93 protein-coding genes and 3 tRNA genes (2 of these 96 only partly in view) are annotated in these 115,343 nt (G+C 59.5%); 45 read left to right on the top strand and 51 right to left on the bottom strand.

Annotated elements, in window-relative coordinates; translation table 11 throughout:
* Nucleotides 1-490, bottom strand: the start of a protein-coding gene (gene ligD, locus SH292x_RS11050) for a DNA ligase D (protein ID WP_442485669.1). 2,102 nt of this gene lie to the left of the window's left edge; the window shows 490 of its 2,592 coding nt (coding positions 1-490); its start codon is at nucleotides 488-490; the stop codon falls past the left edge of the window.
* Nucleotides 491-589: 99 nt separating this feature from the next.
* Here ligD and SH292x_RS11045 point away from each other — a divergent pair, with 99 nt between their 5' ends.
* Genes SH292x_RS11045 through ku (SH292x_RS11035) form a run of 3 tightly spaced genes read left to right on the top strand, consistent with a single transcriptional unit; the run spans nucleotide 590 to nucleotide 2,664 of the window.
* Nucleotides 590-892 (top strand): hypothetical protein, encoded by a 303-nt coding sequence (locus tag SH292x_RS11045; protein WP_442485668.1) that lies wholly within the window; start codon nucleotides 590-592, stop codon nucleotides 890-892.
* On the top strand, nucleotides 832-1,614 hold the full coding sequence (gene ku, locus SH292x_RS11040; protein WP_442485667.1) for a non-homologous end joining protein Ku: 783 nt from the start codon (nucleotides 832-834) through the stop codon (nucleotides 1,612-1,614). Before SH292x_RS11045 ends, ku (SH292x_RS11040) begins: the two co-directional genes overlap by 61 nt.
* A gap of 24 nt (nucleotides 1,615-1,638) precedes the next feature.
* Complete coding sequence (ku, locus tag SH292x_RS11035) at nucleotides 1,639-2,664, top strand: non-homologous end joining protein Ku (RefSeq protein WP_442485666.1); 1,026 nt, start codon at nucleotides 1,639-1,641, stop codon at nucleotides 2,662-2,664.
* A gap of 52 nt (nucleotides 2,665-2,716) precedes the next feature.
* Here the strand turns inward: ku (SH292x_RS11035) and SH292x_RS11030 are convergent, their stop codons facing one another.
* The 6 genes from SH292x_RS11030 to SH292x_RS11005 all read right to left on the bottom strand — a co-directional run bounded on the left by SH292x_RS11030 (nucleotide 2,717) and on the right by SH292x_RS11005 (nucleotide 8,194).
* Nucleotides 2,717-4,525 carry a DEAD/DEAH box helicase gene (locus tag SH292x_RS11030; protein WP_442485665.1) on the bottom strand — a complete coding sequence of 603 codons (1,809 nt, stop codon included), beginning with the start codon at nucleotides 4,523-4,525 and terminating at the stop codon, nucleotides 2,717-2,719.
* 453 nt (nucleotides 4,526-4,978) lie between these two features.
* Nucleotides 4,979-5,194, bottom strand: a complete 216-nt coding sequence (locus SH292x_RS11025; RefSeq protein WP_442485664.1) for a hypothetical protein — start codon at nucleotides 5,192-5,194, stop codon at nucleotides 4,979-4,981.
* A gap of 129 nt (nucleotides 5,195-5,323) precedes the next feature.
* On the bottom strand, nucleotides 5,324-5,749 hold the full coding sequence (locus tag SH292x_RS11020; protein WP_442485663.1) for an RNA recognition motif domain-containing protein: 426 nt from the start codon (nucleotides 5,747-5,749) through the stop codon (nucleotides 5,324-5,326).
* Nucleotides 5,750-5,967: 218 nt separating this feature from the next.
* Nucleotides 5,968-6,723 carry a lysophospholipid acyltransferase family protein gene (locus SH292x_RS11015; RefSeq protein WP_442485662.1) on the bottom strand — a complete coding sequence of 252 codons (756 nt, stop codon included), beginning with the start codon at nucleotides 6,721-6,723 and terminating at the stop codon, nucleotides 5,968-5,970.
* A 74-nt stretch (nucleotides 6,724-6,797) separates the two neighbouring features.
* Nucleotides 6,798-7,526: a hypothetical protein gene (locus tag SH292x_RS11010; protein WP_442485661.1), complete on the bottom strand. Its 729-nt coding sequence runs from the start codon at nucleotides 7,524-7,526 to the stop codon at nucleotides 6,798-6,800.
* Nucleotides 7,523-8,194 (bottom strand): hypothetical protein, encoded by a 672-nt coding sequence (locus tag SH292x_RS11005; RefSeq protein ID WP_442485660.1) that lies wholly within the window; start codon nucleotides 8,192-8,194, stop codon nucleotides 7,523-7,525. The genes SH292x_RS11010 and SH292x_RS11005 overlap by 4 nt, the downstream gene beginning before the upstream one ends.
* A gap of 137 nt (nucleotides 8,195-8,331) precedes the next feature.
* Here SH292x_RS11005 and SH292x_RS11000 point away from each other — a divergent pair, with 137 nt between their 5' ends.
* The 3 genes from SH292x_RS11000 to SH292x_RS10990 all read left to right on the top strand — a co-directional run bounded on the left by SH292x_RS11000 (nucleotide 8,332) and on the right by SH292x_RS10990 (nucleotide 12,292).
* The gene (locus SH292x_RS11000) at nucleotides 8,332-9,327 is read left to right on the top strand and encodes a DUF1559 domain-containing protein (protein WP_442485659.1); all 996 of its coding nucleotides are present in this window, start codon (nucleotides 8,332-8,334) and stop codon (nucleotides 9,325-9,327) included.
* A gap of 268 nt (nucleotides 9,328-9,595) precedes the next feature.
* On the top strand, nucleotides 9,596-9,856 hold the full coding sequence (locus SH292x_RS10995) for a carbon storage regulator (RefSeq protein WP_442485658.1): 261 nt from the start codon (nucleotides 9,596-9,598) through the stop codon (nucleotides 9,854-9,856).
* A 420-nt stretch (nucleotides 9,857-10,276) separates the two neighbouring features.
* On the top strand, nucleotides 10,277-12,292 hold the full coding sequence (locus SH292x_RS10990; RefSeq protein ID WP_442485657.1) for an esterase/lipase family protein: 2,016 nt from the start codon (nucleotides 10,277-10,279) through the stop codon (nucleotides 12,290-12,292).
* Here SH292x_RS10990 and SH292x_RS10985 read toward each other — a convergent pair.
* The 5 genes from SH292x_RS10985 to SH292x_RS10965 form a co-directional block, all read right to left on the bottom strand.
* Complete coding sequence (locus SH292x_RS10985) at nucleotides 12,264-12,569, bottom strand: carbon storage regulator (RefSeq protein ID WP_442485656.1); 306 nt, start codon at nucleotides 12,567-12,569, stop codon at nucleotides 12,264-12,266. The genes SH292x_RS10990 and SH292x_RS10985 overlap by 29 nt on opposite strands.
* A 364-nt stretch (nucleotides 12,570-12,933) precedes the next feature.
* Nucleotides 12,934-13,683 (bottom strand): UvrB/UvrC motif-containing protein, encoded by a 750-nt coding sequence (locus SH292x_RS10980; RefSeq protein WP_442485655.1) that lies wholly within the window; start codon nucleotides 13,681-13,683, stop codon nucleotides 12,934-12,936.
* Nucleotides 13,684-13,863: 180 nt separating this feature from the next.
* Nucleotides 13,864-14,331, bottom strand: coding sequence for a hypothetical protein (locus tag SH292x_RS10975; RefSeq protein WP_442485654.1), 468 nt, complete (start codon nucleotides 14,329-14,331; stop codon nucleotides 13,864-13,866).
* A gap of 465 nt (nucleotides 14,332-14,796) precedes the next feature.
* Complete coding sequence (gene arfB / locus SH292x_RS10970) at nucleotides 14,797-15,228, bottom strand: alternative ribosome rescue aminoacyl-tRNA hydrolase ArfB (protein ID WP_442485653.1); 432 nt, start codon at nucleotides 15,226-15,228, stop codon at nucleotides 14,797-14,799.
* A 3-nt stretch (nucleotides 15,229-15,231) separates the two neighbouring features.
* Entirely contained in the window at nucleotides 15,232-16,086 is an 855-nt protein-coding gene (locus SH292x_RS10965) for a sugar phosphate isomerase/epimerase family protein (RefSeq protein ID WP_442485652.1), read from the bottom strand.
* Between the two features lie 359 nt (nucleotides 16,087-16,445).
* Between SH292x_RS10965 and SH292x_RS10960 the strand changes: the two genes are divergently transcribed.
* From SH292x_RS10960 to SH292x_RS10935, 6 genes are all read left to right on the top strand, one after another.
* Nucleotides 16,446-17,078 carry a response regulator gene (locus SH292x_RS10960; protein WP_442485651.1) on the top strand — a complete coding sequence of 211 codons (633 nt, stop codon included), beginning with the start codon at nucleotides 16,446-16,448 and terminating at the stop codon, nucleotides 17,076-17,078.
* Nucleotides 17,079-17,166: 88 nt separating this feature from the next.
* Nucleotides 17,167-18,903: an AAA family ATPase gene (locus SH292x_RS10955; protein ID WP_442485650.1), complete on the top strand. Its 1,737-nt coding sequence runs from the start codon at nucleotides 17,167-17,169 to the stop codon at nucleotides 18,901-18,903.
* Between the two features lie 231 nt (nucleotides 18,904-19,134).
* On the top strand, nucleotides 19,135-19,524 hold the full coding sequence (locus SH292x_RS10950) for a BlaI/MecI/CopY family transcriptional regulator (protein ID WP_442485649.1): 390 nt from the start codon (nucleotides 19,135-19,137) through the stop codon (nucleotides 19,522-19,524).
* A gap of 14 nt (nucleotides 19,525-19,538) precedes the next feature.
* The gene (locus SH292x_RS10945) at nucleotides 19,539-23,507 is read left to right on the top strand and encodes a carboxypeptidase regulatory-like domain-containing protein (protein ID WP_442485648.1); all 3,969 of its coding nucleotides are present in this window, start codon (nucleotides 19,539-19,541) and stop codon (nucleotides 23,505-23,507) included.
* A 203-nt stretch (nucleotides 23,508-23,710) separates the two neighbouring features.
* On the top strand, nucleotides 23,711-25,129 hold the full coding sequence (locus SH292x_RS10940; RefSeq protein ID WP_442485647.1) for a hypothetical protein: 1,419 nt from the start codon (nucleotides 23,711-23,713) through the stop codon (nucleotides 25,127-25,129).
* A gap of 31 nt (nucleotides 25,130-25,160) precedes the next feature.
* Nucleotides 25,161-26,264 carry an aminopeptidase gene (locus tag SH292x_RS10935; RefSeq protein ID WP_442485646.1) on the top strand — a complete coding sequence of 368 codons (1,104 nt, stop codon included), beginning with the start codon at nucleotides 25,161-25,163 and terminating at the stop codon, nucleotides 26,262-26,264.
* Nucleotides 26,265-26,280: 16 nt separating this feature from the next.
* Here SH292x_RS10935 and SH292x_RS10930 read toward each other — a convergent pair whose 3' ends face one another.
* The 13 genes from SH292x_RS10930 to hydA all read right to left on the bottom strand — a co-directional run bounded on the left by SH292x_RS10930 (nucleotide 26,281) and on the right by hydA (nucleotide 41,910).
* On the bottom strand, nucleotides 26,281-26,484 hold the full coding sequence (locus SH292x_RS10930; protein ID WP_442485645.1) for a hypothetical protein: 204 nt from the start codon (nucleotides 26,482-26,484) through the stop codon (nucleotides 26,281-26,283).
* 45 nt (nucleotides 26,485-26,529) lie between these two features.
* On the bottom strand, nucleotides 26,530-27,849 hold the full coding sequence (locus tag SH292x_RS10925; protein ID WP_442485644.1) for a family 43 glycosylhydrolase: 1,320 nt from the start codon (nucleotides 27,847-27,849) through the stop codon (nucleotides 26,530-26,532).
* A gap of 26 nt (nucleotides 27,850-27,875) precedes the next feature.
* Nucleotides 27,876-29,912, bottom strand: coding sequence for a PQQ-dependent sugar dehydrogenase (locus SH292x_RS10920; RefSeq protein WP_442485643.1), 2,037 nt, complete (start codon nucleotides 29,910-29,912; stop codon nucleotides 27,876-27,878).
* Between the two features lie 69 nt (nucleotides 29,913-29,981).
* Complete coding sequence (locus SH292x_RS10915) at nucleotides 29,982-31,076, bottom strand: DUF1559 family PulG-like putative transporter (protein ID WP_442485642.1); 1,095 nt, start codon at nucleotides 31,074-31,076, stop codon at nucleotides 29,982-29,984.
* Nucleotides 31,077-31,181: 105 nt separating this feature from the next.
* Nucleotides 31,182-31,568 carry a hypothetical protein gene (locus SH292x_RS10910; protein WP_442485641.1) on the bottom strand — a complete coding sequence of 129 codons (387 nt, stop codon included), beginning with the start codon at nucleotides 31,566-31,568 and terminating at the stop codon, nucleotides 31,182-31,184.
* 79 nt (nucleotides 31,569-31,647) lie between these two features.
* The gene (locus SH292x_RS10905; RefSeq protein ID WP_442485640.1) at nucleotides 31,648-33,180 is read right to left on the bottom strand and encodes a LamG-like jellyroll fold domain-containing protein; all 1,533 of its coding nucleotides are present in this window, start codon (nucleotides 33,178-33,180) and stop codon (nucleotides 31,648-31,650) included.
* Nucleotides 33,181-33,240: 60 nt separating this feature from the next.
* A complete protein-coding gene (locus tag SH292x_RS10900; RefSeq protein ID WP_442485639.1) occupies nucleotides 33,241-34,143 on the bottom strand; it encodes a LamG-like jellyroll fold domain-containing protein in 903 nt (300 codons plus the stop codon).
* Nucleotides 34,144-34,226: 83 nt separating this feature from the next.
* Complete coding sequence (locus tag SH292x_RS10895; protein ID WP_442485638.1) at nucleotides 34,227-35,702, bottom strand: LamG domain-containing protein; 1,476 nt, start codon at nucleotides 35,700-35,702, stop codon at nucleotides 34,227-34,229.
* A gap of 843 nt (nucleotides 35,703-36,545) precedes the next feature.
* A tRNA-Glu gene (locus SH292x_RS10890) sits at nucleotides 36,546-36,618 on the bottom strand.
* Between the two features lie 143 nt (nucleotides 36,619-36,761).
* Nucleotides 36,762-37,688: an ABC transporter ATP-binding protein gene (locus SH292x_RS10885; protein WP_442485637.1), complete on the bottom strand. Its 927-nt coding sequence runs from the start codon at nucleotides 37,686-37,688 to the stop codon at nucleotides 36,762-36,764.
* A 69-nt stretch (nucleotides 37,689-37,757) separates the two neighbouring features.
* Complete coding sequence (locus SH292x_RS10880) at nucleotides 37,758-40,013, bottom strand: hypothetical protein (protein WP_442485636.1); 2,256 nt, start codon at nucleotides 40,011-40,013, stop codon at nucleotides 37,758-37,760.
* A 96-nt stretch (nucleotides 40,014-40,109) separates the two neighbouring features.
* Nucleotides 40,110-40,418: a MazG nucleotide pyrophosphohydrolase domain-containing protein gene (locus SH292x_RS10875; protein WP_442485635.1), complete on the bottom strand. Its 309-nt coding sequence runs from the start codon at nucleotides 40,416-40,418 to the stop codon at nucleotides 40,110-40,112.
* A 112-nt stretch (nucleotides 40,419-40,530) separates the two neighbouring features.
* On the bottom strand, nucleotides 40,531-41,910 hold the full coding sequence (gene hydA, locus SH292x_RS10870; protein WP_442485634.1) for a dihydropyrimidinase: 1,380 nt from the start codon (nucleotides 41,908-41,910) through the stop codon (nucleotides 40,531-40,533).
* A gap of 331 nt (nucleotides 41,911-42,241) precedes the next feature.
* Between hydA and SH292x_RS10865 the strand changes: the two genes are divergently transcribed.
* Nucleotides 42,242-48,334: a malectin domain-containing carbohydrate-binding protein gene (locus SH292x_RS10865; protein ID WP_442485633.1), complete on the top strand. Its 6,093-nt coding sequence runs from the start codon at nucleotides 42,242-42,244 to the stop codon at nucleotides 48,332-48,334.
* A gap of 82 nt (nucleotides 48,335-48,416) precedes the next feature.
* On the opposite strand, the gene SH292x_RS10860 is transcribed toward SH292x_RS10865, so the two are convergent.
* Nucleotides 48,417-49,415: a glycosyltransferase family 2 protein gene (locus tag SH292x_RS10860; protein ID WP_442485632.1), complete on the bottom strand. Its 999-nt coding sequence runs from the start codon at nucleotides 49,413-49,415 to the stop codon at nucleotides 48,417-48,419.
* A gap of 214 nt (nucleotides 49,416-49,629) precedes the next feature.
* Here SH292x_RS10860 and SH292x_RS10855 point away from each other — a divergent pair, with 214 nt between their 5' ends.
* On the top strand, nucleotides 49,630-50,952 hold the full coding sequence (locus SH292x_RS10855) for an outer membrane protein assembly factor BamB family protein (protein ID WP_442485631.1): 1,323 nt from the start codon (nucleotides 49,630-49,632) through the stop codon (nucleotides 50,950-50,952).
* A 116-nt stretch (nucleotides 50,953-51,068) separates the two neighbouring features.
* On the opposite strand, the gene SH292x_RS10850 is transcribed toward SH292x_RS10855, so the two are convergent.
* From SH292x_RS10850 to SH292x_RS10835, 4 genes are all read right to left on the bottom strand, one after another.
* Nucleotides 51,069-51,749, bottom strand: a complete 681-nt coding sequence (locus SH292x_RS10850) for a YMGG-like glycine zipper-containing protein (RefSeq protein ID WP_442485630.1) — start codon at nucleotides 51,747-51,749, stop codon at nucleotides 51,069-51,071.
* 251 nt (nucleotides 51,750-52,000) lie between these two features.
* Nucleotides 52,001-52,801, bottom strand: coding sequence for a dienelactone hydrolase family protein (locus tag SH292x_RS10845; protein WP_442485629.1), 801 nt, complete (start codon nucleotides 52,799-52,801; stop codon nucleotides 52,001-52,003).
* Nucleotides 52,802-53,052: 251 nt separating this feature from the next.
* Nucleotides 53,053-53,874, bottom strand: a complete 822-nt coding sequence (locus tag SH292x_RS10840; protein ID WP_442485628.1) for a hypothetical protein — start codon at nucleotides 53,872-53,874, stop codon at nucleotides 53,053-53,055.
* Nucleotides 53,875-54,174: 300 nt separating this feature from the next.
* Nucleotides 54,175-55,425, bottom strand: a complete 1,251-nt coding sequence (locus SH292x_RS10835; RefSeq protein WP_442485627.1) for a hypothetical protein — start codon at nucleotides 55,423-55,425, stop codon at nucleotides 54,175-54,177.
* 384 nt (nucleotides 55,426-55,809) lie between these two features.
* Between SH292x_RS10835 and SH292x_RS10830 the strand changes: the two genes are divergently transcribed.
* From SH292x_RS10830 to SH292x_RS10820, 3 genes are all read left to right on the top strand, one after another.
* Nucleotides 55,810-56,433, top strand: a complete 624-nt coding sequence (locus tag SH292x_RS10830) for a hypothetical protein (RefSeq protein WP_442485626.1) — start codon at nucleotides 55,810-55,812, stop codon at nucleotides 56,431-56,433.
* 249 nt (nucleotides 56,434-56,682) lie between these two features.
* On the top strand, nucleotides 56,683-57,354 hold the full coding sequence (locus SH292x_RS10825; RefSeq protein ID WP_442485625.1) for a DedA family protein: 672 nt from the start codon (nucleotides 56,683-56,685) through the stop codon (nucleotides 57,352-57,354).
* Between the two features lie 159 nt (nucleotides 57,355-57,513).
* Complete coding sequence (locus SH292x_RS10820; RefSeq protein ID WP_442485624.1) at nucleotides 57,514-57,966, top strand: hypothetical protein; 453 nt, start codon at nucleotides 57,514-57,516, stop codon at nucleotides 57,964-57,966.
* A 63-nt stretch (nucleotides 57,967-58,029) separates the two neighbouring features.
* Here SH292x_RS10820 and SH292x_RS10815 read toward each other — a convergent pair whose 3' ends face one another.
* Together SH292x_RS10815 and SH292x_RS10810 are read right to left on the bottom strand one after the other, a co-directional pair.
* On the bottom strand, nucleotides 58,030-59,352 hold the full coding sequence (locus SH292x_RS10815; RefSeq protein ID WP_442485623.1) for an HlyD family secretion protein: 1,323 nt from the start codon (nucleotides 59,350-59,352) through the stop codon (nucleotides 58,030-58,032).
* Nucleotides 59,349-59,696: a DUF3302 domain-containing protein gene (locus SH292x_RS10810; protein ID WP_442485622.1), complete on the bottom strand. Its 348-nt coding sequence runs from the start codon at nucleotides 59,694-59,696 to the stop codon at nucleotides 59,349-59,351. Before SH292x_RS10810 ends, SH292x_RS10815 begins: the two co-directional genes overlap by 4 nt.
* A 232-nt stretch (nucleotides 59,697-59,928) precedes the next feature.
* Here SH292x_RS10810 and cax point away from each other — a divergent pair, with 232 nt between their 5' ends.
* Entirely contained in the window at nucleotides 59,929-60,996 is a 1,068-nt protein-coding gene (gene cax, locus SH292x_RS10805) for a calcium/proton exchanger (RefSeq protein WP_442485621.1), read from the top strand.
* 33 nt (nucleotides 60,997-61,029) lie between these two features.
* Here the strand turns inward: cax and SH292x_RS10800 are convergent, their stop codons facing one another.
* The 4 genes from SH292x_RS10800 to SH292x_RS10785 form a co-directional block, all read right to left on the bottom strand.
* Entirely contained in the window at nucleotides 61,030-61,680 is a 651-nt protein-coding gene (locus SH292x_RS10800; RefSeq protein ID WP_442485620.1) for a hypothetical protein, read from the bottom strand.
* Nucleotides 61,681-61,835: 155 nt separating this feature from the next.
* A complete protein-coding gene (locus SH292x_RS10795) occupies nucleotides 61,836-62,249 on the bottom strand; it encodes an ester cyclase (RefSeq protein WP_442485619.1) in 414 nt (137 codons plus the stop codon).
* Nucleotides 62,250-62,319: 70 nt separating this feature from the next.
* Nucleotides 62,320-62,868, bottom strand: coding sequence for a cysteine hydrolase family protein (locus SH292x_RS10790; RefSeq protein WP_442485618.1), 549 nt, complete (start codon nucleotides 62,866-62,868; stop codon nucleotides 62,320-62,322).
* A 154-nt stretch (nucleotides 62,869-63,022) separates the two neighbouring features.
* Nucleotides 63,023-65,137 (bottom strand): glutamine synthetase III family protein, encoded by a 2,115-nt coding sequence (locus SH292x_RS10785; protein WP_442485617.1) that lies wholly within the window; start codon nucleotides 65,135-65,137, stop codon nucleotides 63,023-63,025.
* Nucleotides 65,138-65,838: 701 nt separating this feature from the next.
* Here SH292x_RS10785 and SH292x_RS10780 point away from each other — a divergent pair.
* The gene (locus SH292x_RS10780) at nucleotides 65,839-66,066 is read left to right on the top strand and encodes a hypothetical protein (protein ID WP_442485616.1); all 228 of its coding nucleotides are present in this window, start codon (nucleotides 65,839-65,841) and stop codon (nucleotides 66,064-66,066) included.
* Nucleotides 66,067-66,252: 186 nt separating this feature from the next.
* Nucleotides 66,253-67,383: a hypothetical protein gene (locus SH292x_RS10775; RefSeq protein ID WP_442485615.1), complete on the top strand. Its 1,131-nt coding sequence runs from the start codon at nucleotides 66,253-66,255 to the stop codon at nucleotides 67,381-67,383.
* Nucleotides 67,384-67,561: 178 nt separating this feature from the next.
* On the opposite strand, the gene SH292x_RS10770 is transcribed toward SH292x_RS10775, so the two are convergent.
* Complete coding sequence (locus SH292x_RS10770; RefSeq protein WP_442485614.1) at nucleotides 67,562-68,875, bottom strand: NCS2 family permease; 1,314 nt, start codon at nucleotides 68,873-68,875, stop codon at nucleotides 67,562-67,564.
* A gap of 1,057 nt (nucleotides 68,876-69,932) precedes the next feature.
* Between SH292x_RS10770 and SH292x_RS10765 the strand changes: the two genes are divergently transcribed.
* The 3 genes from SH292x_RS10765 to SH292x_RS10755 are packed head-to-tail and all read left to right on the top strand — an operon-like array spanning nucleotide 69,933 to nucleotide 71,759.
* On the top strand, nucleotides 69,933-71,114 hold the full coding sequence (locus SH292x_RS10765; protein ID WP_442485613.1) for a hypothetical protein: 1,182 nt from the start codon (nucleotides 69,933-69,935) through the stop codon (nucleotides 71,112-71,114).
* Entirely contained in the window at nucleotides 71,033-71,419 is a 387-nt protein-coding gene (locus tag SH292x_RS10760) for a type II toxin-antitoxin system RelE/ParE family toxin (RefSeq protein ID WP_442485612.1), read from the top strand. Before SH292x_RS10765 ends, SH292x_RS10760 begins: the two co-directional genes overlap by 82 nt.
* 4 nt (nucleotides 71,420-71,423) lie before the next feature.
* The gene (locus SH292x_RS10755; protein ID WP_442485611.1) at nucleotides 71,424-71,759 is read left to right on the top strand and encodes a helix-turn-helix domain-containing protein; all 336 of its coding nucleotides are present in this window, start codon (nucleotides 71,424-71,426) and stop codon (nucleotides 71,757-71,759) included.
* Nucleotides 71,760-72,101: 342 nt separating this feature from the next.
* Here SH292x_RS10755 and SH292x_RS10750 read toward each other — a convergent pair whose 3' ends face one another.
* Nucleotides 72,102-72,533, bottom strand: a complete 432-nt coding sequence (locus SH292x_RS10750; protein WP_442485610.1) for a hypothetical protein — start codon at nucleotides 72,531-72,533, stop codon at nucleotides 72,102-72,104.
* Nucleotides 72,534-73,341: 808 nt separating this feature from the next.
* On the opposite strand from SH292x_RS10750, the gene SH292x_RS10745 reads away from it, so the two are divergent.
* The 13 genes from SH292x_RS10745 (at nucleotide 73,342) to SH292x_RS10685 (ending at nucleotide 92,326) form a co-directional block, all read left to right on the top strand.
* Nucleotides 73,342-73,677, top strand: a complete 336-nt coding sequence (locus SH292x_RS10745) for a PEP-CTERM sorting domain-containing protein (RefSeq protein WP_442485609.1) — start codon at nucleotides 73,342-73,344, stop codon at nucleotides 73,675-73,677.
* Between the two features lie 386 nt (nucleotides 73,678-74,063).
* Nucleotides 74,064-74,777 (top strand): hypothetical protein, encoded by a 714-nt coding sequence (locus SH292x_RS10740; RefSeq protein ID WP_442485608.1) that lies wholly within the window; start codon nucleotides 74,064-74,066, stop codon nucleotides 74,775-74,777.
* Between the two features lie 421 nt (nucleotides 74,778-75,198).
* On the top strand, nucleotides 75,199-75,966 hold the full coding sequence (locus SH292x_RS10735; protein WP_442485607.1) for a helix-turn-helix domain-containing protein: 768 nt from the start codon (nucleotides 75,199-75,201) through the stop codon (nucleotides 75,964-75,966).
* 750 nt (nucleotides 75,967-76,716) lie between these two features.
* A complete protein-coding gene (locus tag SH292x_RS10730) occupies nucleotides 76,717-79,845 on the top strand; it encodes a helicase-related protein (RefSeq protein ID WP_442485606.1) in 3,129 nt (1,042 codons plus the stop codon).
* Between the two features lie 9 nt (nucleotides 79,846-79,854).
* On the top strand, nucleotides 79,855-83,268 hold the full coding sequence (locus tag SH292x_RS10725) for a type ISP restriction/modification enzyme (protein WP_442485605.1): 3,414 nt from the start codon (nucleotides 79,855-79,857) through the stop codon (nucleotides 83,266-83,268).
* A 116-nt stretch (nucleotides 83,269-83,384) separates the two neighbouring features.
* Nucleotides 83,385-83,819 carry a hypothetical protein gene (locus SH292x_RS10720; RefSeq protein ID WP_442485604.1) on the top strand — a complete coding sequence of 145 codons (435 nt, stop codon included), beginning with the start codon at nucleotides 83,385-83,387 and terminating at the stop codon, nucleotides 83,817-83,819.
* On the top strand, nucleotides 83,816-84,628 hold the full coding sequence (locus tag SH292x_RS10715; RefSeq protein WP_442485603.1) for a DUF3800 domain-containing protein: 813 nt from the start codon (nucleotides 83,816-83,818) through the stop codon (nucleotides 84,626-84,628). The genes SH292x_RS10720 and SH292x_RS10715 overlap by 4 nt, the downstream gene beginning before the upstream one ends.
* Before the next feature lie 388 nt (nucleotides 84,629-85,016).
* On the top strand, nucleotides 85,017-85,526 hold the full coding sequence (locus SH292x_RS10710; RefSeq protein ID WP_442485602.1) for a hypothetical protein: 510 nt from the start codon (nucleotides 85,017-85,019) through the stop codon (nucleotides 85,524-85,526).
* Between the two features lie 1,179 nt (nucleotides 85,527-86,705).
* Nucleotides 86,706-88,376 carry a hypothetical protein gene (locus SH292x_RS10705; protein WP_442485601.1) on the top strand — a complete coding sequence of 557 codons (1,671 nt, stop codon included), beginning with the start codon at nucleotides 86,706-86,708 and terminating at the stop codon, nucleotides 88,374-88,376.
* 202 nt (nucleotides 88,377-88,578) lie between these two features.
* Entirely contained in the window at nucleotides 88,579-88,797 is a 219-nt protein-coding gene (locus SH292x_RS10700) for a helix-turn-helix domain-containing protein (protein ID WP_442485600.1), read from the top strand.
* Nucleotides 88,798-88,949: 152 nt separating this feature from the next.
* The gene (locus SH292x_RS10695; RefSeq protein ID WP_442485599.1) at nucleotides 88,950-89,342 is read left to right on the top strand and encodes a hypothetical protein; all 393 of its coding nucleotides are present in this window, start codon (nucleotides 88,950-88,952) and stop codon (nucleotides 89,340-89,342) included.
* Nucleotides 89,330-90,766: an AAA family ATPase gene (locus SH292x_RS10690; RefSeq protein ID WP_442485598.1), complete on the top strand. Its 1,437-nt coding sequence runs from the start codon at nucleotides 89,330-89,332 to the stop codon at nucleotides 90,764-90,766. The genes SH292x_RS10695 and SH292x_RS10690 overlap by 13 nt, the downstream gene beginning before the upstream one ends.
* Nucleotides 90,767-91,024: 258 nt before the next feature.
* The gene (locus SH292x_RS10685) at nucleotides 91,025-92,326 is read left to right on the top strand and encodes a tyrosine-type recombinase/integrase (RefSeq protein ID WP_442485855.1); all 1,302 of its coding nucleotides are present in this window, start codon (nucleotides 91,025-91,027) and stop codon (nucleotides 92,324-92,326) included.
* On the opposite strand, the gene SH292x_RS10680 is transcribed toward SH292x_RS10685, so the two are convergent.
* A tRNA-Val gene (locus SH292x_RS10680) sits at nucleotides 92,286-92,359 on the bottom strand. The genes SH292x_RS10685 and SH292x_RS10680 overlap by 41 nt on opposite strands.
* Nucleotides 92,360-92,517: 158 nt before the next feature.
* On the opposite strand from SH292x_RS10680, the gene SH292x_RS10675 reads away from it, so the two are divergent.
* Nucleotides 92,518-93,432 carry a hypothetical protein gene (locus SH292x_RS10675; protein WP_442485597.1) on the top strand — a complete coding sequence of 305 codons (915 nt, stop codon included), beginning with the start codon at nucleotides 92,518-92,520 and terminating at the stop codon, nucleotides 93,430-93,432.
* 52 nt (nucleotides 93,433-93,484) lie between these two features.
* Nucleotides 93,485-94,435 (top strand): aldose 1-epimerase, encoded by a 951-nt coding sequence (locus SH292x_RS10670; protein WP_442485596.1) that lies wholly within the window; start codon nucleotides 93,485-93,487, stop codon nucleotides 94,433-94,435.
* A gap of 101 nt (nucleotides 94,436-94,536) precedes the next feature.
* Here the strand turns inward: SH292x_RS10670 and SH292x_RS10665 are convergent, their stop codons facing one another.
* Complete coding sequence (locus SH292x_RS10665) at nucleotides 94,537-95,559, bottom strand: NADP-dependent oxidoreductase (protein WP_442485595.1); 1,023 nt, start codon at nucleotides 95,557-95,559, stop codon at nucleotides 94,537-94,539.
* A 585-nt stretch (nucleotides 95,560-96,144) separates the two neighbouring features.
* A tRNA-Phe gene (locus SH292x_RS10660) sits at nucleotides 96,145-96,217 on the bottom strand.
* 447 nt (nucleotides 96,218-96,664) lie between these two features.
* Here SH292x_RS10660 and SH292x_RS10655 point away from each other — a divergent pair.
* From SH292x_RS10655 to SH292x_RS10625, 7 genes are all read left to right on the top strand, one after another.
* Entirely contained in the window at nucleotides 96,665-98,026 is a 1,362-nt protein-coding gene (locus SH292x_RS10655; RefSeq protein ID WP_442485594.1) for a Na(+)-translocating NADH-quinone reductase subunit A, read from the top strand.
* A gap of 63 nt (nucleotides 98,027-98,089) precedes the next feature.
* The gene (locus tag SH292x_RS10650; protein WP_442485593.1) at nucleotides 98,090-99,379 is read left to right on the top strand and encodes an NADH:ubiquinone reductase (Na(+)-transporting) subunit B; all 1,290 of its coding nucleotides are present in this window, start codon (nucleotides 98,090-98,092) and stop codon (nucleotides 99,377-99,379) included.
* Entirely contained in the window at nucleotides 99,369-100,163 is a 795-nt protein-coding gene (locus SH292x_RS10645) for a Na(+)-translocating NADH-quinone reductase subunit C (protein ID WP_442485592.1), read from the top strand. The genes SH292x_RS10650 and SH292x_RS10645 overlap by 11 nt, the downstream gene beginning before the upstream one ends.
* A gap of 56 nt (nucleotides 100,164-100,219) precedes the next feature.
* Nucleotides 100,220-100,870 (top strand): NADH:ubiquinone reductase (Na(+)-transporting) subunit D, encoded by a 651-nt coding sequence (locus SH292x_RS10640; RefSeq protein WP_442485591.1) that lies wholly within the window; start codon nucleotides 100,220-100,222, stop codon nucleotides 100,868-100,870.
* Between the two features lie 50 nt (nucleotides 100,871-100,920).
* Nucleotides 100,921-101,559 (top strand): NADH:ubiquinone reductase (Na(+)-transporting) subunit E, encoded by a 639-nt coding sequence (gene nqrE / locus SH292x_RS10635; protein WP_442485590.1) that lies wholly within the window; start codon nucleotides 100,921-100,923, stop codon nucleotides 101,557-101,559.
* 89 nt (nucleotides 101,560-101,648) lie between these two features.
* Nucleotides 101,649-102,875 (top strand): NADH:ubiquinone reductase (Na(+)-transporting) subunit F, encoded by a 1,227-nt coding sequence (gene nqrF / locus SH292x_RS10630; protein ID WP_442485589.1) that lies wholly within the window; start codon nucleotides 101,649-101,651, stop codon nucleotides 102,873-102,875.
* A gap of 39 nt (nucleotides 102,876-102,914) precedes the next feature.
* Nucleotides 102,915-104,255 carry an FAD:protein FMN transferase gene (locus SH292x_RS10625; RefSeq protein WP_442485588.1) on the top strand — a complete coding sequence of 447 codons (1,341 nt, stop codon included), beginning with the start codon at nucleotides 102,915-102,917 and terminating at the stop codon, nucleotides 104,253-104,255.
* On the opposite strand, the gene SH292x_RS10620 is transcribed toward SH292x_RS10625, so the two are convergent.
* The 10 genes from SH292x_RS10620 to SH292x_RS10575 form a co-directional block, all read right to left on the bottom strand.
* On the bottom strand, nucleotides 104,252-105,526 hold the full coding sequence (locus SH292x_RS10620) for a glycosyltransferase family 87 protein (RefSeq protein WP_442485587.1): 1,275 nt from the start codon (nucleotides 105,524-105,526) through the stop codon (nucleotides 104,252-104,254). The two genes, SH292x_RS10625 and SH292x_RS10620, sit on opposite strands and share 4 nt — an antisense overlap.
* Nucleotides 105,526-106,515: a polysaccharide deacetylase family protein gene (locus SH292x_RS10615; RefSeq protein ID WP_442485586.1), complete on the bottom strand. Its 990-nt coding sequence runs from the start codon at nucleotides 106,513-106,515 to the stop codon at nucleotides 105,526-105,528. The genes SH292x_RS10620 and SH292x_RS10615 overlap by 1 nt, the downstream gene beginning before the upstream one ends.
* Nucleotides 106,478-107,914, bottom strand: a complete 1,437-nt coding sequence (locus tag SH292x_RS10610) for an NAD(P)/FAD-dependent oxidoreductase (protein ID WP_442485585.1) — start codon at nucleotides 107,912-107,914, stop codon at nucleotides 106,478-106,480. Before SH292x_RS10610 ends, SH292x_RS10615 begins: the two co-directional genes overlap by 38 nt.
* Nucleotides 107,915-107,916: 2 nt before the next feature.
* Nucleotides 107,917-108,762 (bottom strand): glycosyltransferase family 2 protein, encoded by an 846-nt coding sequence (locus SH292x_RS10605; RefSeq protein ID WP_442485584.1) that lies wholly within the window; start codon nucleotides 108,760-108,762, stop codon nucleotides 107,917-107,919.
* A 137-nt stretch (nucleotides 108,763-108,899) separates the two neighbouring features.
* A complete protein-coding gene (locus tag SH292x_RS10600) occupies nucleotides 108,900-109,706 on the bottom strand; it encodes a WecB/TagA/CpsF family glycosyltransferase (RefSeq protein ID WP_442485583.1) in 807 nt (268 codons plus the stop codon).
* Nucleotides 109,703-110,782 (bottom strand): NAD-dependent epimerase/dehydratase family protein, encoded by a 1,080-nt coding sequence (locus SH292x_RS10595; RefSeq protein WP_442485582.1) that lies wholly within the window; start codon nucleotides 110,780-110,782, stop codon nucleotides 109,703-109,705. Before SH292x_RS10595 ends, SH292x_RS10600 begins: the two co-directional genes overlap by 4 nt.
* A 74-nt stretch (nucleotides 110,783-110,856) precedes the next feature.
* Nucleotides 110,857-111,846 (bottom strand): glycosyltransferase family 2 protein, encoded by a 990-nt coding sequence (locus tag SH292x_RS10590; protein ID WP_442485581.1) that lies wholly within the window; start codon nucleotides 111,844-111,846, stop codon nucleotides 110,857-110,859.
* A 158-nt stretch (nucleotides 111,847-112,004) separates the two neighbouring features.
* Nucleotides 112,005-113,339 carry an O-antigen ligase family protein gene (locus tag SH292x_RS10585; RefSeq protein ID WP_442485580.1) on the bottom strand — a complete coding sequence of 445 codons (1,335 nt, stop codon included), beginning with the start codon at nucleotides 113,337-113,339 and terminating at the stop codon, nucleotides 112,005-112,007.
* Nucleotides 113,340-114,653, bottom strand: coding sequence for a lipopolysaccharide biosynthesis protein (locus SH292x_RS10580; RefSeq protein ID WP_442485579.1), 1,314 nt, complete (start codon nucleotides 114,651-114,653; stop codon nucleotides 113,340-113,342).
* Between the two features lie 56 nt (nucleotides 114,654-114,709).
* A protein-coding gene (locus tag SH292x_RS10575) for a CpsD/CapB family tyrosine-protein kinase (RefSeq protein ID WP_442485578.1) crosses the window boundary here: on the bottom strand, nucleotides 114,710-115,343 show its 3' portion. It continues 95 nt past the right edge of the window; 634 of the gene's 729 nt are visible here — the last part of the coding sequence; its start codon lies off the right edge, out of view; the stop codon is at nucleotides 114,710-114,712.

Below are 115,343 nucleotides of genomic sequence, written 5' to 3'. Positions count from 1 at the left end.
CCGGCTTGGCGAACTTGTCGTCTTTCTTGATCAGCAGCCAGTTGGTGCCGTCATCTTTCCGGGTGCGCATGCGGACGAGCGTCCACTCGCCGTGCAGTTTGTCGCCATCCAAAGTGAACGACAGCTTGCCCTTCTTGAGTCCAGCGAGGGGGTCGCCTTCGGGTGTCCAGGTACCTTGGTCCCAGACCATGACGGTGCCGCCCCCGTACTGCCCATGGGGAATGATGCCTTCGAACGAGGCGTAGTCGAGCGGGTGGTCTTCGACCTCGACCGCGAGAGATTTCTCGGCAGGGTCGAGGCTCGGTCCTTTCGGCACCGCCCAACTTTTGAGGACGCCATCGAGTTCGAGACGGAAGTCGTAGTGCAATCGACTCGCTGCGTGTTTCTGGACGACGAAACCAAGCGTTTGGGAGGTCGTCTCGCCACGCTGGCCCGCGGGCTCGGGGGTGCGGCGAAAGTTGCGTTTCTCGCGGTAGGTGGTGAGCGTCATGGGAGTGTGGAGGGTGCTGGAATCGCGCACGGCATTGCGTTTGCAGAAGTGCTAGCACAACCCGTGCCGCGAGGAATTGAGCGAGAAGGAGCGACCAAGATGGAAAACGCCGCCAACGAACTGGACCCCGCGAGATCAAGCTGGCTGCTGGAGGGCCAGGAGCATTGCGTGTTTTGTGGTCACGCCTACGTGCTGGAAATGGAATGCCGATGCATCGACTGCGACCACCCAATTTGCCCCGGCTGCGTGCTGGAGATCACCGCGGTGAGTGGCGTGTTTTGTGCCGAGTGTCATGCGATCCGTCAGCAAGACGGAAAAGAAAACCGTGGAGGAGAAAACAAATGGCCGCCAGGGCGATGTGGAAAGGGACGCTCGCGTGCGGCGAGCTGGAAGTTCCGGTGAAACTGTACTCGGCGATTGAGGACCGTAACATCCATTTCCACTTGCTGCACGAGGAGGATCTCACACGGGTAGAGCAGCGGATGGTGCACCCCGACACGGACGAAACCATTCCCTATTCCGCGACGCGTCGAGGGCTGCAATTGAGTGAGAAACGCTTTGTGATGCTCGAGCAGGAGGAGCTTGAAGAACTAGAGCCCGACGCATCGCGCGAGATCACGCTTGAAGCGTTTCTGCCAGAGGGGGAAGTGGACCATGGTTGGTACGATCGGCCCTACTACCTGGGCCCCGATGGCGACACGGGTGAGTACTTCGCTCTGGCCGAATCGCTCGCGGCCACCGAGCGACAGGCCATTGCGCGGTGGGTGATGCGAGGCAAGCGGTACGTCGGGACGCTGATCGAGCAGGAAGGGTATCTGATGCTGATCACGCTGAGGCACGAGGGCGAGGTGCTGAACTCCGCCGAGCTCTCGCCTCCCACCGGTCGCGAGCTGCCGGCGAAAGAGCGCAAGCTCGCTGAGCAGTTGGTCGAGGCGCTCGAAGAGAAGCAATTTCATCCCGACGCGTATCACGACACGTATCGCGAAGCGCTTGAAAAGTTGATCGCGAAAAAGGCGAGGGGGGAGACGATTGAAGTGGAAGAACGCAAAGCGCCGGCAGAATCGGGCTCGCTCGCCAAGAGCTTGGAAGCCAGCCTGAAGGCGATGCGGCGACGATCACAATGAGCCTGGCACGATGATCACGGCACGATGAGCAAGACAAAATCAAAAACGAAAGCGAAACAGCCAGCCAAAGAGGCGAAGAAGTCGCGTCCGCAGTTACATCGACCTTTTTGGTCGGGGACGCTGACGTTCGGCCTCGTAAACGTGCCGGTTGAGTTGTTCCCCGGAACGCGTACATCGCGGGTAGCGCTGCGGATGCTGGCCCCCGATGGCACCCCGCTGGCCCGGCGGTTCCACTGCCCAGAGGATGATATCGATGTGCCGATGGACGAACTGCTACGCGGCTACAAGCTAGATAGTGGCGACTACGTGGTGGTGAGCGACGAAGAGCTCGATGCGGCGTCGCCCGAAAAGAGCCGGGAGATTGATCTGCAGCAATTCGTCGGCATCGAGCAGATTCCGCCGCGGTTGTTCGAGCGTACCTACTACCTGACGCCCGCCGGCGATTCGAACAAAGCGTACCGGCTACTCGCGCAAGCGATGGAGCAAACCAACCTCGCCGGCATCGCGACGTTTGTGATGCGTGGTAAGGAGTATTTGGTGGCAATCTTGTCGCAGGGTGGAATTCTGCGTGCCGTCACGCTTCGCTTCGGCGACGAGATCCGCATGCCCGAGGACATTGGCCTTCCGAAGGTGAAAAAGGGAGACGCCAAGGCGAAAGCGAAATTCACGAAGATCATTAAAACGCACGCCGTGAAGGACTTGGCGTCGATTGATCTCAGCGATGAATACGCGAAACTCGTGGAGCAACTCGCAAAGCGCAAACGGCGCAACCACGACAACGTCATCACCGTCGATGACTCCGCAGAGGCAGAGGAAGATACGGCCGAGACGAGCGAAAGCGTCGACTTGCTCGAGACCATTCGTCAGAGCCTCGCTTCGGCGAAGAAGCAAAGTTCTTCGGATGGCAACGGGAAGGCCGGCACCAACGACACGCTGGCTGACTTGTCGAAAGACGAGCTCTACGAACGCGCGCAGACGCTCGACATTGCCGGTCGTAGTTCGATGAGCAAGAAAGAACTGCTGCGCGCCGTGGCGTCGAGTTCGGATTAATACAGAAGCAGCATCACCGGCGGTGTCGCCGGTGATGCGCTGCTGAGTTTAACTAGGCCTTGGGGCCGCTCGGCTTGCGTCCCTGGCCACCGGGCTTGGGTCCGCCGAAGCGTTTGCCGCCACCCGGCTTGGGGCCACCCGACTTCGCCTTGAAGCCACCGGCACCCTTGGGTCGGCGGGGCTTGGCGGGGCGGGCAGCGGTTGCGGCGCCTTCGCCCGTGCCTTCGAGGCGTGGGGCATCGGTGATGCCGGCGGCGTACGTCGTCGCGCGATAGCTGCCGTGAGCCTTCTTGCCGTTGGGACCGAATTTGGCGAACTCGCCACGCTTGGGGCCGAACTTCTTCGGGCCGGGCTTACGCGGTGCTTCGCTGGTTCCTTCGCCTTGAGCGTCGCGATTGCTCGCACCCTCTTGGCCGTTGCCGTTAGCTTGGCCGGTCACAATGCCGTGGCCGAAAGCTGGCTTACTGGCACGCTTGGGGGCTCCCGGCTTGGGCGAGTTGTACTTGGCCGGGCCCTGGTTGGACGCTCCAGGCTTCGGACCACCTTCGCTCTTGCCGTTGTACCGAGCACCGGCGGGCTTGGACCCTGTGGGCTTGGGACCGGGGCGGCGACCACGGCCGTTCTTCGGTCCACGTCCGGGGGCATCGTCGCGACGCATTGGTTCGGCGGGGCGATCGAAACCATCCACGGCATCTTCCAGCGGCAGGCGAAACTTCACGTGCCGCTCGATTTGCGAAAGCAAATTGCGCTCGTCACCCGCACAGAACGAGATGGCCACGCCCGAGGCTCCGGCACGCGCTGTGCGGCCGATGCGGTGGACGTAGGTCTCAGGTGTTTCCGGTAGGTCGTAGTTGACGATGTGCGACACCGCCGGAATGTCCAGGCCGCGGGCAGCGATGTCGGTTGCCACGAGCACGGGCGGGTTCTTGCCCTTGAACTGCTCGAGCGAACGAGTCCGTGCACCCTGGCTCTTGTTGCCATGAATTGCAACGGCACGCAGGCCGGCACGCTCCAGACGCTGGACGATCTTGTCGGCACCGTGCTTGGTGCGGCTGAAGACCATGGTCCGGGCGCGAGGAGTCTCGTTGAGGTACCACGCGAGGAAGTCGGGCTTCTGCTTTTTCTCGACTAGGTGAACGCTCTGTGAGATGCGCTCGACGGGGGTTTCGATGGAACCAATCTGCACGTTCACGGGGCTCTTAAGCCAGCCGTCGGCGAGTTGGCGAATCGCCGGGGGCATGGTGGCCGAGAACAGCAGTGTCTGACGCTCTTCCGGGACCGCGGAGATGATCCGCTTGATGTCGGGCATGAAGCCCATGTCCATCATCTGATCGGCTTCGTCGAGTACCAGGATTTCGATGTTCGACAGGTCGATGTGACCTTGGTTCATCAGGTCGAGCAATCGGCCTGGCGTTGCCACGAGGCAGTCGATACCGGCCCGCAGCGTTTTGACCTGCGGCACCTGCGACACGCCACCGAAGATCGTTCCGTGACGCAGCGGCGTGTGACGGCCGTACTTCTTGAGGCTTTCGAAGATCTGCGAAGCGAGTTCGCGAGTCGGCGAGAGCACCAGGGCGCGAAGCATGCAGGGACGCGTGGGGGGACCACGGCGGCCAGGGCGCTGCGAGCGAGCGGGTTGTTGCTCGGGCTTCGGTGGCAAGGTCTGCCATAGCCGCTGGAGCATGGGAAGCGTGAAGGCCGCGGTCTTACCGGTGCCGGTTTGCGCGCAGCCCACCAGATCGCGACCAGCGAGGATCGCGGGGATGGCTTCGGCTTGAATGGGGGTCGCGTCGGTGTAACCGAGGTGGTTAATGGCGCGGAGCAGGGGTTCGGCGAGGCCGAGTTCACTAAAATTCAACATCCAACAATTCTTTCGTAGACGGTCTCCGCAACGCGCGAGGGCCATGTAAAGCCCGGCGACGCAATGGTAGCCGTAGTGGTGCCTTCGACGTGCGAATTAGCTCGGACCGAGGGCATTGCCGTGGTGATGGCCTTGTCACTCCACCGGGCGCGAAACCCAGGGGAGGGAGAGCCGAACTTCGCATGGAAGCTGGCAGGAGCCGACGTACACGGTACGAGGGCCAAGGCCTTAAGGGGCAAGAAAATCAGTCGCGGTCGAGAGGCAACCGGCTAAGTGCCAAAACAAACGGCACAGCCAGGAGGGAAACATCGAGCTTGAGCGATCAAACCGGCCCCCGTTTGAGGGTCGCGGTAAGTCTCACACCTTAGGTTAATGAGCAGAAGTATAGCCCAAGAAAGCCGGCTGGCAAGGGCATCTTAGCGGAAAGATGCCAATTTTGCTCATGACCCGCGATTAGCTGGGCTGTTTACGCATTTCGTCGTAGCCAGCCATGGTCAGAGAATAGGCCCCGCGGAAGGACTCGCGATTGAGAAAGTCCTTTTGCGTGAGGCTTTCGAGGGCCTCGGACTTTTGGTCGAGGTCGGGCCCGCAGAAGCAAAGCATCTTATTGGGGGTCATGAGGTACGTGCGGAAGGCCTTGAGGACCTGTTGCTCAGTGGTCGAGAGCATCGTTCGCTCCTTATTGAACGAAAGGGAAGCCAGAGCGATTGTGAAGGCGCGCCACTAGCCGCGAGCAAAGGATGCTCGCGGCTAGTTCGCTGTGCCAACATGATGTAACGGACGTTTGGGGTCCAGGGCTTAGTAGCGACCGCCGCCACCACCGCCGCCGTAACCACCGCCACCGCCACCGCGGCCGCCGCGACCACCGCCGCCGCCGCCACCACCGCCGTAGCCACCGCCACCGCTTCGGCCACCGCCGTAGCCGCGACCGCCGCCACCACCACCGCCGCCGTAGCCGCCGCCACCGCCACGACTTTCGCGTGGCTTAGCTTCGTTGACGGTCAGGGGGCGACCGTTGTGCATGGCCTCGTTGAGACCATCGATAGCCGCTTGGGCTTCCGCATCGGTGCCCATTTCGACAAAGCCAAAGCCCTTGCTGCGACCGGTGTCGCGATCGGTAACGACTTGGGCGTCGCGAACCTCACCGAACTGACCGAACAGTTGTTCGAGATCGGCAGTCGACACTTCGTAGCTGAGGTTGCCGCAATACAGTTTCTTACCCACGTGAAATACTCCACTCCACAGAACACGGGGCATGCGAATGCCACGCCCCAAACACAACCGTCGACGAACCGAACGGACAAGGTGGACGGGCGAAAGAGCTTTGGGCTTGGAGCACTGTAGCGCTAGAAGCGGAGTTACGTTCGTCTGACCAACCGCTAGCTAGTATACGGGTGCGCCAGTCGCGGCGATAGTCTAGCCTGAGATTTTACAAGGCCCATTTAGGCCGCACGCGAATCGCGATACTCCACCGATTTCGGTGAGGTAAACGGGGTAAAGTTGGCCGTTCCGGTCAGTTGGGCCTGCGCTTTCAGGTCGAGCGCGTCCATCGATGCCTGTACCAGATCGACGTACTTGGACAATTCCTCAGAATTGAGGTCGGGAGGGACCGAAATTGGCGCGCCACCGACGATCACCAGCTTGGAAAATGGCTTGGGAATCACGAGGCACGACCAGCTTCCCTTCCACTTCCAGCACCGCGAGCAGGCAAAACCTGTAGTCACGATGGATCGGCCACTTCGCGACGCTAGGTAGACAATTCCGGGGCTCACTTTGCGATTAGGCCCACGCGGACCGTCCGGCGTAATCACCAAGTGCCGGGTTTCGAGCGTCCGAAACAGCTCGCGTAGAGTGCCCGTGCGAATCTTGTTGGTCGAACCCCGCACGGTCGGCACGTTGCGAAGCGTGAGCACTGCGGCGACGAACGAACCATCGTAGTGGCTGCTTGTCAGCCCCGTGCTGAAGGGCTGCCACCCGGCGAAGACCGGTAGAACCATCGAGTCGTGCCAGAGCGAAAACAGGTACCGCTGGCGGCAATTGGGATCGTAGGGACTTGTGTCGTGCCCGTCCGTGTCGAGCCGAATGCGCAAGGTGCGAAACAGCAACCAAATCACGGACGTGAACGTGATTGCAATGAACCAGTTAACGGCAGGAGACTTGATCTTCAGGGGACACTCGTCGGTCGGCGGAAGGTGCACAGCGTGGAACGTGCAAGGTTACGAACAGGCCGAAGGAAACACAAGGTCAAGCCGCTGCCACTAGCATGCGCAAACTAGGTAACCTTGGTTGCCTGAAAGCGGTCGCCCTCGAGATGCGTGGCGTAGAGCACAACGCGGCCGCTGCGGAAGTTGGGGCGGAGTTTTTTCTCCACCCACACGGTGCCGTGCTTGATGGGTTGATCGGAAAGGACATTGCGGACTTCGCCGATGCCCCGCGAATGGATTTCATCGATGGTGAGCTCGCCGCACGCGTCAAGCAGGTCACCGGGGAGCGTGGTGCCGGGCTCGCCTTCGAGGTGCACGATGCGGCCGTCGTTCTGTGTGGTCATCAATCCGACGGCGGCGAGCGCACCGATCACGCCATCTTCGGTCCCGGCGAGACCTCGAAGCAGAATGTTGTGCTCAGCCGCCAAGTCGCGTGCGGCGGATTGAGTGAGAAGTTCGCGCTGGGCCCGGAGGCCCCATTCGACCACAGACTGCGGAATGTTGGCGGTTTCGATGACGCAGAGACCGGGGTCGCTACCCTCCGGGATCCAGTCGAGCATGATTGCAGTGATCTGGTCGGCGAGCTCTACGCAAGTAAGCGGGCGAAGCGGTTCGAACAAGATCGAAGCGCATCCGTTCTTGCGGGTACACGGCACGCGGGGATCCTGGAGCAACTGATGTCGCAGGACACGCCGAGCTAGAACGTCGGAGGCAAGGACAACTGCGAGGTGCCGCGCGAGCTGGTTGGTGCCCGGCGTGTCGAGCATGTCGGTATCGTCGATGCCGACTGCAATCATCGACCCGCTTCCAATCTTGGGTTTGGCGCCGATCGAGACTTGAACCAGACCGCGGCGCTTGCAAGTCCAGCGATGGCACCACACAGGGCAAAGGTCACGAGCGCCATGGGCCAGAAGTCGAAAAAGTTGTGGGCCACACCTCCGCCACCACCGCCTCCCATACCCATTCCTCCGCCACCACCCATCCCACGGCCGGAACCAGCCCCAGCAAGCAGCAGGGCGGCCGTCATGCGGACACCCCAGGCAAGCAGATTCGCCGCCATGCCTGCGAGCGCGAGTCGGAGGTACAACCGCCAGCCGGTGGGTTCGCCGCGAAGCGCGACGTCGATCGCAGGGCCGAGCGCCAGCATACCCGTGACGGCGGCGGCTTGCAGGTTGCCAATTGAACCAAAGTAAAAGACACCGACTGCGGCGAGGGCACCAAGGCTCATCACTCCGCCAGCCGAACGACGAGGCACTAGCGCCAGTCCGGCGACCATCGGTAGCGCGGCGCGAAGGATGGCGTGTCCCGGTATTCGTAGCGGCACCGTCACCAGCGCCACGGCCATCGCCGCGAGCACGCCGCATGCGAAGAGGATCGCCAGCTCGCGAGTGTTGATTGAGTCGCGCGTGCCGACGATTCGACCGAGGCGGCTGGCTTGTTCGAGATTCGTGGCCTTGGCGAACAAAGGGGGTGGACTCCGCGCGGGATGCGTGACGTTTGACAGGCAGCCTACATTGTGGGGATACTTACGGCCGTTGTGCAAGAACCAGCGTGCGGGTATTCGGACGCGGAGGTTGCTTCAAGTGCCGGGTTTTTTCGCGCATGTCGACCACGTCACCACGCCCATCGATTTTGCCACGCAGGTTCGTGCCGGGCGGTTTCACGTTGGTAGAACTGCTGGTCGTAGTGGCGATCATTGGCGTGCTAGTCGGGCTGCTATTTCCGGCGGTGCAGGCGGCACGCGAGTCGGCGCGTCGTTCCAGCTGTGCCAACCATCTACACCAACTCGGCCTCGCCGCGCAGTCGTACGTCGCTACAACGGGGCACTTCCCCGCAGGTGTCGAACAACGTTACTTCGATGCACCCGTTTCGCGGCGTGGAGTTGGGCTGTTCGTGCGTTTGATGCCTTATCTCGAAGGCCAGACGATGGTCGACGGCTGGAATGAGGTAGATCCGCTTCAAAATACGGTGGGGGGCCTGGATGCGCGGACTGCGGTCATCGTGCCCACACTTCTATGCCCATCCGATGCCGTGCCGACGATTCCCGTGACGGCCCAGCCGCATGGCTGGCGGCAGGCCCTGACGAGCTATGGCGGCAACGGCGGCACGCGGTGCCACTTCGCCGACAAAGCTACCGTTGACGGAATGTTCCATACCACCGGCGATGCCTCCGAACCGCGTCCGGGGCAGAAGCCGGTCCGCTCCGCGCAAGTGACCGATGGCCTAAGCCACACGCTCCTGTACGGAGAACGGTCGCACTCGGACCCGAGCTTTGAAGCGCAAGTAGCGACACGAGGTGGCGATTCGCTGGCCACTTGGGGTTGGTGGGCTCCATCAGGGAGTCGCAAGATGATTGGCCACATCACGCTGGCTACCAGCGTAACGATCAACTACGAGATTCCTTCCGATGTCTCGGCGGCGGACTACGCGGAGCTCGCTGAGCAGCGACTCACCGCCTATGGCAGTGCCCACCCAGGCGGTGCGAACTTCGGAATGGGGGATGGCAGCGTCCACTATCTCAGCGACGAACTCTCCCTCGACGTGCTGCGAGCCCTTGGCACTCGCGCCGCGAATGACGCCATAGACGTGGCTCGCTGAACGGTGCTAGCGTGCGTGGTCGTCTCAAGTGCGGACGCGATTCTCAAAACGAGACCGCTCGTGGCAAGCACTCTCGTGCCAGCAATAACGGATGGCGGTCAATACGAACCGAATGTCTAGTCGGTTTTGCGATCTTTAGTCGAAGTTGCCAGATTTTCTGTTTTTGGCACCGAGGTTGCATTAATGCATCATCACTCAACGCGAGTTTAGCTCTACCGCAGAGCCCCGCATACCGGCAAGCGTCAGAACGGAAACAAGGAGATTCGACATGCTCGTACTCAGCAGGAAAGCTGGCCAACGTATTCATCTAGGCGACGACATCGTTGTGGAGATTCGCCGCGTAGCGGGAAATCGTGTGACGATCGCCCTGGAGGCCCCTCGTGACGTACGCATTCTGCGTGGCGAGCTTCAGGAATCGGCAACCGATTTCGAAGACGACGAAGCCGAAACCTACCCCGTTTCGCGCGGTATCGCGCCACGCTTCGCCGGTTTGACGACGCACCTTACTACGAGCGAAATGGTTGGCTAACAGCCAATTCGCCGATCAAAAGCCTGCCAATTTGGCCGATTGCTGACCAAATGGGTGAGGCTAGTTAACGCTATCAACGCAAGCGGCCGCCTGCCGAATTCGGGGAAGCAGGCGGCCGCTTTGCTGCGCGCGTGCATCCCAGATCGCGACACGGGACCACAAGGGGGGAATCCGCAGATTCGCGTTGACCAATAGGTGGTAGCACTCTATCCTTGCCGCGCTGGCAAACGCTAGTTTCCCCGTAATTTTCACCGCATGGATGGATCCATGCTCGATGCCGCCAGGACGACGCAAGCTCCCAGTTTTGCCTTAGGCCGAACTTTGCCTGAGCGTGCGCGTTGGACGCACTGGCCTTGCCGCGTCGCAACGTTGCTTGTGCTCGTCGTGGTCACGGGATGCGCTTCGTCGAATAATCGATGGGTGTCCGTCCGAGGTACACCACGCAACCCGTTGGAGTCGACGCTTCATTTAGTTTCGTGGGGAGGTCCCAAGCCGACCGATCGCACGTCGCAGGTCCTACGCCGTTTCGATTTGGAATCGCTGCTGGAGAAAGACCTCTCCGCCACCATCACGCGACTTCAGCAACTGCAGGAGTCGGCCGACGATCGCGAGATTCAGTACTCCATCGCCGAGCTTGCTTACATCGCCGGGAAAAAGGCCGAGCCAACGCAGAAGGCGGAGGCGCTTTCGTACTACGGCACGTCGCTCATTCACGCTTATGACTATCTGTTCGACGAGCGTCACGCGGGAACATTGAATCCGTACGACCCGCAGTTCCGTGGGGCGTGCGACTTGTACAATCAGTCGCTGGAAGCGACGCTGCGAATAGTCCAGGCCGATGGCACGCTACGTCCCGGCACGCAAGGGACCGTTCGTACGCTTGGCCATCAGTGCACGTTCGACGTGGTGATGTACTGCAGCGGTTGGCACGCCGAGGACTTCGACAACTTCAAGTTCGTCAGCGATTACCAGCTCGCGGGCCTGCGAAACCACTACCATACCTACGGACTTGGTGTACCGATCATTGCCGAGCGTCGTAGTCACGAAGGAGAGGACAGCGTTGAGAAGTTCTATCCCGACAAGCTGACGTTCCCCCTCACGGCGTTCTTGCGCATCGATCGCCCTCAAAGCACGGACGGAGGCAAATCAACGCCCAAGTTTGTGCTGGAACTGCACGACCCGCTCGCGCGGCAAGCGCTCGCAGTCAACAACTTGCAGGTGCCGCTAGAGTCGGACCTCAGCACGCCCCTCGCGTACTTTCTAAACCAGCCCGATCTGAACATCGAGAAAGCCTCGACACTGGGCCTCATCAACCCGGGCGCGGTCGAAAGCATGCAGGGCCTCTACATGCTCGAACCCTACGACCCGAAGAAGATGCCGGTCGTTATGGTGCACGGGCTGTGGTCGAGCCCCGTGACGTGGATGGAAATGTTCAACGACCTGCGGAGTGATCCGTACGTCCGCCAGCACTACCAGTTCTGGTTCTACCTCTATCCCACCGGGCAACCATTCTGGATCAGTGCGGCGCAAATGCGGCGCGACATGGCGCAGGCGCGAACCATCATCGACCCCGAGCAATCGTCCCCGGCGCTCGACCAAATGGTGCTGGTCGGTCATAGCATGGGTGGCCTGGTATCGAAGCTCCAGAGTATCGATAGCGGCGACCAGTTTTGGGCCACGATGAGCGACAAGCCCTTCGACGAGATCCAGGCCGATCCGCAGTTGAAGCAGGAGATTCGGCAGGCGTTCTTCTTCCAGCCCAATCCTTCGGTCCGGCGCGTAGTAACGCTCGGCACGCCTCATGGCGGAAGCAAGTTCGCCAACGACCTAACGCAGTTCGCCGGCAACCAGTTGATTCGCCTGCCGATGAAGATGCTCGCCAGCCGGCAAGCATTGCTACGCGACAATCAAGGTTTCTTCCGCCCCGACGCGCCGCTGGATATCCGGACGAGCTTGGACTCGCTCGATCCCGAGTCGGTACTGCTAACGAAACTGCGCAGTGCCGAACCAGGTCCTTGGGTCAGTTATCACAACATCGCCGGCCGCCAGCCACAAAGTGGCTTCAGCAGTTGGGTCAGCAAGGAAGGTGACGGGGTCGTGTCGCTTGATAGCGCGCGGCTCGATGGCCTGCCGAACGTGAAATCGCAACTGGTCGTAGAGGCCGAGCATATGGGTGTGCATCGACATCCGCAGAGCGTGCTGGAGGTCCGGCGAATTCTGTTTGAGCAACTTACGGAGCTCGAACGTTTCCCGATGCCGGGCGACCAAGTGATGGTCGCCTCGGCCGAAACGACTGCGGAAGTTACTCCAGAGGTGCTAACGCCCACGGAGCCTTTGCCCGGCGAGGCACCCCGCACGGCGACCTCGCCCCTGATGCCGACGCTAGGTCCGCACTCAGGTACTCCGGCTACTGCGATACCACGGCACCACTATTGATGAAACCGGCGAGCGGTCCACCACCGGTGGCGAGCGCGGGCAAAATAGCGGCGACTTGCGAGCGAGGAATACGAGTGTGAACCGTCTTGCTAATGACCGGCTCGCTCGCCTCTTCTTCGTGGTCGTTATCGAATGCGATTTCACCACGCAGGACTCGCATATGACCGGGGGCCTCGATACCCAGCCGGACAGCTTTGCCCTTGGTACGCAGGACGGTGATCACAATGTCGTCACCGATACGAATTTGTTCGTCAGACTTGCGTGTAAGAACCAACATCTCTGTCACTCCGTTTGTTGATGCCGAAGACAAGCTTGCTGCCAGCCATTGCTGGCAGTTTTGGGCCGGGCTGCTCCGCAGCTCGCAAGGCGAGTTCGACTGGTTCGGTCGATTCCCTCGCTTCCCGCCTTGTATTACGCACTCGCCGTGCCAAGGTTGGCGAGGAAGTTCTAAAATTTTGTTTCTCGCGAAATTGCCGTTGTTTCTCGACACTTTCAAAAGCTAGCATTCGCTAGCGGCCGGAAAGTCTTTGCAATTCCCTTGTAAGAATGGCAGTCAAGGCCAGTTCGGTTGGCCAAAATGGCACCGCATGCACTGCACAGCAACCAGCTGTCGTACCACCTTCGATGAAGAGACCCGCGTGCTATCGACGGGGTTCGGTGGGACGCGTCATTCGGTCGCGAAGCTCGGCTGCTAGCTCGTACTGCTCCTGGGCAATTGCCTCGGCAAGCTGCTTGCTGAGCGGCGGCTCGAGACCGTACTGCTCTTCGAGCGAGGTCTTCATCTCGCCAAGCCGCAGCAGGAACTCGTCCTCCGCCAGGTCCTGCTCGTCGGCACCTTGCGAACGATAGGAGTCGGCGATCAGCTTGCGTCCTTCCTCCAGTTCGCTCACGGCCGTCTGCGGATCAAGCAGCTCCAGCGCCGCTAGCGCGGCGGCCTGCGTGCGATGGAACAGCACGAAGGGACGATACTGCTCGTGCATTTCCGCCCACTCGGCGTGCGGAGCGTGTAAAGACGAGAAGTCCATCAGCTCGAGCGAATGATCGGCATCGGCGGCCGCTCGTTCGTAATCGCCCAGCGACAGCCATGCAATGCGGCGGTGGTAGAACTGCACGAACTCGCGATCGATCTCAACGCAGCGAGTGTCGTCGAGCTCGAATTCATCCCCTTCTTCCGCCAGTAGTTGGTGCAGGTGGTCGAGGTAGGTGTCGCAACCGCCCGGACGGTTGCCATCGGGGCGGCCCTTGGCTTCGAGCTGCAGGATGCCCATATCGATTCGCAATTGCACGACTTCCCGCCCATCGCGACCCTTCACCAAGCGCGCGGCGACATCGCCGAATTGGTAGGGCCATTCGTCAAAGAGATGGTCGAGGTGTTGGGGCCGTTTCGCCATTGCAGTCTCACAGGCTTCGAATCGTCGTTCGATACCAGGTTGCCCAAACCACCGGCTCCCCTGGCTTCGGTCAATTCTATGCAGAAACCTGCGATCTTGGCGAGCGCCAAAAACCGCAAAACTCTCGATAGATTGCGTAGGAATACCCCACTCGAAGCAGGACAACTGGCCGGAACGGCGCTAATCGCCGCCCCCCTCGTCCATCAGCAGGGCGTCTTGCAGCAGGTCGATCTCCGCTCGATCGTGCTGGTCGGTGCTGTCAAGCAGACGGCCGATGTCGGTGCAGATTCGCTCGAACTCGGGCTCCTGCCACTCGTCGAGCTTAGCGAGATCGGCAGAGAGCTGATCGACTTGCCGCCGCATTCGGGCGTGGTCGGCGCGGAGAGTCGCAATTTGTTTCGCCTTGTTCGGTTTGGCGTCGGCCACCATCGTCATGTACCCATCATCCTCCTCGAGTGACATGAGTCGCTCCAGATGCCGAGCGAACGACTCGAAGGCGAACGTGACACTTTGGCGTTTTCGAAAATAGCGAATCGCCGGAGCATGCCACTCGATGGTCACACGTAGTGCCCGCTTGATGTGCTCAAGCGATTGATGCTCCATCCAAGTCTGACTGGCCTGCGACAGATCGAACATCGACTGAGACATGATCGTTACTCCTCGCCCCGCGCGCCAGTAGAGCCACGGGCAAGCGCAACCCGTCAGCGCGAACCGGACGCATTGGGACTACTGGGGACAGTATCCATCGACACAGGGATTGTAAGTTCAAAGAGCAACAGGCGCCGCTCCTGACTCTCGGTCGGGTGAACTGCTATTCGACGATGCGAATCGAAGGATGGAGATAACGAATCGAATGAATCCATCAAGGAGATAAGAGCGAGCACCGCGCGCGGGGCGTGTTGCTCGCGACTCTAATTGTACCTCTCGGTGCCGAGCGTCCAAACAAATTCGGTAGGGATTTTCCGACCTCGCGAAGGACGTAGAGAACGGGGAGAAAATGGGCGAGCCGGGTCGTTCTCGCCCCAGAGGGTTTGGAGCAAGGTAGGCACTTACAGTGGCGAGCAGTCGGGGGGGCGAGGACGACCCGACCCGTACGGGGAACGACCTTGGACTCTAGTCATCCATTCGCGGCATCCGCCGATTCTGCTTGCGGGCGGAACGCTCGCTTTTCGCTTGCAGTCGCTTGGCGTTGGCGGCGGCCGATTTCTTGGGGCGTTTGCGGACGCGGGGGACCACCGTTGCGGCGAGAATCAGTTGCCGGAGCTTTTCGAGGCAATCGTCGACGTTACGGCGTTGCTCGCGAAAGCGGCTGCTCGAGATCACCACTTCCCCCGCGTCGTTAATTCGTTTGGCGCAGAGCTTGGCGAAGCGGGCCTTTACTTCCTCCGGCAGAAATGCGGACGGAGCGTAGGACCATCGCAACGTGGCCTTCGAGTTCACTTTGTTGACGTTCTGCCCCCCCGGTCCGGGGCTGCGCGAGAACGACAGATTGAGCTCGCCGCGCGGGATGGCGATGGCGTCGTTGATGGCGAGGTACTCTGCCACGCATCAACTCGTTGGCTTGACGAGGGATTGGGGCAGCTCGCGGACGGATTCCACACCACTTGCGAGGGCGCGGTAGGTGTCGGTCACCAGTTGCTCGTAATTCGACATTTCGATTTCCGCGCCCATCAACTCCACGTCAAAGCAGCCCGAGTAACCAGCGTACTGCAGCGCCGCGACCGTATCCCACACAGGTAGGTTGCCCTGGCCAAGTGGGCAGCGCTCCTGCGCCGAACTGTGCGGCACGCGAGCATCGCCAAGCTGCACCAGGGCCAAGTGGGGCACCAAATCGGCTACCAACGCTGGATCGTCGGCCAGGTGAGGGAAGTGGTAGTGATCGTACACAAGCTTGACGTGGGGCGACGAGTAGAGCGTGGCGAGTTCTAGCGCGTCCTCGAGCGAGTTCATGAAAGTCCACTCACCCGCGCAAGAAGGGTGCATTGGCTTGATGGCAAGCGTCACGCCTTCGATCTCGGCCGCCATGAGCATGTCGTCGAGTCCCTGGCGGAACAGCCGATTGCGGTGGGGCCGGATGTGATTGTTCTGTCCGCCAGCGAGCACCACCAGGCAACCAGCTTCGAGCCGCGAGGCCGTTCCGACAGCTGCGAGGGCGTCGCGAATGCTTTCGTTCTGTGTTCGGCCATCGCCGCCGGTGAATCCGCCGGCCCAACTGAGCGAGCTGACGGCCAGGTCGGAATCGTCGAGCAATTCGCGGACTCGGGCCTCGCCGAAGTCGCTAACCTTCCGCCGCCAGAGCCCAATGGCGTCGAAACCTGCCTTTTGGGCGAAATAAACGTCCTCGTCAAGCGACCAGCGATAGGTAGTCAGCTCGTTGATGGAAAACGTGCAAAACGGAGGCATATGCGAGTTTATACGGGGGGTTTCGGGGCACAGCCGGGGCTGGCGACCCGTTCGATTCGACCTTCAGACGAGCCTTCAACTCGCAAAGTATGCGGGATTGCCCAAAAACTGACAACAGCGATCGGACACCGAAATTGAAACCCCAGTCGCTCCAACTCGGCGGCCGGGGGTCAAGTAAATAGTAAGAAATAACCGCATGTAGATTGCAGTTTGCCGCAGAGAGCTTTAGAGTATAACTGCTACTACTTTTGGGGAGTTTTGCTGCCGGCTTCGGTCGGCGTTCCATTCCTGCATCCCCGTGCTGCAAGGCTCGGCTGGGGTTCCCTGGCTCGCGGCGTGGGGGGGAAGGACCAACTGCGATGGCGATCAAGTTGCTTGTGGTCGACGACCATCCGGTCGTCAGGGTGGGCCTGAAACAAATGACAGCCGGCACCGACATTCATGTCGTTGCCGAGGCAGAGAGTGCTGCCGAGGCCGTCAATTACATTAAAAAGATGCAGCTCGACATCGTGCTGCTCGATGTTCGCATGCCGGACACCGATGGCCTTCGATGCTTGGCCGACATCAAAAAGCTTAATCCGAAACTGCCGGTGCTGATGTTCTCAGCTTACGACTCGCCAACGTACGTTGCGCGAGCCGTGGCACTGGGCGCATCGGGCTATCTGTCGAAGTCGGCGAAGCGGGACGCGCTCACCGCGGCGATTATGGAAGTGGCCAGTGGCGGTACCGCGTGGTCGCGCGAGGATTTGCGCCGGATCTCGGGGCCGCCTGCGGATAGCGAAACGGAGCTCGAACTCGAAGTTCCGCTCACGCGTCGCGAGCTAGAGGTGCTCAAGCAGTTGGCGTTTGGCCTAACGAATAAGGAAATCGCCGAGGCCCTTGGCATCAGTTACGAGACCGTGAAAGAACACGTCCAGCACGTCCTGCAAAAACTGGGGGTCTCCGACCGAACGCAAGCCGCGGTGTGGGCGGTGCGGCAAGGCATCGCCTGAGGCGGTGCGGCGCTTGCAGCGTGGGCACGAGACGCGATAATCGAGGGGCAAACCTCCCCTCGCTTGACCCTCGCACCCCCGCGACTTCATGGCCGATTACGATATTCCCTCGCGGCCGTCGCTGTTCAGCCGGACGCTTCGCGACTGCCGCAACCTGTACGTTTCGAGCGGCGAGATGTGCGAGCGTGAGTACCCTCATCTCCTCGACCGCAAGGACGGGAAGTTCGTCGCGCTGATGGACGACCTGCACCGCGCGCTGGTGCTGAAGATCTACCTCTCGATTTGCGAAGCGGACAAGAAGTGGTCCAAGCAGGAGCGGTTCCTCGCCGAGGTGCTGTGCCATCACTTATGGGGTCAGTGGCTTAGCGGCGAGAAGCTCAACGAAACGATGAAGCAAGCGTCGAGCGAGTCGATCAAGCTGACTTGGTACAGCATGGTTCGCCCGTTTGACCGCATCCCACCACTCCGCGATCGCGTGGGGCAACTCGACACCATCGTCGCCCGCCTGTGCAATATCATCGCCCGCGCCGATGGCGTGATGCGCGAGCCCGAGGCGGCGATCGTCCGCAATATTCAATTGGAACTCGACAGCCACTTGAAGAACCGCGGTCTCGACGAATCCAAGGGCGAAAAGTACGAAGACGATCGCAGCGGCTCGCTCGCCGTTGAAGAGCTAAGCCGGCAGGCGGACGATGGCATCTATGTGACGCCGACGACGAACACGGCTGCGAACACGGCAACCAAAGAGCGGAACTTCGACAAACGCCCTACAACGCCAGCCGAGAAAGTGGCCCTCGCTAAACCAGCCGAGCCCGAGCTAACCGTCGAGGAAGCGCTCGCCGAGCTCGACAAGCTGATTGGTCTGGGGCCCATCAAACACGAAGTCCGGTCCCTCACCAACTTTCTCAAGCTACAACAAAAACGCACGGCCGCAGGGCTTCCCGAGACCGACATCAGCCTGCACATGGTTTTTACGGGCAATCCCGGTACCGGCAAGACGACCGTCGCGCGAATCATCGGCAAGATCTATCGCGCGCTCGGGGTGCTCGACAAAGGTCATTTGATTGAGACCGATCGTTCAGGCCTTGTGGCCGAATACGCCGGGCAGACCGGGCCAAAGACGAATAAGAAGATCGACGAATCGCTCGGCGGTATCCTGTTCATCGACGAAGCCTATAGCTTGGTCGCCGCGCGTAGCGAAGATCCCTACGGCCACGAAGCGGTGCAGGCGCTCTTGAAGCGAGCCGAAGACGAACGTGGCCGGCTGGTGGTGATCCTCGCCGGTTACACCGACGAGATGAAGGACCTACTGGAGTCGAACCCCGGTCTTTCTTCGCGTTTCAACCGCAAGTTACACTTCGAAGACTACACACCGCTGGAACTGGTGAAGATTTTCGGACTGTTCTGCACCAAGAACCATTACAACCTGACGACCGAAGCTCGGCTGCGCGTGATCCAGTGGCTCACGTACCACCACAACCTCCGCGACCGCCACTTCGGCAACGCCCGCGAAGCGCGAAACTTGTTCGAGCAGGCGATTCGGAACATGGCGAATCGATTGTCGACGCTCACCGAGATCAACGAGCAGCAACTTCAAATGCTCGAAGCCTCGGACATCGATTACGGCAAACTGCCCGATACGGTGTTCGTGCCTTTGGACGACGAGTCGTGTCGCATTCACATCACGTGTGATAAATGCCAGCACGAAAAAGACGTGCCGGCGAAGTTCTTGGGCCAAAAGGTGGTTTGCCCCAAATGCAAGCAGCAGTTCGTCGTCGAGTGGGGCACGCTGGTCCCCGGCGAACGCGATGCCCCGGCACCCTAGATCGGAATGCGTTCCGTCGGCGCTATTGGTGCGAGCCGGGTCCTCGCCGACCCCGGACCTAACTGATACTGCGCAGTCTAACCTTTCGCGGCCCGCGTTGCGGTCCGGCTATTGAATAGAGTCGTTCTCTTTCAATTTCCATTGACATCTACTGCTCAACCAGTAGAATCACGTTCGATCTACGGCTCGTCCAGTAGATGCAATGCGATCGCCTACTGGGAGATTTTCTCGATGGCAGATACAGAACCAACTGACCGCGAGCTCGAAGCACTAAAAGTGCTTTGGAAGCGGGGCGAAGCCACGGTTCGCCAAGTGTACGACGACCTCAACTCGGCGGGGGAGCCGCTCGCGTACACGACGGTGCTCAGCCTGTTTCAGGTCATGGAACAGAAGGGTCTGGTCACCCATCGCCAGGAGGGCAAGGCCTACATCTATCTCCCCCTCGTCGAGCAACGAAAGACGTTCCGCCAGATCGCGAGCAAGTTTCTCGATCGCGTATTCGATGGTGCCGTCGACGAATACCTAGTCCATGCGATCGAAGGCAAACGGCTTACTTCCGCCGAACTCGACCAATTGGAAGCGATGATCGCTAAGGCCCGGGTCTCCAAACGCCGCAAATAGCAAGGAGTCTTCTCATGACCACCATGATCGACGCTGTGCTGCAATGGTTTGCCGACTACTACCTCTTCTCCACGTTGCTTCTGGCGCTGGTGCTCTTGGCCGGCATGTTCGTTCGCCAGCCGGCACGACGCCTCGGTCTGGCCTGGGCGGCAGTTGGCGGTTTGTTTTTGCTCGGCGGCCTGTTAGCTCTTCCCAACTGGACGAAAGTGTCACTCTCTCGACCGGTGACGAATACCATCCCTGCCACTCCAGAAGTGGTCCCGCCCGATCCCACTATTCAACCTATTCCACTGTCGGCACCCACCGGGGGCCATGTGTCGCAGAACATCCCGACGCTAGAGTTCGCTCCTAGCCCCAAGCAAACGAAGGTGGAACCGCCCAGAGTTCGCGAGATCGACTTCGCGCCCCTACTTTTCGTTTCTCTCGTTCTAGGATCCACGGCCGCGCTCCTATGGCTACTTCTTGGCGCGTGGCAAACCCATCGATTGGTCGGTGCTTCGGTCCCAGCGCCGCCGGAAATGGAGCGGCTTCTGGCGGCACTTGCGGGCGACGATGGTGCGTTGCCGCGGCTCCGTCTGAGTAGTCAGGTGGGTACGGCAGTAGCGCTCGGACTCCGGCGTCCCACCATCTTGTTACCCGAAGTTTATACCAACCACGATGGTCTCGCCGTGCGATCGATGCTCGCCCACGAGCTGGCTCACCTTCGCCACGGCGATTTGTGGATGGTTGCGACGCTGCGGTGCTTCATGATTGTTCTATGGGCTCATCCGCTCTATTGGCTGCTGCGCCGTCGCGTGCGGCTCGACCAGGAAATGCTCGCCGACGCCGCGGCCGCCGACCTCACCAGCCGAACGGACTACGCCAAACAACTCGTGGGCTGGGCTCGCGAACTCCATGCGCACAAGCTTCCAACGCTGGCGGGAGCGGTCGGGCTGTGGGAAACGAGGAGCCAACTACGACGCCGCATCGCCGTGCTGCTCGACGAACGGATGACGGTTCTTCAAAATTGTTCGCGAGGGTGGAAGGTTGCCGCGGTTGCGCTGTGTCTATCCACTGCCTTCGCCCTCAGTTTGCTCACGGTTCGACCTGGCGAGGCAATGGCCGATGAAATCAAGCCTGCCGTCGGAGAAGTGAAGGACACCGAAGGCGAGAAAGCTACCGCCAAGATTCCGACCGCGACTCTTCACCTTCGTGTGGTCGATGAAAGGGGAAACCCGATTGAAGGGGCAGAGGTTAGTCCTTCGGGCTTGCGGGCTCCCAACGACGGAAGCTGGTATGGCTGGTACGAGGGTTCCCCGGGCCGGCCCACTTGGAAAACCTATCGAACCGATGCAGCAGGCAAAGTGTCGGTGGTGTATCCGAAGTACGTGTTGGAACGCAAACGAACATCGGTGCTAATCGTCGATGCAGCGCACCCTGACTTTGCCAACGACGACACCGAGCTTGCGGTCGAGTCGCCCAATCCCACGGTGGTGCTGAAAGCTGGGGGACGGATCAAAGCCACCGCCAAGCTAGCGGATGGAAGCGTTCCGGTCGGTCGACTGTTTGCAGTGCTGGATGGCTGGGGAAAGCAAAACGGACAGCCGGTAGAGCCTGGAACAATTCGGTCAGAAGTGCTCGCGGCAGAAAAACGCAGTCTGCGCGTGGTCTACCTGCCAGAGCAAGGGGTCGCACAGTTTAGCCCCTTGATAAGCATAACGCCAAAGGTGGGCGAAACGGTACAAGCGACGACTCAGCTTCACCCCGGGACAAAACTCGTAGGCACAGTCGACGAAATCGTGCCTCGGCCGGTGAAGAATGGTTACGTGGTTGCTAAGGTGATCACAACAAGTGGGGGAGAATGGAGCGATACTGCCAGCATCGCCGAAGACGGTACCTTCGTGTTCGATTCGCTGCCTTGCGATGAGGGCGAGGTTGCACAGATGGTCGGCGTGTGCGACGGCTATGTTTCGACTCCGCCCGGTGGTTGGAGCAATGGTACGGAAACTCCGAAACCGCAGGTTGTTCATCTACGTCCGGAAGAGGTGCGGCACAATCTCTTGATGAGCCCGTCGGCGGAAGTCATCCTAAGCTTCAAGAATTTGGCCGGTGAACCCATCGCGGGCGTCAAAGCCCAACTCTGCCCAAACATTGTTTGGAATAATGGTGGCAGCACCCTGTTCGCACATCCTCGTACTTCGTCCAAAGAGTACCTTCTCAACCCCGACGCGCATCGAGCTCCCATTCACCTTGATACAACTCCGTACGGCGGCGTAAGCGACGAACAAGGGCGAGTGGTGCTGCTCAATCTACCCCCAACGGCCAATTGCATGGGAGTCTGCGTTCATGACGACTACCAACTGCCAACCAGTGACGTACTCTTCGCGGGCCTGCCAACCAGCGCGATGAGGCTATGGACCGTGCCCCTCGTTTCGGGTGAGACGGCACTCCGTGAAATGATTCTGGAGGCAAAGGGCGACACCCTAATTGGCACGGACGGAGAGGTGCTATCCGAGGAGGAAGGCGAGGACAATCCTGAAGATGCCACGGCGGTGGCGGGAATCGTGCTGGGCCCTGATGGTAAGCCTCTGCCTGGAGTCGATGTCGATGCCTGGACCTGGCATCCCGGCAACGAAACCACCACCGACGCTGAAGGGCGCTTCCAACTAACCGGCTTTACTCCGCGCGAGGCAGTCGAGATTGAGTTCACCAAGGCAGGTTACTGCCCACGATACTTCGTGTCCAAGGAGGCCGGAACTCGCAATTGGGTCGTGCGACTCGACAACGATACCTGGATGGAGGGAATGGTGACCGACCCAGACGGCAAGCCCGTCGCGAATGTTGAGGTGCGGGCAGAACGAGGTCCCTTCGAGAATCCCAATGGAATCATCGGCGAAGTGCAAACCGCCACCCGCTCCGACGACGCGGGTAGGTATAAACTACTACTCGAACCCGATACCTATCGGGTTCAAGTGCGTGGCCCAGAAGGTTTTGTTTCTAGGCAAGATGGCTTGCAACTTCTCGCTGAACAGCATCTTGAGAATAACATTGCACTCCAGCAAGGACTGACGTTCCGCGCGAAGATACTCGACAGCGAATCCAGTGAGCCCGTGAAGGACATCACCCTCTGGAATTGGCGAAACAAGGGAATCGAGGGCACGTCGGGGGAAGATGGCATTCTTGAGATTCACGGGATGTTCCCCGGCAAGTTTGAGTTTCAAGTCACTGCCAAGGGAACGGATCGATATCGATCGTGGGGAGCTGGCGATTATGTTCGCTGGTGGAGTGCCCAAGCGGCCAACGAGTATCAACGCAAAGACACCAAGCCTGGAGAGTTCCAACGGAACTTCGACGACCTGGAGTTTGACTTGCAGAATACGGATGCACCGTCCGAGGCTGTTACTATCTGGCTTGAGAAAGCGGCGATCGTTCGTGGTCGAGTGGTCGATCCCGATGGTAACCCTGTTGTCGGGGCAACGGTCGCTCCCGCCAAGACGGGGAGCGGGAACTCGCTGACAGGCGACACGCGATTCAGCTACACGACCGACGACGACGGTAAGTTTGAGGCCAAACTCCCGGCGTCGGGCGGGGTTGTCTACAACTTGATCGCCCATGACGGCAAGTACAACGAATGGCGCAACTGGGCCAATGCCACTGGCGAGCCCTTCTCGACGTCACCGGGCCAGGAAATAGAAAGTGTAGAATTGCGACTCACTCGGGGTGCTACGGTTCGGGGGCGAGTTCTCAATGCGGCTGGCGAGCCGATCGCGCAAACACTCGTCCGCGCGGTGCCGACGAACAAGCTCGACAATCGATACTACAATCCCGAAGTGCGGACCGATGACGAAGGCCGATACGAATTGAAGTTCATCCAGCCCGGAGAGAATTTGATCCAAGCCGAACCTTTCTGGTTGCAGGCCGAAATGGCCCCGGCAGGAACATCGCGGACCGTCGATTTGAAGGCCGGCGAGGAGCTGGCAGAAGAAGTGGTGATTACTCCGTAATTCGTGACCGCTCAGTAGCAGCGCTAAAAGCCCTTCGGTGAGCCGGGTCGTCCCCGACCCCGGACCTGACTGATAATGCGCCGTCTAACTTTTCGCGGCCCGCGTGGCGGACCGGCTAGTTGGGGGAGATCTGGGTTCTGTGGTAAACTCGGTTCTGTGGTAAACTCCTAGGACAAATTGCCCTTTGTCTTGGAGACCCCGCCATGAAATCGCCGAACGATCTGCTCAATCGCCTACCGTCGGTCAGTGATCTGCTAGAGAACCCACGGATTAAGGGGCTTGTCGACCGTGTGCAGGAGATGGAGGTCACCGCGGGGGTAAAGCAGTTCGTCGAGCGGATGCGGCGCGAGGTGAGTCGGCGGGCGCTCGATGCTCCGATTCCGTCGATAGGCGAACTGGCGGATCGCGCGGCGAGGTTCATTCTTGGGCGGCACTCCACCGATGTCCCAGAAGTCGTGAACGCCACCGGGGAGCTTTGGCCCGCGGGATTGTCAGGTCCGCCACTCGCCGACGAGGCGCTAGCCGCCCTCACGACCGGTGCCCTTCATTACCACGCCCGCGGAGCGGACGCGGCGGGAACGATTGCCGCGGAGCTAACGGGTGCTCAGGCAGCCCGTGTGTACGGAACCTCTGCGGGTGCCTTGTTGGTCGCGCTCTCGGCGCTCGCCGAAGGTAAACCGATTGTCGTCGCGCGTGGTGAACTCGGCACCATGGATGGCTGCATCCGGCTGACCGACCTCGCGAAGCAAGCGGGGACGACATTGGTGGAAGTCGGTGCGACCGATTCGGTGTCGGAGGGCGACTATCGCCAGGCGCTCGAAGCCGGCGCGGGAGTGGTGCTTCGCGTCGAAGCGCTGCCCCATGCACTGCGCGGACAAACATGTCGGCCTGAGCTGGGGACCATCGTGAAACTCGCCGGCGAGTTCGGCGCGAAGGTCATCCACCATATCGGTCGCGGGCCGCTCGTGCCGCTTGGTGAAAGTATCGCGATTGACGTGGTGACGGCGTCGCAGAGCGTCGCTTCAGGAACAGCGCTCGTCATCGCACGGGGTGACGGGTATACGGGCGGTCCGCGTTGCGGACTGGCCATTGGTCGCCGCGATGCGGTAGAGAAATTGACACATTTGCCTTTGTCCTCCGTAGTGAGCGTCGATCCGCTGGTTGAGAACGTCCTGGCAGCGACGCTCACCCTGTGGCGAACACCCGACCGCGCGGCGACGTCGATACCTACACTGTCGCTCCTCTCGACACCGCTGCTCAATCTGCAGACCCGGGCCGAACGCATGGCTGCGCAGATCGCGGCAGAGCAGGGGATCCTATCAGCAGCACCGGTCGAGATCGCGGCCGGCGACGACATGGGCGCGACCCGGCCGCTTCCGTCGTTCGGCGTCAACGTGTTGTGTGCCGGCGATCACCTCGCGCGCCTCAAGCGACAGCTTGAAGACGCGCGGCCGCAGGTGCGGGGCAATTGGCAAGGCGATCGCGTGGTGCTTGATCTCCGCACGGTCGCACCCTCGGATGACATAGCGCTAGTGGCGGCGTTCGGGACGCCGAAGTCTGAAGCGGTGCACTATGCAGTTTCTGATAGCCCCTCAACCGATGCTGCGCCGCACAACGAATAGAATTCTCACCCAACAACAGGACCAACTAGATATGCCGTTTGAAAAAGCCATTGCCTCGCTGCTCGATGTGAACCTTGCTTGTCGTGAAGGAGAGCGACTGGCGATAGTGACCGACGATGCGCCGTTCAAGACTGCGACCGCCGAAGTGCCCACGCGAATCGCGCTCGCTGAGCATATCCAGCAACACGCCAACGCGCGGGGCATCGAGACCCGAATCGCCACCTACCCTGGCGGGCAAAAGTCGGGTGCCGAGCCGCCAATTTCGGTGTTCGAGGCTGTGTACCCTGGTGGCTTTGTGCCGTATCTCGATGAGATGGGGCTGAAGGACAAACTGCTCAACAAGACGATTACGGCCGAAGAAGTCGCCAAGCTGCAAGAGTTTCTTCAAGCGGGCAGCGACATCGTCGATGTCGTGCTGGTGCTTTCGGCATCGAGCATTTCGCACACGAATTTCCGCCGCATTCTGACTGGCAGCGAACGAGTTCGCGCCGCGACGATGCCTGGCGTCGAGCTTGAGATGTTCTCGGGCGTCATGACCGCCGATTGGGACATGGTGGAACGTCGCAGCATCGCGGCAGCCGAAGCACTTACCCGCGCAACCGAGGCCGAGGTACATAGCGCCGGCGGTCGCGTCATGCGATTCTCGCTCAAGGGCCGCGAAGGGACCGCCGACACCGGCATCATCAACAAGCCGGGGCAGTTCGGCAACCTTCCTGGCGGCGAAGGTTTCATCGCGCCGATCGAAGGCACGGCCGAAGGCGAACTTTCGGTGGGTCCGCCCGAAGACCCGGGCAAGTGGGACTTCCGTTTCGCCAAGGGCGAGCTCGTCGACGTGGTCGGCGATCCCCCGTTCGCCAAATCGCTCGCCGACATCTTCGCTGCGTACCCACTCGCCCGAAACTTGGCCGAGCTCGGCGTCGGCACGAATGAGAAAGCCAAGCCCTGCGACAGTGTGCTCGAATCCGAGAAAGTGCTTGGCACTATTCACTTAGCGGTGGGCGACAACGCCGGCTTCGGCGGCAAAGTGAGCGTGCCGTATCACCAGGACTACCTGGTGTATGGGCCGACGCTCGTGCTAAAGACCTCGACCGGTGAAGAAACGCTGGTGAGCGACGGCCGGTTCATGGCCGACTGACGCTCGCCGCGAAGGGCTACTCGAGCGTGAAAAACAAGCCGATGAGGATGATGATGGTTAGCGTCATCTCGCCGACGTGATCGACTCCAATATCAATGCCCGCGAGGTCGAACGGCGTGACCCGCGTGGCGGCAATGATGATGGCGGTGAGGACGACGAGTGGTCGCATGGCGATGAGTTGCCCGAGATCGTGGAATGCACCATCGAAAAGGTAGCTCACGATTGGCGGGGAGGCAAATCGCCACTCTCACCAGGCTTGGTGGGGCTATACAGCCTGCGAAGCCCGGCGAAAAGTGCGACGTTTTGATTGGAGAGCTCCCAGAGTTACTAGCCCGAGCCCCAAGACCACCCAGGTCGATGGTTCGGGGACTCGCGTGAAAAGCTGGGCGAAACTTCCAGAGCCATTGATGCTCAAGTAACTCTGCTTGAACAGCCGGAAATCGTCGAAGTCATTGTCGCCATCGCCATCCATGTCGCCCCGCCGTGCCTGCTCCATCGCAGCGAGGCCGGACAGGTCGGCGAGGTGGTACTGGCTGAAGGTCTGCCAATCGGCGTAGTTCAAATCGCCATCGCCATTGAGATCGCCGGGGAATACGATGTCCCAGGCAATGTTGGCGGTGTTGGCGACGAACACGCTACCATGCCTAGGGTGCGCGACCGGAAAGTCTAAGTCGATCGTTCGATCGGTCCAGGTAACGAGGTCCGGTGAACTAGCCATCGAATAGTGCCCGCGGGTGTAAGAGTCCCAGTACAGCAGCCATTCGTCTTGCCAATACACCAGCGACGGACCCTCCGCATCTTCCCCCGGGCGAATGGCCGAGCCAGGACCGGCGACGGGGGCCGTTGTGTCGCCAAAGCTGCTGGGAGCAATGTCCGGATCGCTGAATGCGAGGCGAATGTTCTTGCCACCTTGGGCAACACCTTGCTCCCGCTTGAGGGCCATCACCCAACGGTCGTCTCCAGCCAGTGCGTTCTGCCGATCGTCGTAAGCGACAAAAGCATCAATCACGCTATAGTTCTCGTCCTGAAAAAGAAGTTCGGGCGCAGTAAACGACTGGAAGTCGCTTGTGGTGATGTAGAACATGCGATGGTCGTTGCCGTGAGGGTCACCACTGCCGTCGCCATCGTTAAGCTCGCTATCGAGGGTCGACGACCAGACGATCTTGAAGTCGTCCGCGACGGGGTCGTGAAAGATCTCGGGGGCCCAAACGTTGTTGGGCTGCTCGAAGCCACTAGCGAATGGCTGAATGATTTGCGGCGTCGACCAGTTCATCAGGTCGGGGGACGACACGTGCCCGAACACATTGCCACCCCAGTTGGAAGTCCACACCATGTGGTACTGGCCATCGCTGTACGAAATCGAAGGGTCGCGTGTCAGTCCCTGGCCGGGCCACGCAGGGGGCGTGAACACCGGTTGGCCGTTATTCACCGGGTAGAACTGACGACCATCGGTGCTCCAAGAGAGATAGACGCCATTCTCTCCGTTGGAGTCGAAGTACGGGAATAGCAGGACATCGGTCGCACCCGATGCCGGAGCGATACTAAGTGCAACGAGGGCCAACAACCAAACATATAAACGCTTCATCAAGTTGCTTCTTCACAGCCTATTGGTCAGTTGCGGGCACCGCGCCTCGCCCATGGTCCCCCGACGCCCACTAACGCCATCAGAACCAAGACCAGACTGTGCGGTTCGGGCACTTGAACGCTTAGCTCGGCGAAGGCCGATACACCGAGAGCGGCGATGTAGTCGGCCTTAAACAGACGGAAATCGTCGAAGTCGTTATCGCCATCGCCATCCAAGTCACCGGCACCGTACTGCTGGGCGGGGGACAAGCCGGCAAGCGACGAAAGGTGGTTCGAGTTAAAAATTACCCAGTCGTCCGGATCGAGTTGGCCATCGAAGTCGAGATCGCTCCTATCGAACGCCGAGTCGTCGTTGCCGAAGAACTGCACGGAGGCGTTAAGCGTCGAACCATCGCCGAGAGTGATGGACAAAACCAGGTCTTCCGTGGGGCTCGGGATCCAACCGTCCGCGGCACTCAGCGAAAAGCTCTGTTGATCAGCTAGCGCGGTAGCCGTGCCCGTGGACTGCTCGGCAAACTCGAAGTGATCGCCAGTCGCGGAAAGTACCTGCCACACGTTGTTGGCGTCGACCGAGCCGTCGCCTGTGAGTGACGCATCGAAGTTGCCGGCGATGGGGGTTAGCAGAGTGGGCTCAATGGCACCGCTGGCCGACGTCAATTCGTAGGAGCGGATGTCGAGCGAATCGCCCGTGAAGTTGCCGAGCTGCATCGAGCCGGTTTCTCGATCGACGGTGAGCGTCACCGCCACGTTCGGAAGCAGCGCGAACAGTTGACCGGCTCCATCGACGATCAACAGATTGCCGTCTTGGTCGAAGTCGAACGACGTGACGCCGAAAATCTGCCCTTGGTCGGGGGCGAAGAAGTTGTCCATGAGCTGCACCGAGCCATACGGGTCGTCTGGGTCCAGCGACCAGATGTGCCCACTGACGTTGTCGGCAAAGATGTAACGCCCTTGCAGCTCTTGCACCGGGCCGCGGTACATCACGCCGCCGGTGATCGAGCTACCGCTAAAATCGGGAATCGCCCCAGGACGCCCCGGGTGCAGATACTCGTAGATGGGGTCAACGGCACCCGGGGGTGCCGGTCCACCCACGCCACCCGTCGGCGTGGGATGGGCACCCTCGCGAAGCCGCCAACCGAAGTTTTGACCACCGGGGCTGTCGCCGGAGATGAAATTGACTTCCTCATAATATCCCTGGCCGACATCGCCAATGTAGAAATCGCCCGTAGTTGAATCGAAGCTGGCTCGCCACGGGTTACGAAGGCCATAGGCCCACACCTCCGGAGCGCCGCCACCTCCGACGAAGGGATTATCGGAAGGAATGGCGTAGTTCCGCGCGGGGTCGCCGGCGAACGCGTCGGAGTCGACATCGATCCGCATGACCGTGCCGAACCAGTTGTTCGGATTCTGCCCGTAGTTGGCGGGGTCGTGCTGATCGCCGCCGTCGCCCTGCGTGATATAAAGATAGTTCTTACCTTCGGCAGACTCTAAGGGATTGAAACCCAGCCAACTGCCATTGTGATTGGCCGCGGGTTGGTTCAATTCGAAGATCGTCCGCGACGACGTGATCGGCAGAGCGGGGTTCGCAACGTTCGCCGTGTATTCGCGCACTATGGTCTTGAACGGCGACACTCGCATATCCACCGTCGGGGCGGGTCCCGTATGGTTCACGGCCACATTGACGTAGAACTTACCGTTGGTCGCGAAGTCGGGGTGGAACGCGAACGAGAACAAGCCGATTTCCGGTACGCCAAAAGGCTCTAGCAGACTGGTATCGGAGATGGTGAGAAAGGGATTTTGGTAGTTCACTTGGCCTGTGTTGCGATCGTACACCACGATCCGCCCTTCGGCCTTGGTGATGTCGTTGCCATCGGTTCCATCGCTGCTGCGACCACCAAGTTGAGCGACGAAGATTTTATCGTCATATCCCGGTGCGATCTGCGCTTGCACCGGGATATGAAGATCCGCCGTCAGACGCTCGACGTGGTAAGTCGCGGCCGTGGCGCAAGCCGAAACCAAAGACAGCCCGCAGGCGAATAAAGTAATGCTCGGGCTGAATCTCATGATGCAATCGCTAGCGGGGAAGTCGAGTTTCGAAGGTAAGTTCAATGCGCCGAGCTTCCCGGCTTGACGCTAGTTGGTGGGTCGGGCGGGAACACCGCTCGCGGCGCTCGTCAGCTCGTTCCAATACACAGCATCGACATCGTCGGTGTAGAAGCCCACCGAGCCATCGCACATCGAGGCATTCACGCCGCCAGGGTGCTTACTGCGTGCCGCGACGTGCTGTTGTTTGTGCCCCGTTCCATCGTCCGTGTCTGGAGGAATTGCGGGATCGCGGGACGAGAACGTGGCGACGCTTCCGGGCTGCCCGCCGGCCGTGAGGGGCAGCTGGGCTTCCGCCCACGCCGACTTCACCGAAGCTGCGGACCACCATTCGCCAATTCGGCAAAGCCCGTCGGGGAGTGGCGAATTGGGGGTGTTGTATCCCGTGAACACTTGCCCGCCGAGCGCAGTCTGGGCATCCGAGTAGGGGCCACCCCACTCGATGGTCGTTGGCAGTACGGCGATCTCGGCCATCATCAACGTATTGGAGGTGCCATCGGTGATCTTGGCGAGCTTGCCCACTTTCCGGGGAATGAATGGTGCTCCGAAAAACTCTCGGCACTGCGGATAAGTCGCAGGGCAAGTGCGTGTGATGTTGTGCTGCCCATAAACCGTATTCCCGCCGTTGACGACGTAGTTCGAGCGAAGTCGCGCCCAGTTAGCGTTGTTCCATTCGTTCTGCTGCAATCCGACATCGGAAGGGCACGCGTGGAGCGGAATGTACGTTCGGCGTACGGCCTCGTTACTCGCATGGCTGAGCGACGCGTCGGGGTTACCCACGTCCTCGACGTTAGCTTGCTCGATGTACGGCAACAGCGGCACGTACCAGCCGTGGTCGTCGTACCAGCCGGTCGCCGTAGGCGGGCCCATGCCCGGAGCGTAAAGTTTCTGCAAATCGGCCTGATTCCACGCGGCCGCAACAGGGGGAAGGCCTTTGCGGGCGCTCTCGTAGTTCAGCATCGCCAGCGAAAGCTGCCGCAGGCCGTTCGTGCATTGCGTCCGACGAGCTGCCTCTCGCGCCGCTTGTACGGCAGGTAACAACAGCGCAACGAGAATGCCGATGATTGCAATTACAACCAGCAGCTCGACGAGCGTAAAACCTGGTTTTCGATAAGTGCTGCTCACAATAACTCTCCGTAAAAATAGAGCCCACGAGACATTTTACTTCTGATGACTCGCAGTCCTCTTGATCATCCGATCCGTTTTCACTGGGTAGTGAGATCTGAATTCTTACAACTCGAAGCTACGGCTCTCGTCGCCGGCTTTTACTTCGAATTCGATCCCTGCTGCATGGGCGGCTGGGACCAGCGACTTTTCTTCCTGGTACTGGGCGCCTGTGCGAGCACTTGTCTTCATAGGTCCCACAGGCTGGCGAATGTCGAACTCCGCGACGACGGCACCGAGGGGCACATCGTCGCATTGGTACGCGCCATCAGCGATCAGCGCGGAAACGGGTTGTGCCTTCTGGCCGCCGATCGGCCGGAAAGAAACCGTTGCCGTCGCGTCCGACGGAATAGGCTGTCCGCCGATTGTCACCTGCCCCGACAACGTAGTGGTAGCGCTCGACTGCCCATCGCAGCCCACCAGAGGCAACATCAGCAAAGGCAGAGCTGCCAACTTCGAAGCCCAAGTAGGTGACTTTCGCGCGATCATAATTGCCATTCGTAATCCGGACGAGTTGATCGACCCATTTAGGTTAGCGCCGGCGCCACGCGGCACCCAATACCATCAAACCGGCGACGATGAGTGTCGCAGGTTCGGGTACAGAGGCTGCGCCTGCCACGATGGCGCCGGCGCCACCTGCTCCGAAGTTCGTTTTCCACAGCTGGTAGTCGGTTGCATCCACGACTCCGCCATTCCCGTTGCCACTAAGAACCGTGTCGTCCTCGACGGCTCCGAGGTTGTCGCGCCACACGGTGTAGTCAGCTAGATTGACGACACCATCGCCATTGAAATCGCCCTCGACCGCGCCACCGGCATCGAAGACAACCAGCGATCGCATCAACGGACCACCCACCGACGAGAACCGAAACTCCAAGTCTTCCCCAAGTAGCGAAGTACTAATGGGAGCTCCCAGCGACACGGACGCCCCCGGCGCGAGCGTGGTATCACCGAGCAAGAACTGTTCGACCAGCAGGTTGGCCGACGTAACGCCAGATACCTCGTCCCACGATTGCCCCGGGTTGGGACCGATCGAATCGGTGTTTTGATCGCTCAGCGAGTTCCAGCCCGTGGTGCCGTTGTAGTTCGCTGTGAGCAAAGCTCCGTCGGTGGGGCTGTCAATTCGATAGTAGTCGAACGAGATTTCCTCCGAACTGTTGTTCTTCAGGCTCGCCTCGCCCGTGTCGGGGTTCACCACAAGGGTCAACGTATTCGCTGCGAGATCCAGTCCAACAAACTCGGCGGGAGTTAGTGCCGTGTCGCTGAACTTGATGTTGTCCATGATGCCATCGACGTGGTCGACAAACCCACCGTTGTACCAGCCACGACCGAAGGTCCAGCCCGCCGCACTTGGCCTGAGGGCGTTATTCGCGGCGGTTTGAGCAGACATATCCACTGTTCCCACCTGCTGATAGCCTTGAAAACCATCGTCTACCCACATGGACAGGTTCTGGCCGTCACTCACGACGGCGATCGCGTACCAAGTGTTGGCCTGAACTCCATCCTCCAGTGCACCGTCCAATACCCATCGCTGGCCACCCACCGTGTCGAAGTTGACTCGGAATCGCCCATCGATATTGTTCTTCTGCAGGTAGAAGTCGGATTCCGGCTCGGCCGGGGTCGAACTGGAACCATCACGACCAATTAGCGTTCGCCATCCATCCACGTTTCGCAGATTGACCGTAGTCTCGATGGTCCAGGCCGTTGGCGACCAGTTGTGCAAAGCCCCCTCGGTCACATAGCCGTCCGAAGTCGTATCGCCCGCGCCTGGGTTGATCTCCAGGTTCATTGCCAATCCGCTGCCACTTGCGGTCTGCGATGTAAATGCCGCCCCGTACTGTTCGTTGTACCCACGCATCAGAATGCCGCTAGCGGTGTCCACAGAACCCCCGCTTCCATTCTCGGCCCCTGCAGGCGTGAATTCCGCGCCATCCGTTCCATCCTCAAAATTCCAGTTGGCGATGGTGACGGCGTGCGTCGTCGCGGATACGCAAAGCAACAGGGCAGCGGTCAGGACCCCTTGCAGGGCACGCCACGCAATACCATCCGGTATGCAAGACTTCATCATGTGTCTCCACTCGAGGTCAATCGAAATATCGTAGAAGCCAAAGGCTCATCGAAGCGTTGTTTACTTGACTGCGACCGCCGCAAAGCGGCGTCGCCACGTTAGGGCTGCCATCAGCGACGCGAGGAGCGTCCAATAGGTGGCGGGCTCAGGAACTACTCGCAAGGGCAGCAACTGGCTCGCATCGAGCGCGACGTCGCTAAATCGCACGTCGTCCATGAGGCCATCGACATGGTCGACGAAGCCGCCGCCGTACCAGCCTCGACCAAAAGTCCATCCGATGTTCGTTCCAGGCAGAGCGTTTTGGGCCACGCTCTGCGCTGACATATCCAGCGAGCTGAGCATCTGGTATCCGTTACCTTCGTCCAGCCATAGCGACAGCGTTTGTCCGTCGCTGCGGGCTGCGAGTGCGTACCACGTATCAGTCTGCACCCCTCCGACCGGCTCCCCATCGAGCACCCAACGTGTGCCGCCCACGGTGTCGATGTTGATACGGAACTTGTTGTCGATGCCATTCTTCACCAGGTAAAAATCTGACTCCGGTTCGCCCTGACTCGATCCATCGCGACCGATTAGTGTTCGCCAGCCATTGATGGCTCGCAGGTTCACCGTTGTTTCAATGGTCCACTGCGTGGGGGACCAACCGTGGAGTGCGCCTTCCGTTACGTAGCCGTCCGAGGTGTTGTCACCGCCCGCGGCGTTGATTTCCAGGTTCATTGCCAATCCGCTGCCCGCTGATGTCTGCGAAGTAAAGGCCGGGCCGTACTGTTCGTTCCACCCACGCATCAAGATGCCATTGACCGTGTCGACAGAGCCGCCGCTGCCGTTCGGCTGTCCGGTGGGGGTGAACTCCTGACCGTCAACACCGTCTTCAAAGTCCCAGTAAGCCATCGTCGCCGCCGAGCTATTGGCAGCTAGGCAAACACTCGCCACCATCACGGCGAGCCACGCACCAATTCTTTTCATGAGTCAACTCCGAGCAGGTAAGTCTGAAGAGGCAAGATGAGAATCACGAACGATAGACAATAAATCACACGACGCTTGAGACCTCAGCGGCGTGCAAATCGCCGCGAGCGTCGACCTAGCAGCACGACGGTAGCCAGCGACGCAAGAACGAAGGTGCTCGGTTCAGGCACGACCGCCCCCGAGAGGGCGGCGAAAGCAGCAAGGCCGTTCGCAGCGATGAAGTCGGTCTTGAACAGACGCCAATCGTCGAAGTCGTTGTCCAGATCACCATCAACGTCACCTAAACCAAAAGTTTCGATGGCGGTCTCGCCAACGAGGGCCTCTAAGTGATTCGCTAGCAGGATCTGATAGTCGTCGGCGTCAATGTCGCCATCGACGTTGAAGTCGCTTCGGCTGAAGGATTCGCCGCCGTTGCCCACGTAGAACACGGGCAGGCTAAGGGTCGATTCGTTGAAACTCGCATCGAGCACCGTAACCGTCGCGGTCAAGTCTTCATACGGGGATTTTACCCACAGATTGCCCAGGGGCAGTGACGCATTTAGCGGAGCTCCATCACTCGGGCCACCCGCCCCAATGGGATTGCGCTCGGAAATCAGCGTCGACTCGCTGCTGGTGACTTCCCAGAAATCGTCGGCATCAATGGTCCCGCCGCTGTCCGCATCACCCGTATTGGTAATCGAATCCCATTCGGAGGGGTTGATCGCGCCCGCTACGGAACCAATCTCGTAGATGACGACATTCTGCGACCCGAGGTCATTCGTGAGGCGAACCACGCCGGTGTCACGATTCACTTCAAGGGCGGGACCCGTCCCGCACCCGGTGCAGCCCACGCTGTAGGCGCTCTCCACGGCGGCGGCGTCCAGGGCTGTATTGTGAATTCGGAACTCGAACAGCGAACCCGCTAGGTAGGGATCGTTGTACAGCGAACGGCCCAGGTAGGCCAAATCGTTCGATACATCCGACAACGTGATCGGTGTCGGTGTGCCGGCGTTGTCGTACTGCATCGGGGCGGATCCGATGGGAGCGCCGTCGACATAGTAAGAGATGTTGGTGTTGTCCATCGTGGCGACGATGTGATGGAGCAATCCATCGCTCAAATCGGGACCAAGCTGAGTAACGCCGGCTTCGGTTGCGAAGTTGGTGGGAGTAATCGCTGCGCGACTTCCTTCACCTGCTGGTCCCCGAGTTGGCTGCAACATGATGTAGTCATAACCCTGGCCGGCCGTTTCACCCGTGATCGTCCCATCGGCCGTACGGCCGAAGCCCACCGCCATGGTGAATTGATTGGTACGGCTGGGACTCACGGTGAGCCACATTTCCAAAGACAGTTGCGTGTAGGTGTTAACAGCGATGGTCGCGCCCGGAAGGCTGACGTAGTCGTCGACCCCATCGAGTACCAACCGACCTTCACTGGTAGCGACAGTGGCGCCCCCGATGACGGTGCCATGAGCATTTCCGACCGAGTCCAGAACCTCGGTTCCGCTTCCGGAGTTAAATGAGTAGTTGTGAACCACCACCGCATGCGACTGAGTGGCAACTGCAGCTAATGCAACAGCCATCGACCACACTATCAGTCGCGACCAGCCCGCAACACGACAAGATGCTTGAGTCATTCGAGATCCCTTTACTTCGACAGAACGAGTCGCAGCAGCAGGTATCAGCGCGGAGACAAAGAAGGGACCGCCCGATCCGTATGCCGCCTCAAATCTTTTGCGGAAGCTACGGGGTCACCCCCACACTTCCGATCGTTTCCTAGACGCGTAAGTAACCACGTGACCGCCCGAGGTAACGCGGTGCGAAACTAAGCACTTAGAAGCCAGCGAAGAAGCAGTGAAAAGATAAATTAAAGTGAGCTTTTCAACTCAGCGGTCAGGATACCCCGCCTATCCGTTACCGTCAACCGATTAATGAACTTTTTTTAGATATTTGTTTGCGCGATTTCGGAACTCCCACCGACCGAATTGATGGTTAAATGCAATTCGCCCGCATTTTTGTAGAGTTGCGGAGCACGACCGACCCTCGGTTGCGCTGAAATCCCATCCCGATGCGGATTTATGCAATGGTGCCTAGTGGCAGCGGCAGAGCGATCGGTGATAGATAAAGCCTAGAGCTCAAGAGCTAGAGCTCAAGAGACTGACAAGCCCGTAGAAATTGCGGCCAGATCGCTCAGATGGAGAGGAAGACATCCCGTACCGAGCGAACTTAAGAGAAGAACAATGGTCGCACGCGATTGATTGTTCTGTTGGTTCTCGACTCGCCCCTGGGGGTGCGTCATTGAGCAACGTCTAAAGCCGATGCCCGGACGTGAGTTTGTCAGACGATGCCGCCTGCGAAACTCACCAAAATACCCTATAAAAACAGTGCCGGCCGACTTACCCAAGTAGGTAAGCCGGCCGGTTAAGTACCCCGTAGGGGAGTCGAACCCCTGTCTCCGCCGTGAGAGGGCGGTGTCCTGGGCCACTAGACGAACGGGGCAGGACAATCTGTCGTCGACGCAATTGGGCAGGTCCAAACGACTCACCCTTCATCGGCGATTTGAGCCCCAGATTATCGCCGATTTCGTCAGAATCTCAAGGGGTGCCCCGGCCAAGGGCCAATTGGAAACGCATAGACGATACTTAGGAAGTGATGCCCTTGGTGAGGGCCATGAAGGCAGTTTCGAGGTTGATTTCGTCCTCTTTCAGCATCGTCAGTCGGTGGCCGGCCGTAAGCAGAGCGGTCGCCAGTTCGCTGGGATCGTTCGCCTCGCTGATGAGTGTGGCCGTAATATCCTTGCCCGTCAGTTCGGCCGACTCCACCACGGGAACCGATTGCACCACTTCCAATGCCGACTGCATGTCGCCCGCGACCCGGATCTTCAGGACCATCTGGTGGCGGACCTGCTTCATCACCGAATCGACATCGGCGTTAACGATCAGCTCGCCTTTTTCGATGATGCCGATTTTGTTGCAAATGTCCGCGAGCTCCGGCAGGATGTGGCTGGAGACCATGATGGTCTTACCCATGTTGCGAAGTTCCTTGAGCAACCCGCGAATCTCGATGCGGGCGCGCGGGTCGAGACCGCTCGCCGGCTCGTCGAGCAGCAGCACCTGCGGGTCGTGAAGCAGTACGCGTGCTAGACCGAGCCGCTGCGTCATGCCACGCGACAGGCTCGTCACCAGGGCTTCGCGCTTGTAGGTCAGGTCGACCAGCTCGAGCACGCTTTCGCATATCTTCCGACGCTCGGGGCCTCGAATGCGGTAGGCGGCAGCGAAGAACTCGAGGTACTCCATCACCTTCATGTCGTCGTAGACGCCAAAGAAGTCGGGCATGTAGCCGATCACGCGGCGAATCTCTTTGGGGTGCGTGTAGATCGAGTGGCCCGCGACGTACGCTTCGCCCCACGTGGGGTTCAACAGCGTCGCGAGGATGCGCATGGTGGTCGTCTTGCCGGCACCGTTGGGGCCAATAAACCCAAACACATCCCCCTTCGATAGTTCGAGGTTGATGTCTTTGATGGCGAACAACTCGCCGTACTTCTTGGTGAGGCCGCGGATTTCGATCATGCGGATAAAGTTGGCAGTGGGAAGTTGGAAGTGGAGGATGCGTGGGCACGGAGATTCCGCTACCCAACACTAGTTGTCGGCGGAGCTTTCTTCGGATTCTTCGTCGACCGGATTAACGGGCAGCAGAAATCGATAAATCACCACGTACACGTCTTTCTCGCCTCGCAGCGACTCTGGTTCTTTGCCGTTGATCCGCACCAGCTCGCTCCGGGGCTGATGGCATCGGCAAATGAGCATGGCTGTTTGACTATCAAGCGAGTGACTAAGGTCGACGAAGTGCTGGTAACGGTTCCACTGCTGGTTGTGATTGCGGCCGCCAAGAGCATCGTACAGCATCATCATCTCGGCGATGCCAGCTAGGTCGAGCCGACCAAGCAGTTGCTGCTGCTCGTAGTAGGTGCCCTGCGCCAGGTTAAAGCCCGAGCGTTCCTGGAACGTGTTTCGAAGTTTGCGAGCGGTGCGGCCGCTGGTGCTAAGTGTGACTTGCTCGATATTCAAAGAGCCACCCGCCGGCAGACTGCCGAGCGACCACGCCCAACTCTCGTACACCAGCATGCAGTCGGTGAGATCGGCGGCTGTTGGATTGGTGATCGAGCCCGTGACCAACCCATTGCGTGTGCGGGTGAGGTCGCTATCGAGTCGGTCCTCGGTCTCGGTGGTCCAGCGCGAAACGAACGTGCGTGTCGACCACACTTCGATCGGCACGCCCATCATCACTTCACGATTTGGAGTCCACTCGTACTCAGGCCGTTGCGGGAACATGCCCGCCTCCTGAGTCATGCCGCCAAGCCCTTCGGCCGGCTTGCCGAGCCATGCGACCGCCGTTTGGTCGATGCCTGCCACTTCGCCACCGGGACTCCGAGGTTCGAGTGCCAGCGTGTAGCGGTCGGCTTTGGGCGTAAAGATATGCGTCCACAGCGTTCCACGAGCGAGCCCCGTGGTGTTATCGACATCGACGATCTCCACTTGATTCACTCTTAGCGAATCGCCTTTGAGGTAATTCGCGTACCAATACGCAGCGAGGCAAGTGAGGACTACGATGATGGGGAATGTGACCCAAGTCCACTCCATTCGCTTGAGCACGCGCTTGACGAGGAAGTAGTCGCCCGGACCGATCAGCAATATGTAGAGGAGAACGAGGAATGCGATGAACAGGAACGGCGGCGTGCGTATGCCAGAGTTTTCTAGCTCCTGGTCCAACCGCTGTTGTAGCGCGAGGACCAGGTCGTTCGGGCCGCTATAGTAGTAGTTTTGAGACTCGTCGGCGATTTTTTCATCGGCCAGGGCGAGGACTTTCTGAGCAAGCCGGTCGCGGCTCTTCCAGTCCCGAAGCGGCTTCGTGTCGATGTCGAGCCCGACGAGGACGACTTCACCTAGCTGATGCCGAGTGCGAACAATCAGTGGCAAGCGATTATCGCGGCTGCCAAGCCATAGCGAGACGTCGCCGCGGAGATTGTCGAACGTCGGGATACTCACTTGCATTCGACCTCGCTGAGGCAATGGCTCGTTGCCCCCGACGTACGTTTCGAGTGGACCGAGGTCGTCGATGGTTTTCGGCCCGGTGAAATCACCTGGTGCGAGCGCCGAGAGCGCCCCGTCGCCACCGAACACCAACTCGGAATTTGCCCCCACGTACAGAACGACTCGCCCCCCTTGCTCGACCCACTCGACCAAGGCGCGAACCCGCGGATCGTCGGCCCGCATCGCCATCCAACCTTCGCGGTCGCTCGTCGACACCACCACGGTATCGATGCCCTCATAGGCGAGGGCGTCGCGAGGGAGTTCACCGAGATCAGCGACCCGACCCACTACGTTTTGGGTATACCACTCGTCGTTCGTCTTTTCCGCACCAGGATCGATCGTCCCCATCGAGTTGCGTGCCACTTCCACAATCATTCGCGCGGTGGCCGGTTCGCCGGTGGCGACGCCACCGCGGTCGAGTTCGCGATGCGGCGTGAATTGTCGGCGGGCGATTTGCTTGCCATTCTCGGCATTGATCAGCAGCACTTCGACGGGCGAGTCGAGCTGACCGATGCGAGCCAGCAGTTCGACCGTCTTGGCATCTTCTGCGGGCAGGCTGAACGGGGTGGTCGAGATGCTCGTCAGTCGGCCGTCGGTATCGGGCACGTTAACCACAGCAACGGCGGTGACATTCTCCTTGCCACCCACCGTCGTGATTCGCAGCGGCACCCACGAGCCGACTTTGTAATGATTGCCGAACCCCAAGTCGACTCGAACCAGCTCAGGCTTTTCGGCAGCCATCAATTGCGATGCGATCCCAATCAGCAGCAAGCCGGCGAGCATGAGAGTGGAGCAAGTTCGCATGGCCGACGTGCTAGTGGTTCTGGACGGACTGGTGAAATTGGTGTGCGAGCCATTGTAGCTGCATAAACCCGCGGCGTCACGCACCCCGCGTCTGTGTTACGGCTTCTCGGAATCGGCGCAAGTGCAAACAAGCTGCCCACATCCCGGACACCCCGAGCCGTACTTCTCGCGCACCGCTTCGCTCAGGTCGACGCCGACGACGTTTGCAATCGTAGTAAGCCATGCCAGCACATCGGCGAACTCGCCTTTGAGCTCTTCGTGCGTCCCTTCACGCAGAGCACTAGCGAGTTCCCCCACTTCCTCCATCAACCACATGAAAGTGCCATCGACCCCGCGAGCGATGTCCTTCTCCAGGTACATCTCGCGAATCAGGTTCTGGAAGTCGGAAAGGGTAGGGGAGGTCATGCTGGCTGAGTAGGTGAGTAGGTGAGTAGGTGAGCGGGGCCCGTCAGGGCCGTGGTCGAGTCGTAGTAGTTCGAATGCCGGAGGCAATTAATTCGTCATTCGTCATTCAACTTCAGTGCGTGCATTCCCGCTTGAGAAACTGCCCGATCCCATCCTTCCCAACGAACTGGCCGTCGCGGACTTGGATTTCACCGCGGACAGTCACTAGGCTCGCCCGCCCCTCGATCGGCCAGCCTTCGTAGGGATTGTAGTCGGTCGCCATGTGATGCTTGGCGGCCGAGATGGTGCCCCGATACATCGGATCGTGAACGACCAAATCGGCGTCGCTCCCCAGGGCAATCGTGCCCTTGCGCGGGAATAAGCCAAACAGTTTGGCCGCCTGCGTGCTCGCGGCGTCGACGAACGTGTGCAGATCGATCTTGCCGCGCTTCACGCCATACGTGTAGAGCAGGTTTACGCGGTCTTCGACACTCGGCAGGCCGTTGGGAATCTTCGTGAAGTCGCCCCGGCCCATCTCCTTCTGGCCTTTACAATCAAACGGCGCATGATCGGTTGCCACGGTGCTAATCGCGCGGCTTCGCAGAGCGTTCCACAGAAACTCCTGATGCTCCTTCGCGCGGATGGGTGGCGACATCACGAACTTGGCACCTTCGAAGTCGGGCTGCTCGGCGTAAGTCGAATCGAGCGTCAGATACGGAATCACCGTCTCAATCCAGACGTTGACGCCACGCAAGCGAGCCTCCTCGGCAGCGCGAACTGCCGGCTCGCAGCTGGTGTGCACCACGTACACGTGCGCACCCGTGGCCTCGGCGAACGCCATCAGGTGATGCACCCCCTCGGCCTCGACCTGCACCGGCCGCGAAGGCTCGTGCCACTCGGGACCCGTCTTACCTTCGGCGAGCAGCCGCTGTTGCAACTCGGCGACCAGCGTCTCATTCTCGCAGTGCGCCGTGACGATCACGCCGAGCTCCTTGGCGAGAGCAAGCGTTTTGTAGAGCTCAGAATCGGTGACGCCGAAGAAGTTCTTGTAGGCGAGGAACACTTTGAAGCTCGCGATACCGCGGTCGACGATCTTACGCAGCTTCTCTTCGGTGGTGTCGTCGAATTTCGATACCGCCATATGAAACGTGTAGTCGCACGCCGAAATGCCCTCGGCCTTGCTGAGCCACAGTTCAAAACCCTCCAGCGGATCTTCCTCGCGGCTGGGGCAACACATTTCGATCAACGTTGTTGTCCCCCCCGCCAGCGCCGCCCGGCTCGCCGAACTGTAGTCGTCCTTGGCGAACGTCCCCATGAACGGCAGGTAAATGTGGACATGCGGGTCGATGAAGCCCGGGAAGACGTAGTGTCCGGTGGCGTCCACCACCTCGTCTCCCGCCGGAGCCTTCAGGCCACGCCCGATCGCGGCGATCTTGCCCTCCTCGCACAGGATGTCGGCCACGTAGCTGTCGGTCGCGGTGACGATGTGGCCGTTCTGGATCAGTAGCGCCATGGGAAAGCTCGCGAGGGGCGGGGCACCGGGGTGGTCGTATCGAACCCATTTATACCGCGGTGGAGGGGGCGAACCAAGCACAGCCTCTGTTTCCCGGGCCGTTTCGGGCCGGTTTCCGGCCGGAGGGATTGTCCCGGTCGTGCCTAGGACGCACGTCGCAAGCCGGCTCCTCGGCGGAGAAATTTCCCTAGGCCGCGCAAATTCGTGGAAGTCGCCAGGCCGGGTAATCAGTGTGGAGGTTGCGGAGCGTCTGTCCGCTCGTGTTCCTGCAACCTGGATCCTACATCTACTTTATTGGGGGGCCGCCTCGGCTTGTGGCGGCACACATTCGATGAGCTTGAATCCCTTTGGCCGCCGCAGCGGTCGTCGTACGGTCCGCCTTGCGCGCAAAGCCCGTCGTTCGCAGCCGACTCTGTCTATTGAGACGCTCGAAACTCGCCAGATGCTCGCAGCCGACGTGCTGTACCGCATCAACGCTGGTGGAGGGACGATTGCGGGCGACCCCGCGTGGGTGAGCGATGGAGCCTTCAACAACGCGAGCGCCGCCTCGAGCAAAACGGCGACCGTCTCCAACGCGATCAACCTGACTCATGCGTCGCTTCCGGTCGGCACGCCCGAGGCGATGTTCAAGAGCGAGCGGTACGATGAGCCGACCAAAGCGAACATGCAGTGGGACTTCGCCGTGGCGCCCGGCACCTACGAGGTGCGGCTGTACTTCGCCGAGACCTACAGCAAGGGACAGGGCGTTGGCAAGCGCGTATTCGACGTGATGATCGAGGGCCAGACGGTGCTCGACAACTACGATGTGTTCGCCGAAGTCGGCGGCTACAAGGGGGTGATGAAGTCGTTCGTCATCAACAGCGATGGCAACATCGACATCGACTTCGCGCATGTCGTGCAGAATCCCTCGATCAAAGGCATCGAGATCGTCCAACAGGTGGCGACTGGCAATCGATTGACGGTTTCCAGCTCCAGCGCGAACTTTACTGGCATTCTGATTGGCAACACGGTCAACCGGACGCTGACGCTCACGAACTCAGGGCAGGCTGGCGATCCGGCCATCACGATCAATCCGTCGCAGATGTCGGTCACCGGCGCAGGTGCCGGCGTGTTCGCAGCCAGCTTCACGCAGCAGTCGACCATCACGCTCCAGCCAGGACAGTCGACTCAGCTGAGCGTTACCTACAGCCCCACCGACGCCAGCACCAAAGCCGCCCAGATCAACATTCCGCACTCGGGCGACAACTCGCCGTTGGTTGTTTCGCTCAGTGGAACTGGGGTGAGCTCGGTGCCAATCAACTTCGGCAAGTCGAACCTCGGCGGCGAGGACGCAACGCGGACCACATCGCTACAGTTCGGACCCGATGGGCGACTGTACGTGGCGCAGCAAGATGGCATCATCAAGGTCTACACCATCCAGAGGGCGTCGGCGAACAACTACCAAGTGACCGCGACGCAGACCATTACCTCGATCAAGGACATCGTCAACCACAATGACGACGGGACGCTCGCTCCGAGTGTCACTGAGCGACTCGTCACCGGTCTTTACGTCACCGGCACCGCGCAGAATCCGGTGATCTACGTCACCTCAAGCGATCCTCGGATTGGCGCGGGGGGCTCGGGGACCGACCTGAACCTCGATACGAACTCTGGCATCCTGTCGCGGCTTACCTGGAATGGCACCGCTTGGGTGAAGCTCGATTTGGTACGCGGCCTTCCACGCTCGGAAGAGAACCACGCCCCCAACGGCATCGCGATCGATCACGACACCAACATCCTGTACATCGCCCAGGGTGGTTTGACGAACATGGGGGCACCGTCGAACAACTTCGCGTACCTGCCCGAGTTCGCGCTGTCGGCTGCGATTCTCAGCGTTGACCTCAACGCCATTGGTAACACCACGTACGACATCCCCACGCTCGACGACGAGAACAAACCGGGCGCGGACGCCACCGATCCGTTCGGTGGCAATGATGGCAAGAATCAAGCAAAGCTCGTCCCTGGCGGACCCGTGCAGGTTTATGCTCCTGGGTTCCGCAATCCGTACGACGTGATTGTTACCGAAAGCGGCCGTATGTACACGGTCGACAATGGTCCCAACGCCGGATGGGGTGGCGTACCAAGCGGCGAAGGGACCACGGGTCAAGCGACCAACGCCTCGAACAACGGCGGCAGCACTTACGGCGACAGCTTGCATTTCGTTGATGGCCAAGGCTATTACGGCGGCCATCCCAACCCTACGCGATCTAACCCCGCGAACACGTTCAACCCAACCAACCCCCAGTCACCAGTGACCACGGGCAATCCAATTGAGTCCGACTACCGTCAGCCGGGCGCGCAGAACGGTGCGCTGCATGTTTGGAGCAGCTCGACCAACGGCCTGACCGAGTACACCGCGAGCAATTTCCAAGGCTCGATGAAGGGCGACCTGCTTGCTGCTAGTTTCGACAACAGCATCAAGCGCGTGAAGCTCAACGCAGCGGGCACCCAGGCCACGCTTCAGGAGACACTCTTCGGCTCGGCAGGGAGCGTACCGCTCGACGTGACAGCGGTTGGCGACAATGGTCCTTTCCCCGGCACCATCTGGGTCGCGGCCATTGGCAGCGGCAGCATCGTTGTGTTCGAACCTAGCGATTACGGCCTGACCGCTGGCGGTGGTGGCGGACCTGTGGTCATTCAGGATCCCAACGATCTGGATGACGACGGCTTCTCGAACGACGACGAAACCGCGAACGGCACCAATCCCGAAAACGCGGCCGACTTCCCCTCGGATTGGGATGCCGACTTCGTTTCGGACTTACTGGACAACGACGACGATAACGATGGCCTGGCCGACAACGTCGACCCGTTCGCCATCGACCGCAACAACGGTTTGACGACTTACGTCGGCGTTTCGCACACGTGGGAAAACGAAGGCGACGACATCGGCGGGCTCATCAACGCTGGATTCACCGGCCTGATGACCAACGGCGTCGCGAACTACCAGTCGCTGTTCGACCCCACCAAGCTCACTTCGGGTGGCGCTGCAGGTGTGCTGACGATCGACGCCATCGGCGAAGGGGATGCTCTGGGCGCGAACAACTCTCAGACCCAAGCCTTCCAGTTCGGCGTGAATGTCGCCTCGGCCACTACGCCGGTTTCGGCTCACACGAAGATCCTTGCCCCGTTCGGCGACGACGCGCCCGAGGGCGAGCAGTCGATGGGCTTATTCATCGGCAATGGCGATCAAGACAACTATTTCAAGATCGTCGTCTCGGCCTCTGGCATCACCACGCTGCTTGAAATTGGCGGCGTCGCCACCGCCGGGCCTTCGGTGAATTTGTCGCTTCCCGGCCCCGCAGGCATTGATCTCTACCTTACGCTCGATGTCGTGAACTCGACGGTCCAGGCTAGCTACAACGTCGACGGCGCAGGGCGAACACTCCTCGGCTCGCCCATCGCCGTACCAGCCAACTGGCTCAAGAATCCCGCCCGCGGCATGGCGGTTGGCATCATCTCGACCTCGCGCGGTCCAGCGCCGGCGATTCCCGCGACCTGGGACTTGATCGAAGTGATCAGCGAGGCGCCGTCGAACCTCGCCCCGATTCTCGCAACGATCGCTAACCAAACCGTCACTGCTGGAACCACCAAGCAAGTGATTCTCACGGCGAGCGATCCCAATGGCAATCAGGTCGCCTTCTCGGCGACGAACCTGCCGAGCTACGCCACGCTGGTCGACAATCAAAACGGCACGGCCACGCTCACACTCGCTCCGACAACGAGCCACGTCGGATCGGGTAGCTTCACGATCACCGTTACGGACAATGGCGGCCCCGTGCTGAGCGATAGCCAGGTTGTTCAAGTGACGGTCGCGGCACCCGCTCCTACGGTCGTCGCGGGGGAAGTGAAGTACCGCGTCAACGCAGGCGGTGGCAACATCGCGGGCAGCCCGACCTGGACCAGCGATGGCGCTTACACCAACGGCAGTACGGCGAAGAGCAAGACGCTCAGCTACTCGACCGGCATTAACATGACGCACGCCTCGGTCCCCGCGGGGACACCCGAAGCGCTGTTTAAGAGCGAACGCTACGACGAGTCGGGCGGCACGCCCATGGAGTACAACTTCGCCGTCACGCCTGGACAGTACGAAGTACGACTCTACTTTGCCGAGACCTACTCCAGCACCTCGGCTGTAGGGAAGCGGTTGTTCGATGTGATGATCGAAGGCGCGACGGTGCTCGACAACTACGACGTTTTCGCCGAAGTTGGCAAGAACAAGGGGGTGATGAAGTCGTTCATCATCCAGGCCGACTCGAACATCGATATCGACTTCGCCCACGTCACGCAAAACCCTAGCATCCGCGGCATCGAGATCCTCACCGCCGGCACCACGCCGAACGTGTTATCGGCAAACGCCACGCAGCTCAACTTCGGCACGCTCGCCCAGGGTGCCTCGGCAACCCAATCGGTGACATTGCGCAATCTCGGCGGCAATGGCGAACCGACCGTCACGCTCAACACCGCCAATCTCGCGCTAACAGGCGTGGGGGCTTCGTCCTACTCGGTGCTCAACACCGGTGTGATCTCAATCCCCCCCGGCGGCACCGCGACCATCAATGTTCGATTCAATCCCACCTCGGCCGGCGACAAGCCTGCGAGCCTGGCACTGGTTCACTCCGGTAGCAACTCGCCGCTCAACGTTGCTCTGAGCGGAGCGGGTGCCGCCCCCGCCGCGGCCACCGCGTCGGTCGAGATCGAAGTCGACTCGGGCAACACGATGAGCGCTTCGAGCACTTACAGCGACAACTCGTTCAAGATCACGAATACCTCTACCTCGGGACAGCGGATCACTTCGGTGCGGTTCGACATCGACTCGGCCATTTTGCCCGACGTTGTTTTCGACCCCACCGGCACCGCAGGCGATCCCGTGGGCAAAGATTTCACCGTTAATAGCGGAGGCTCGAACACCGGCGTCGCGGGCCGGACGCTCGGCAAGCCACTTCACAACGGCTACCAAGCCCTCGAAGTCGCCTTCGGTCATTTCGATCCGGGCGAGTCGATGGGCTTCTCCATCGACATCGACCCCACGAGTATCCGCGGTGCAGCTGACCCTGGCCCCGAAGCTTCGGGCAGCGTTTCGGGCATGGAACTCTCCGGATCGCTTGTGACCATCACGTTCGAAGATGGTTCGATCCTCACCACGACGCTGTTCCGCAAAGCGAACAACGATACCGGCAGCATCGCCGTGGCTCGGGCAAACGCCCCCGCCGCGCCAACGCTTCAGGTGATCGGGCTAGGCACGACGCCAACCACAACAACTAGCGCGAACCAAGTGGTCCGCGTGACCGGCGTGGCAGGCACGACCGTTCGATTGCTGCAGGCTGAAGCCGCCCTCCACTTGGCAGGCGTTCCAGGCGGTGGTTACGACATCGATCCCTACGAGTCGAACAAGGTCATTACGCTCGTCGAGCAGACAATCACGATTGGTGCGGGAGGCTTCACCGACGTGCCGATCACGCTGCTGAAGTCGATTGCTGAAGGTGGCTACAACCATTTAGTCGCCATCGCAACGAGCGGTGGACTTAACAGCCCCGCGGCACACGCGCTGGTGCAGTACCAACCGCAGGCTGCTAGCAACCAAGCACCCGTCCTGGCAACCATCGCCCATCAGAACTTGGTGGCCGGACAAACTGTCTCGATTACCCTCTCAGCCAGCGATCCGAACGCCAACGCCGTGACGTTCTCGGCCACCGGTCTGCCGAGCTATGCCTCGATCACCAATCATGGCAATGGCACCGCCACGCTGACGATGACTCCCACCGCTGCCCACATCGGCACGACGAACATCGTCCTCACCGTGTCGGACAACGGCAGTCCCGTAATGACGGACAGCCAGAGCGTCACGTTGACCGTCACCAGCAGCGGAGTCGTCAATCCGCCCGTTGGCCAAGTAGCGTACCGAGTAAACGCGGGTGGAGCTGCAATCAGTGGCAGCCCCGGATGGAGCGCGGACAAGAACTTCGTCAATTCTGGAAGTCTGACGCACAGCACCAGTACCAACGTCAACATGAGCCACGCCTCAATTCCCGCCGGCACGCCGCAAGGCCTGTTCAAGACCGAGCGCTACGACCCGGCCGGTGGCAACGAGATGCAGTGGGGCTTCGACACCGTGGCTGGCGCCTACTACGAAGTACGGCTCTACTTCGCCGAGACCTACAGTAGCACGTTCGGGGTCGGCAAACGAGTGTTTGATGTCGCCATCGATGGCACGGTGGTTCTCGACAACTACGATGTCTTCGCCGAGGTCGGCGCGAACACGGCCATCATGAAGTCGTTCGTCGTCCAGTCCGACGGCCGCATCAACATCGACTTCTTGCACGTGGTGCAGAATCCGTCGATCAAGGGCATCGAGATCGTCGCCGTGAATGCGCCGAACGGCGGTTAACGTCCTAAGCAGATGGTGCGAAGACTGTCCAAGCCCGAAGAGTTCGGAAAGCGCTCCCATCCAAACCTAAGCAACGACTAACTTAAGCCACGCGCCGCCCGGATTTTTCGCCGGCATTGGAGTGCGGTAGCGCCAGAACTGCGTCTGCGACGACTGCCGACGACGCGGTGCCCCCGCGTATGAACCGCTGCTGCAAGAAATATTGGGTGGTTTCGCCCAAGTGCCGCGCCCGCACTCCCAGTGGCAGTTTGCTTCGCCACGACATCGAGAGATAGTCCATCCATTCGCGGAACGATGGCTGTTCGATGGTTTGAAACTCACGGTGTAGCATCGCCGCTGCTTCAGCCACGTTGTATCCCGACTCTCGGGCGTACCACTCTACGAGCCGATTGACTGCGAGCCCGTGCCGCAGCTTCTTTCCCATGTCCGGCCGTTGGCCGGCGAAGTGATTTTGGCCATGGACGCGATAGTCGATCTGCGTCCCTGGCATCTGGTACTTTCGCCCGCCTGCGATCGATGCGCCAAGCACCAACACATCGTCCGCCCGCGTCCGCCAATCGGCTTCGAAAGGGCAGGGGAGCACGAAGCTCGCAATCGACCGCCGCATCGAAAGCGACGAAGTCGGACCGCCCACGAACTTCTTTGCTAACAGCGCTGCGAGAACCGAGTAGCCACGGTTGCGCGCCGGGAACTTTCTCCGCGGCGATTTCATGGCGGGGCCAAAGGCCTCGACTCCGGCAATCGCGAAGTCGATACCTTGAGTTTCGTAACACTCTATCGCCTGCTGGGTGTACTGCGGTCGGTAGCGATCGTCGGCGTCGAGGAAGAACAACACGTCGCCCGTGGCGTGCGCCATGCCCGCGTTGAACGCCGACAGTTGGCCACCGTTCTCCTTGGCGACAATCTCCACTCGCCGTTCGCCTGCGTAATGCTGTCGCAGGACGCGAAGGCTGTCGTCGGTCGAACCATCGTCGACCACGACGATTTCATCGAACGGCAGCGACTGCCCGAGCGCGCTGTCGACTGCCTCGACCACGTACTGACTGTAGTTGTAGTTATTCACCAGGCAGGTGGTCCGCATGGCTTGGGTCGACTCGCGGGTGGGGCGGGGGCACAGAGTAGAGGCACAGGGCGGGCGGATTGTAGAAGCCGCCCGTCACGCTCGGAACCCCAGTTTCTCCCCTTGCGACTCGCCAAAATCGGGTAAACTTGGGGCACCGGCAGCCCGCAGCGGGGTTTAACCAGCACCACGCACCTCGCCGGCCTGTTTACCTATCTTTACAAGGATGCCCGCCATGCCACTCCCTAGCCGCCTCGCTTTGGCACTAGTTCTCACTCTCTTCGCGTCGACCGCGCTCGCAGCGGACTGGCCACGCTTCCGCGGCGAAGCCGGCCTCGGCATCAGTTCGGATGACAAACCAATCCCCACCGAGTGGAACGACTCGAAGAATCTCAAGTGGAAGTGCACCCTCCCCGGACCTGGCCTCTCAAGCCCCATCATCGTAGGTGACCGAGTGTACGTTACGAGCTGGACCGGCTATGAAACCGGTGAAGGCTCGTCCGACGATCAGAAGAACCTCAAGCGGGCGCTCGTCTGCGTTGATCGCCATAATGGCGAGATCGTCTGGACCAAGTCCGTCGATGCCGTGCTGCCCGAAGACGAATTCCGCGGCATGTTCGCCGAGAACGGCTACGCATCGCACACCCCCGTTTGTGATGGCGAGCGAATCTATTGCTTCTTCGGTAAGAGTGGCGTCGTGGCGTTCGATCTGGAAGGCAATCAACTCTGGCAAACCAGCGTCGGAACGGGACTTGACCCTCGCGGCTGGGGTTCGGCTTCAAGCCCAGTCCTCTACGGTGATTTGGTGATCGTCACGGCTGGTGCCGAAAGTGAATCGGTTGTCGCCCTCGACAAGAAAACCGGCAAGGAAGTTTGGAAGCAGGAAGCCCCAACGCTGAGCGGCACTTGGACGACGCCGGTGGTGGTAAAGGTGGACGATTCGCGGACCGACATCGTGCTGAGCGTCCCAGGCGAAGTGTGGGGTCTCAACCCCGAAAACGGAAAGCTTCGCTGGTTCTGCGCCCAAGAGGGTAGCAACGCCAACTCGGCGACAGCCAGCGTGGTGGTAAGCCCCGGCGAGAACCCCGTGGCCTACGTCCTCGCGAGCCGCGACTCCGACGCCGTCGCCGTCCGCGTGGGTGGCAAGGACGATGTCACTGCCTCAAACGTTGTGTGGACCAACAAGCAATCGAGCCGCATTGGAACGCCAGTCCTGTACGAGAACCGCCTCTACTCGATCAGCGGCGGAATCGCCACCTGCCTCGACGCGGAAACGGGTGAGGAGATTTACAAAGAGCGGCTCCGCGGCGGCACAGGTGGCGGTGGTGGCGGCGTTCGCGGTGGCGACTATTCGTCGCCCATCATCGCCGACGGCCGCATTTACTACGTCAGCCGGGGCGGCGATGGCTACGTCATCAAGCTAGGCGACAAGTTCGAGCAACTCGCCACGAACCGCTTCGAATCCGAAACCGGCGAGTTCAGCGCCACGCCTGCGGTGAGCGACGGCCAGCTCTTCATCCGCTCGACCACCACGCTCTACTGCGTCGGCGAAGAGTAATAAAAAAGTACCCTCTCCCCGTCCCGGGTGAGGGACGGGGAGAGGGTACGTGCTTTAATTTCTAAACTAAGTAGATCACCATGCCATTGTTTGGCACTGCCGTCTGACGCACCTCCCTACCAGTGGTAGTGATGCCGATGGTGATGGTGGTAGTACCCAGGTCCTGGCCCGTGATAGTAATGAATCACGGGTGCCGGGCGGACGTAAACTGGCGTGGGCGTCGCGACGTGAATTGTCGTTGGTGGTGGGTTGATGGGCGTAGCAATGCTCGGCCCGCCCATCTGCTGCGCCGCGATCACCACACGGTCGCTTACGCCTGACTGTTTAAGCGCGATCAGTCCACTTGGGCTCATGTCAAAGCGACCACCGCGACTGCGAATGGTGCTGATGATCAAGTCTTCCGAAATGCCCGCATTGGTCATTTGAACGAGGTCGTAGTTCGTCACCGCAGTGGCCGCCACTTGGGCGTTCGCCTGCGCGGCGACCGAGCTGCCAATCGCCACTTGTTGGGCATCTGCGCGGTCGCGGGAGGAGCCTATCGCGTGCCCCGTGAGGGCACCCACGCCGGCACCAATCAGCGCGCCACCTTCCCAGTTCTTCTTGCCACCCACCAGCGCGCCGGTCACGGCACCCAAGCCCGCGCCCGTCCAGGTTCCGGCCCGCGTGTCGTTTTGATAGTAGGCGGGTGGCGGCTGATAGTAATACTGCTGTGCCAGTGCCGGTACCGCCGATGCCACGGCGGCCGCCGTGCAAATCGCAAAGCGAACGGCATATCGAGACGACAGACGGCGGATCATGTGCGGAGTGCTCGCGGAGAACGGGTGTGCGGGACCTATCGGCCCAATATCCATATCGGCACCCGCCCACCAGGGCAATAGAAATCCGCCCCACTGGCACCACTGCTAGCAAGCTGCACTACCTCGCCGTGGGAGCGCGTGAGCCGGGTCGTCCCCGACCCCGGACTGCCAGCAGCACTCTTCAATGACCCACGCGAATGAACTTCGCAATTCCGGGGTCGGGGACGACCCGGCTCGCCAAGTAGCTCAAGCTACAGCCCACCGAGCAACTTTTTCCACCGAGCCCAGGCTTCTTCGCGACCCTTCTTGTTCGCCTCGTCGGCATCGGCCATCTCGCCCGCACGCAAGAAGCCGTGTCCTGCGTTAACGTAGGTCTCCGGCTCATAGGTCTTGCCGAGTTCTTTCATCTTCTCGCTCACCCGCGGAACCTGGCCGGTGATGCGAAAGTCGTTGCCACCGTAGAAGCCATAGACGGGGCATTGGATCGCCTTTAGCACCGCATCGTCTTGCGGGGCGGTGCCATAGAACACAAACGAAGCCGCCAAGTTCGGATTCGCGCCGGCGTAGGCGAACGACTGGCCGCCACCCCAGCAGAAACCGCTCACGGCAACCTTGCCATTCGCGGAGTCCAGGTCCTTGCCGTATTCGTAGGCCGCATCAAGCATGGCGGTCACTTTGTCTTGCTTCAGCGCGTAGATTGCGTTGCGAGCGTCGTCCTCCGAGGCGAAGCTATCGGTCGCCCCGCCGTCGGGCCCCATCCCGGTTAGCATGTCCGGCGCGATGGCAATGTAGCCGGCTTCGGCCACTTGGTCGGCGACGCTCCGCGCCCAATCGTTCAGCCCGCGGTTCTCATGAATTACAAGCACTACGGTCGCCTTCTCGCTGACCTCGGGGTACACCACCCAGCACTTCACGGGGTCGCCGTCTTTGGTCTTGAGATCCACCCACTCGTGATGACGGGGCGACTTTTGCAACCGCTCTGCGGCATCCTCGGCGAGTCCGTGGTTGGCGAAAGAGATAACGGCGATGGCCGCAAGAAGTGCATAACGCATGGAATTAGTCTCCCAAGTAGAAGCCAGATCAAAACGCGACTCTGTACTCAGTGTACCCGCCGGTCCACGCACGCGCAACTACCTCGCAACGAAACTGGTACCTACGCTCCGCGTAGGAATGCTTGGGAAGCCGCTCCGCGACCTCTTGACAGCTGGAGCGTGCGAACGAGGACAACCATAAAACAACAGAGGGCGTGGCAAATCGCCACGCCCTCTGGTTCAATACTCGCAAACGTCCGCTGACGCTTTGATTACTCGTCCGACTGAGGACGACCGCGGCGCTGACCACCTTCGCCACCACGTCCGCCGCGACCACCGCCGGCGGCATCACCACCGCGGCCACCACGTCCGCCGCCACGCAGGGCTTGGCGATCTTCGTCCGACAGAGTAAACGGCGCGCCCTTCATCTCCTCGAACTTCTCCTTTTGATCGTCCGACAACACGGCCATCGTCTCTTTCTCGACTTCGGCTCGCATCTCGGTCATCCGCTCGCGCATGGCTTCGCGATCGCCACCTTCTTGCATGGTTTCACGGAAGTCGGCCATGATGTCTTGGCTCACTTCGCGCATTTCGTTGCGTTGTTCTTCGGTGATGTCCAGCTTCTCAGCGACGGAAGGGTCCTGCAGAGCGCTCACTCCAGCGGCCTGTAGGTAGATCTCGTTCAGACGGGCCGTTTTGTCGGGGCCGAGGATTTCGGCGAGCTTCTCGTCTTGCTCCTTCTGGCGCTGAGCTGCTTCCTGACGCATGACCTCCATCGCCTCGCGGCGTTCGTCTTGGTCCATGTCCCGGAAGTTGGGCCGCTCGGCACCACCTTGGCCACCACGTCCGCCGCGCTCGCCGCGACCAGCACCACGCAGGGCTTGAATCTGCTCTAGCTGAGACTCGTCGACGCCCAGTTCGTCCTGGACCGACTCCAGACGCAGCAGGGCAACCTTCTGGATGCCGCCACCCATACCACCGCCGAAACCGCCACGGCCGCCAAATCCACCACCGCCACCGCGTTGGGCCTGGGCGTCGCCGGCCAGCATCACGGCCGACAAGGCCACCATCGAAAACGTCAAAATTCCGCGCATCGCTGTGTTCTCCTGCTAAAAACCCGCAAAACCGTTCGCATTCCGGGGAAAAGTGGCCCTTCGAGGCCAGCCGGTGCGATTGCGACCTGCCTAGTGAACCCCGAAAAATGGCTGCGGTTCCGACCCAAATCGACACTACTACAGCGTCAGTTCTTGGGGAACGCAGCGCTGCGAAGCAATCGACTTACTATCCGGCATTGCCGGACGCACGTGCAGGACGAGTCGGGTACGACGCGGAAACGCGCAGTACTACTCACTTGTCACTTGATGCAGGAAGTTCACCAATGCAGGACGGTTCTATTAGAACCTCGTATCTAGTCGAAGAACGAGTTTGCCACGGCAGTTGGCGAAGCATAAGGCCAAGCAAGAGCCAAGGACCGCAACCTGTGCCAGTGCCACGGGTTCAGGCACCTCGATCACCGCGATAAAAGGGCGGCGGTATCCACTGCTGTTCAGCGCCGAACCTCCAATCTTCCTGCCGTCCGGCGATACCCAATTCAACCGCAGGTCACGCCATCCCGAGTATTCGATGCCGCGCGCCGCCAGTAGTTCTTCCAGAAATTGAATCTCGTAGCTATTGCCGCGCCGCACCCACAGAAAGTAGTCGGACGTGGTGTTGGTATTGTAGTTCCTTAGCCCGAAGCCACCGATAATCTCCGCGTTATCCGACATGGTTAGGGCATTGAGGCTCACGTATTCATCAAGTTCAGGAAGTGTTCGGAGTCCGTCTTGATCGTAGATGATGCCTTTGAACTCGCCCCCCACCTGGGCGTAGCCAACCGCCATGGTGCCGTCGCTATTCACATCAAAGAAACTTGCAGCCAGAGTACCGGGCAACTGATTCGGAACATACCACCCGCCTGAGATACTCCAAATCGCGGCAGCGGAGTAAGAACTTCCGGACCGGGTTGTCGAGCCTGCGATGACGGTCCCGTCGGCGGACACGGCATCGCCAGAGCTGCTCGGATCGTAGAAGGGATTCGAGGTGCCGAGTGTCCCAAGGTCAGCCAATCCTGTGTCGCGAGACCATCGCAAGGCATGTGTGCCGTTTGGCGTCTCACCATACCCAGTGAATACGCTTCCGTCGTAGTTTAAATCTCGAAGGCTGCTCGCATCCCCAAACGACTGCGACAACCGTCCAAGGAACTCAAACCCATGGGCGGCATCCCACCGAACTATCTGGGTGGCACGATCGGTCACGCTGGATCGATTAATCGTTCCTCCCACGACGCTGCCATCCTTTGAAATGGCACGAATGCTTAAATTCTCGTAGCCGACTGGAGTCGCATAGGTACTCACGCCCACCCCAGGTTGCCACAAGTACATCCAACCTGTGAATGGGCTACCGAAGCGCCCAGCGACAACGCTACCACTATCGGAGAAGAGTTGAGTTGCCACCCCAAAGTTGTAGGGCTCACTGCTCTGAAGGCCATAAAAACCAACCGGCAGGTCGATCTCTCCCTCAGCGCCGTAGGCGCAAGTAGCGAAGGTAATTGCCGCCCACAGCACGGGGGCGTGACAAAGGCGGCGAAAGAATAGGGGCATACTCATTAGGCGTACTCAAAGGGGGCAACAGCTACCGTCAGCAGAAGGAGATTATAGCCCGATTTGGTGCTTTCCGCCAAGTTTGTGGAAGATTCTCCACGTCCGTGAATGCCGTGCAGAGATTCATCGGGTTTCTGTGTTACCTTTACAGGCGCCACCGGTACCTAATGGTCAGCGGGATATTCGCAGTGAGGAGAATTCTGTTCTACGGCGCTTGAACCGCTGTTAGGGAACTTACATGGGTTGCCATCCAGGGGAATCGGGCACGGCAAGTCGTTTCGTTGTTCCTAGACCCTACTGATTAGCCCTTTCTCGTGGGCAATGCGTGGACGGACAGACGCAAGTGAGTCGTCTACTTTGATCCTGTTATCACTTGAGAGGAGTTGCTTCATGTTGAGACACCTTGCAACGACGATGGCCGCGGCCACCGTCATCACCCTGGCCGCCCAGAGTGCGGCGGCCTATCAAGTGATTGCGCCGCCCGTCGCGAGTTCCGGGCCGCAGTACGATGGAAACTATTCGGTGGCGAAGCTGTTCGATGCGTCGGTCACCGATGGCGACGTCGGAGTAACCAGCTATGGCAACCCCGACGGTCAATGGGCGGGATTCGGCGAGGGGCCGCACGAAGTCTTCATGGACTTCGGCGCCAGCATCTCTCCATCCGCCATTGCGTACGCCCAGCGGTCTGGCGATCTGGCCGACGCCGATAAGATTGGCGCCGTCGACTTCTGGTTCAGCGACACCGATTTCGCTGGTATCTTCCCGGTAGATGCTCCCGACACCACCGCGACGATCACCAACACCACCGATACGATCCTTCACCCCTATTCGCTTGGCGGAACATTCTCCGGTCAGTACGTTGCCGCGCGATTCAACGCGGCCTCGCCTGGGCTCGCCATCAACAATCCTGGTGGCTCGGAGTTCCGTTTCCTAGCCGTCCCCGAACCGAGCAGCGTTCTGCTCGCGACACTCGCCTGCACGGGGTTCGCTTACTGGGGGAGTCGCCGCCGATAGAACTTGCTCGCATCCCTTGCCACGCCGTGTAGTTTGAGCACTCGCCGGCGGGGCAAGGGATGCCTCTTTGCTCTTCCCCTACGTCACCATCGCCTCGCCTGGCGTCACGCACTCTCCAGGGAGGAGCGACTTCGGAAAAAGCCGCGTAGCCTGCGCATTCGCTCCAGTCGTTCGTTCGCTAGTGGTGCCCCGTCGCGGGACCTATAATGGTGGATTACCTCGCCCGCTCCACCAGCAGCCGACACCTTCATGGTCGGCACGACCGCACCCGTGAACACCCTGATCGATATTTTCCTGCACCTCGACCAGCACCTGGGCGAGCTCACCACGTCGCTCGGCGGCTGGACCTACGTCGTACTGATCCTGATCATCTTCTGCGAAACCGGCCTGGTCGTCATGCCGTTTCTGCCAGGCGATTCGCTGTTGTTCGCCGTTGGCGCGCTTTGTGCCATCCCCGAATCGAACTTGAATCTGGGGCTGATGATGGTGCTGCTGTGCGTGGCGGCCATCCTGGGCGACGCCGTGAACTACGCCATCGGCCGGCACTTCGGTCCGCGCGTATTCGCCAGCGAGACTTCGCGGTTCTTGAACAAAAAGCACCTCGAGTACACGGCCCGCTTCTACGCGCGGCATGGCGGCAAGACGATTATCCTCGCCCGCTTCATTCCCATCATCCGCACGTTCGCCCCGTTCGTGGCCGGCATCGGCAAGATGGACTACCGCCGCTTTGCGATGTTCAATGTCGTCGGGGGTATCGCTTGGGTCGTCGGCTTTCTCACGCTCGGCTATGCCTTCGGCAATTTGCCCTTCGTCAAGGATCAATTTCACTACGTGATCCTCGGCATCATCGTCGTGAGCGTGATGCCTGCGGTGATTGAGTTCCTGAGGTCGCGCGGCAAGGCCGAACCGGTCGGCGAGTGAGCACGCGATCGAATGCTCCCTCGCGTGCCGCGATCAGAGTCGCCGGGTTAGCGTGAAACAATCTCGCTTCGGATCCCCCCAAGCCAAACGCGTGTGGCATGGTATTCGCGGGTCAAGGAAGCGATTATATCCCTCTTCCTCCGCCCTATAGGTGATGCCATGCTACCTACCACCGTCGATCGAGTGCCGGCCAGTACCTGCGAGTCGGTCAATCAGCGTATCCGACAACGAACGCTCGAGAGTATCGAAGGCTACCGAAACGCCGATCGAGCGGCCATCGACCAGCGACTGGCTGAGCTCGATGCCGAGTGGGACATCGAGCGGACGCTCGAAGCCAATGCAGCGACTGCTTGTCTCGTGGGACTGGCTCTTGGAGCCACAACCGACCGGCGTTGGTTCTTCCTGCCTGCCGCTGTAGCGGGGTTTTTGCTTCAACATGCTCTCCAAGGATGGTGCCCGCCCCTTCCGGTGTTTCGCCGCATGGGCGTACGCACCAGCTACGAAATTGATCAGGAACGCTACGCCCTGAAGGCAATTCGCGGGGACTTCGGCGAAGCGAGCAGCAAAGCCTCTGCCCTTACACCCGCTGCCGTGCTAGCAGCCACAGAATAGCATCGCGCCGCAGTAAGGCGTGACGTCCGCTTGATCAGGGTGGTCGCGGGGCAGTCGACGCGCTCAGTGGCCCACGTTGAAGTTCGACAGGAAGAACACGTAGTTCTCCCAACTCTTGATGCGCAGGATGATTCGTCGAACCAGCGACATCGCGTGGAAGTGGTGCGTATAAATCGCGACACTTGCCTGAGATCCGACCGGCATGTTCAGCTCGGCGACATCCTCACCGTATTCGAATTCTACCGGAATATGGCCGGGCGCTTGTCCGGACGTGACCGACTGCAACTGACCGCTCGCCACGAATTGGCCTTCCGGAATGATCGGAAGCACTTGCTTTACCTTTGCTTTGAAAATGCGGCCCGGATACGACTTGAAAGCAAGCTCTGCTTCGAGCCCCGGTTCGATCAAGGGAATGACGTTCTGCGGAAAGGTTGCGATGAATCCAGGACTTTCCTTCGGCACGAACACCATCGGCGAAGTCAACGGAAGTGGTGTCGCCATCTGGCCGGGCCGAAGGCCGACGTACGTTACGTAGCCATCCGAAGGCGCACGGATCACCGTTTCGGCGAGTTCCCAGCGTTTGAGTTCCAGCTGCGCCAGAGCTTGGCGAACCTCAGGGTTCATGCCATCGCTCTCGGCCTCTAGCGCCAAGCGTGCTTCGCGCTCGGCGGCCTGGGCACCCGTCAGCGCTTCGCGGGCCGCTTGAAGTCGATTCCCGCCAGACGCAATCTTCTCTTTCGCCGCCTGCTCTCCCGAAATCGCTTGGTCAAGTTCAGCCGTCAGCGTCGCCACTTGGGTCTCCGAGGCTTCAAAATCCCTCTCGGAAATTGCCCTAGTGGGGAGCAATTCGCGGTTTCTATCTAGATTCGTTTGTGCAAACTTCAACTGACTTTGGATTTGCTTGATCTTGTCTTGAGATTGCTTCAGGGAAATTCGCGCTTGCCGGTCGTACTCCGATTCCGTGACCAACAAGTCGGCTTCCGCGGAGCGGCGGGCCGCTTCAGCGGCGGCCAGGCGTTCGCTCAACTGCGACACCTGCGTATTCATTCCCTCGAGCACCGCTTCCAGGCGGTCGACTTCCAACTCGTAGGGCAGGGGATCGATGCGGAACAGTTCGTCCCCTTCCTTCAAAGGTTGGTTGGGGGTCACTGGCACTTCAATCACCGTACCACGGACCTGCGGAACGATTTGTGTCACGGCAGTATAAAAGCGACCATCGTGCGACACGGGGTGGCACATCGACAGCAGAATCATGATGCCCATGAACAGCACGATGCCACCCAAGATGGCGGTGCAGACGGTGTAGGTGGTAACCGGAAGGAGCTTGAACTTCTTGAACACCAACCAGCAGGCGACACCGTAGGTGCCGATGATGAGCTCGATCATACCTTGCCTGCTTTCTTCGTATTCTTGTCCATCTGCTGCTCGACGAAACGCAGCTTGCTTTCTAGCTCTTTAAGTCGCTTATCGACTTCGGGATTCGACCTCGCCTCATCCGCCACGGCAACCTCAATGGGGCCTTGCTTTGAAACCGCCCAGATAAAGACCAGCGGCCAAATAGCGTGCAACGTGAACAAGCTTAGCCAGCCCGCGACGTGGATCGCTTCCTTCTGCGGATGATTGCGATGCTTCGCCGCTTCGTACGGAATGTCGTGAATGTAGATGAACGTGTAGAACACAGCGACCAGCCCCATCAACAGGATGGCGAGCGATAAGTAGTCGAGGAACATGAAGGCACCTTACTTGAACGACCCCGCTGGAAGCAACGAAAGAAGAGAATGGTTGCTTCGATCACATGATCGTAGGTCTGGGCGATGCCGTTGTAAAGCAGTCGGAGAAAACAGTTCGAGAGCTAGCGACTTCCCTACTGGGCCTGCCTGCTTGTATCCGTGCCCGGGCGGGTTCATACTTCCAACAGCGTCGTCCGGTGCTCGAGGTTCTTTAGCTGCGGAGGGGGGCGTGATGAACTGGCTCTTCGTCTTTCTGCCCATTACGGTGGCCCTTGAGCATTTTGCCCCCGACCAAAGTACGTGGATCTTCGCCTCCGCGGCACTGGCCATTATGCCAATCGCCGGCTGGATGGGGCGGGCAACCGAGCAGCTTGCCGAGCGAACGGGCGAGGCCATTGGTGGTCTGCTAATCGCAACGTTCGGAAATGCAGCCGAACTCATTATCTGTTTGGCAGCGGTGCGCGCTGGACTTTACGACGTGGTCAAGGCATCACTCGTCGGCTCCATTGTGGGTAATATCCTTCTGGTGATGGGTTTGGCCATGCTGATCGGGGGGCTCGGCAAGGGCGAGCAACACTACAATGCCATCGCGGCGCGCTCTCAAGCTACGATGCTCGCGCTGGCCGTCGTCGCGTTGATCCTACCCGCTGCGTTTCGCCTCGCGATGGGCGAACAACATACGCCCGAGCTCGCCTCGATCAGCCTTTGGATATCGGTGGTTCTCATCGCCGTTTACGCGGCCAACATGACCTTCACGCTGCTCGCTCAGCCCAAGGCTGTCGCCGATGAAGCGAGCAGCATAAAGACGGCACACCCCTCCAAACTATGGAGCATTCATCGTGCCGTGTTGACTCTCTGCGGTACTACGATTGGCATCGCTTGGATGAGTGAGATCCTCGTCAAAGCTATCGAGCCCGCGTCCGAACGACTTGGGATCAACGACATGTTCGTCGGTGTGTTTGTCGTCGCCGTGCTAGGCAACGCGGCCGAGTACGCGACAGCGGTTGTCGCTGCCTCAAAAGATCGCATGGAACTCGCCATCTCCATCGCCATCGGCTCCAGCGTCCAAGTAGCGCTGTTCGTCGCGCCGGTGCTGGTGCTTTTAAGCTACGTCTTCGGCCCCACACCCATGGACCTTGCGTTCTCGGGAGGGCTGGTGCTTTCCATCACGTTGGCCGTTTGGATCACCGGCCAACTGGCTGGAGATGGCCGCTCAAATTGGCTTCGCGGCGTGCAGCTCCTGGCAGTTTATCTCATCTTGGCTATCGTATTCTTCTTCGCCCCGGGTGTCGCGTCTTGATGAGTCGCTGCGGCTAGAACAACGTGCCAGCCGCTACCCCAGCGCTATTCCATGCTCCGCCGCAAACTGCTGCTGCGTCTCCGCGCTGATGAAGTAGATCTTCTTCCCCTCCCAGTCGAGCGTCGCCCCCGCCGCAAACTTGGGAAAGCGGACCAGAGCGACCGGGTCTTCGACCATGTGGTCCTTCAGGTAGTAGCCGTTTTCATGCAGCGCGACGTACGCCTTCACGAAGTCCACTAGCCGATCGTCAATCCAGCTCGCGATCTCTTCCTTGTCAATCGCCTCGATGGGCCACTCGGCTTCTTTGTGCGAGTCGAACGCCATCAGTACCGGAATGATCTCCAGGTTGTAGTCCAAAATCAGCTTGCGAACTTCGCGGTCGGTGGACGCCGAGAGGCGCAAGCGGATGTTGGCGAGCTCCGATCGAAACGTGAACGTCGCCTCGCGCCCTGAAGTCGTGACGTGCGGCGTTACTTCCACACGATCCCCGAACCGCTTGACGAAAGCATCCAGTCGCGGCTTCCAAATGGCCTGCAGTTCCGCGAGTTGTGTCTCTAGCAGCGCGAGCCGTTCCTGCCTCCCCTGATAGTCGTGCAGATACGTTTCCTGAGCTTGCTTCAGCCGGTCCTTCGTCGAGTTGAGCTCCGCTTCGATTCTCTCGAGCAGCGAATTAATGTCTGGCATCTGAGCATCCCCAAAAGACAAGGTGAGACGGGCGTTTCGATTAACACGCCGTTAGGCGCATTATGTCACCGGGTCGCTGGGCTTGGGCAGTCCCCTGGGGCAAGAATCGTGCAACCGGCACCTAACCCGAGTCCACAACAAGGACTCCCTGCGCTCTAGCCCTTAGGAAACGCGCCAAGCTGCGCCATGAGTCCCAAAGCATCCATGATGATTCGTGTGTCTTTAATCTTGGTGCCTTCGAACCGATCGATGACCACGCCCCAGACCTTGACCGACCGTCCCGTGGCGGGCACGCCAAAGAATTCCGCTTGATGGGTTCCGGTCCACTCGAACCGTGTCACCACTTTGTCCCCCTCGGCAATTTGCTCCTCGACCGCCCAATGGATGTCGGGAAACGCAGTTCGCATGCCGCGCAGCACATCGTTAAGACCTGCTAAGCCGGGCCCCTGATCTGGCAGCGGAACTTGTTCGACCATATCGTCCCAGAAGAACTCACTGGACGATTCGAACTCTCCCTTATTGATGACGGAGTCCAAGAAGGCTCGAACAGTTGCTTTGTTGTCTTGCATAGCGATGTCTTTGGACGTTTCCTCGCCCGTCCTGCCGTTTCAGTTGCGTGTGGCTCGTCGGGCCGATCGACTAGCCCGCCAAGAATTCATCGGTCGATAGCGTCTTGGCATAGCCGAACTGGAGGGCCGCCATGAACGCTGCATGCGCATACTCGGCGGGAACCTTCACGCCATCGAACTCCAGGTCACGCGAAGCGCACGCATCGTGAATCACCGTGCAGCCGTAGCCAAGATCGTTGGAGGCTCTGGTTGCCGCGTCGACGCACATGTGACTCATCGCACCACAAATCACCACGTCCTTCATATCGTGCTGCTTCAGAATGTCGTTCAGCGCCGTCTCGCGATACGAATTGATATGGTGCTTCAGCACGACAGGTTCGCCGGGCAAGTTCTGGGCCTTCGGATGAATCTGAGCCCCTTCGCTGCCGGGAGCGAAGAAGGGCGCATCGGCCGTGGGAAACTCGTGGCGAATATGCACCACCAACTGTCCGTCTTCACGCGCCGCGGCAAGCAACCGCGCAGCGTTGTCCGCCGCCGCGTCGATCCCGCTCAGCGCCCAGCGCCCCCCCGGGAAGTAGTCGTTCTGCACGTCAATCACAATCAGGGCATATCGCGGCATTAGGTGGTTCCTTGTTGTTAACCGTACCGCAATCGTAACCTCCGAAGGATCGTCTCTCAATTGGACGTGGATGACGACCCAACAAAAAAAAGGGGCGGCGATGTCCGTAGACATCGCCGCCCCTCGCGTGATCAAGCGGAAGTTTCCCCCTTCCCTACTTGATGAACAGCATCTCCTGGTAGGTCGGCAGCGGCCACAGGTCGTCGGCCACGTAGCCTTCGAGCGCGTCGGCGTACGAACGAACCTTGTTCATCGCCGGCAGCACGGCTTCGCAGCAATGCTTGGCCTCGGCCATCAGTTCGCCCGAAGCCGGTTCGGCGGTTGCCGATTCCAACTCGGCGACGGCGTCTTGCAGCGACTTCACCAGGCTGGTCATCACGTCGAGCGTGTCGGTGTCGAAGTCGTAGCCCAGCATCTTCAGGTTCGCACAGGTCGATGCCAGTTCGCTCTGGTACCGCACGGCGGCCGGGAAGATCATGGTCCGGGCCATCTCGATCGTCAGCTTCGCTTCGACGCTCACCGACTTGACGTACTGCTCGGTGTAAATGTCCAACCGGCTTTCGAGCTCACGCTCGCTCAGCACGTTGTACTTCGAGAACAGCTCTTTGACCTCGGGGGTTTCGAGCGCGGGAAGGGCGTCGACCGTGGTCTTGAGATTCAGCAGTCCACGCTTGGCGGCTTCTTCGTGCCACTCCTGGCTGTAGCCGTCGCCGTTGAACACGATCGAGCCATGCTCGTTCATGATCTCGGTCAGCAGCTTCTGCAGCTCGCCGTGCAGCTTGCTGGGGTCGCCACCAGTGGCTTCCTCCAGGCGCGTCGCACAGAAGTCGAGCGACTCGGCGACGATGGTGTTCATCGCCACGAGCGGACCAGCGATCGACTGGTTCGAACCAACCGCGCGGAACTCAAAACGATTGCCCGTGAAGGCGAAGGGGCTCGTGCGATTGCGATCGCCAGCGTCCTTCGGCAACGGTGGCAACACGTCCACACCGACGGTCAGGGTGCCGCGAGGAATCGACGACTTGGCACCACCGGCCTTGATCTGCTCGAACACGTCGGCCAGCTGGTCGCCCAGGAACACCGACATGATCGCTGGCGGGGCCTCGTTGGCACCCAGGCGATGGTCGTTGCTCGCCGAAGCCACCACAGCACGCAGCAGACCCTGGTACTTGTGGACGCCACGGATCGCGGCGGCGCAGAACAGCAGGAACTGAGCGTTGTCGTGGGGGGTCTCGCCCGGATTGAGCAGGTTGCCTTGCGACGAGCTGCCCATCGACCAGTTGACGTGCTTGCCCGAACCATTGACGCCAGCAAACGGCTTCTCGTGCATCAAGCACGCCATGCCATGCTTCTCGGCCACCTTCTTCAAGGTGGTCATGATCAGCTGCTGGTGGTCGGTCGCGATGTTGGCGAATTCAAACAGCGGGGCAATTTCGTACTGTGCCGGTGCCACTTCGTTGTGACGCGTCTTCACCGGAATGCCCAGCTTGAACAGTTCGCGCTCGACTTCCAGCATGAACGCCAGCACGCGGTCGGGGATCGCACCGAAGTAGTGATCCTCGAACTCTTGTCCCTTCGGAGGCTTCGCACCGAACAAAGTCCGGCCAGCATTCAGCAGGTCGGGGCGGGCAAAGAAGAAGTTGCGATCGACCAGGAAGTACTCCTGCTCGGGACCAGCGGTGGACGAAACCATCGCCCCGTCGGTGTGGCCGAACAGCTTCAAGATGCGCTGAGCTTGCTTGTTGAGAGCCTGCATCGAGCGGAGCACGGGGGTCTTCTTATCGAGCGCTTCGCCAGTCCACGATACGAATGCCGTGGGAATGCACAGCGTGGTGCCGTTGGCGTTCTCGAGAATGTAGGCCGGGCTCGTTACGTCCCAGATGGTATAACCACGCGCTTCGAACGTCGCGCGGATACCACCGGACGGGAAGCTCGAGCCGTCGGGCTCGCCCTGGATCAGTTGCGATCCGGTGAACTCGGCAATCGCGCCACCCTCGCCATCGGGCGACAGGAAGCTATCGTGCTTCTCGGCGGTAAGGCCGGTGAGGGGATAGAAAACGTGGGCGTAGTGCGTAGCACCCTTTTCAATCGCCCAGTCCTTCATGGCCGAAGCCACGGCGTCGGCTACCGAAGGATCGAGCTTCTCGCCCGACTCGATAGTCCGCATCAGAGACTTGTAGACGGGCTTGGGCAGACGCTTCTTCATCACCTGGGGCGAGAAGACGTTGCAATTGAACAGCTCGCCAGTCGGTTCCGCCAGGAAGTTCATTGGAGGGGCGCTGGGCTTGTAGTTCGTTACGGCTGCAATCGCTGCCATACGAGGAGAGCCCATCGATCCCCGCGCCGGGCCGCCACCCACCGCCGGGGAGTAGTTCGAATTCGTACTTGCGCCGTCACGAATCGCAGTTCCCATAACCTCACACACCTTTACGCAACAGAAGGAAACAAGACGCAGCCACCTCAGAAGGGAAGGTTGCTGCTAGACAAGGCATCCGAGCCCGCCGGTGCCGCCAATCCGTGCGGCCAACTAGTAAGGACGCTGCAAATTAAGTGCCCAGCATGCTATCAAACGGCCCCACTAGAACGTCTGTGAGGCAAAAGTCAAGCGAATTCGCGAGAAAACGCCCCCGCACGGTGTTCCGAGTCACGCAAATTCCCACCCCCGACGCCACGAGATTGCACGAATCGGGGCACGCCGTGCCCTCTCACTAGGCGGCCCGCATCACCCGGGCAGCCGCCAGAGCTTCCCCCGTCCGCAGCGCGAACCTACACGCTTTCCACAACCCCATCGCTGCGGGTGGCCGGCATTTTGTGGTGCTTCTCGCAAACCGATGGACGTGGGACTGGACGGAAGTTTTAATTTAGATAGCGTTATGTGAGCGAGACGCCCGTGGCGGACGGGAGGCCTCGCGTTAGCCGCCCGTTACGGCGGCCGAGGACTTTGGGCATCCGCGACCAGGAGGACCTGCGATGGTCTCCACCAACGCTACCATTCGCTCGCCACGCGAGCCACGACCCGAAAACTACCAGCTCGTCGAACTCGACGAGTTCTGCGAGCTGCTGCTCGGCTTTACGCATCTCGAACGGGCCGACGACCCCGCCAATGGCATGCGCGGCCTCTACGACGAGGCCACCGGTATCACGTACGTCATCGAGCGCGAGAAGCTAGCCCGCCACGCCGCCCATCGGCCCAGGTAGCGATTCTACCTTCGCTCGCGTTGAGCTCTATTTCGCAAAATAGCCCCGAGCAAGCCAGCTAGGGAAACACTCGCAGTGTCGCTAGCATCTCTCGCTAGCACCGCGCAACTCCATTGACCCACCGCGGGCGAGACTCTACTCTCCGACGCGCCGTTGGCCATTGCTTTTCCTCTTCGCTTCGCTGCCATGACTGCTCACGACGATCGGTTCCGTCGCCAGGGTTGCGCAGCCAGCCGAATCCGCTGGTTCGTCGCAATCGCTTGCGCGCAGCTACTGGTCACCGCCACGGCGCTCGCCGACGACGTCGTCATTCCTTCGTTCGACACCACTGGCAGCGTCACGCAGTGCGCTGACTGGCCCGAACAATATGACGACGCGCCCACGGCTTACGCCGAGCTACCGCTCGAGGGCCCCGCCGAGCCAATTCCCTCCCAGCCATCGTCCACGCTCACGCCCGAAGAGCTCGAGGCGTTCGCCGAGATGGAAGAAGAGGGTGAGGTGGTGATGATCGATCCCAACACGCCGCTCGGCGACGACGGCGAAGTCTTCATGCCCTATTTCCCCGCCGATCGCGTGCTCGGATACAACACCACGACAAACGCCACCACCTGGATTCCCGGCGACAAAGACAAGTTCGGCTGGGTGAGCCTCGAGAACTTCGCCACCATTGGCTACGGCCGCGAAGCCGGTTGGTCGTTTGGCACGGGGTTTCATTTTCTCGATGGCCCCGCGTCGGTCGATATGCCACCGCGGCTCTTCGACTTCAGCATGGGCTACCAGCGCATCGAGTGGCTGCGGCCGAACCTCGGTTGGGACTTCCTGTTCCGCGTCGGCGTGTTCAGCGACTTCGAAGGAAGCGCCGACGAAGGACTCCGCTTCCCCAGCCACCTAGTCACCTACTGGAAGATGACCCCCACGGTCACCATGCTCTTAGGCGTCGACTACCTCGACTGGGACACCATTCGCATCCTGCCGGTCGCTGGCTGGACGTGGGTTCCGACGGACGACTTCCGCGTTGACGTGGTGTTCCCACGCCCCAAGGTCGCGATGCGTATCCGCGACACCGACACCTGGCTCGCGATCGGCGGCGAACTCGACGGCGGCACCTGGGCCATCGAACGCCAACGGTCCATCGACGACAACGTCACCTACCAAGATCTCCGTCTCGTGTTTTCCATTGAGACCCGTCACGGCGATTGCGTCGGTAGCGCCCTCGAACTCGGCTACGTCTTCGACCGCAAACTCGAATACAGCTCCGGCACCCCCGGCCTCGACCCCACCGAAGCCCTCATGCTCCGCTACGCCATGCGGTACTAGGGAAGTTAAATTGTCCTTCGGGTGCCTGGACCCCGCCCCTCTGTCATCCTGAGGGAGCCCCGGCGACCGAAGGATCTCCTTTGCCAATGACAAAGCGTTCCTCAGGGACGAGATTCTTCGCGTCGCATTACTCCCCTCAGAATGACAAAGTTGTCACTTACTCACTTACTCACCGATACTACTCCACCCAAAAATACCCCCCAAACGCCGCCGCCACTCCCGCCATCAACCAATTCACCTCACGCACCTTCCCAGTCAGCAGCTTGATCAACACGTACGCGATCACGCCATAACCAATGCCGTGGGCGATGCTGAACGTCAGCGGGATCGTCAGCAGCGTGATGAACGCCGGGATCGCCTCGTCGAGCTGGTCGAAGTCGAGCTCCGCGAGTGGCTTTACCATCAACAGGCCCACCAGGATCAATGCCGGCGCGGTCGCGGCTGCCGGCACCGCGGCGGCGAGCGGGGCGAGGAAGATCGCCAGCAAAAAGAACAGCCCCACGAACACCGAGTGCAGCCCCGTCCGAGCCCCCTCGGCCACCCCCGCGGCCGACTCGACGTAGCAAGTCACCGAGCTCACGCCGAGCAACCCACCAATACTCGCGCTCAGCGAATCGACGATCAGCAGCCTCCGCACGCCCGGTATCCGTCCTCGTGAGTCCATGAGCTTCGCCTCCTCGGCCACTGCAGTCGCCGTGCCGAGCGTGTCGAAGAAGTCGACCATCAACACCGCAAACAACACCGGCACGAGCTCCCAACGCAGCGCCCCGCGCACGTCGGCTTGCATTGCTACTTCGAACGAAGGCAACTGCCATGCCCCGGTCCATGTAACCTGACCCGACATATACGCGATGAGCGTGGTCGCGGCGATGCCCAGTAGCAGCGCCCCGCGCACGCGCCGCGCCATCAGCACGGCGGTGATCACCAGCCCCGCGAGGGCGATCGCCGTGGTTGGTTCATGAACACTCCCCGCCGCCAGCAGCGGACCGGCCGGCGGGGCAGGGGTTCCTTGAACGACGATCCCCGCGTTCGCCAGACCCAAGAGCGCAATGAACAACCCAATGCCCGCCCCAATCGCCAAGCGCAACGCGCGCGGAATCGCCTCGAGCACCGCCTCGCGTAAACCCACCAGAACCAAGAGCAGGATGATTAGCCCTTCGACCACCACCAGCCCCATCGCAGCCTGCCAACTCCCAGCCTGCTGAGCGACCCCAAACGCAATGATCGCGTTGAGCCCCATGCCACTCGCCATCGCAATCGGCACGTTCGCCACCAGCCCCATCAGCAGCGAACAAATCCCCGCAGCGAGCGCCGTGCAGGCGACCAACGAGCCAAGCGACCCCACGCCCACCACCTGCGACAAAATCCCCGCATTCACCGGCAGGATGTACGCCATGGTCAGGAACGTGGCGACCGCCCCCCGCAACTCCGCCACCACGCTCGAAGGCCGCCCCAAGTTGTCCGCGAGCAAATAACGAAGATCCATCCGCATACGACAACTCTCCCGCGCCCGACAGTGTTGAAGAAAAGCGTGGAGTATATCCGCTAAACCCCCGCTGTCATCCGCCCCCAGATGTAGGCCGCGATCAAGCGAAGCGCCGATCCGGCACTTCCCGCTCACCCCCAACGCGTTGTCGTGCCCCGGTTAAAAGGTAAGTGAATCTGCCGACTGGTGGGACGAACTCTCACCGTCCACTTAGCCACGCCGGCAGAACCATTTACCCTACGCGCTACTTGCCCTACGCACTAGGGTTTTTACCCTATCGCACTCGCCTGCCGCCACGAACTCCGAGGTCGGTTTCTAACCATCGTAGCGAGTGCCGCGGTTGTTGCTGGCGGGCCCGCGCTATTGGGGGTGGGCGTGGCGAAAAATCCTTCGGACGCCCGCCGGCCGTCGAGGGCTCCGCGCAGTAGGCTTAAGCATCCACCCCACCCCGGAGCCTCGACTTCCATGCGAACGCTGTTTCTAACCGTCCTGATGTGCTTCGCAGCCCTCTTCGCTCTCATTTGCTCGGTGCAGTGCGCACAGAACGTGATGGCTGAAAATTGGGGTCCCGCGGTAATGCTGGGGGGCATCTCCTTCGTCCTGTGCCGCCTCATTTGGCGAACCGCCACAGGTACCGACCCAGCGGCCAAGCCATCGCCTCCGCAACCCGCCCCGACGCAACCGAGCTAGCGGCCACCCCGCGAGCCACCACGTAGCATGGTCGCCCCGACCATGTAGAACGACGAGTGAACGTCGCCCCATGATCTTCACCCTCCCCCCGGGAGGGTCGCGCTATAAGCGCGGGGAGGGTAGGCCCAGGGCAGTGCTTCGAACAACTGACAAGCTCTCCCCAAGCTTAACTAACACCGTGGGCCCACTCCCATCCCGCGAACTTGTTGTTGCACGTTGGAATTGTCAATGGAAATGACGAGGCAACACACGACGAGCTAGTAGTGGCACCCGGCGGACCAGTAGGTTAACTTGCTAGCTGAGAATGTTGATGGCAGCTGGGCCGACCATCGGAGGGCTGCTTCCATTTTGCTTTCAGTTAGGGGAGACGAAAGTGGCTCGAATTTGCTGTTATTCACTCGTAGCGCTAATTCTCGCGACACCTTGCGCTGCTGTTGTTGTTGAACCGTCCACTCCTTTTGCCAAGCAATATAGGCTGATTGACTTAGGAACGCTCGGCGGTGAGAGAGATAGGAGCTCTGCGACCGACATCAACGAGGCGGGTACGGTCGTCGGATACAGTGAAACTCCGAACGGACGGCGAGCATTTGTGTGGACGCCTACGGACGGTATGCAGGCTTTGGGTGGCATCGAGGGCGGCTACCAGTTTAGTGTCGCCAATGCCATCAATGACTTAGGCCAAATAGTGGGGCAAGTTCGGTCAGATGGAGATTACGCGTACCTGTGGAACAGCCCCAACGACGCTCGAGACTTAGGTACTCTGCATCCCGAGGGACCCGGTTATGGCAGCAAGGCGCTTGACATTAACAATCGTGGGCAAGTAGTGGGAGAAAGCGCCTATTCTCTTGGCAGTCGGGCATTCATTTGGAGCGAGGCTACGGGAATGCAGTCGTTGGGCACCCTGGGACCGATCAACACCGACAATCAAGCTCGCGGCATCAACGAACTGGGACACGTCGTTGGCTTCGCCAGTACAAACTTTACGAACGATCATGCGTTCTACTGGACACCCGAATTAGGAATGCAGGATATCGAAGCGGACCCCAGCGACACCACGCGCCAGAGCTACGCGAGTGCGATAAACGATCGGGATGAAGTGGCTGGTGATCGTTTGGGCCAAGCGGACGCTTTCTACTGGACCTCAGCCGGGGGGATGGAACCGATCGGTGACCTGCCCACCGCCAACGATCTGAGCTTAGCGTTCGACATCAACAATCATGGTCATATCGTAGGCCGGGGACAGACCAATTTCGGTGACCATGCTTTTATTTGGTCCGGCGCCGAAGGAATGATGGACTTAAACGATTTGCTCGACGAATCGGGAGAGGGCTGGACAGTAGAAATCGCTTACGGCATCAACGATCGCGGGATGATTGTTGCCTATGGAAGCAACAACTTCGGCCAGTTTGGGCGCACTTTGAATCGCGCAGTTCTGCTTGTACCCGTGCCCGAGCCCTCGGGGAGATCTCAATTGTGTTTGGGGGTCCTGCTGGTCGGCTTAGCTGTTTCGACGCTCAATTGGCGAAGAGGCTTGCCGGGGAAGGCGATTCGTTAGAAGTTCTCCGCACCTTCCCGGTGAACGTACGTCGCGAGTTCGGCCTCGATATTCGCCGACTCCAGCAAGGTGGCCGCCCCCTATCCAGTCGCCCAATGCAATCGGTGGGAAAACGTGTATTCGAACTGAAACAGCGGGACGACGCGGGCTGGTATCGTGTGATTTACTTGACGAGAGTCGGCAACACCTACTACATGCTGCATAGTTTCAAGAAGCAATCGGCCAAGACTAGCCAAAACGACTTGGCGATCGCTGAAAATCGACTGAAGGATGTTCGCAGTCGCCTAACGAGGAACAAGGACTAATCTCATGCCCCAATCTAAACTCAAGCCAAAATCTAAATCGAGCCACGTTTCGACTTCCGCGACGCTCTGGGACGACCTCGGGTTTTCGGCCGAAGAAGCGGCCGTGATGGAACTAAAGTTGTCGTTGCACAACGAGATCATGAAGGTGGTCGAGCGGAGCCACCTCCGCGCCCGCGACCTCGAGCGAGTTCTCGACATCAGCCAACCCCGTGCCAGCGAACTGATGAACGGCAAGATCTCGCACATGACCGCCGACCGCCTCACCAAGTACCTCCACCGCCTCGGCCGTTCTGTGAAAGTAACGACCAAAAAGACCGAGCCCGCCGCGAGCCTCCGCTAGCGCTGCGAACAGACACCCCAGGCTTTTCACCCCCGTAGCATGGTCGCCCCGACCGTGTAGAACGACGATCAAACGCCGCGCCAGATTCTTCACCCTCCCCCTTTGCGGGGAGGGTCGGACGCCCTCTCACAATAACAACGGCGGCCGGGGAGGGGGTCTGCCCAGCGCAGTGCTCCCCCCACCCGATACGTTCTCCCCAACTCCAACAAACACTGCTGGTCCACTCCCGACCGGCGAACTCGTCGTTGCACGCTTGACACTTCAACGGAAATGACGAGGCGAAGCACGACGAGCCAGCAGTGGCACCCGGCGCTCTCCAGGCGGCTTGCAGTCCAACCACGCTTAATGCTTTTCTTTCTGCCAACGTCGCAATCGGCAGACGTATGCCCAAAGTTTTTTACGCCACGAATCTGTCAACTTCAGGATGCGGTGTTCGCTGAGCGAAATCTCTTCGATGGCGCGGTTGTATTCTCGCCGCGCGATCTCAAGTTGTTGGTTTGCCTCCCGGTCGATAGCAACGTCTCTGCTTCCTACGAGACTAGTAGCGGCAAACCCTCTCTCCGTAAGGTCTTTTCGCGACTTCCCCTTCTGAATTCTCGCGGCATCGGCCACGCTCTTCTCTAAGTCTTGCAATCGCTCCCCGAGAATCTCACGCTTCAACCGTAGCAAGTCCAAATCAATCTCTGTCAATGGCTGGCGCTTGAGTTCGGCCAGCGTCTCCCCTGTAAACTTTATGAATGCACCAACCAACTCGGTAGTTATTGCGGCATCCATGGCACAAGTCCAAAAGAGGTAATGCAAAATTATGCAACCATTCTAGCCCGCCTGTCTCGTAGCGGGTAGTTACGGTCATCTGCGCCGAAAGCTACTGCCGGTCTGCGAAGTATCGCCACGCCAAATACCTGCCAACCAGCCGGCAGCGTGTAGTGGACCAGCAGTGCTTTCTCAGGACTTTCATCACCACCGTCGAGCCGGCCCCGCACTCTGCTGGCCGAGCGGTTTAGCGGCGGATAGTATATTACCCATGCCGTGGGTGGCCTCCGATCCATTGGCAAAGGCCGACACACCGGCGCGGCCACCCGGGAGTTGGTACGCGCACCCTTCCTCGCGAGAGAGCAGAGTTCTAATGAATTGTACCCTTCAGGCCCGACCTAGCTCGAAGCGATCAGCGTGTACACGAGCGTTTTCTCTGGCGTTGCTTGTTGGGGTCACATTCGCGTCGCCCACTCTGGCGGCGCTCACTCCCATTGGCGATTCCCCCAACGAATGGAACGAGCCCAATCTGCTGGGTACGAATCCATTCCCTGGGAACCCGAACCCCTCGGTCCTTCAGACGTTGTATGGGGAGCAAAACCTCCGACGTGTGGACGACTCGTTCGATCGCCTGTTCCAGTTCACGCAAGACGTCGCCAGCATCCGCCTCATGGCGAAGCAAGCTACCAATCAAATCAAGTTCGGTGTGGACACAACCCCTACGCCCTCCTTCCTATTGGACGTAGGTCGGTATTTTGAGGGGATCCGTCCCCGTGTCCTAAGGCCAGATAGAGATTCTTGGCGAACCTACACAACCACTGCGAGCCGATTGGATTACCCACCACAATTTCGCCTGCAGATTGAAGATCAGTACGCCAGCGATTTTACCTCGGACCCTAGCCACAACATCGAGGGCAGGGACCATCTCGTTACCTTCCAGATCGTGAGCAACATCGGCTTTCCAGACAATCCAGTCGGCGCCTATGTCCTGGCTTGGGAAGACAGCCACCCATGGAATATGTACTACCAAGACCATGATTTTCAGGACCTCGTGGTCGAAGTAACCGGCATCGCACCCGTTGTGCCGGAGCCCTCTTCGGTCGTGTTGATCCTGCTGGGAATCAGTGCGAGCCTGCTGAGAAGACTCGCGGTCTCCAGGCGGTAGGGTGCCACTGCTGGCTTGTAGAGCATGGTCACTTCAATTCCTTTCGCCGACGAATAAGCTTCCCAAGAGTTCGCCGGCATGCAGCAGACCAGCAGTGCTTTACGAGTGGGGTATCCCGTTCGTCACGTCGGAACTCTGGCTCACAAGCACTGCTGGTCGAGGGATCCAGCGGCGGCGAGTGCTCCATTATCTCTCCTGTCGGCTCCCATCTAGTGACAAAGCACGACGAGCCAGCAGCGGTACCCCGACGCTTCTTGTTGGCAGGCCTATAGATCTTTGCTACGATCCCGTGTCGACGCTTTTTGGGTGGACTGTTCGTTTCTCAAGATTTCATGCGCCGTCAAATAAGTTCGAGTGCTACTACATCAGATACATCGAAGGTAGGTATGGCGTCATTTTCACTGTCAAACAGCCGCCCGTTCCGTTTAGTTCTTGACGAAAATGGTTGCCACAGTTTCGGTGGGCCAGCACAGCATTCGGGCGTTGTTCCGAGCGGCACAAACGTTGCCATTCAACAAGTGATTTCACTTGACTTAACTGACCCGCTGATTCCGATAAAGAGCGACGCACTCGCCTCTAAACTACCGCTGTACTACCCGTTTAAATACGGGTTCGGCGGACCAGACATTCAGTACGAAGTCCGATCGGATTTAGAAATTGATATCTTGCACCTTTCCGATCCGGAACCTGACGACAAGGAATCACTGTATCTTCAAGTAGAAGAACTTCCCTCCGCCCGCCTCAGACTCGAACCACTTACCTATGAACAGGCGCGTATACTCGGCTTTCGACGAACAAACGGATACTTCCAGCCAAATGATGAGGACCGCGAAATCCTTTCACAATTAGACGTGAAACACCTGATCGAACTCGGCGGGCGACACGATTACATCGTCAATGCGCCCGACGTGATCTGTCGCAATCCCAAGTGCCAGTCCTACGAGCGTCGTGTGTACTTTGACGTAATCGCTATGGTCCCACCAATACCGGTTAACAACGACGATGAGTTCTGGTACGAGTTTCAGGGAGGCGATGTCACGTTTTGCTTTGGATTGTGTCACTACTGCGGAACCATCATCGCGTTTAACGTGGCAACTTAGTCCACGTGGCGCAACTCGCTGGGACTCAGCCACCGTGAAAGGTAGGTGAACCTGCCGGCGGGTGGGGTTTGCTCTACCATCTACCTGCCATGTGCCGGCAGGACCACCGTACCCTACGAGACTTCTCTGGAGTGAGCCGGGTCGTCCCGACCCCGGACTGGGGAAACTACGCTCAACGGGTTCTTTTTAGGCTTCTGGGACAGAGGCGAACCTGGGGTGGGTGGGCAGATCGAGGGGCGGGGGTAGCCGGCGCCTGCGGCTGGGCGTTCAACGCTTGTCTCCTTGTTTTCCAGGCCTTTTTTGCCTGCCGACTTTTTTCACTTTCTTCAAAAAAGTGACTAGAAAGCGCGCGTTGGGTGTGCTCTCATGCGTTCATGCACTATACACATACACCCATATCCCAGTTATTCGTGAGGAAACCATGTCGAGGCCTTTTGTGATTGACGAGAAGAAGAAACAGAAGATTGTCACGATGGTGCACTGGGGGGTCAGCATCACCGCCATTGCCGACTACCTGGGGTGCGATCGGCGGACCATCCAGCGGCTCCGCCGGGAAGATTCGGAGTTCGACGACGAGGTGCGTGCCGCGGGCATTCAAGCCCAGCTCAAGCCGCTCGATTGCTTGCGGCAAGCGGCTTCCAAGCACTGGCGAGCCGCGGCCTACCTGCTCGAACGCGAGGAACGCCGCGAGGCCGAGCGGCACGACCGCCAGCGAGCCGCCGCCCGCCAGGCCCGCCTGGACGCAATCCGCGACGAGGTGAAGCGTGTGATTCAGCCAGTGTATTACGACCCGCGCACGCGGATCGAGGTCGAGCTGAAGCTCGAGGCGTTGTTCACCGACTCCACGACCACTCCGCACACGAACACGAAGCGTCCGAAAGCGTCGCGCGAGTTGTTGCCGTCGTGGAGAAAGGCCGCGCTCGCCCTGGAGCAACTAACGCCGCTGGTCGAAGCGGCCCGCCAAGCCCTCGACGATAGCCCCGAACTCGGCGAGGTGCGTTACCGGCCCGAGAAGACCGAACGACCAACCGAGCGACAAGTGGAACCACGCCTCGCACCTCCGGCGACGACGACTACCTCTTTCCCACCACCACCCCCCTTCATCTGCCCCACCAAACGTGGCCGCGGGCCAGGATTAATTCCGAGGGGGTTGGGCAACAGCGACTCCACCTCCCCCTTCGCCCGCTAACCAAAAAAATAAAGTCGCACCTACGGTTTCCCCCTGCGACATTACTCCCGGCACCCGAAGACGCCAAAATGCAAAACACCCCGAGAATCGCTGGGCGAAACGAAGAGGAGGGAAGCGAATGAGAAAGGAGTAAAGTCGCAGTGAATGCAATATTGCGAAAGTGCGACATTACCGGGCTAGAAAAACTGGGCGATGAGGGACTCGAACGATCCCCAGAAAACGAGGCGAATTCAGCAACTCCTGACCCCCGCGGCGCAGAATGCGGCGCATTTGGTGCAAGTTCTCCCCCGATCGACCCTAATCTGGCGATGGTGGCCGAATGCTGGGCGCAGTTGCCGGAAGCCATCCGGGCGGGGATCGTGGCGATGGTGAAGTCAGCGAGTAAGACCGAGTGAGCGAGCGCCGAGCGCTGCAGCGGGCGCTGCAAATGGTGCTGCGGGGTGGCGGGAGAGCAGGGGGGTGGGGTCTTCGGTGCCGGGATTTTTTCCCGGACCCCCAGGGTTGCGCTTGGTTCCGGGGATGATTAACCCCGTGTTCGCTGAGTTGGTGCGATTACTAAGGCCCGGTGTGAGTTTAACTCCACGTTTCAGCCTAGGCTCGTCGACTCTACCAATTAGGGGATTTCTGCTAACGCTGCTGTACCCCTTCACTTCCGGCTTGGACGGTGCGGCTTCCCGACGCTAAACTGGTGGAACCTCTTCGCCCGGAGTGGTACTTGGACTGCCTCAAGTTGCACCACGAGAATCGTAGATGCCCCGACGCCAATCGCAAACTGGAAGCGAACTCTTCATCGTTGACAACAGTGAGGAGGACTGGAAAGTCTCCCGCTACCTGCGCGATTGGTGCGAGCTGTCCAAGTCGATTGACGTGGCCACTGGCTACTTTGAAATTGGCTCTCTGCTTCACCTCGACGGCGAATGGCAGAAGGTCGATAACTTCCGCATTCTCATGGGAGACGAGGTCTCGAAGCGGACCAAAAAAGCATTCGAGGCTGGTCTTGCCGAGGTCCAGAATCGCCTCGACCTAAGCTTGGAACGGGAGAAGTTGAAGAACGATTTCCTCGAAGGGGTGCCAGCCATCGTCGAATCGCTTCGCGCGGGCACCATCCAGTGCCGCGTCTACCGAAAGGACAAGTTCCACGCCAAGTGCTACCTGACGCATGCTCGCCAAGAGGTTGTGGGTTCGTTCGGTTTAGTCGGCTCCTCGAACTTCACGCTGCCCGGCATCACTCAGAATTTGGAATTGAACGTCCAAATCACGGGTACGCCGGTGGCCGTACTTCAGGAATGGTACGAGCAGCACTGGAACAATGCCGAGGACGTGACCCCAGAGATTCTACGCACCATCGAGCGGCATATCGAGCTCTTCACCCCGTTCGATGTCTACGCCAAGGCCCTACAGGAGTTCTTTAAGGGCCACGAGCAGACGGTGGGCGAATGGGAGAGGGAAGAGTCGACCGTCTACCCACTCCTCGCGCAGTATCAGCGCGAAGCTTACCATGCCCTCATGAAGCGGGGGCATAAGTACAACGGCGCGTTCCTATGCGATGGTGTCGGACTGGGTAAGACGTTTGTCGGGCTGATGCTGATCGAACGTCTCATTAAGCACGACCGTAAGAAGGTCGCGCTGATTGTGCCCAAATCGGGCCGTGAAGCGGTTTGGGAGGCGACGCTGCGAAAGTACCTTCCTGAACTCTTTGGCAGGTTCAATAACCTCGAAATCTTCAACCATTCCGATCTGCTTCGCCGAGGCTTGCAAGAGGATCTCGATTCGGTCCGCGATCGCGCCGACGTGGTGCTGATCGACGAGGCTCATCACTTCCGCAATACGGGCACCAAGGGTGAGGACCCTAATGAGCGCAAATCACGCTATTGGCGGCTGTTCGACATCATTGGCGACAAGACGGTGTTCCTACTGACAGCGACACCAGTCAACAATCGTCTGGTCGACTTTCAGCATATGGTCGAGTTGTTCTCTCGCCACGAGCCCTCTTACTTCAGCGACGCGCCCCTGGGTATTCACTCACTGGCTGGGCATATTCGGAAGCTCGAATCGGAGATCGAAGCATCCCTGACTGGCAAAGTAGATGCGCAAGTCGGCCTGTTCGATATGACCGAAGCCGATCAGATCATGGGGCGTGACGACCTGTTCCGCGAATTGGTTGTTCAGCGGAGTCGCGCCTACGTTGTGGAGAGTATGGAGACCGAAGATGGCAGCGCGATGTTCCCCGAGCCCCGGAAGCCTAAAGTCGCCGAGTATTCGGTCAAGCAGACTTACGGCAAGCTGTTAAAGATGGTGGAAGAAGCGTTCCAGAAGCAGAAGCCGCTGTTCTCGCTCGCCATATACTATCCCTTACACTACTACATTGGCAACGATGCCACGATCGACAAGTTCGCTCAAGGTCGTCAGCAGCAAGTAGTATCGCTTATTCGCACGATCTTTCTGAAGCGTTTCGAGAGCTCCGCCGAAGCGTTCAAGCAATCGTGTTGGACGCTGCTCAAAAAGCTGCTCGCCTGGGTGACCGTTCACGCGCAAACCGATGGGGAGAAGGGTCGCCTCGAACGCTGGAAGGCGCAAAACGCGGAACTTATCGACCATGATCCGCAGACTCGTCTTTTCACACTTGGCGACGAGCCGGAGGAGGATTTCATCGAGCCCGAGTTGCTCGAAGCTGTGGAACAGTTGGACCGCGAAGAATACCAAGTTGGCGAGATCATCAGCGAGACGATGCTCGACCTCGACCAGGTCGCCGAATTCTTAAAGGAGCTAGAACAGTTTAAGCCCTCACAGGACAAGAAGCTGACGGCGCTCAAGAACCTGCTCAATAAGGATACGGTTCTCAAGCAGCATAAGGTGCTGATATTCACCGAGTTCATGACCACGGCCCGCTATCTTCGCGAGCAATTGGTCGAAGCCGGTATTAATGGCGTGGAGGAGATCGATAGCGCCACCAGCAGCGATGGACGAGTAAAGATTATTCGACGGTTCGCACCCTATTACAACGGTTCGTCGAGTGGCAAGCTGGCTGACGAGGGACTGGACGAAATCCGCGTGCTCATTTCCACCGACGTGCTGTCGGAAGGGTTGAACCTGCAAGACTGCACTCGCCTTATCAATTACGACTTGCACTGGAACCCCGTCCGCCTGATGCAGCGCATCGGTCGAGTGGATCGTCGCATGAATCCCCACATCGAGGCGGCGATCGTGGCCGATCATCCCGATCAGGAGTCGCTGCGTGGGACGGTAGCCTATTGGAATTTCCTGCCCCCCGACGAGCTCAACGATCTGCTGAGTCTCTATAAGACGGTCACCCATAAGACCCTGCGAATCTCGAAGACGCTCGGCATCGAAGGGGGGCGATTGCTGACGCCCGATGATGACTTTGAGGACCTCAAAAACTTTAACGAGCGTTACAAGGGCACCAAAACGCCCGAAGAGGAAATGCACCTGGAGCTGCAGCGCATGCTCAAAGAGAATCCGGGGCTTGAAGTTCGGTTAAACGAACTACCCGACCGGATATTCAGCGGGCGCGAACGGGTGGCCGGTTCCAGTCGTGGCGTGTTCTTCTGTTACGCCCGACCGGCAGCCGATTCGACGCTGGTCGACGAGGATGGGAACCCCGTTTGGACGCTCGCCGCGGGCGACGTTGCCTGGTACCTGTACGACCTTGCGACTGGCAAGATTCTGGAAGACCCTGCCATGATCGTCGAATTCATTCGCTCGACACCCACGACGCCGCGGCGTTGCCAAGTCGATCGCGCAGAGCTGCAGGGCGTTCGCGAGAAGCTCGACAAGCACGTCAAGAACACTTACCTAAAAAAGGTTCAGGCACCCCTTGGCGTCATGGCGTCGCTGCGGGCCTGGATGGAACTTAATTAGCCTTAGAACATGTCCGATACCACTGAGCGCCTCCGCAAGATCAAGCGGTTCGACCAACTCGTAGCTTATTTACGGGACGAGCTGCACTGGCCTATCGAGACAGAGGACTTTGAGGATCTAACGTACGATTGGGAGCCCGACGAACTGGGCATCGACCCCAAGCTGGCCGCGAAGATTCAGGAAATCAAGCAGCTACGCCCCCTCACGAACGATCAAGAGTGGGGCATCTTCTTCGTGAAGTTCGAGCCCAAGCAGTTGCCGGTAGTGGCGATGCGTCGGCTGCTTAATAGCTTGGTGCTTAGGAAGCGAGCATCTTCTCAGGCTAGCGATCAAGCCAAGTGGAAACTGCACGACCTGCTATTCGTCTCCGAATATGGTGAAGGAACGGAGCGCAAGATCACGTTCGCTCACTTTACCGAAGGTGCTGGCAACTCGATTCCAACACTTAAAGTGCTCGACTGGGATGGTGACGATACCGACTCGAAGCTTCAGCATGTTTCCCACCAGTTGACAACCCATCTACGATGGCCCGCGTCGGGAACCGATTCCGACACTTGGCGGAAACAGTGGTCTAGTGCTTTCACCTTGAGGCACCGGCAGGTCATTCGCACCGCGCAGGAACTGGCCATCCAGCTAGCGCACTTATGCCGGAACATCTACACCGAACTAAATAAGGTGATGGGGATCGAGACCGAGCATGGCCCGATCCGTAAACTGCATGCGGCGTTTCAAGAAGCGCTCATTCACGACCTGACCGAGGATGGTTTTGCCGACATGTTCGCGCAGACCATTACCTATGGTCTGTTCTCGACGGCTGTGTCAGGAACTGTCGAAGGTGAGGGCACTTACGTCGACGCCGAGCGGATGGTTGACCTTATACCGGTCACGAATCCCTTTCTAAAGGAGATGCTGGCCACGTTTCTAACGGTCGGAGGCCGGAAGGGAAAGCTCGACTTTGACGAAATTGGCATACAGGAAGTGGTGGAGCTACTGAACGACTCGCAGACTGATCTGCAAGCAGTGCTCCGCGACTTTGGCAATCGCGGGCGCGGCGAAGATCCCGTGATTCACTTCTACGAAGATTTTCTGCACGTCTACGATAGAGAACGCAAGGTTCAGCGAGGGGTATTTTACACCCCTCAGCCGGTAGTAAGCTACATCGTTCGCAGCGTTCACGCCCTGTTGCAGTCTCAGTTTGGCCTCGAAGATGGCCTCGCTGACACGACCACCTGGGGCCAAATGGTCGCCCGGACCGAAGGGCTGGAGATTCCCGCGGGGATGTTGGCCGAGGACGCGTTCGTACAAATTCTTGACCCGGCTACCGGCACGGCGACCTTCTTGGTCGAGGTGATCGACCTAATTCACAGAACTATGCTCGCCAAATGGCAAGCCGAAGGTAAGGGCGATGTCGCCTGTGCTGACGATTGGAATAAATATGTGCCAAAGCATCTGCTCCCACGTCTGCACGGCTATGAAATCATGATGGCACCCTACGCCATTGCTCACCTCAAAATTGGTCTGAAGTTGGCAGACACGGGCTATCGATTTGGAAGCAACGAACGCGCGCGAGTGTACTTGACGAATGCGCTAGAGCCTCCAGGTGAGGGTCAAATGGTTTTTGACTTCTTGCCAGCCCTCGCTCACGAAGCAGTTGCGGTAAACGAGGTCAAGCAGAATCGGCGGTTTACTATTCTGCTAGGAAACCCACCTTATTCGAAAGTCTCGGAGAATATGTCGGCAGCGGCACAACGTCTGGTGGAACGGTACAAATATGTCGATGGCGAACCCCTCGGTGAACGCAAGCATTGGTTACAGGATGACTACGTTAAGTTCATCAGCATGGCACAAGAGGCAATTGATTCCGCGCATCTAGGTGTAAGTGGAATGATCACGAACCACGGATTCCTAGACAACCCAACCTTTCGTGGCATGCGCCAGAATCTAAGAGAGTCCTACACTCTAATTGAGGTACTCGATCTGCACGGAAACGCTCACAAGTCCGCAACTTCACCAGACGGACTGCCTGACGAGAATGTTTTCGACATTATGCAAGGGGTTGCAATCTCCCTTATGACAAAGAATTGCAACCGCCTACCCCAATTGGTTCATGCAAACCTTTATGGTACGAGGTTGTCTAAGTACAAAAGGTTGAGTACGACCGCTGCGAATTCAATCGAATTCAATCCCGCCAGTTGCGCGACGCCCTGGTACTTCTTTGCGCCCAAGGGAATCGACGGGGAAAATGAATACAATGGCTTCTGGCGCATCACCGACATCATGCCTACGAATTCTACTGGCATCCTCACAGCCCGCGACCGACTGGTTATCGACTTCGAGGACGCGCCAATACTGGATCGCATGGCAACCTTCGTCGATAAGTCTCTGACAGACAACGAGGTAAAGGAGAAACTGAAGATCAAGGAGAATTATTCTTGGCGGGTCTCCGATGCACGCGCATCTCTCTGGAAGAACGCGGACGTGGGGGCCTATATTAGGTCCGTCCTATACCGGCCTTTCGACGTTCGACGTATCGTGTACCATCCGTCTGTGATTTGGCGGCCCCGACAAGAAGTAATGCAACACCTGGGACGGCCCGACAACCTTGCACTCGTGACGTCCAGGATGACCAAAGGTGAACAGTTCGCGCATGTCATGGTAACCCGCGAAATTACGGAGGTAATATCCCTTTCATCTAAAACATCGAACAACGCATTTGTATTTCCGTTTCAACTAATTCCTCACATTGACAAAGGTACTCTCCGGCTTGACGCCGATGAAACTGCTCCGAATTTTTCGCCCGCCTATCTCAATTTAGTTCGCAAGACCACCGGAGAAGCTGACCAACCGCGACCATACGAGCTATTTTGTTACTTATACTCGGTGCTGCACAGCCCGGAATACCGGCGTCGCTACATGGAGTTCTTGAAGATTGATTTTCCACGGCTACCTCTTGCTCGAAACAGCTCGCTCTTCCAATCGTTGGCGGCCCTTGGCTCGAAACTAATAGCCATACAATTACTAGAACAAGGCGATCTCAGTAATACGACGTGCAGTTTCTTCGGGAGCATGCGCGAAGTACGAAAAGTAGGATGGGCGAATGATACTGTTTGGATTGACGCCGGAGCTACCGACAAGGAATTATCTGCAGGCACTTCCGGTTTCGGTGGCATCTCACAGGACGAATGGCAGTTCCGTATAGGTGGCTACCAAGTCTGCGAGAAGTGGCTCAAAGACCGAAAAGGCCGAACGCTTGCGGAATGCGATTTTCAATACTACGGCAAGATTGTCGCAGCTATCCGCGAGACCATCCGCATCATGGGTGTGATCGACGAGACGATAGATCAGCATGGGGGCTGGCCCGAGGCATTCGTGACCGAGCCCATAGAATTCGACGCGGAGAAACCAATCGCCCCTTTCGCGTAACGGCTTCGCCCGACCATCACGCGGTTAGCGAAGCCGAGGCCCGACATAGTGAGGTTGAATGTGACGAGGAGGCCCCGGGTGGTTACTCCCTTGAGGACTTCACCCGTGACGAGGTGATGGCCGCGGTACGAGACCTAGTGCAGGCTAACCGCAGCATGATCGCCGAGCACGCTGTGCGCGGGCTGTTTGAACTACTCCGCGACGAAGGGCTGGCGGCAGAGCGTCTGGGAAAGCGAGTCGTCGGTTTCTTAGTCCTCCACCTCCGAACCGCCGTCCGCCGAGGAATCATCTACCACGAAGCGGGGGAATTTCACCCCGACTGCTGCACCATCCGCGATTACTCCCGCGACGACTTGGTGAGTTACCTAGCCGCTGCGCTGGGTCGCACCTGGCACACCCGCGACCAAGCCGCTACGACCCTGGCTCGCTACCTGGGTTTCCGCCGTACCGGCCGCCACATCCATGCCGCCACCAAAAGCGCTATCAACGCGGGCCTGCGACGCGGGGTGCTGGAGCGCGACGGGCCCCACTTAGTACGGAGAGCAAGATGAGCGCTACCGAGTCCGAAGAGCTGGAAGTCATCAACTACTTTATCGACGAAGCAGGCGACCCCGTGCTGTTCAGCAAACGGGGTAAGAAGGTATTGGTGGGGGATGGCTCGTCGAAGTTCTTCATGCTGGGCAAGATACTCGTCGAAGACTGCGAGCGGCTCAGGAGCGAACTCGACGCCCTGCGTGCGCAGCTGTTGGCCGATCCCTACTTCCGCGATGTCCCTTCGATGCAGGTGGAGCGCAAGAAGACGGCCCGGCTGTTCCACGCGCGCGACGACCTGCCGGAAATTCGCCGCGAGGTGTTTCGGCTCATCGCGGGGCATGACATCAAGTTCTACGCGGTGATTCGTAGCAAGGAAGACTTGGTCAATTTTGTTCGCCAGCAGAACGACCGAGACCCCGACTACCGATACAACGAAAACGAACTCTACGACACGCTGATCACCCACTTATTCAGCAAGCTGCGTCGCTCGGCTGAAGAAGTGAACGTGTATTTCGCGAGGCGGGGACGCTCCGATCGCACCGCCGCGCTAAAGGCCGCGATCGCCGAAGCAGAGAAGGACTTCGAGAAGAAGTTCGGCTTTCAGCGAAAGCAAACCGTGAAGATTTTGCCGCGGTACTCGCGCGAGGATGCCTGCTTACAAGCGTGCGACTACTTCCTGTGGGCCTTGCAGCGGCACTATGAGCTGGGCGAAAGCCGCTACATTCAACTCATTTGGAACCAAGTGGGCGAGATCCACGACCTGGACAAGGAGCACGGCTCGCGCCGGGGCATCTTCTACAACGCCAAGAATCCCCTAGTTCCCTAGCAGCGGGGGATGGGCGCAAAAAAGTACCGGCGGATATAGGGTCTCCCGGAACGAATTCCAGGACCACACGGCATGGAGCCGAGTTTTGTCCGCCGGTACTTAAAGGATAGCATCGGAATGTCGCAGGTTCAAGTTCAATGCAATTCGCCCCCCATTGCCCATTTTTACCGAGGGGAAGGGGGTTGAGCCCCCGAGTCCAGCCCTACGGCCGTGAGATTTGTGACCCAGCAAGCCCCGCCATAAGCGGTCGAACCGACCAGTTATCTTGCAAACCGCGTACAATAAACCCGGCGACCAGCGGCGACGCCTGCCTAATGATTTAGGCAAAATCCGTGGCCGTGTCGGATCGCCGTGTCGGATCGCAATCGCGGGGGCTGCTATGGGTGGAATGGGTAGCGGGAACTGGTACCGCTTCGACAAGAAGCAGACGGTGGGGCAATCGCTGCCGCTCAATATTGGCAGTTTTCGGGGGCGGTTGTTCGATGGCTCGGCCGGTACGTTCACCTGGACCCGCTATGGCGGATGGGAGTCGTCGATCGGCTACCGCGTGACCGCCCGGCGGGGCGAGTCGCCGATGATCACGCTCCACTATCGCCGCAACGACGCCGAGAACATCGAAGTTCCCATCCGGTTGCAGTCGACCCCCGGGCAGTTTGGCGGCCGGCGGTGGTGGTTCACCTGTCCGCTGATGGTCGCCGGCGTTCCCTGCCAGCGGCGCGTCGGCAAGCTCTACTTGCCCACGGGGGCGCGCTACTACGGCTGCCGCCATTGCCACCGGCTGACCTACCGAAGCTGCCAAGAGTCGCACCAGCGCGAACGGATGCTCGCAAGGGTTAACGGCGTAGAGTGCCACCTGTCGTCGTATCTAGCTGACCAAAGTCAGCGGCAACGTGGTTAAATCGGTACTTCCGTTTCTCTCGGTGGCCGCAGCGAATCCAAAGAAACCGCCCATATCTTCAAAACATGCATGACATCCTGCTCGGAGGCAACGTAGATGTTTTGTAGGCCGCAAAGATCGTCGTTGCAAAAATCATGATCATCTTGAATCTTTTGGGCATCAACCCTGAAACGCGCTAGTCGGTAGGCGGTATCTAGATTTGCTAAGTATGGAAATTGGGATCGGAAGCCCGTGACACTTTCTGTTTGTATTCGGAATATTGTGACGAACTCGCGGTAGCCCTCTATTTGGCACGATAGTTCCGTGGCAACTTGTCCAATCGAAGCAAGTGTTTCTTGAACTATTTTTGGAAGGATCGTAGTCATAATCTTAGCCATTCTCTAAGGGAAGAATATCCGAATGATGTCACCGCTCTCAAGGTGGATCTGTACGTGCCGCATTGCATTGTGAACATTATCTGGGCCGTGAGGAAACCTCGATCGAATGGGCGAGGGGATGGATAGCCTACTAAAGCTGCTGGGGTAAACGGGTGGATCTCCATCGCCGAGGTGTCGAGCGAGCGGGCGACAAGTTTTCCACCGCGGTGCTATGACGGTTATGTCGCGCGCGGGCTTTCCAGCATTCGGCTCGATGCAGTTCCGACAGCGGTGTGCCGACGCCCGAATTGCGAAACATAATCGCGAAGTCTAGCGCCGCGGCATCGAAGGTACGGCTGAAGTCACTCTCGGAAACTAATCACGCATGCTCGCGATTTGTAGGACGCAATCGATGCTACCGCGTTCTACGCACGTGGAGCAACTGGTAAAAGTCTGTCGTTCGTAAAGGCTCTAGTAGGATTGCATTGGGTGCGTCGGGACCATTAACAACCCACAAGCTTCCGGTTTCTTGAGTTCGAGCGCCTTGAAGGTTGTCGCATATTGTCCCCTTTTAGGGCGGATGTTTCACTCTTGCTCCCCCCTGTAGCTAATGGATCGCGGGGTATGAGAATGTTAGATTGAACCTGGGGATAGGGCGACGGCCCGAACCGCGATGACCTGATCGCCTTCCCCCTCGTTTTGTTATCAGGAATAGCTAACACCGCAACAGGGAGCGGTTTCGATGAGCGATGGTGCGCGCGAGTTCGCGGTTTTGCTTCGCTACTGGCCTGGGTTCACCGATCGACTGCCAGTCGAACGGTTGATGTCGCTGGCCGACGACGATGTGCAAGCGTCTTTCGATACTCTTGTGAACGAGGCATTCGACGCGAACCTGGACGGCTGTCAGCAGAAACTTAGGGAGCGAAGCGAGCAAGCCAAAGAGAATCTCCGCAAGCGGGCTGGCTCCGTGCAAGGGCCCCCGAAGGGGACATTACCCAAGCATCGCCTTCGCGCTAGCCAAAACGAGGAGTCGGTAGGGGCGCGTGCCAGCGCTCTGGGATGGAGCAGTGGATTGGGCTCACTGACCGGCGGTCAGGTCTGTTCGCCGCGCGTTTGGCTGGCGTCCACGCCATCGATCAATGGGGCGCAGGCGGTCGTCGATGAACTACGTGAACTGCGAAATCGGTATCAAGCCAATCACCCCCTCCGTCAGCAGTGGGAGCATCTGGGGCCGCGTTTCGTTGTCGTGCCCTTGGATACCCTGTCGCCGAGCGATCGCCTGCGGGTGCCGGCCAGCATCGAGCGACTAAGGAGCAGGGCGGATACCTCGGAGTGGGCCCGGCTGGCGCGAGAGCAATTCTTGCCGGTCGTGCGGTCACTGCTTGAGGAACCGCGGCAAACCTTAAGTGCAACAGCCACCAGCGTATCGTTTCAGCAATACCACGGAGTTTCTCCACCTGCCAATGTTCACACGTTGAGAGACCTCGCAGAGTGGCTGGGGAACAAATGGCTTACGTTCTCGGAACTACGCGAATCGGCCACCCCTGATCGTCCGGGCGACGTATATGCGCGGGTGGTATATGCACGCGCTGCTGTCGAATCCGCAATTGATTTTTTACGCGGATTGGAGTTAGCCGATGTGCCGCAGGTTACTAGGCTAAATCAGAATCCCATGAGCATCGACCCCGACACTGGGGAGTATCTGCTCGTCGACAATCATGCGGAATTAGTGGCAAATGCCAAGAACAATTTGGGGCAAGTGCTCGATTACGTGCGATCAAAGCTGCCGGATGAGGCAATGGCGTACTGGGCGGCGAATGATCAAGTGCATTCCCGGTTGGCCAATCTGGTGGCCGCCTTAAACTCGCTGCTTGACTCTGGACAAAATTCGGAAGGGGACTCTCCCGAAAGCTTCGCATTTGAGGACATTGAGCCAGGTGGCGACGTTCATAGTGCGGTCGTCGCACTGGAAGCCTGCTGTACCGGCAAAAAGCTACCCTGGGAAGGGCGGCGGTGCTGGATTGAACTACAAAGAATCTGTCGCCATGAGCCCGACGAAAGAAAGCGAGTCACACACGCCAGCGATGCGGCACAGCAGCTCGCGGAGTGGGTTGAGTCACTTCGTCGAGTCCAGGGCCAGCGGCAGCAATCTGATGTGGTGACTGACACCCACCCGGGGAACGATCCGAATGGCAGCGACAAGGAGTATCGCGAGGAACTCAGGCCAGCCGCAAAAAAAGCATGGGCTAGTTGGCAACTGATCGAACACGCGCATGCGCAAACGCCGAAAGATCGAGACGGATACGACTGGCTCAAAGAGCAGCCTGACGAGTCATTCGTAGGCGAGCTGGCCGGCTACATAGAGAACATACCAAGTTTCGGGACGTGGCAGCGACAGTTGCGAACCGCTCGCAATCACTTTGACGCGAGAAAGAAGAATCGTCGTACTGGTCGCACCTTCGGAGGTTCGGTAGTTCGCATCTCAGAAATATAGCGCGCCGGATTGTCAAAGCGGCGCAAAGCGGATTTTACAGAGAATCCGCTTTCTTGGGGGTGCGTAGAACTTCTGCCTATATTTACGCAACTACATCTGCGTTTTGGGGTGGTCCTGTATGGCCCGATGACGCGCCGGTTTGTGGTGGGTAATAGCGAGCAAGTGCTCGCCAACACATTCCCCTTCCACCGGAGTCGATTCGATGCAATTCCAAACTCGCGAGCCGGCCAGAGAACTGGCCGAGCACTTGCTGACCCCGCACGAGGCCGCCGAAGCCCTGCGAATCTCTGCCCGAAAACTGTGGGCGCTAAAGGACGCTGGCGAGATTAGCCACGTCAAGATTGGCCGGCTGGTCCGCTATCCGGCGGCGAGCGTCCGCAAGTTCATCGCCGATCGTGCGACAACTGTATCGCCCGCCTAACGCGCCATCCCAAGTGGGGCGCGTTGTGGGAACCAAGATAGGTTTGTCACCCATTCTTGCCGGGATCGTCACCCGGGCGCTCCACCATTCTTACCAGAGCACGCGCCGGCCCTTGCGGGCCGGACGCGATACCCAAGATAGGTTTGTCACCCATGCACAGTATACCAAAACGAAACTTAGGTTCCCAGCGGAAGTCAGAATCAAGCCGGCCTATCCCGCAGCCGGTTCTTCTACTCGCCCACGCCGACGGCTGGCTCGAAGTGTTCGCCGAGCGACACATTCAGGCCAAGATTGTGATGGTTCCCAGCACCGGATCGCTCACGGGCGAGTTGCTCGCCGAGCAGTATCTCGACGCAACGCTCCCCCATCGGTATCGCGATCTCCATTGGCCCGGCAAACTTCGCGCGGCCGATCGACTTCGTACAGTCCGGCCTAGTGATTTAATGCGACGCGAGCACGATCTGGCGATTCTACAGGGTCTTGATGGAATCGAACGCCATTTCTCTGGAACCAATTGTAAGGAGGCTAAGGTATGGATGCTTTAGAATTACTACGGTTAGCGCGCGCCGATGGCGTTGAGGTCAACGTCGTCGACATGGATATGGAGGTTCGAGCCTACGAAGACCAGCGACACTGGCTGGACAAGCTTCGGCCTCACAAGTTTGCCATCATTCGGCACTTATTGAGCGAGCCCAGCGAGGCCAAACTGCCACTACCGGACAGCTACGGCCCTGCGCTCGTCTGTATGGCCGATGTCGAATCGAGGCCCATCAATTGGTTGTGGCGGAATCGAATTGCTCGTGGTCGTATTACACTGCTCGTCGGAATGCCCGGCTGCGGCAAGAGTTTTGTCACTTGCGACCTGGCGAGCCGAATATCGACGGGAACCCCGTGGCCCGATGGCGAACCCTGCGAACGTGGTAGTTCCATCTTCATCACGGCCGAGGATGATCCGAGTGATACGATCCGCCCTCGACTCGACGCCCACTTGGCGGACGTAACTCGGATTCACTTGCTCTCAGGCGTCAAACGCGTTGAGAAGGGCGAAACGAAAGAACTCTCGTTCACCCTGGCTGATGTCGACGTTCTCGCCGAGGCGCTGGACAGTGTCGCCGACTGCCGGCTGGTCGTGGTCGATCCGATCGGGAGTTTTCTGGGAAGTAGGTGTGATGCTCACAGAGACAATGAGGTCCGGTCCGTGCTCGCTCCGATCGCAAAGCTTGCCGAACAGCACGGCGCGGCAGTTCTCTTGATCGCCCATCGGCGCAAGGGTACAGCAACAATGGCCGACGATATGGCTCTGGGCAGCCGGGCGTTCACCGGTATCGCGAGAAGCGTCTGGCACCTTTCCCGCGATCCTGACACCCCGCTCCGGCGACTGCTCTTGCCCGGAAAGAGCAACTTGGCTGCGGAGACGACGGGGCTGGCATTTACCATTGCCGGAGAGCCTGCTTCGGTCCACTGGGAACGCGATCCGGTAGCGATGTCGGCCGACGAAGCCCTGGCGCGCGAGAACGGCGGACGCGCTGGCGGGGCTACAACGGCTGAGGGCGAAGCAGTCGATTGGCTCCACAATCGCCTTGCGGACGGCCCGCAACCCGCGAAGGAGACCAAGGAGGCCGCCTCGGCCGACGGGATCTCCAGCCGGACACTAGACCGGGCCAAGCGGAAGTTGAACGTCCAAGCCGCGCCGGATGGATACCGGGGCCCTTGGGTATGGCGGCTGCCCGACGAGCTTCCGCACACAGAGTGCGCCGACGATGGGCCAGAGTTTGCAGAGTACGCCAAGGAAAATATCTTGGCGCACTCTGGGGAGACTGTGGCGCACTCTGACGTTCCCTCGCCACATTGCCCGCATTGTGGCTCGACCGAACTTCGGCAGACACCGATTCACGAGGGGCGGTCCGCTCGCCTCGACTGCACGAAGTGCGGGCACACGATCGACTTCCCCATCTGGCAGTCAGCGTGAAGAACAGACCGTCCTCGGAAATGCAAGAAAATGCAACACCCGGGGGATGCTGCCGAGCACCGTTGCGTGGCGACGCGACCCAGACCCTGACGTCGCGATGTCGTGCGGTCTACCGGTCTGGATAGGCCTTGCATTTCATTCACCTGTCATCGCCCTAGCGTTCCAAATTCCTTCCCGATTCCATGCCCTGCAATCTTGCGCGATTGCGTGCGACGTGGGACAATAACCAACAGCATCGAACCCCTACGAGGTAGATTCATGGCAAGTATTTCCAAAGACCCTGGCGGCAAGCGTCGTATTCTGTTCGTCGATCCACTCGACAAACGGCGACGCCACGCGGTGCGATTGGGCAAAGTATCTCAGCGAATTGCCGAGACGGTTAAGCTGAAGATCGAAAGCTTGGTTGTCGCCAAAGCGTCCGGGCACTCGGTTGACGCGGAGACCGCGCTTTGGGTGGCCAATCTCCCTGACGATTTTGCCGACCGGCTGTCCCGGGTGGGCTTAGTCGAGCCGCGCAAGGCGCGCGAGGTCCATACGCTGGCGTCCTTCCTCGATAGCTACATTGCTTCGCGGAGCGACGTGAAGGGCAGCACGGCGACCGTCTACGGGCACACCCGCCGATGCTTGGTGGAACATTTTGGCAAGGATGCGTCCCTCACGAGCATCACGGCTGGCGATGCGGATAAGTTCCGTCTTTGGCTAGCCGACAAGAAGGAAGGGCAGGGGCTCGCCGCGAATACTGTCCGCCGTCGGTGCGGGATCGCTAAGCAATTCTTCCGCGCAGCACTGCGCTCCAAGCTGATCTCCGAGAATCCTTTTGCCGATCTTAAGGGCCTGACGATCAAGGCCAATCGTGAGCGGTTCCACTTCATCAGCCGTGAGGTGGCCACCAAAGTGCTCGACGCTTGCCCCGATACCCAATGGCGGCTGATCTTCGCCCTGAGCCGCTACGGCGGCCTGCGGTGCCCTAGCGAGCACTTGGCACTGACCTGGGGCGACGTGGATTGGGAGAAGGGACTGCTTCACGTGACGAGCCCCAAAACGGCCCACCACGAGGGCAAGGAGTCGCGAATCATCCCGCTATTCCCTGAACTGCGACGGGAGCTCGACGCGGTATGGGCTGCGTACGACGAGGAGAACGCGACCGACCGGGTTCACCTGATTACCCGCTACCGCGACAGCAACGCCAATCTGCGGAGCCAGCTGCTGCGAATCATCGCGCGGGCCGGCGTGGCTCCCTGGCCCAAACTGTTCCACAACCTCCGAAGCACCCGAGAGACGGAACTCGCCGAGGAATTTCCGATCCACGTCGTCTGCGATTGGCTGGGCAACACCCAGGCGATCGCGGCGCGTCACTACTTGCAAGTCACTGACGAGCACTATCAAGCGGCGCAGAAAGAAGCGCAGTCACCGCTCGCGGAGGATGGCACGGGTAAGCAAGACGATAGCCCCGCGGAAGAGAAAACCGTAGTTTTGTCGTGTTTCCCGGGAAATACCGATGCAGTGAACACTTGTATAATGGGCGATGAGGGACTCGAACCCCCGACATCCACGGTGTAAGCGTGGCGCTCTAGCCAACTGAGCTAATCGCCCGATTTGCGAACCCCTTGTTACGACCTGCGGCGGTCGTTGGGGGTTCGCTCGCGAAGCCTGGATGCTAGACATTCGGGGGCGGGTGTGTCAACGTGGGTGCGGGGTGGATTGGCGGTTTTGGGAAGCTCGCGAGGTACCCACTGGATGGACGACGCTTGATGGATATCGTGCTCGCTGTGTTCGACGCGGTGATCGCCGCCTTGCACCAGACGGTGGCGGGATTCGCTGCGATGGGGCCTCCCTTGATCGCGGGGCTGCGGATGTTTCGCACGGTCCGCATGGACGACGCGGCGAACGACAGCCTTCGGCAGTTGGCAGTCTGGGCGACTTGGGGCGTCGTGCTCGCCGCGGCGATTGGGCTCGCCGGCGGTGTGTGGCGCTCGGGGACCGACGATGGCGGGTACGTTGCGATGCTCGCCCGCTTTCCGCGGAGTGCTTACGGGATGGTCGCGGGCGAAGGGGTGTTTGCCCTGGCGTGCTACATCGTGTGGGTGATGCTATGGCGGCGACTGCGAATGCGTCCGGTGCTACACGCGATACCCGTGGTGCTCGGGGCGACGAACTTGCTGTACCACTTCCCGCCGCTGATGATCTCGCAGAACTTGCTGGCCGCGAACCCATCGTTAATCGCCGAGCCAACGATCACTCGCGAGCTGTTGCTGGAGCTGATGTCCACGCCGCTGGTGCTCGCCAAGTCGCTGCACATCTGGGGAGCGAGTCTGGTGGTGTCGGGCGTGACGGTCGCGCTCGCTTCACCGGCGGTTAGCGTCGCACGCACGGTGATCGTCCGTGGTGGCGCGATCGCGGCGCTCGTGGGTTTGACGCTGCAACCCGTGACCGGCGTGGTGACGCTTGCCGCATTGCCGGCGGGCGAAGGTTCGCGACTCGTGGGTAGTTCGCTGCTAGCGACGGTCACGTTCTTCCTTGGCATCTTGGTGGGGCTGCACCTGATGCTGCCGCTCGCGCAACTCGCGCAACTCGCGCTGCGTCCGCAGCTGCCGGCGAGGTGGGGGATGCTGGCGGGGAGCGTGGTGTGCGTTATGCTCTTGATGTCGCTCGCCGCTCGCTGGTAAAGCGAGCACTACAAAGTACTTGCAACTCACCAATTATAGATCGAACACTGCCATGTCTCTCGTAACACTTCGCGACCCCGCCACCGGAAACTCAGCTCGCGTGCTCGTGGGTCTAGGGTTCAACTGTTTCGAATGGATCGTGAACTTCGACGACGGCCCTCGCGACCTCTTATGGGCTGAGGAGGGTTTCGACACCGGCGAGAAGCGTCCGAGTGGCAGTGGCATTCCGCTGCTGTTCCCGTTCCCGGGACGAATCGGCAACGCCCAGTTCAAGTACGAGGGACAGACTTACCTGATCCCGCACGACGCCGCACGCCCGCATGCGATTCACGGCTTCATCTACGACCGCCCGTGGCGATTGGTCGAGCAAACTGAGACAAAGGTAACCGCTGCATTCCAAGCTTCGATCGACGACACGACGATCCTGAATTGCTGGCCTAGTGATTTCGCTGTAGAGGCCACCTACGAGCTCGTGGGCGACGAACTGCGATTCGCCATCAAGTTCCAGAACACTGGCTACGATCCGTTGCCGTGGGGCTTCGGTACGCACGCCTATTTCCGCCTGCCGCTCGCCGAATCGTCGGAAGTCGCCGACACAGTGCTCACGGCACCCGTGGACAAAGAGTGGAAGCTCGACGACATGCTCCCCACCGGCGAAAGTGTGGCACTACCTGCGGACCTGACACTCAGCAAGGGCGTCACACTGGGCGATCGCCAGTTCGACACGCCCTACAGCCTTTCCATGACATCGGGCGAAGCGACCACCGTGGTGGCCGATCCGTCGAGCGGGCGGCGCGTGGTGCAGGAGTTCGACGCCGGGGTGTTCCCCCACGCCGTGATCTATACGCCCGGGCATCGCGAGTCGGTGTGCATCGAACCGTATAGCTGCGTGCCCGATCCGTTCCGCATGGAAGAGATGGGCATCAAGACGGGCCTACGAACGTTGGTCGCGGGCGAGAGCTTCGAGACGGGCTTCGTCCTGCGAGCAGAGCAGGGCACCTAGCGACCTCGCGCACCAACTCGGCCCCCGCTAGGAACCGCGGCCGTGGGTTCATCCGTACGCGGATATTGCCATCGGAAGTTCGATCCGTTGGGTGGTCTAGGTTATCCGAGCCGGACTAGTTGCTTGCCCAGGTTGTCCCCGTCGAATAATCCGATGAAGGCCGATGGTGCTTTCTCTAGACCGTCGGCGATGGTTTCTTCCCAAACGATCTTCTTGTCCTTGATCAACGGGGCCATGTCCGCGATGAACTCGGCTTGGGCGTCGAGGTGATCGCGGACGATAAAGCCTTCCATGCGGATGCGCTTGGCGATCACTTTGAAAAGGTTTCGTGGAGCGACGGGCGGCTCGGTCGCGTTGTAGGTGGAGATCATGCCGCATTCGACGCAGCACCCAAAGTCATTCATCGCATCCAGCGCAGCTTCTAAATGCTCACCCCCTACGTTATCGAAGTACACGTCGATGCCGTCCGGTGCGTGCTTGGTGAGATCGCCGGCGAGGTCTTTCGATTCTTTGTAGTTGATGCAAGCGTCAATTCCGGCTTTGTCGATTAGCCAGTCGATCTTCGACGGCTTGCCAGCGCTGCCGATCACCTTGCAATCCATTGCCTTGGCGAGCTGGCAGACGACGGAACCCACCGCACCCGACGCCGCGGAAACGAAAATGGTGCTGCCCGGTTTTAGCTTTGCAATTGTGTTGAGCCCGACCCACGCAGTCATCCCCGTCATACCGAGAACACTTAAGTAAGCTTGCAGGGGGGCAAGATTGGGATCGATGACCGTGGCACCTTCGCCGGAGGATTTCCAATACTCGCGCCAGCCAAGATTACCGAGCACGTAGTCCCCCTTGGGAAACTTTTCATTTCGCGAGTCGACGACTCTACCAACGCACCCCCCTTCAAGGGGTTGGTCAATTTGAAAGGGAGCGACGTAGCTGTCTCCGGCTTTCATCCGGCCTCGCATGTACGGGTCGACTGACATCCATTCGTTCTTCACGAGGAACTCTCCGTCCTCGATGGGCGGGATTTCGACCGACTCCATCGAGAAGTTTGACGACGTAGGAACACCTTCGGGACGCGAAGCCAGTACGATCTGTCGCGACTTCGTGGCTTGAGATTTTTGAGTCATGGGAATGTTCCTTGAAGGGGAAATCAGAAGTGCTCGGAGTGAAACTCACGCGTCTGGTTTTTTAGTGGATCCGATTTCGCGTCGCGCGGCTTGGCCGCATGGAAGTCGGAAACCAAGTGACGTCGCACATACCGTACCATGCCACCGAACGAGTACCGCGGATCCAGAGAAAAGGTATCGGAGCACCATTGGACTCCACCACGAGCGTAACAATCTGGGCTGCTGACTTCACTCTGGTCGTGCGACGATCAACCTGCGCCTTCTCATCAACGGACACGCGCCACATCGGATTCGAGGCCAGGCGGTATTGGGCGAGTCGCGTGGATCACGGCGACTTGGAAGATGGAGAGCGATTATTGGCGATTGCAGCCCCGGCGCGTCACCGGTGTGCAGGGTCGATCGCGTGCGCAGTGGCTCTTATGCCGGCGTTGCTTAGGCGGGCGAGGAGAGTGGGGAAAGAGACAAGTCCCCAGAGTTGGCCAGACGCGGTTCCGGCCATTTGCCGGAATTGCCGTGACTATTGAGCCGCACTATCGAACGGCCGCCGGTAACCTAACGCTAGGTTTCGGCGGTACTTACGTCGAGTGGACAGAGCCGGGCTCGAACCGGCGACACCGGCCTTTTCAGGGCCGTGCTCTACCAACTGAGCTATCTGTCCGTTGGTGAAGTTTGCATCTTAAACAGAGAAACGGTGCTCGCAAAGGGGCAATAAGAGCGACCCGCGGTGGCCGAGGCGGGGTTCGCGCCTAAGGTAGAGAATATAGGGATGGGATGGGTTGAGATTACAAGTCGGAAATGAGCCGAAGGGGACCCAAAACGCCCCATTCCCATTCTGCCCGAAGATTGTAGGATGGTTCGCATCGCGGCGGAAATGCTAGTAACCATTGGGTTGACTGTCAGGTTTCTTCGCTGGTCGGCCAGAGGTGAGTGGAAGGAATCGCCACCGAATCGGGTCAGCCCGGCTCCCTTAAATCGTTATCAGCATTGACGTAGCGACGATTTCGTGAAAAAATTCACAATCTTAGCCCCCTACGCCGACTCCCTCCTTTTCGCCCGCACCTTGCCAACTCATTGTGTCCGTTGGTGAGGAGTAGCCAGCCGAATTATGACAAGACGCATCGACATCAAACGGGGTCTCGACATTCCCATCGCCGGCGAGCCGAAGCAGGTGATCGCCGAGGGTCCTGCCATCAAGCAGGTGGCCCTTATTGGCGACGACTACATCGGAATGAAGCCGACCATGCTGGTCGCCGAAGGCGACACCGTGAAGCGTGGCCAGGTGCTATTCACCGACAAGAAGCTGCCCGCCGTCAATTACACGGCCCCAGCCGCTGGACGCATCTCGGCGATAACTCGCGGTGCGAAGCGAAAGTTCGTGTCGCTGACGATTGATGTCCAGGGTGACGACTCGGTCGAGTTCCCGTCGTTCGTCGACACCAACTTGGTTCAGTTGCCGGCAGCCCAGGTTCGCGACGAGTTGCTCGCTTCGGGTCTGTGGACCGCGCTGCGTACGCGACCCTACAGCAAGGTACCTGATCCGGCGGTGGTTCCTTACGCGCTGTTCATTACGGCGATCGACACCGACCCACTGGCCGCCGATCCGAAGGTGGTGATCGACGCCCGCGAGCGTGATTTCGTTTCCGGTTTGCAGGCACTCAGCGCGCTGACCGATGGCAAGACGTATCTTTGCAAACAGGCTGGCAGCAAGCTCCCCGGCGACGATCTGGGCTGTGTCGAGACCGTCGAGTTCTCGGGGCCGCACCCGGCTGGACTTCCAGGAACGCACATCCATTTTCTCGCTCCCGTGAGCATGGGCCGCCAAGTCTGGTACATCAACTACCAGGACGTGATCGCCGTGGGGCACTTGTTCAACACCGGACAATTGCTCAACGAGCGAGTGGTCTCCATCGCGGGCCCCGCGGCCAAGAATCCGCGACTGGTTCGCACTCAGCTCGGAGCGAATCTCGCCGAGCTAACTGCTGGCGAGTACGACACCAACACGCCGCACGGTGTGCGGGTGATTTCCGGTTCTGTCCTGTCTGGCCGCAAGGCGACGGGAGCGACCGATTTTCTGGGCCGGTACCACAACGCGGTCGCGCTGGTGGCCGAGGGTCGCGAGCGTGAGTTGATGGGTTGGTCGGGTCCCGGTTTCGACAAGTACTCGATCAAGCCGATCTTCGCCTCGGCGCTATCGCTGGGCAAACGCTTCGCGATGACCACCACGACCCATGGCAGCCATCGGGCGATCGTGCCGCTGGGTTCGTTCGAGAAAGTAATGCCGCTCGATATCATTGCCACGCCGCTGCTGAAGTCGCTGGTGGTGGCGGACAACGAGCAATCGCAGGCACTCGGTTGCCTGGAGCTGGATGAAGAAGATTTGTCGCTCTGCACGTTTGTCGACACCGGCAAGCACGACTTCGGTCCTTACCTGCGGCGGAGCCTGACGGAGATCGAACGCGAGGGCTAAGCGATGCTGAGCCCCACGCCGTGTCCATTTCCACCTGACCCCCAATCCTGACCCTAAGCCGTTATGAAGTTCCTACGCAGCCTGCTGGACAAAGTAGAGCCGCTGTTTACCAAGGGTGGTAAATTCGAGCGACTCTATCCGCTGTACGAAGCGGGCGACACCTTCCTGTTCACGCCGGGCGAAGTCACCAAAGCGGGGCCGCACGTCCGCGATAGCCTCGATATGAAGCGAATGATGACCACCGTCATTGTCGCTCTCGTGCCGTGCATTCTGTTTTGCCTGTACAACACGGGCTATCAGGCAAACCTGCAAATCGCGGCGGGCACCGGCACGCCGATCGAAGATTGGCGCGAAGCCATCTTTACGAGCCTGGGCTTCACGCACGACCCGAATAGCATTCTGAGCTGCTACGTTTATGGAGCCCTGTGGTTCCTACCCGCCTACATCGTCACGATGGCGGTTGGTGGTACGATTGAGCTCATCTTCGCCCTCGTGCGAGGACATGAGATCAACGAAGGGTTCCTCGTTACCGGCATGCTCTATCCGCTGACGCTTCCGCCAACGACACCCCTATTGGTCGTCGCCGCGGGCATTGGATTCGGCGTGCTGATTGGTAAGGAAGTGTTCGGTGGTACCGGCAAGAACTTCCTCAATCCGGCCCTCTGTGCTCGAGCGTTCGTCTACTTCGCCTTCGCCGGCTACCTGTCGGGCGAGACCAATCGTCTTGGCCAAGGCGTGTGGGTCGCGGTGCAGAAGGCCGATGGATTCACGGGGGCAACCACGCTCGGCGCCATGGTTTCGGCACCGGCCGGGGAATTGCCTGGCAAGGTGATGACCGAGGCCGTCCAGCACATCAATCCCGACATGACTTTCGATTGGTGGACCGCGTTCATCGGTTTTATCCAAGGCTCGATGGGCGAGACCTCGACGCTCGCCTGCCTGATCGGTGCCGCCATCCTGATCGCTACCGGCATTGGCTCGTGGCGAATCATGGCAGGCTGCGTGATCGGTGCCCTGGGTCTAAGCTCGCTCTTTTACTTCTATGCCATTAACTACGACAGTACCAATCCGGTTTCGTACATCTCGCCGATGTGGCACCTGGTGATTGGCGGCTTTGCCTTCGGTACCGTCTTCATGGCGACCGATCCCGTCTCGGCCTCGATGACCGAGATGGGCAAATGGTGGTACGGCATACTGATTGGTGCGATGACCATTCTGATTCGTGTCATCAACCCCGCGTTCCCCGAAGGCATCATGTTGGCGATTCTGTTTGCCAACGTGATGGCTCCTTCGATCGACTCGATTGTTATCCAAGCGAATATTAAACGGAGGCTCGCACGCTATGGGACGTGATTCCTTTGCGGGTACCCTGCTGGTTGCCCTCGTGCTGTGCGTAGCCTGCTCGCTACTCGTGTCGAGCGCGGCCGTGCTGCTCAATCAACGCCAAGTTGCCAACAAGCGGCTGTATGAAAAGACCAACATCCTCATCGCCGCCGGCCTCGCCGATACTTCGGCCAAACCGGAAGAAGTAAACGAGGTGTACGAGAAGCGTGTGAAGCGTCTGCTGATCGACCTCGACGAAGGGACTGTCGTGCCCACGTCCGAGGTCGACTACGACACGTTCGACCCCCGTGCCGCTGCAAGCGATCCCAAGACCAGCGAAGAGATCACCACCGAAGGCCCTACGCCCGGTGTGGATCGTCGGGCGAAGATGGCCTTCGCTTACGAGATCCTCGCTGAGGGCAGCGACTCAGAAGTGGATCAGTACGTGCTGCCCATCTACGGCAAGGGCCTGTGGTCGACCATCTACGGATTCATTTCGCTCGACTCCGACGCCAAAACGGTCAAAGGCATCACGTTCTACGATCACGGCGAGACCCCTGGTCTTGGCGGCGAAGTGGAGAACCCGCTGTGGCAAGGCAAGTGGCTCGGAAAGCTCGCCCGCAACGAAGAACATGATGTCGTGATTACCGTTGCCAAAGGAAGCGCCCCCACCAGCGGCCCCGCGGCCGACTACACCATCGACGGGCTATCTGGAGCAACGATCACGACTCGCGGAGTATCCAACTTCGTCCAGTACTGGCTCGGCCCCGGCGGGTTCGGCCCGTTCCTCGACAAGCAAACAGCAGCTAACTAGCAATCCGGTGGTGCGACTCGCATTCACCTCGATATCCAGACTTTGGAAACCAGATCATGGCCAAGCCAACTGCCAAAGATGTCCTTTTAGGTCCGATCTTCAACAATAACCCCATTGCCCTTCAGGTGCTTGGCATCTGCTCGGCGCTGGCGGTAACAACGAAGCTGGACAAGGCCTTCATCATGGCCCTCGCCGTGACGTTGGTTACTGCGTTTTCGAGCGCCGCGATCAGCGCCATTCGCAAGCTGATCCCCAGCAGCATTCGCATCATCGTCCAGATGACCGTAATTGCCTCGCTGGTGATCGTGGTGGATCAATTGCTGAAGGCTTTTGCCTTCGACATCAGCCGCACGATGAGCGTGTTCGTGGGCCTCATCATCACCAACTGCATCGTGATGGGACGTGCCGAAGGGTTTGCCATGAAGGAAGGCCCGTGGCTGTCGTTTCTCGATGGCATCGGTAATGGTCTGGGCTACAGCGTCATTCTGCTGGTCATCGGATTCATCCGCGAACTCTTTGGATCCGGCAAAGTTTGGAACTACCCGGTGTTCGATCTCTATCGCATCGAAGATGGCGTCGCCAAAGGTTGGTACGAACCCAATGGCCTGATGCTGCTAGCCCCCAGCGCGTTCTTCCTGATTGGCATCTTCATTTGGATCTTGCGCACTTTCAAGCCGAAACAAATCAACTCCGACCCGACCCTGTAATTGGTTGAACCTCCGCGATCAATACAGCACTCTCTCACGAGACGGTTACTATGGACTTCCAACATCATCTCAATATCTTCCTGAACGCGGTGTTCATCCAGAACCTGGCGCTTGCGTTCTTTCTTGGCATGTGCACGTTCCTGGCCGTGTCGAAGAGCATCAAGAATGCCTTTATGCTAGGCATCGCCGTGACGATCATCATGTTCATCACGGTGCCAGCGAATAACTGGATCTTCAATCATCTGCTCAAGGAAGGTGCGCTGTCGAGCATCCTGGGTCCGATGGGCATCGACGCTGCTAAGGTGGATCTCACCTTCCTGGGGCTCATCTGCTACATCGGCACCATTGCGGCGATGGTGCAGATCCTGGAAATGACACTCGATCGATTCTTCCCCGCACTTTACAACACGCTCGGCATCTTCTTGCCGCTGATCACCGTGAACTGTGCCATCCTGGGTGGGTCGCTGTTCATGGTCGAACGCGACTACACCTTCGCCGAGAGCTGCACCTATGGTTTTGGTGCCGGCTTCGGCTGGGGCTTGGCAATTGTTGCACTGGCCGGTGTCCGCGAGAAGCTGAAGTACAGCGATGTGCCTCAAGGGCTCAAAGGTCTTGGAATCACGTTCATTACGGTAGGCTTGATCGCGATGGCCTTCATGGCCTTCGGCGGTATCAACCTGCCCGAATAAATTCACTGTTCGAGACTCGCTCCCTCCACTGCTTACGACTCACGCAAACAACGACGGGTCAACACCCGTTACACTGCGAGGCAATCCTCATGGATACCATGACTATCGTTTACGGCGTCGCCATGTTCACCATCGTGGTGCTCGTGCTGGTGCTGCTGATTCTGTTCGCCAAGTCGAAGCTCGTGGTGTCGGGCGACGTGTCAATCACGATTAACGATCAAAAAACCATCAAGGTTCCCGCGGGCGGCAAGCTCTTGGGTGCCCTGGCGAGCGAAGGTATCTTCGTCTCCAGCGCCTGCGGGGGCGGTGGTACCTGCGCACAGTGCGAGGTGAAAGTGCTTTCGGGCGGCGGCGATATCCTCGCCACCGAGATGACGCATCTCACCAAGAAAGAAGCCCGCGAGGGTTGCCGGCTGTCGTGCCAGGTGGCCGTGAAGCAGGACATGAAGGTCGAAGTACCACCTGAAGCATTCGACACCAAGAAGTGGGAATGCGAAGTGATCTCGAATCACAACGTGGCCACCTTCATCAAGGAGTTCAAACTCAAATTGCCCGAAGGCGAAGAGGTGGACTTCAAGGCGGGTGGTTACATCCAGATCGAATGCCCGCCGCACGAAGTGCACTACAAGGACTTCGAGATCGAAGAACGGTTCCGCGAAGACTGGGACAAGTACAACGTTTGGCAGTACGTGTCGAAGGTCGACGAGCCGGTCGTTCGGGCCTACTCAATGGCCAACTACCCCGGCGAGAAGGGCATCATCATGCTCAACGTCCGCGTAGCCAGCCCGCCCCCCCGCCTGCCCAACGTCCCGCCGGGTAAGATGTCGTCGTATATCTTCTCGAAAAAGCCGGGCGACAAAGTCACGATCAGCGGTCCCTACGGCGAGTTCTTCATCAAGGACACCGACGCCGAAATGGTTTACATCGGCGGTGGTGCCGGTATGGCTCCGCTGCGTAGTCACATCTTCGAGCTGTTCAAGCACCTAAAAACAGGCCGCAAGGTGTCCTACTGGTACGGTGGTCGTAGCATGCGTGAATTGTTCTACGTCGATCACTTCCGCGAGATTGAGAAAGAGTTCCCGAACTTCAAGTTCAACATCGCGCTCAGCGAGCCTCTACCTGAGGACAACTGGACCGGATACAAGGGCTTTATTCATCAGGTGCTGCTCGACAACTACCTGAGCACCCATCCGTCGCCCGAGGATATCGAGTACTACATCTGCGGTCCTCCAATGATGAACGCTGCGGTGTTCAAGATGCTGGACGATCTGGGCGTCGAGAAGGAAAACATCGCCTACGACGACTTCGGCGGCTAAGATGGTCATTGAAGACCCTCGCCGAACTGCGAAAGATCCATGCGTCCCTCTTACCTTAACTGCGTGAAGTCACAACTCCAGCGCCAAGCCGTGGTGCTATTGGTCGTGGGCTTATGGCTCTCGCTTGCCGCTGGTTCGGGTTGCTTTGCCGCTCAAGTGGCGAAGCTCGATGGTCGCACGATGGGGACGACCTGGCATGCAGTGCTAGAGTTCAACGGCGATGATTACAACTCCGGCGACTTCGAGGAGCAAATCGAAGTGCGACTCGCCGAGATCAATCGGCTGATGTCGACGTACGATCCTGAGTCGGAACTGTCACGGTTCAACGCTTCGCAGTCGACCGATTGGTTCGCAGTCAGCCCGGAAACAGCGGTCGTCATCGCGGCCGCGCTCGAAGTCGCCAAGAAATCGAACGGACAGTTTGATCCTACCGTAGGTCCGTTGGTGAACCTGTGGGGATTCGGTCCCGACGGCCGCCGCAAAGAACCCCCGAGCGATGAACAGATTGCCGCGGCGCGGGGGAAGGTGGGTTACCAGCAGGTCGAAGCAAGACTCGACCCACCGGCCATCCGAAAATCGAGCCCCGGCGTTTATCTTGACCTGTCGGCCATCGCCAAAGGCTATGGCTCGGACGCGGTCGTCGAAACATTGAGGAATTCCGACGATGGTAAAGCGTTCGTCGAAGCCGCGATGGTAGAGATCGGTGGCGAGATTCGGACCTACGGCACAAAATCCACCGGCCAACCATGGCGACTCGGTATCGAACGCCCCGATTCCGAGTTTCAGATGGTCCACCAGATCGTCGCGATCGACAATGGTGACGCGCTCGCCACTTCAGGGGACTATCGCAATTTCTTCGCCGATCATGGGCATCGTTACTCACACACCATCGATCCCGCGACAGGGCGACCAGTCACGCACAAGTTGGCGTCCGTCACCGTTCGAACGCCGACCTGCATGGAAGCCGACGCACTGGCCACCGCACTGACGGTGATGGGGCCCGAGAAAGGCCTCGCCTGGGCGACAGAGCATAAGATCGCCGCGGTGCTGGTGGAGCGTACCGACGACGGATTCCGTGAACTGGTGACGCCGGCGTGGGCGAAGATCGATGGCAATTCCACGAAGGTCACATCCACTAGCGCGAAGGGAAATTCCATGTTGGTTTACGCCGTGATAAGTCTCTTGGTCTTCGGAGTTGCCCTTGCCGGCATGGCGATCGGTGTGATCTTGAGCAATCGCCGACTCAAGGGAACTTGTGGCGGCATCGCGGGCCTCACCGACACGAGCGGCAAAACGGCATGCGAACTCTGCACGAATCCCTCCCCCACGTGCGGCGGTAAGAACAACGCTGAATCGCACGAGCACGCCGAAGCCCACTAGGCTCGCCTGTTGGCCTGCCATTGAGCGACGCACAGTAGCGCTAGTGCACAGAGTAGCGCCGCGCCATTCACGCTGGTCACCACCTGAAACAGCACGCCTTCGATGCCAAGCCGGGTGAGGAACTGCTGCGTAGAGGTCACGTTGAAGAGCGGGATGAGCGAGAGCAGCAAGATCGGGACACGTAGCGCCAGTGAAATGTTTCGCCAAGAGCGCTGCGACACCGTAGCAATGCCCACAATGGGTGTCAGTGCGAGCAGGGCGTCGTACGACTGGTGATAAATGCTCACCAGAACTCCAATCGCGGCAAGGCTGCCACCGATGCTCGTCAGCCCGCTGTTCGCCGGCGTGTTCGCTCCACGCCACAGAAGCACGCAAGGAATCGCGAGCAGCGCGGCCATCATCAGCAGTTGCTCGCCCTCGGTGGGATTGGTGCCGAGCCACTTACCCACGAGCACAGGCAGGTCGAGGCGGGTCCAGGAGTTCACAGGTAATTCAGTTTCGTCAAATCGGTGAATCTCCTGCGCAGCCTTCATGCTCGCGAGCTGCTGGGTAAGGCTCGCTTGTTGCATGAGCCACGCCAGCGCGACAACCGCCCCGACCGTCGATAGCAACACACCTCGCCAAGCGGCTTGCCAATCGCGTCGCGCGAGCATCAACAGCGTAAGCGGAATGATGAACGTCGGCTTGAGCGACGCGAACATCATCCCCACGCCCGATAGCCAGGGACGCGTTCGGGCAAACGAAAGGGCTAGCGCAACACCGATCGCGAGCTCAAACGTAAAGTAACCACTGAATAACGTCAACATGCCCGCGCGTGAAAGCACGATCACCGCCATCACGGGGAGAAACCACACTTTTAGTGAAGCCCCCGCATCGCGAACAAGCACCCACGCCAGCCCGGCGATCATCAGGATCATCAGGCCAAAGTAAACCCATTCGGCAATGGTAAGTGGGAGCAGACCAATTGGAACATGCAGTAGGAAGAGGAGCGGCGAGTACAGCGGCGTCGGCCGGGGTACCGGATACGATTCGACGTACTCCACGCCATAGGGGCTCACGCCATCGGCAAACGCCTTCGCCGGAAAGTAGATGCCATTCTGAAAATCACCAAAGCCAAGCAGCTTCGGTTGGTAAGGCCCTGGCGGATGATGGTAGGTGTGTGCTCGCCAGGCACTTCCCGCCACGCCGGCAATGATCACCACCAACGACAGTAGCTGCACGAGCCATTGCCACAGGCCCAACCGACCCACCCTTTGCTCTCGGCCATCCATCACGACTGCTCGCACGTAGGCTGGACACTAGAGGTCGAGAACGTGGCGTACTCAGCCACCGGCTCTGTCTGCCCGACCGTCGCCGCGTGTGCCAGGACCGTTCCGACATTGAAATGTCGCTGCATCAAGTCGAAAAGTTCGTCCAGCAGTGACTCCTTCGCGCTTCGTGGCAAGTTCATGCCCGGAAAGAACGCGAGCTCTGGCACTTCGTCGCCCCCGAGGAAATCGAGCGGGTGCAGCAGCATCGACGGCCCAACTCCGCGTAGCCGGCACAAGTCGACGGCCCGCCTGAGGTAGAAGCTTGCTAGGTGCCGCGAGTACTGGCGCAGGTACATCAGGTAGGTTACGTGGATGGGCAGACGTGCGAGGGGCATGGTGGTGACAGGCACTTCCACCAAGCTGCCACTGGGAGTGCCGATGGCGTGCGGTCGTAACGAACCTAGCGCATCGGCGAGCGTCGCAAAGCGCTGCCGAGGTCCATCGGACGATGTTCGATGCGACTTGAGCCTCGCGTACCAGGCCGCCAGCGGTCCGATGACCGTCGGAAACGTCGAGGCGTCGTAGGCGTAGTTACGCCGGGCGAGAATCTCAAGCAACTGAGGCGAACCACTGAACCCCGGTGCGCGGAAACCTCGCGTTCGGATCCCTGTGTGAAGTGCGATGATCTCCTCGGCGTCGACGACCTCTCGTTCAAGCTCATCGTGATCAATGGCATCGAGCCACGGGTAGTGCCAGTAACTGTGATTGGCGATCTCGTGACCGCCATCGACGAGCTCCTGCACGGCCTCCACGTTCTGCGGGCACTCTAGGTCCTTGCCCACCACGAACACGGTGGTCGACAGGGCTGCGCGCGACAACTGCTCCGCCACTCGCGGGGCGACGAGCGGGAGATAACTGGGATAATCTTGCCAACCTTCGAGCCCATGCGTCCGCATGTACGCCCACTTGTTGTCAAGATCGAGCGACAAACTCGCGATCGGCTTCGACATGCGTAGTACGTGAGGCAGGGGAGGGGCGGAGGTCAACGGCACGCGGTTCGTCGAGCGAGGGAAGCAATTGGTCGCGAACAGCGTCTTGGGCAATCTCGATGGTCTCGTTGACGTTCAGATTACCCTTAAGAATGTGCGCCGAGTTCACGGCCCATACGCCAGGTACGCTGGTGCGCATGGATGGCAGCCGTTCGGAATAGTTGAGTGTCGGCAAGGCCATGACGTTGCGAGTACGCGAAACACGGAAGGCCAACACGTCCTCACGCGAGAAATGCTCGTACATGTTCTCAAGCGTTGATAGGCAGCGTTCTTCAAAAGCTTGGTCCGATAGATGGAACGTCTCATCGCCGGGCGCGAGGTACTTAGGTAAGTACACCAGCGAGTGCCCGCCGATTTCTTCGCGGTCGACGATCGTGGTCATCTCGATCACGGCGGTCAGCGGAACCCACGTGTCGGTGATGTTGGTGACGTAGTACCGTGAGATTGGCTTCTTGAGAAGCAGCGAGGCACAGACAATACCCAAGTACTCGATGCCTTCGTGCGCCGCCCGTTCGGTTTCCTCCATTTGAGGACAAGCACGGGCGATCAGTGGCGACGGGATCGTGAACACGACTTGATCGAACGAGCGCACGTCGCCCGAGCGAGTGGTGACTTCGACCCGGCCCTCCGGCTGCGCGACCGACTGTTCGACGGCGGCGTCGCAGACGATTTCGACGCCCTCTTCGCGAAGTACCTCGGCAAAACGATCGAGGATCCGCGCGTAGCCGCCCGGAACGTAGCCGAACATTTCCTTCTTCAGCCCCGTACGCCGAGCCTTGTACATCCGGTTGATATGAGCCCAGATGAACGCCGCCGAAGTGGTCTTGTACGCCTCGCCGAGCTTGGCGCGGAGAAGTGGTAGCCAGATCTTCTCGAACGTCCCGCGGCCACTCCACTTCTGCAACCAGTCCGCGACGGGAATCGATTCCAGCGGTTTCCAGTTCTCGATCTTCGAAGCGCCGAAGATGGTCGCCCCGAGTCGAATCTTCTCAATCAACTTGAGCGGCGGGAACGAAAGAAACTCCATCGCACTGCTCATCGAGATCAGCTTGCCACCCGAGTAGAAGCCGGTCTTCGTCTCGACCCACTTCATCTGCTCTTCAAGCCCAAGCTCGGCTAGCAAACCACGGAGATTGGAGTCGGAGAGTAGCGTAACGTGGTAGTAGCGATCCCACACGGCATCGCCAAGCTGCCACGCGCCGGTTAGACCGCCAAGCGCTGGCGCGGACTCGAGCAGTGTCACCTGCTGCCCCGCTTGTGCCAAGCGGTGGGCGACGGTCATGCCAAGCATGCCGCCACCAACGACAGCCCAGTGCTGGCGGCGTGGGGGGAGAGGCTTGTTAATAGTTGCACCGTTCATACTTACTCTCCCGTTCCTTTGAATCGCCGGCGGGCGATGAGCTTGAGCGTCTGCCACACAGTCCGCAGTACTCGCATTTTGCTCACGCCACCTTTCTGGTCGTAGCGAAGCACCAGCGGCGCTTCGCCCATGATCGGCCGAAAACGACGGAGCTTGAGCAGCACGTCGACCATGCAGGAGAAGCCTTGCTCGCTGACGAACTGCTTCCCGTAGAAGTCGGTTCCTTCGCGAAGCAATTCGTAGCGGTACGCTCGGTAGCCGCACGTGTAGTCGCGCACGCCCTTGATGGGAAACGCGGTCTTGAACAACAGGCGAGCCCCGAGACTCATCAGGTTGCGATGGAACGGGACACCCACCACGCGCGAACCATGCTGATAGCGCGAAGCGATCGCCACGTCGTGCCCCTCGCGGATCATGGTGACCAAGCGGTCGATCGAACCCGGTGGATGCGTGTTGTCCGCGTCCATCGTCAAAATGACGTCACCCGGTTCCGCTGCGTCGAGTGCGGCCAGGAAGCCAGTGCGAAGCGCTGCGGCAAGGCCTTGATTCTTCTTGTGCGAGATGCAATTCACCGGCATATGAAATGAAGCCTGGCTCGCCACCAGCGCGGTGTCGTCCGAACTGCCATCGTCTACGACGATCACCTCGTAGCGATATCGCGACGACGCCAAATCACGTTGAATCCCTTCGAGAAGCGGCCCCAGCGATTCCCCTTCGTTGTAGGCGGGAAGCATGATGACGATCTTGGTGGGCTTGGCCTCTGCAAAGGTAGGCGCAAGCGCGGCAGACGCTTCCGTCGAGATGTCGAGGTCAGGACGAATGAGGTCGAAGGTTGGTGACGTACTCATGATGAAGGCTCTAAACGTTGAATAACAAGCTGGCGAGGATTAGGTGCTCGGTAAGGTCAGGCAGTGAAGGTGGCAGTGCCCCCCCAATAGGCTAATTGGGGGAGAGACCGCGTCGGCCGGCATGGAGATTTTCTCTATTAGCCATAACACATCTCTGCGGCGGGTGGATCGACCGCTTCGGGGTTGATGGAATACAGTCGCGTTAGCTGTAGAAACAGCAGCCCCAGGTAGAGAGGGTTGAGGTACAGATAGCGTCGCCATAGTCGGCGAGGCTCTTTGACCAAGCGAAAGAGCCACTCCAGGCCGCGATCCTGCATCCACCGAGGCGCTTGCGCGAGCTGCCCTGCGTGGAAGTTGAATGCGGCACCAACTGCGAGCAGCGGCATCGACACCCGTTGTTTCATCTCGTGCGAGAACACCTCCTGACGAGGGCAACCAAGGCCAACGAATGCGATCTTCGCGCCGCTGGCGCAGATCTCGTCGACCAGCTCTTCGCGTTCAGGCTCGGTGAGCGTGCGGAACTTTGAGGCCCGCGTACCGGCGATTTGAAGGCCAGGAAAGCGTTCGGTGAGCTTCGCTTGCAGTTCGTCAAGCAACTCTTCGCTTCCGCCGAACAGAAAGATGGGCAGCCCCGCCACAGCGGCGGTCTCGCACACTTCCAGCATCAGGTTGGGACCGTACACGCGGTCGGGGAGCTTCGTGCCGTGCAACCAGTTGAGCGCCCAGCGAACTGGGTGACCGTCGGGAACAATCAATTCGAAGTTATTGAGGCGGTAGCGATGCTCCCGGTCGAGTACGCCCGTCATCAGTCCATGCACGGCCAGCGCCGACACGGCCATCGGACGCTGCATGCGCGCGGCGTCGACGATCTTGTGGACGGCGGCCTGGTAGTTGACGGCGTCGATGCGGACGCCCAGCACGTTGTGTTTCCCCCGGTCGATCATACGACGCTCACCTCCGCCCAGCGTTCGACGTTTGCTTCGTAGATTTCCTGAAGAATCTCGGGCACGTCGTACTCGAGCTGCCAATCGGGATAGTCCGATTGGAACCGCGCGAGATTGCTGATCCACCAGATGTGATCGCCCGCGCGATTCGACTCGCTGTACGACCACTCCATCTCACGCCCCGTAATCTGCTCGCAAAGCCCAATGGCTTCGATCATCGAACAGTTGCTGTATCGCCCGCCGCCGATGTTGTAGACCGCGGCCGAGCGGGGGTTGCGGTAGAACTCGTAGAACGCACGAATCAAGTCGGCACTATGGATATTGTCGCGAACCTGCTTGCCGGCGTAACCAAACACCGTGTACGGCGTCGCCGTGACAGCGCACTTCATCAGATAGGCCAAGAACCCGTGCAACTGCGTCCCCGAGTGACTCGGACCCGTCAGGCAGCCGCCGCGGAAACAGGCGGTTCGCATGTCGAAATAACGACCGTACTCTTGCACTAAGACATCGGCCGCGACTTTGGACGCACCAAATAAGCTGTGCATCGAATGGTCAATGGAGAAGTCTTCGGGAATGCCATCGGCGTACTCGTGGGTGGGGTCAATCTCCCATCGCGTTGTCTGTTCGACGAGTGGCAGGCGATTGGGGGCGTCGCCATAGACCTTGTTGGTCGAAGTGAAAATGAACACAGCCTCGGGAGCGTGCTGGCGAACAGCTTCGAGCAAGTTCAGCGTCCCAACGGCGTTCACGCCAAAGTCGGTCTTGGGTTCGCGAGCGGCCCAGTCGTGCGAAGGTTGTGCGGCTGTGTGGAGCACGAGCTCCAGATCGCTCCCATACCGAGCAATCAGGTTGTCGATGGCCGCGTCGTCGCGGATGTCCACTTCGAAATGCGTATAGCGCGATCCCAGTTGCTCTTCGAGCTTCGTACGGTTCCAGTGCGTCGACGCCTCGGCCCCAAAGAACCGGGCTCGCATGTCATTATCGATGCCGACGACGTCAAAACCCTGCTCTGCAAAAAACTTAGTGGCCTCGGAACCAATCAGTCCCGCGGAGCCGGTAACTAACACAACACTCATAGATGTTTCTCGATGCGATGAAGTTCGCCTGACAAATCACAGTTGCAAATCAAAGTTGAGGCAGGTTGCCGGGCTTAGGCCGACTTCACCACCGAAGCGGAGGAGCTCCGTCCGCTCCCCCGTTGGCCCGCGCGGCGAGCCTTGACCAACCGCTCCTCCATAATCCGGCCGATGCGAGCGAAGGTCAGCCGCGGAGCAAGTATCGCCGCCCATGCCATGCGGAGCTTTCCGAGGAGACGCCGTCCGCCGTAGATCTCCGCGATAGCCAAGCGATACTGGCAGCGCGAATGGAGATCGATCGATTCAGCACATCGCCGAAGCCAACCCACCGAAGCCCGCTGCTTGGCGTACTCTTCGTGCGTGATCAACTGCAAACCTGCTTGCCTTAGGCGTGCAAGTTCGCGAGCGTAGTCGATGCTGAACCGCATCCGCCGCATCCCTTTGCCATTAAGGCTGCCGATATGAACGCGGTAGTGGTGCAGCAATTCGTCGATGTTGGCAAGCTTGGAGACCTCGCCCATTCGGATCATCATGTCCCAAGCGTCTTGCAGTGGCACCCGCCAGTAGCCGCCAATTTGCTTGAGCCGGTCAGCTCGCATAAGGATGCACGCGTGAGCCAATCCGTGCCGGCCCTCCATCATCGCAGCGAAGATGCTGTCATGCGTGGTAGGTAAATTGAGGCTCGGGCCGACCCCGGCTTCGCCCAGAGGGGCCATTTGAGCGCCGACCAATCCGACTTCCGGATGGCGATCGAGATACTCGACTTGCGTCGCCAATCGATGAGGAAGCGAAACGTCGTCGGCGTCCATTCGAGCGATGTACTCGCCCGAACAATGCTGGAGTCCGTGGTTCGCAGCGACGGCCGTGCCGCCGTTCGCCTGACGAATCACGCGAACGCGCGGATCGGTTAGGCTGGCCAAGTAGTCGGGCGTGGAGTCGGCCGAGCCATCGTCGACGATGATGAACTCGAAGTCGCCGAAGGTCTGCCCCAGCACCGAATCGACCGAGGCTGGCAGGTAGGGCATGCCGTTGTACACGGTCATTAAGACAGAAACTCTAGGCATACTGGTACCCCCCCGCTCGAACCGCACATTCGACCCAATTGAAACGTCCATTCTGCTTTACCCAAACTACCAACGGAAGCATTTCGGGCAAAAACTGCGGAGTTTTAACAGCGAAACTCGTCCAGCCCGAATGGACACACGGCCAGCCGCATCCTGTGTTAGCTTGTGGCTTCATCGACGTCCTCCTTCGGGCGGAGGCCCCCCGCGACGAAAATTCCAATGGCAATCGAAAGCCCCTCGATACGGGCCGCCGAGCATCCGGCCTCGGTGATGCCATGCATGAAAGCGTAGGCAATGAGCGTCGCGAATAGCGCGTAAGCGGTCACCTGGGTTTGGCGATAGGTGTTCACCAAACGAGTGGTGGCGAGCACAGCGACAGCCAGGCCAATGGCGAGACCGACCATGCCTTGTTCGAGAAGCGTGTTAACGTAGACCGAATGGGCGTCGGTGGGATACCAGTTGGCTTCGGCGGCGACATCGATCCGGCGCTCGGCGGTCCAAAAGGCTTCGTAGCCATGCCCATGCAACGGCTGGGCAAGCACGTCCCCCCACACGGCTTGCCACACGGGAAGCCGGCCGGTGAGATTGCCCACTTGCTCCTGGCGACCCATGGTCGCCGCGCCACCCATGGCGCGTTTAAGTTCGTTGCCACCCACAGCCCAAGCGAAAAGCACCACCGCCGCAATCGACACGATGCCCGCCCAGAATCCGACGAGGCGTTTCGAATCGAGGCCGAGCGACCACTGAATCAGCGCAGCCGCCAGGAACACGCCCGCGGCGGTGCGGCTTTTGGTGAGGTACAAAGCAGTGAGGCCCACGATGATCAGCATCCACATCAGCGACTTCCGCTCGCCCGCCTTCAAGAAGGCAATCGCTGCGAGGACCATGAACGCGGCGTGGACCGCCACCATATTGGCGTGCATGCCACCCTTAAGTCGGTAATCCCCTTGCCAAGGTGTTAAGTGTCCGCCGGCGAGCTCGCTCAGGAGTGCGGTAGCAACCGACGTGGTGCATATCACGAGCACGAAGAACATCGCTTGATTGGCTGGATAACAACGCGCGACGCCGAAGGCGGTCATCAAGATCACGCTCAAACGGATAAGTTCGCGCAGGGTTACCGAGGGCTCGATGGACCACAGCAGGGTGGTCGCGGCCCATCCCAAGCCCGCGAGGACCAGCCAGCCAATCGCGTTGAAGTGGTAGGGCCGGTAGGGCGTTCGCACGCAAGCCAGGTAACCGCCGAGCAGCGCGAGGACCGCGAAGCATATTTTCTTCTGCGGCGTGCCGACTTCGACTTGGCCTTCGCTGTCTTCCTGCGTGTTAAGCGACTCGGTGGTGACTTTGAACTCGTAGGTGTCAACGCCCACTTCGATGGCGTCGTGATAGATACCGACCACGGCCGCAGCAACGGCCAGTGCCATGCCCCAAGGCATTACCCACCGCGTCGCCGCGGTGCGTACCATCGAACCTGATTGGAGGGACAGGGCTGTCATCTATTCGCGACTCACGGTAGTGAAGAGCACCCAAGTCACGATGAGCGCGACAACCGATTGCACGGCGATCGTCCATCCAATGCCCGCTGCCCCCTGCCACCACACCAGCGGAATGCCTGGGAGGAGCACCACCGCCATCTTCAGAATCGAGACGGCGAAGAGAGCCCGTCCTTGTTCAAGCGCCATCTGCGCGGCTTCGATTGGAATGAGCACGCCTTGCAAGCAGTAGCCAAGCGTAACGGCGCCTATGACGTATCGTGACGCGAATTCGGATTCGAACAGCAGGACCACAAGCTGCTCGCCAACCAGGGTGATCGCGGCCGTGGCTGCGAGCGCGATCACCATTGCGGCCGCGGTCCCACGCCACGCAAACTTCACCAACCCCGCGCGGCCTTGCTCGGCAAAAACACGTGCGGCCAGACTGCGCGAGAACGTGGTCGCGGCTACGAATAGCGGGTTGATCAAGCTGACGATCAGGTAGGCTGACGCAAAGGTTCCGACTTCGCGGATGCCATGGTATTGTGCGAGCATCGCCCGCAGGATGAGGTCGCATAGCAATATGGCGACCGACACCGCGAGCAGCCAGCTACCAAAGCGAAGGTTGGACTTGAGATGCAGCTTTACCAGCTTCCAGTGCACTGCGAGCCTAGGCCACTCCACGACGTACCAAATCGCGGTGAGCCCCGACGCGGCCGCCATCGTGAGCAAGGCCGTCGCGAAGTTCAGAAGTTCGTAGTGCCAGAGCGCGAGCAACGCTCCCAATTGGACAAGACCAATGGGTACGTCAACCGCCAAGAGCTCGTGACCGCGAAAGTCGGCAATCGAAGTTCGACGCGCGTGTTCGCGGATCGTCGCGGCCAAGAGCAGCGGCGCCAGCGTTAGCATCAGCATTGGGATCCATGCTGGAATCTCCCACACCAGGCCCAGAAGCTGCGTAACCACAAATGCCAGCGTCAGCACAACGGCTTGCAGAACGCCGACCAAGATCGCCAGCATCGCTGAGCTTCCGGCGTAGCGTTTGATCGCCGCGGGGCCCATATGAACCACGCGGGCCGCGTACGGACTCCACACCAGAGAAGTCGGAATGCCCATCGCTCGCCACAGCATGGTCGTGCCGAACGAGAATACACCCAGCTCTTCTTTGGAGCAGGCGCGCCCCACGATCACCGTAGTGATCGCGCTCACGAGGCTCACTACCATTTGATCGCCAAGCGTAAACGCCGCCTGCACCCAAGACCGGGAGAGCCGACGTTTGGACTGCACCTTCGGCGGCGAATCGCACGCAGTCGCCACGCTAACGGGTGCAGTACTCAATGGATCAACGTGGAGAAAGAAATGGTGCAAGAAAGAAGAAGTGGCCGGGGAAACGCTTATAGCCAACGATCCAGCCAAGCGGGGACGTACGACCGTTTGCGATTCAGCACGGATCCGACCACCGGAACGCTATCGAGTTTCAATTGCTGGACAGCCGCCTCGGCGTCACCGCGGCGAGTAAGATCGGCTTCGGCGACCAACAGCACGCCATCGCACTGTCGGGCGAGGAACAGCGACGGGCCCAACTTGCTCGCTTCGGGGAGGTCCACCACCACGGCCGAGTAACGCTCGCGGAGCTCGTTGACCAAGTTCTGGAATGCGGCGGGCTGAACGCCCAATTGATCTAGCATGCCAGCGCGACCAGCGGCCAGCAGGTCAAGTCCAGCGTGCTTGGTTGCCTGTACCGCATCCGCGACGGGTAAGTTATCGACCAACACTTCCGCCAAGCCGGGATTCTTCTTCAGCCCAAACAGCCGCTCGGCTTTCGGGCGGTATAGGTTGGCATCGATGAGCAGCACGGGACCATCCACTTGGGCGACTAGTCGCTGCGCAAGATTGGCAGCCACGGTGGTCGAACCTCCGCCGGCGGCGACCGCCACGACCCCAAACATAGCCGCGACGCCACTGGATGCCTCTAGTTGCGGCTGCAGGCGCCATGCGAGGGTGTCGTAATCATCGAGCGCTGCGTTA

This window comes from Aeoliella fuhlenseeensis (assembly GCF_052161615.1).
Taxonomy (GTDB): domain Bacteria; phylum Planctomycetota; class Planctomycetia; order Pirellulales; family Lacipirellulaceae; genus Aeoliella.
The sequence above is the reverse complement of the archived record's forward strand: the minus strand, read 5'-3'. Positions and strand labels throughout refer to the sequence as shown.

Coding starts and splice junctions, on each gene's coding strand:
- SH292x_RS11045 (WP_442485668.1), top strand. CDS start 590: ATGGAAAACGCCGCCAACGAACTGGACCCCGCGAGATCAAGCTGGCTG.
- ku (WP_442485667.1), top strand. CDS start 832: ATGGCCGCCAGGGCGATGTGGAAAGGGACGCTCGCGTGCGGCGAGCTG.
- ku (WP_442485666.1), top strand. CDS start 1,639: ATGAGCAAGACAAAATCAAAAACGAAAGCGAAACAGCCAGCCAAAGAG.
- SH292x_RS11030 (WP_442485665.1), bottom strand. CDS start 4,525: ATGTTGAATTTTAGTGAACTCGGCCTCGCCGAACCCCTGCTCCGCGCC.
- SH292x_RS11025 (WP_442485664.1), bottom strand. CDS start 5,194: ATGCTCTCGACCACTGAGCAACAGGTCCTCAAGGCCTTCCGCACGTAC.
- SH292x_RS11010 (WP_442485661.1), bottom strand. CDS start 7,526: ATGATTGCAGTCGGCATCGACGATACCGACATGCTCGACACGCCGGGC.
- SH292x_RS11000 (WP_442485659.1), top strand. CDS start 8,332: ATGTCGACCACGTCACCACGCCCATCGATTTTGCCACGCAGGTTCGTG.
- SH292x_RS10995 (WP_442485658.1), top strand. CDS start 9,596: ATGCTCGTACTCAGCAGGAAAGCTGGCCAACGTATTCATCTAGGCGAC.
- SH292x_RS10985 (WP_442485656.1), bottom strand. CDS start 12,569: ATGTTGGTTCTTACACGCAAGTCTGACGAACAAATTCGTATCGGTGAC.
- SH292x_RS10980 (WP_442485655.1), bottom strand. CDS start 13,683: ATGGCGAAACGGCCCCAACACCTCGACCATCTCTTTGACGAATGGCCC.
- SH292x_RS10975 (WP_442485654.1), bottom strand. CDS start 14,331: ATGTCTCAGTCGATGTTCGATCTGTCGCAGGCCAGTCAGACTTGGATG.
- SH292x_RS10965 (WP_442485652.1), bottom strand. CDS start 16,086: ATGCCTCCGTTTTGCACGTTTTCCATCAACGAGCTGACTACCTATCGC.
- SH292x_RS10960 (WP_442485651.1), top strand. CDS start 16,446: ATGGCGATCAAGTTGCTTGTGGTCGACGACCATCCGGTCGTCAGGGTG.
- SH292x_RS10955 (WP_442485650.1), top strand. CDS start 17,167: ATGGCCGATTACGATATTCCCTCGCGGCCGTCGCTGTTCAGCCGGACG.
- SH292x_RS10950 (WP_442485649.1), top strand. CDS start 19,135: ATGGCAGATACAGAACCAACTGACCGCGAGCTCGAAGCACTAAAAGTG.
- SH292x_RS10945 (WP_442485648.1), top strand. CDS start 19,539: ATGACCACCATGATCGACGCTGTGCTGCAATGGTTTGCCGACTACTAC.
- SH292x_RS10940 (WP_442485647.1), top strand. CDS start 23,711: ATGAAATCGCCGAACGATCTGCTCAATCGCCTACCGTCGGTCAGTGAT.
- SH292x_RS10935 (WP_442485646.1), top strand. CDS start 25,161: ATGCCGTTTGAAAAAGCCATTGCCTCGCTGCTCGATGTGAACCTTGCT.
- SH292x_RS10925 (WP_442485644.1), bottom strand. CDS start 27,849: ATGAAGCGTTTATATGTTTGGTTGTTGGCCCTCGTTGCACTTAGTATC.
- SH292x_RS10920 (WP_442485643.1), bottom strand. CDS start 29,912: ATGAGATTCAGCCCGAGCATTACTTTATTCGCCTGCGGGCTGTCTTTG.
- SH292x_RS10905 (WP_442485640.1), bottom strand. CDS start 33,180: ATGATGAAGTCTTGCATACCGGATGGTATTGCGTGGCGTGCCCTGCAA.
- SH292x_RS10900 (WP_442485639.1), bottom strand. CDS start 34,143: ATGAAAAGAATTGGTGCGTGGCTCGCCGTGATGGTGGCGAGTGTTTGC.
- SH292x_RS10895 (WP_442485638.1), bottom strand. CDS start 35,702: ATGGCTGTTGCATTAGCTGCAGTTGCCACTCAGTCGCATGCGGTGGTG.
- SH292x_RS10885 (WP_442485637.1), bottom strand. CDS start 37,688: ATGATCGAAATCCGCGGCCTCACCAAGAAGTACGGCGAGTTGTTCGCC.
- SH292x_RS10880 (WP_442485636.1), bottom strand. CDS start 40,013: ATGCGAACTTGCTCCACTCTCATGCTCGCCGGCTTGCTGCTGATTGGG.
- SH292x_RS10875 (WP_442485635.1), bottom strand. CDS start 40,418: ATGACCTCCCCTACCCTTTCCGACTTCCAGAACCTGATTCGCGAGATG.
- hydA (WP_442485634.1), bottom strand. CDS start 41,910: ATGGCGCTACTGATCCAGAACGGCCACATCGTCACCGCGACCGACAGC.
- SH292x_RS10865 (WP_442485633.1), top strand. CDS start 42,242: ATGAGCTTGAATCCCTTTGGCCGCCGCAGCGGTCGTCGTACGGTCCGC.
- SH292x_RS10860 (WP_442485632.1), bottom strand. CDS start 49,415: ATGCGGACCACCTGCCTGGTGAATAACTACAACTACAGTCAGTACGTG.
- SH292x_RS10855 (WP_442485631.1), top strand. CDS start 49,630: ATGCCACTCCCTAGCCGCCTCGCTTTGGCACTAGTTCTCACTCTCTTC.
- SH292x_RS10850 (WP_442485630.1), bottom strand. CDS start 51,749: ATGATCCGCCGTCTGTCGTCTCGATATGCCGTTCGCTTTGCGATTTGC.
- SH292x_RS10845 (WP_442485629.1), bottom strand. CDS start 52,801: ATGCGTTATGCACTTCTTGCGGCCATCGCCGTTATCTCTTTCGCCAAC.
- SH292x_RS10840 (WP_442485628.1), bottom strand. CDS start 53,874: ATGCGCGGAATTTTGACGTTTTCGATGGTGGCCTTGTCGGCCGTGATG.
- SH292x_RS10835 (WP_442485627.1), bottom strand. CDS start 55,425: ATGAGTATGCCCCTATTCTTTCGCCGCCTTTGTCACGCCCCCGTGCTG.
- SH292x_RS10830 (WP_442485626.1), top strand. CDS start 55,810: ATGTTGAGACACCTTGCAACGACGATGGCCGCGGCCACCGTCATCACC.
- SH292x_RS10825 (WP_442485625.1), top strand. CDS start 56,683: ATGGTCGGCACGACCGCACCCGTGAACACCCTGATCGATATTTTCCTG.
- SH292x_RS10820 (WP_442485624.1), top strand. CDS start 57,514: ATGCTACCTACCACCGTCGATCGAGTGCCGGCCAGTACCTGCGAGTCG.
- SH292x_RS10815 (WP_442485623.1), bottom strand. CDS start 59,352: ATGATCGAGCTCATCATCGGCACCTACGGTGTCGCCTGCTGGTTGGTG.
- SH292x_RS10810 (WP_442485622.1), bottom strand. CDS start 59,696: ATGTTCCTCGACTACTTATCGCTCGCCATCCTGTTGATGGGGCTGGTC.
- cax (WP_442485621.1), top strand. CDS start 59,929: ATGAACTGGCTCTTCGTCTTTCTGCCCATTACGGTGGCCCTTGAGCAT.
- SH292x_RS10800 (WP_442485620.1), bottom strand. CDS start 61,680: ATGCCAGACATTAATTCGCTGCTCGAGAGAATCGAAGCGGAGCTCAAC.
- SH292x_RS10795 (WP_442485619.1), bottom strand. CDS start 62,249: ATGCAAGACAACAAAGCAACTGTTCGAGCCTTCTTGGACTCCGTCATC.
- SH292x_RS10790 (WP_442485618.1), bottom strand. CDS start 62,868: ATGCCGCGATATGCCCTGATTGTGATTGACGTGCAGAACGACTACTTC.
- SH292x_RS10785 (WP_442485617.1), bottom strand. CDS start 65,137: ATGAACTTCCTGGCGGAACCGACTGGCGAGCTGTTCAATTGCAACGTC.
- SH292x_RS10780 (WP_442485616.1), top strand. CDS start 65,839: ATGGTCTCCACCAACGCTACCATTCGCTCGCCACGCGAGCCACGACCC.
- SH292x_RS10775 (WP_442485615.1), top strand. CDS start 66,253: ATGACTGCTCACGACGATCGGTTCCGTCGCCAGGGTTGCGCAGCCAGC.
- SH292x_RS10770 (WP_442485614.1), bottom strand. CDS start 68,875: ATGCGGATGGATCTTCGTTATTTGCTCGCGGACAACTTGGGGCGGCCT.
- SH292x_RS10755 (WP_442485611.1), top strand. CDS start 71,424: ATGCCCCAATCTAAACTCAAGCCAAAATCTAAATCGAGCCACGTTTCG.
- SH292x_RS10750 (WP_442485610.1), bottom strand. CDS start 72,533: ATGGATGCCGCAATAACTACCGAGTTGGTTGGTGCATTCATAAAGTTT.
- SH292x_RS10740 (WP_442485608.1), top strand. CDS start 74,064: ATGGCGTCATTTTCACTGTCAAACAGCCGCCCGTTCCGTTTAGTTCTT.
- SH292x_RS10735 (WP_442485607.1), top strand. CDS start 75,199: ATGTCGAGGCCTTTTGTGATTGACGAGAAGAAGAAACAGAAGATTGTC.
- SH292x_RS10730 (WP_442485606.1), top strand. CDS start 76,717: ATGCCCCGACGCCAATCGCAAACTGGAAGCGAACTCTTCATCGTTGAC.
- SH292x_RS10725 (WP_442485605.1), top strand. CDS start 79,855: ATGTCCGATACCACTGAGCGCCTCCGCAAGATCAAGCGGTTCGACCAA.
- SH292x_RS10720 (WP_442485604.1), top strand. CDS start 83,385: ATGGCCGCGGTACGAGACCTAGTGCAGGCTAACCGCAGCATGATCGCC.
- SH292x_RS10715 (WP_442485603.1), top strand. CDS start 83,816: ATGAGCGCTACCGAGTCCGAAGAGCTGGAAGTCATCAACTACTTTATC.
- SH292x_RS10710 (WP_442485602.1), top strand. CDS start 85,017: ATGGGTAGCGGGAACTGGTACCGCTTCGACAAGAAGCAGACGGTGGGG.
- SH292x_RS10705 (WP_442485601.1), top strand. CDS start 86,706: ATGTCGCTGGCCGACGACGATGTGCAAGCGTCTTTCGATACTCTTGTG.
- SH292x_RS10700 (WP_442485600.1), top strand. CDS start 88,579: ATGCAATTCCAAACTCGCGAGCCGGCCAGAGAACTGGCCGAGCACTTG.
- SH292x_RS10695 (WP_442485599.1), top strand. CDS start 88,950: ATGCACAGTATACCAAAACGAAACTTAGGTTCCCAGCGGAAGTCAGAA.
- SH292x_RS10690 (WP_442485598.1), top strand. CDS start 89,330: ATGGATGCTTTAGAATTACTACGGTTAGCGCGCGCCGATGGCGTTGAG.
- SH292x_RS10685 (WP_442485855.1), top strand. CDS start 91,025: ATGGCAAGTATTTCCAAAGACCCTGGCGGCAAGCGTCGTATTCTGTTC.
- SH292x_RS10675 (WP_442485597.1), top strand. CDS start 92,518: ATGGATATCGTGCTCGCTGTGTTCGACGCGGTGATCGCCGCCTTGCAC.
- SH292x_RS10670 (WP_442485596.1), top strand. CDS start 93,485: ATGTCTCTCGTAACACTTCGCGACCCCGCCACCGGAAACTCAGCTCGC.
- SH292x_RS10665 (WP_442485595.1), bottom strand. CDS start 95,559: ATGACTCAAAAATCTCAAGCCACGAAGTCGCGACAGATCGTACTGGCT.
- SH292x_RS10655 (WP_442485594.1), top strand. CDS start 96,665: ATGACAAGACGCATCGACATCAAACGGGGTCTCGACATTCCCATCGCC.
- SH292x_RS10650 (WP_442485593.1), top strand. CDS start 98,090: ATGAAGTTCCTACGCAGCCTGCTGGACAAAGTAGAGCCGCTGTTTACC.
- SH292x_RS10645 (WP_442485592.1), top strand. CDS start 99,369: ATGGGACGTGATTCCTTTGCGGGTACCCTGCTGGTTGCCCTCGTGCTG.
- SH292x_RS10640 (WP_442485591.1), top strand. CDS start 100,220: ATGGCCAAGCCAACTGCCAAAGATGTCCTTTTAGGTCCGATCTTCAAC.
- nqrE (WP_442485590.1), top strand. CDS start 100,921: ATGGACTTCCAACATCATCTCAATATCTTCCTGAACGCGGTGTTCATC.
- nqrF (WP_442485589.1), top strand. CDS start 101,649: ATGGATACCATGACTATCGTTTACGGCGTCGCCATGTTCACCATCGTG.
- SH292x_RS10625 (WP_442485588.1), top strand. CDS start 102,915: ATGCGTCCCTCTTACCTTAACTGCGTGAAGTCACAACTCCAGCGCCAA.
- SH292x_RS10620 (WP_442485587.1), bottom strand. CDS start 105,526: ATGGATGGCCGAGAGCAAAGGGTGGGTCGGTTGGGCCTGTGGCAATGG.
- SH292x_RS10615 (WP_442485586.1), bottom strand. CDS start 106,515: ATGTCGAAGCCGATCGCGAGTTTGTCGCTCGATCTTGACAACAAGTGG.
- SH292x_RS10610 (WP_442485585.1), bottom strand. CDS start 107,914: ATGAACGGTGCAACTATTAACAAGCCTCTCCCCCCACGCCGCCAGCAC.
- SH292x_RS10605 (WP_442485584.1), bottom strand. CDS start 108,762: ATGAGTACGTCACCAACCTTCGACCTCATTCGTCCTGACCTCGACATC.
- SH292x_RS10600 (WP_442485583.1), bottom strand. CDS start 109,706: ATGATCGACCGGGGGAAACACAACGTGCTGGGCGTCCGCATCGACGCC.
- SH292x_RS10595 (WP_442485582.1), bottom strand. CDS start 110,782: ATGAGTGTTGTGTTAGTTACCGGCTCCGCGGGACTGATTGGTTCCGAG.
- SH292x_RS10590 (WP_442485581.1), bottom strand. CDS start 111,846: ATGCCTAGAGTTTCTGTCTTAATGACCGTGTACAACGGCATGCCCTAC.
- SH292x_RS10585 (WP_442485580.1), bottom strand. CDS start 113,339: ATGACAGCCCTGTCCCTCCAATCAGGTTCGATGGTACGCACCGCGGCG.